Source organism: Acidovorax sp. Leaf78, assembly GCF_001422735.1.
GTDB lineage: Bacteria > Pseudomonadota > Gammaproteobacteria > Burkholderiales > Burkholderiaceae_C > Acidovorax.
Genome location: NZ_LMLZ01000023.1, coordinates 1 through 109,788, shown reverse-complemented (window position 1 = coordinate 109,788; position 109,788 = coordinate 1). Strand labels below are relative to the sequence as shown.

The following is a 109,788-nucleotide window of genomic DNA, read 5'->3' as shown; positions in this document are numbered from 1 at the left end:
GCGGGGCGCGGTGGTGGTGGCGGGGCCGGCGGCGGCGGGGTGACCTTCGGGGGAGCCGGCGGCGCGATGAATTCGCTCAGCAGCTCTGCCGGCACGATGACTTCGGCCGCGCGGCGCAGCAGACCCGATTGCAGGGCCCAGATGCCCGCAACGTGCAGTGCAATGACGGAGCCCACGATCACGGTGTTGCGGCTGACACCCCCGGGAGGAGCGAAACGATCAGGGTGAGACATAAAAATGATAGCTGCTAGCGCTTGTGTACCAAGCGCTAGAGCTCTAAAAGACCTTTGTTATTTGCGAAAGATCCACCAGGCCGAGCCTGCGACGAGGATCAGACTGCCAGCGAGCGTTGAGAGGAGTTCCATGACTTGCTTTCCAAAATGGAGCTGGCAAGCTGGATCGTTTGCGGCGCTGCATCGTTGTGCAGTGCGGCCACCGGGTTCGACGCACTGCACTGCGCGACCACATCGCGGGCGCAGCTTTCGCAGCATCCGCATTGGGTGGCGACGCCCAGCTCGAACTGGATCTCGTCAAAGCTCATTCCGGCACGTGCGTGGCGGGCGATCTCACGGTCCGATATCCGGCGGCAAACACAGACGATCATGGCGGCAGGCAGTGTGGCTGGCTGTTGAAGGTGTCGCTATTATAAATAAGAATCTATCGCATTTGCAATAAACCATTTCTGCCAAGAGGGAGAAACCGGCGCAAAGGCGCGTCAATCGGGGCTGTCTGCCGTCAGCAAGGCTGGCGTGGCGTCCGCCAGCGTGGCGCAACCGGTCAGGGCCATGGCGATCTCCAGCTCGTCGCGCAGCAGCCGAAGCACGTGGGCGACGCCGGTGGCCCCTGCGTTGGCCAGCCCCCAGACGGCCGGGCGCCCCACCAGCACGGCGGACGCCCCCAGCGCCATCGCCTTGAGCACGTCGGTGCCGCGCCGGATGCCGCCATCGACCAGCACCGGCACGGCGCCGCCCACGGCCTGCACCACGCGCGGCAGGGCGGTGGCCGTGGCCGGGGCGGTGTCCAGTGTGCGGCCGCCGTGGTTGGACACGATGACGCCCGCAACGCCGGCCGCCACGGCCTGGCGCGCATCGGACGGGTGCAGCACGCCTTTGAGCAGCACGGGCAGGCGGGTGATGGACTGCAGCCACGCCACGTCGTCCCAGGTGGGGGCGTGGTGCAGCAGTCCGTCGAACAGCGCGCTGTGGTCGGCGCCGAGGGCGGGGGCGGGCGGCGCCTGCATGCCCGCCAGGTTGACGGGCGCGATGCCCGGCGGCAGGCGAAAGCCCGCCCGGCGCTCCCGGTCGCGGGCGCCGCTCGTGGGCGCGTCCACCGTGAGCACCAGGGCTTCGTACCCCGCGGCCTCGGCGCGCTGGACCAGGGCGCGGGTGAAGCCGCGGTCCGGCTGCAGGTACAGCTGAAACCACAGCGGGCCGCGGCCGGGGTCGGGCAGCACCGCCTGGGCGATGGCCTCCAGCGGCATGCTGGCCTGGGTGCTCAGCACCACGCCGGCGCCCAGTGCCGCGGCCGCATAGGCCATCGCCACTTCGCCGTCGGCATGGGCCAGGCGCTGAAAGGCGACAGGTGCCAGCAGGATGGGGTGCGCCAGCGTGCGGCCCAGCAGCTCAACGCGGGTGTGCCCGCCGGCCAGCGGCCGCAGCACGCGGGGCCACAGAGGCAGTGCGTCCCACGCGCTGCGGTTGCTGCGCAGGCTGATCTCGTCGGCCGCGCCGCCGCTGAAGTAGGCCCAGGCGTTGTCGTCCAGGTGTTGCCGGGCCTGCTGCTCATGGTCGGCCAGGCTGGCGAGGCCGGGAGGGAGCTGTTGGCGTGCTGGGACGTGTGTCATGGCAATGAAAAAAGCACCTGCCGCGCATTCAGCAAGCGCGAGGTGCTATCAATAAATGAGCAAATTGGTTGGCATGGCCGCCGAGGGCTGGATGTGGGGCAAGACCTGGAGCCAGACCTGGGGCCAGGCCTGCGGCTGTAGCGGGTCTGCCAGGCGCCTGTCACACGTCGGCCCACATGCGCAGCAGGTTGTGGTACGTGCCCGACAGGGCGATGACCGACGGGTCGGTCTCGCCCACGCTCTGGCGCAGGCGCAGCAGGGCCATGTCCATGTCGAACAAGAGCTGGCGCTGCTCCAGCCCGCGCACCATGCTCTCGACCCAGAAGAAGCTGCTGATGCGGTGGCCGCGGGTGACCGGCGACACCTGGTGCACGGTGCTGCTGGGGTACAGGATCATGTCGCCGGCCGGCAGCTTGATGCGCTTGTCGCCCCAGGCTTCGGTGGCGACCAGTTCGCCGCCGTCGTATTCGTCCGGCGGCGTGAGGAACAGCGTGCACGACAGGTCGCTGCGCACCCAGGCGTTGTCTGCCTTGGAGTGCATGACGGCGCTGTCCACGTGGCGGCCATAGAAGTTGGCGCCGTCGCCGTAGCGGTTGAACAGCGGGTTGTAGATGCGCCGGGGCAGGGCGGCCGAGAAGAAAAGCGCATTGCGGGCCAGCGCGGCCTTGACGATGCCCTGCAGCTGGGCCGACAGCTCGCTGCCCTGGGCGAGCTGCTGGTTGTTTTTCTGGTGCACGGCCTGGCTGCCTGCGCTGCGGGCGCCGTCCACCCAGGGGGTGTCGGCCGCCCAGAGCGTTTGCCGGAACAGGGCCACCTCGTCGGCCGTCAGTACGTCTTTGATGTGCAGGAACATGGGGTCCGATTGTGACTCCGCCCCAATGAAGGGGCGGAGTCGTTTCGTCAGAACATCAACGCATCAACGTCGACATGTCGATGCATCAGCGCATCGAAGGTCAGAAGCGCGTCTTCAGCGACACCTGCACGGAACGTGCCGTGCCCGGCGTGTAGAAGCCGCGGTACAGGCCGTCCGCATAGGTGCGGTCGAACAGGTTGTTGACGTTGAGCTTGAGCGTCGTCTTGTCGTCGAACGCGTACTCGACCATGGCGTCCATCACCGCGAAGCCGCTGGCGTACACGGCACGCGAGCCTTCGGGGTTTTGCTTGCCGCGGTAGGTCACGCCCGCGCCCACGCGGATCTTGGAAGTGACGGCGTAGGTCGTCCACACGCTGCCGCTGTGCTTGGGCGTGAGGCCGGGGCGGTCGCCCTGCGCCTGGGCGCCACCGCCGTTGGCGGGCACCACCACATTGCTGTGGTCGATCTTGGCCGAGGGGATCCAGGTGTGGTTGGCGAACAGTTCCCACTGGGGGGTCAGGCGGCCGGCCAGGTTGAATTCCATGCCAGTGGCGTGGCGCTTGCCGGACAGCAGCTCTTGCTGGGCTGCGGTGTCGGGGTCGGTGTTGCGCTCGTTGTACTTCTGGCTGTAGAAGGCGGCCACACCCAGCAGGGCACGGCGCTCGAACAGCTCGAACTTGCTGCCGATCTCGAAGTTGCGGCTCTTTTCGGGGTCGGTGTTGGCCGTGCGCGCCGTGGTCGTGCCGGGGTTGCCGAACTGGTAGGTGTCGCCCGAGGTGTTGTACGAAGTGCCGTACGACACGTAGTACGAGGTCAGCTCGGTGGGCTGGAACAGCAGGCCCACGCGGGGGCTGACCAGGCTGTCGGAGCGGGAGTTGCTCAGCGCGCCGGTGGCGTTCTTGTACGAAGCCTTGAAGTTGTCGTAGCGCAGGCCGCCCACCAGCTTCAGGGTGTCGTTGATCGCGACGGTGTCCTGGAAGTACAGGCCCAGGTTGCGCGAGGTGAAGGTGTTCCACTGCACCGGGGCGCGGCCGTCGGCCACCCAGGCGCCGTCATTGGGCGAGCCCACGGTGGTGTTGGGGCGCGGCGTGGTGTTGGCGTAGTTCTGGTTGCGCTTGGCATCGTCGTCGTAGTAGTCGACGCCGGCCAGCACCGTGTGCTTGCGGCCGCCCCAGTTGAAGGTGTTGTTGTAGTCGCTCTGCACCTGCAGGACATCGCTCTCGCCCAGGCGGCCCTTGGAGCCACGGGTCAGCACGGTGTTGCCGTTGATCTGGCCCAGCGTGATGTTGCCGTTCTGAAAGCCGATGGTGCTGGCCAGCAGGTCGCGCTCGTACTGGCCGTAGCGCAGGCGGGTGGTCAGCTCGCCGTTGTCGTCGAAACGGTGGATGTGGCCCAGCGTGATGTACTGCGACGAGGTGTTGTTGTGGTCGCTGGCCAGGCCGTAGTAGTTGCGGGCTTCGAGCGGCGTGTTGATCTTGCCGTCGACCACGCGCCAGGGGTGGTTGTAGAGCGGGCGGCCCTTGGATTCGAGGTAGTACAGCCCGATCGAGAACTCGTCGCGCGTGCCGATGCCCCAGGCGAAGGTGGGCGCAATGCCGCGCTTGTCCTGCTTGGCGCCGTAGTTGTCGTACTCCTGCACCATGGCGTTCAGGCGGAAGGCCGCGTTCTCGCCGGTCTTCCAGTTGAAGTCGCCCGTGGCGCGGTGGAACTGGCCGGTGCCGAAGGTGTAGCTGGCTTCGTGCTGGTCGATCAGCAGCGGGTACTTGTTGACCTGGTTGACGATGCCGCCGGTCGAGCCCTTGCCGAACAGCATGGAGGCCGAGCCCTTGAGCACTTCGATGCGGTCGTTGTTGAACGTGTCGCGCTCGATCAGCGGAGCGTCCTTCATGCCGTCCACATAGATGTCACCGGCCAGGCCCAGCGAGAAGCCGCGCATGCGCACGTCCTCTTCGCCCGTTTCGCCCGACTGGAAGGTCACGCCCGCCGTGGTGCGCAGCACCTCGCGGAAGTCGTCCTGGTTGCGGTCGTTCATCAGCTTTTCGGTGAACACCGTCACGGACTGGGGGATGTCCTTGATGTCCTGGTTGCCCTTGCCGACGGTGGTCTTCTTGAGCAGCAGGGTGTCCTTGCCTTGCACTTCGGCCGCTTCCTGCACCGTCACGGTGGACATCGTGGCTTCCGGTGTGCCGGACTGGGCCATGGCGCCCATGGAGGCGGCCAGCATCAGGGCGCCCAGGGGCAGCAGCGCCAAATCGGAAGATGCGCCGGCGGGGGCGGAAACAGGGGATGCGGTTTGACGCAGCGCGGTGCTGCGGCGCTGAGCGCGTGATTTAGCCAAGATGGACTCCGTCGATGGGGGATGTGCAGGTCGGCGCCCGATGTGCGCCGCAAGCGAGTCGGATGCAATGACGCTTGTGAGAAAAACTTCACAAAGTCATGCTTCGTCGTGCATCTTTATGTTACATCGAATGAGGGTCATTCTCATTTGCATTGACGTCTGCACGCCACACTTTGGCGGGGTCCCAACGAAAAAAAGCCGGCAGGGCCGGCTTTTTCTCAGGGCGCGGAGCGCTTCTTACTTGACGTGCTTGCCGATCAGGCCAGCCAGTTCGAACATCGACACCTGGGGCTTGCCGAACAGCTCCTTGAGCTTGGCGTCGGCGTTGATGTTGCGCTTGTTGGTGGCGTCCTGCAGGTTGTTGGCCTTGATGTAGACCCACAGCTTGCTGATGATCTCCGTGCGTGGCAGCGGTGCCGAGCCGACCACGGCAGCCAGCGCGGGGCTGGGCGTGAGGGCCTTCATGAAGGCTGCGTTGGGCGTGCGCTTCTTGGCGGGGGCGGCGGTCTTGGTGGCGGGAGCCTTCTTGGCCGCAGGGGCTGTTTTTGCCGGAGCTTTTTTTGCAGTTGCCATGTTGGGTTTTCCTAGTTGGACGTCAATCTTCACCAGCGAAAGCAAGGCTGTCCCACTGGCAGGCCGATGCTACTGGGAAAAAAACGCGTTTCCAAGGGAGAAACCGCTTTTTTTGCCTCGATTTGTAGCTGTGGTGCCCTCTGGCGGCTTCAAAGTCGGTGCTTTGGCCCGCCTTTTCTGGTCCCGCAGGGTGTGCAGCGCGCATTTTGGGCGGCCCGCGGCTGACATTTCGGGTGGCGTCGGGTGCGCTTGGAAGCGCATTCTTTGGCCACCCGCGAGCCCCCTCCAGCGTTGGCTGCGCAACAATGGCCACCCGTGCGCAGGCCAGGCCGCCGCGCTGCCGGCGGCAGGCTTCCAGCCAGCGCCCAACCCCGTCTCAACCCCTTCAACGACATGAAAGGTCTCTGCCCATGACGACAGCTTCTGCCGCCGCCTTCAGCACCTGCGATTTCTGCGACGTCCACAAAGCCGACACCAGCGGCGCCTTTCGGGTGCTCCCGCCTGCGTTCCAGGCCTTCGGCGGCGTGGCGCATTTCAGCGGGCCGGTGAGCACCGTCAAATGCCACGAGGACAACACCCAGGTCAAGGCCGCTGTCGAATCGCCGGGCGAAGGGCGGGTGCTGGTGGTCGACGGCGGCGGCTCGCTGCGCCGCGCGCTGGTGGGCGGCAACCTGGCGGCGGCTGCGGCGCGCAACGGCTGGGCCGGGCTGGTGGTGGACGGCTGCGTGCGCGATGTCGCCGAGCTGAACGCAGCGGCCGTGGGCATCCGCGCGCTGGCGCTCATCCCGCTGCCCACCGAGCGGCGCGGGGAGGGCCAGCGTGACGTGCCGGTGCAGGTGCAGGGCGTGTGGGTGCGCCCGGGCGACTGGCTGTATGCCGATGCCGACGGCATCGTCGTCAGCGCCACGGCCCTGCACGCCTGACCCCCTTACCGGCTGGCCGACCGACCCGCCGACCCCCTGGCCGCGTCAGCCGCGGCGGCCCAGCCGCAAGGCCGCCCGCGAGGGCAGGGTGGCCAGCAGCACGCTGGCCAGCGCAATCACGAAAGCGAACAGCTGCAGACCCGTGAGCGATTCGCCCAGCGCCAGCACGCCCACCAGGGCGGCGCTCAACGGCAGCAGCACCGAGAACACGCCGCCTTGCGCTGCGGGCACGGCCTTGAGCCCGGTCATCCACAGCCACACCGTCCACATGCACGCAGCCAGCGCATAGAACACCAGCAGCGCCCAGGTGGTCCAGCCGACGGCCCCGAAGTCAAAGCCCAGCGCCACGTACAGGCCTGCCGGTGTGGTCAGCACAAAGCCCCACAGGTTGATGAGCGAGGTGATGCGCTTGGGCCCCAGGCTGCCCGTGAGCTTCTTGCCGATGACGGTGTATGCCGCCTCGCACAGCACAGCGCCCACCAACAGCAACTGGCCCAGCCACACCAGGTTGTGGCTGTTTTTGCCGTCTACCGCTTGCCCAGCGTGCGCTGTCAGCTCTGGTTTTGATAGCGCGAACAGCGCAATGCCGAACACCGCACACACCACCGCCGCCCAGGTGCGCGGCGCCACGCGCTCTTTCAAAAACGCCCAGCCCATCACGGCCACAGCGGCCGGAATGGCCGCCAGCGTCACGCCGGCAGAGATCGCATCGGTCAGCGTCACCCCATACAGCATGCAGATCGTGAACATCACGTTGCCCAGAAACGATTCCAGGAACAACAGGCGCTTGGTTTGTGGGGCGAGCGGGGGCTCGTTGGCCGGCTTGCGCAGCCAATGCACCATGGCGACGCCGCCGATGCCGAACCGCATCCAGGCCAGCAGAAACACCGGCAGCACCGCAGCCAGCGGTTTGGACAGCGCCACGTAGCTGCCCACCAGCGCCATGCTCAGGGCCAGGCACAGGTAGGCGAAGGGGCGGCTGGGAGTGGTCACTAAACTGCGGGCTGTTCAACAAAAAATGAGTGCGCATCATGCCCGACGAAACCAGCCCCCTTCCGCCGTCCCGCTGGGTTTTTGTGTACGGCACCCTGCGCCAGGGCTGCAGCAACGACATCACGCGCCTGGAGCCGCCGCCCTTGTTCGTGGGGCGGGGGCGCATTGCCGGCATCCTGTACCACCTGGGCGCCTACCCGGGCGTCACGCTCGGTGGGGCCGAATGGGTGTACGGCGAGGTCTACGCCATCGAGCCCGCGCTCGAAGACGTGCTGGACGAGATCGAGTCGCTGGGTGAGAACCCCACGGACGAGTACATCAAGCGCGAGATCGACGTCGAAGTGAATGGTGAGCCGTTGCCCTGCCTGGTGTACGAGATCAACCCCCGCTACGTGCTGTCGGCCGCGCGCGTTCCGGAAGGGGATTGGGTGAAGTTCTTGTGACCGTCTGGGCGCGCAAAGGAGAGGAGTACGGAGGGGGTGAGCGCAGGGTGATGCGACGGCTGGCACACGGCATCGCTACGATCAGTCGATCCAGGCCATGTAATTTTGCGATACGGAATTTTGATTCCACATGGCAAAACGCGATAGATGTTGCATTGCCGCAATTTTTCTCGATATGAGAAATCAATTTCTGTATTGAGAAATTGCGTGTTTAAGCTGTTGTTTTGCAAGGAAAAAATTTATCTCTTGTATAAGACATAAGAGCTTGCTCAAGTCTTATAGAAGACTTAAAGTTGTCTCCAAGGGCGGCACCAGCAGCCCGGCGTTTTCAACCAACCTTCGGAGTGATCCCCATGCCCCAATCCCTCAACGAACAACTGAGCCGCGAACAGCAAATTGCCGCCCTGGAAAAAGACTGGGCCCAGAACCCCCGCTGGAAGGGTGTGAAGCGCGGCTACTCCGCTGCCGACGTGGTGCGTCTGCGCGGCTCGCTGCCCATCGAGCACACGCTGGCCAAGCGCGGCGCTGAAAAGCTGTGGGACAAGATCAACGGCGGCGCCAAGAAGGGCTACGTGAACGCGTTCGGCGCTATCTCCGCCGGCCAGGCCATGCAGCAGGCCAAGGCAGGCCTGGAAGCCGTGTACCTGTCGGGCTGGCAAGTGGCCGCTGACGGCAACACGTCCGAGACCATGTATCCCGACCAGTCGCTGTACGCCTACGACTCGGTGCCCACCATGGTCCGCCGCATCAACAACACCTTCAAGCGCGCTGACGAAATCCAGTGGGGCCGCGGCATCAACCCCGGCGACAAGGAATTCATCGACTACTTCCTGCCCATCGTGGCCGACGCGGAAGCCGGTTTCGGCGGCGTGCTGAACGCCTTCGAACTCATGAAGAACATGATCCAGTCGGGCGCTGCAGGCGTTCACTTCGAAGACCAGCTGGCCGCCGTCAAGAAGTGCGGCCACATGGGTGGCAAGGTGCTGGTGCCCACGCAGGAAGCCTGCGAAAAGCTGATCTCCGCACGTTTTGCCGCTGACGTGATGGGCGTGTCCACCATCGTGCTGGCCCGCACCGACGCAGAAGCCGCCAACCTGATCACGTCCGACCACGACGCCAACGACAAGCCCTTCCTGACCGGCGAGCGCACGCAAGAAGGCTTCTACCGCGTGAAGAACGGCCTGGAGCAAGCCATCAGCCGCGGCGTGGCCTACGCCCCCTACGCCGACTTGGTGTGGTGCGAAACCGGCGTGCCAGACATCGGCTTCGCCCGTGAATTTGCCCAGGCCGTGCACGCCGCCTGCCCCGGCAAGCTGCTGTCGTACAACTGCTCGCCATCGTTCAACTGGAAGAAGAACCTCAACGACAGCCAGATCGCGTCGTTCCAGGAAGACCTGTCGGCACTGGGCTACAAGTACCAGTTCATCACGCTGGCCGGCATCCACATCAACTGGTTCAACACCTTCCAGTTCGCCCACGCTTACGCCAACGGCGAAGGCATGAAGCACTACGTGAACATGGTGCAAGAGCCAGAATTTGCCGCACGCGACAAGGGCTACACCTTCGTGTCGCACCAGCAGGAAGTGGGCGCAGGCTACTTCGACGACGTGACCACGGTGATCCAGGGCGGCTCGTCCAGCGTGAAGGCCCTGACGGGTTCGACCGAAGAAGAGCAGTTCCACTGATCAGCGGGCGGATGGAGAGGTTTTGCGCCGCCTCGGTGTGGCGCAAAACCCATCAAAACCCGACAGTCTGTAAAGCCCGAAGCACCCGCTTCGGGCTTTTTTGCTTGGGTCGGGGTTAAAATGTGGGCAAATTCACTGCACAAGAGCGAGAAAGGCAATCTGGTTATGACACCGCGAACTACATCGGAGATGTCGACCGGCCGTTAAGGCTGGCTGTTCGCGCCTGCACGAGATTGCACACCCCTCCAAAAGCGCGGACCTGTTCCGCGCTTTTTTGTTTTTGGGCCTGGCGCGTGCCCGCACCCACCCTCATACCTTTTCGTACTGATTCCAAAGAAAGAGCAGTCGTCCCATGATTCACATCACCCTTCCCGATGGTTCGCAGCGCGAGTTTCCCGGCCCGGTCACGGTCGCTGAAGTGGCCGCCTCGATCGGCACCGGCCTGGCCAAGGCGGCCCTGGCCGGCAAGATCCCCGCCGAAGGTGGTGAAGGCTTCAAGGTCGTGGACACCAGCTACCAGATCACGGCCGACAGCCCGCTGTCCATCGTGACGGCCAAGGATGCCGATGGCCTGGACGTAATCCGCCACTCCACCGCCCACTTGCTGGCCTACGCCGTCAAGGATCTGTTCCCGGAAGCCCAGGTCACCATCGGCCCGGTGATCGAGAACGGCTTCTTCTACGACTTTGCGTACAAGCGCCCCTTCACGCCTGAAGACCTGGTCGCCATCGAAAAGCGCATGACCGAGCTGGCCGCCAAGGACGAGCCCGTGTCGCGCCGCGTGCTGCCGCGCGATGAGGCGGTGGCGTATTTCAAGGGTCTGGGCGAGAACTACAAGGCCGAGATCATCGCCAGCATCCCCAGCAACGAGGATGTGAGCCTGTACCGCGAAGGCGCGTTCGAAGACCTGTGCCGCGGCCCCCACGTGCCCAGCACCGGCAAGCTCAAATTCTTCAAGCTGATGAAGGTGGCCGGTGCCTACTGGCGCGGCGACCACCGCAACGAGATGCTGCAGCGCATCTACGGCACGGCCTGGGCGACGAAGGACGAGTTGCAGCAGTATCTCACCATGCTGGAAGAGGCCGAAAAGCGCGACCACCGCAAGCTGGGCCGCGAGCTCGACCTGTTCCACATGGACGAGCACTCGCCCGGCACCGTGTTCTGGCACCCCAAGGGCTGGGCCCTGTGGCAGGAGGTGGAGCAGTACATGCGCCGCGTGTACCGCAACAACGGCTACCAGGAGGTCAAGGGCCCGCAGATCCTGGACAAGCAGCTGTGGGAGAAGACCGGCCACTGGGACAAGTACCACGAGAACATGTTCACCACCGAGTCGGAAAAGCGCGAGTACGCGCTCAAGCCGATGAACTGCCCCGGCCACATCCTGATCTACAAGCAGGGCATCAAGAGCTACCGCGACCTGCCGCTGCGGTACGGCGAATTCGGTGCCTGCCACCGCAACGAGCCCACCGGCGGCCTGCACGGCATCATGCGCGTGCGCGGCTTCACGCAGGACGACGGCCACATCTTCTGTACCGAAGAGCAGGTGCTGGAAGAGTGCGCCAACTACACGGCGCTGGTGCAGAAGGTCTACAAGGACTTCGGCTTCACCAACATCATCTACAAGGTGGCCACGCGGCCGGCCGCGCGCATCGGCACCGACGAATCGTGGGACCGCGCCGAGAAGGCGCTGATGGACGGCCTGCGCCACTCGGGCTGCGAGTTCGAGATCGCCGAGGGCGAGGGCGCCTTCTACGGCCCCAAGATCGAGTACACGCTGAAAGACGCGCTGGGCCGCCAGTGGCAATGCGGCACGATGCAGATCGACCCGAACCTGCCCGAGCGCCTGGACGCCGAATACGTGGCCGAGGACGGCACTCGCAAGCGCCCGCTGATGCTGCACCGCGCCACCGTGGGCAGCATGGAGCGTTTCATCGGCATGCTGATCGAGCACTACGCTGGCGCCTTCCCCGTGTGGCTGGCTCCGGTGCAGGTGGCGGTGCTCAATATCACCGACGCACAGGCCGATTACTGTCGCGAAATTGCCGCAAAGCTTGAAAAAGCACTGCCGAATCAAGACCTTAGGGTGGCGGTAGATCTGCGCAACGAGAAGATTACGTATAAAATACGGGAGCATTCGTTGCAAAAGCTGCCGTACATCCTCGTCGCGGGCGACAAGGAAAAGGCTGCAGGAGCCGTCGCAGTGCGCGCCCGGGGTAATCGTGACCTCGGCGTGATGTCCATTGAAGCGTTCGCTGAGTTGATCGCCCAAGACATCGCCACCAAAGCCTGAGTTTGATTCAAATCGTGCTTTGTCGCGCGCCAGCTGTGCGGTTGTAGCTACATTTTTTGTAGTATTTTGATTGAAGGAAGATAGCCATCGCTACTGAATTTCGTGATCGTCGCCACCGTGAAGAGCGCAAGCACCGCCTGAACCGTGAAATCATGGCCCCGGAAGTCCGTCTGTCCGGGCCAGAGAATGAGCCTTTGGGCGTGGTCAGCCTCATGGAAGCCCTGCGTATGGCGGGCGAGCTGGATGTGGATCTGGTGGAAATCGCTGCCACAGCGAATCCGCCGGTGTGCCGCCTGATGGACTACGGCAAGTTCAAGTACCAGGAACAAAAGCGCGCTGCTGAAGCCAAGGCCAAGCAGACGGTCATCGAGATCAAGGAAGTCAAATTCCGTCCGGGTACGGACGATGGCGACTACAACATCAAGATGCGCAACATCCGCCGCTTTCTGGCGGAGGGTGACAAGTGCAAGATCACGCTGCGTTTTCGCGGCCGCGAAATCACGCACCAGGAGCTGGGTCTGGCACTGCTCAACCGCATTCGCGATGAGCTGGCCGACTCCATCATCATCGAGCAGTTTCCCAAGCTGGAAGGCCGCCAGATGATCATGATGATTGCGCCTGGCAAGAAGAAGATCGCTGCCGCCAAGCCAGCTGCCACTGAAAGCGCGCCTTCGGGCAGCGCTGCCTGAGGCGGGCGGCACTGCCGCACAGAGAGACATAGAGATAGAGACAGAATTTGCCGGGTCCGCTCCGCAAGGGGCAGGCCTGGCGATAGGCAGTGTTCACGCGCTGCCGCACAGCCGGTGCAAGCCGGCTGAAAAAGTGGCTCGGGGCCAACAAGTTTGCAGATCGGTTTGCAAACGCCTCACGAGCACAACGAAAAAGGAGCATTCACATGCCCAAAATGAAGACCAAGAGCAGCGCGAAAAAACGTTTCCGCGTTCGTCCCGGTGGCACCGTCAAGCGCGGTCAAGCCTTCAAGCGTCACATCTTGACCAAGAAGACCACCAAGAACAAGCGCCAATTGCGTGGTTCAGTTGCTGTGCATGAGACCAATATGGGTCACATCGCGCAAATGCTGCCCGGCATGGGCGTTTAATTAACGACGAACAAGGAGTACATACATGCCTCGCGTCAAACGTGGTGTAACGGCCCGTGCCCGTCACAAGAAAGTTCTCGCCCTTGCTAAGGGTTTCCGTGGTCGCCGCGGTAATGTCTACCGTATCGCCAAACAGGCGGTAATGAAGGCTGGGCAATATGCCTACCGTGACCGCCGCAACAAGAAGCGCGTGTTCCGCCAACTGTGGATCGCCCGTATCAACGCCGCTTCGCGCGAACTGGGCCTGACTTACAGCCAGTTCACCAACGGCCTGAAGAAGGCATCCATCGAGATCGACCGCAAGATGCTGGCCGACCTCGCAGTGCACGACAAGGCTGCCTTTGGCAGCATCGTAAGCCAAGTCAAGGCCAAACTGGCTGCTTGAGTTCACGATGGGCGGCTATCTTTTTGATAGCTGCCTGCGCAATAACAGCAAGGGCTAGGGCTTGAAAGAGCGCTAGCCCTTGTTCATTTTCAAGAGTCGATATGAACGAGTTGGATTCCCTGGTCGAAAGCGCGACGCAACTGTTTGCCCAAAGCGCCACCCCTGCTGATCTGGAAAACGCCAAGGCGCAGTTTCTGGGCAAGTCGGGCCGCGTGACCGAGCTCATGAAGGGCATGGCGCAGCTGTCCGTCGAGGAAAAGAAATCCCGCGGCGCCGCCATCAACGTTGCCAAGCAGGCCATCGAAGCCGCTCTCACGGCACGGCGCCAGGCGCTGGCCGATGCCGAGCTGCAGGTGCAGCTCAAGGCCGAAGCGCTGGACGTGAGCCTGCCGGGCCGCCAGCGCGGACAGGGCGGGCTGCACCCGGTGTCGCTCACGCTCGAGCGCATCGAGGGCATCTTCGGCTCCATGGGGTTCGACGTGGCCCAGGGCCCCGAGATCGAGACCGACTGGTTCAACTTCACCGCACTGAACACGCCGGAAGACCATCCTGCGCGTTCGATGCACGACACTTTCTACGTGGAGGGCGGCACTGACACCGCCCCCAACCTGCTGCGCACCCACACCAGCCCGATGCAGATCCGCCACGCGGTGCAGCATGTGAAGAAGAACCGTGCGCTGCTGGACGCTGGCCAGCCCATGCCAGAGATCCGCGTCATCGCGCCGGGCCGCACCTACCGGGTGGACAGCGACGCCACGCACTCGCCCATGTTCCACCAGTGCGAAGGCCTGTGGATCGGCGAAAACGTGAGCTTCAAGGATTTGAAGGTCATCTTCACGGCGTTCTGCCGCACGTTCTTCGAAAGCGACGACCTGGTCTTGCGCTTTCGCCCGAGCTTCTTCCCCTTCACCGAGCCCAGCGCCGAGATCGACATCCAGTTCCAGACCGGCCCGCTGGCCGGCCGCTGGCTGGAAGTGGCCGGCTCCGGCCAGGTGCACCCGAACGTGGTGCGCAACATGGGCCTGGACCCAGAAAAATACATCGGCTTTGCCTTCGGCATGGGCCCCGACCGCCTGACCATGCTGCGCTACGGCGTGAACGACCTGCGCTTGTTCTTTGACGGCGACATCCGCTTCCTGTCGCAGTTCCAGTAAAGCCTGTCGATTGAGCGACGCACGCGCGCACGCCTGGCGGCAGCGCGCCGATCCTTTAGAACAAGAGTCCGACTATGCAATTTCCTGAATCCTGGTTGCGCGAGTTCTGCAACCCACCCCTTTCGACGGCCGAGCTGGCCGAGACGCTGACCATGGCCGGCCTCGAGGTGGAAGAGCTGCGCCCCGTGGCGCCGCCCTTCACCAAGATTGTGGTGGGCGAAATCAAAGAAGCCGTGCAACACCCTGATGCCGACCGCCTGCGCGTGTGCCAGGTGGATGTGGGGCAGGGCGCCTTGCTCAACATCGTGTGCGGCGCGCCCAACGCCCGCGTGGGCATCAAGGTGCCGTGTGCCATGGTGGGCGCAGAGCTGCCGCCCGGCGACGACGGCAAGCCGTTCCTCATCAAGGTCGGCAAGCTGCGCGGCGTGGAGAGCCAGGGCATGCTGTGCTCGGCCCGCGAGCTCAAGCTGTCTGAAGACCATGGCGGTCTGCTCGAGCTCGACGACTCTGCACCCGTGGGCCAGGACATCCGCACCCACCTGAACCTGGACGACACGCTGTTCACGCTCAAGCTCACGCCCAACCTGGCGCACTGCCTCAGCGTGTACGGCATTGCGCGCGAAGTGTCGGCCCTCACCGGCGTGCCGTTGCAGCAGCCTTCGTTCCCCGCGGTGGCGGCAAAGCTGTCCGACAAGCTCGCCGTCAAGGTGAGCGCGCCCGACCTGTGCGGCCGCTTCTCCGGCCGCATCGTGCGCAACGTGAACACGCGCGCCGCCACGCCCCAGTGGATGCTGGACCGCCTGGCGCGCTGCGGTCAGCGCGGCGTGTCGCCGCTGGTCGACATCTCCAACTACGTGATGTTCGAACTGGGCCGGCCGTCGCACATTTTTGATCTGGACAAGATTCACGGCGACCTGGACGTGCGCTGGGGCAAGCCGGGCGAGCAGCTCAAGCTGCTCAACGGCAACACCATCACCGTGGACGACAAGGTCGGCGTGATCGCTGACGAGCAGCAGGTCGAGTCGCTCGCCGGCATCATGGGCGGCGACGCCACCGCCGTGTCCGACGACACGAAGCACATCTATATCGAAGCCGCCTTCTGGTGGCCCAAGGCCGTGGCCGGGCGCTCGCGCCGCTTCAACTTCTCCACCGATGCCGGCCACCGCTTCGAACGCGGCGTGGACCCGAGCCTCACGGTCGAGCACATCGAGCGCATCACCCAGCTGGTCATCGATATCTGCGGCACGCCGGAGACCGCCTGCGGCCCCATGGACGACCAGTCCGTAAACCTGCCGGTGCCCCAGCCCGTCACGCTGCGCGTGGCGCGTGCCTCCAAGGTCATCGGAATGCCCCTGACCCAGGCGCAGTGCGCCGATGTGCTGGCCCGCCTGGGCCTGCCGGTGGTGCAGGGCGAAGGCACGCTCACTGTCACGCCGCCCGCGTACCGCTTCGACATCACCATCGAAGAAGACCTGATCGAAGAAGTGGCGCGCATGGTGGGCTACAACAACCTGCCCACCACGCCGCCCCTGGCGCCCATCACGCCCAAGCTGCCGGCCGAGGCCACGCGCAGCCCGTTTGCCGTGCGCCGCTCGCTGGCCGGGCTGGGTTACCAGGAGACCATCAACTTCAGCTTTGTCGAAGAGCGCTGGGAGCACGAGCTGGCCGCGAACGCGCAGCCCATCAAGCTGCTCAACCCCATCGCCAGCCAGATGAGCGTGATGCGCTCGACGCTGCTCGGTTCGCTGCTGCAAGTGCTGAAATTCAACCTGGACCGCAAGGCCCAGCGCGTGCGCGTGTTCGAGCTGGGCCGCGTGTTCCTGCGCGACGCCACGGTGCGCAACACCGACACCACCGTCGAAGGCTTCGACCAACCCATGCGCGTGTCCGGCCTGGCCTACGGCCCGAACGATGCGCTGCAGTGGGGGCGCAAGGAGCAGGCTATCGACTTCTTCGATGTGAAGGGCGACGTGGAGGCCTTGCTGGCCCCGCTGCAGGCCAGCTTCGAGCCCGCCACGCACCCGGCCATGCACCCCGGCCGCTGCGCGCGCGTGCTGGTGGACGGCCGTGCCATCGGCTTTGTGGGCGAGCTGCACCCGCAGTGGCGCCAGTCCTGGGACCTGCCGCTGGCCCCGGTGCTGTTCGAGCTCGAACTCGGCGCCGTGCTGCAGCGCGTGGTGCCTCAGTTCAAGGCCGTGGCCAAGCACCAGGCGGTCGAGCGTGACAAGGCCGTGGTGGTCGCCGAAAGGGTAACGCACGACGAAATCATTTCGGCGGTTCAGCAGGCTCTGCCAGGTGGCATGTTGCGCTCGGCGGTGCTGTATGACGTGTACCGTCCCAAGCCGCTGCGCGAAGGCGAGGAATCACCCGCTGGTGGCCTTGCTCAGGGCGAGAAGAGCGTTACCGTGCGCCTGACGTTGGCTCGTGACGAAGCCACGCTGACCGAGGCCGAAATCGAGGCCGCGATGCAGGCCGTGGTGGCCCAACTGGTGCAGCGCACCGGTGCGCGCCTGCGTGTTTGATGACAACGAAATTGCCCAAGAGGGGAGTGATGCCATGATCGAATTCGCCGTCGAAAGCCTGGAGACACCGGCACTGACCAAGGCGCAACTGGCCGATCTGCTGTTCGATCAGATCGGCCTGAACAAGCGCGAGTCCAAGGACATGATCGACGCGTTCTTCGATCTGATCGCGCAAAGCCTGGTCGAGGGCAAGGACGTCAAGCTCTCGGGTTTCGGCAACTTTCAGATCCGCACCAAGGCACCGCGCCCCGGCCGCAATCCGCGCACCGGGGAGGCCATCCCCATCAAAGCGCGCCGTGTGGTGACGTTTCACGCCAGCAGCAAGCTCAAGGAGCAAATTCAGACGGCGGTTGTGGCGCCCTGAGTGAATTTGTACCGTTTTGTGACCGGAATGTTTCTGTTCACTGGCGGTGTTTGCGTCAGTGCAGTACGCTACGCGGCTCCCTGGTCTGAAACGCTTTCTCGATGGGCACACCTCTTCCTTCCATACCCGCTAAACGCTACTTCACCATCGGTGAGGTCGCGGAGCTGTGCGGCGTAAAACCCCACGTGCTGCGGTACTGGGAGCAGGAGTTCACGCAGTTGCGGCCCATGAAGCGGCGCGGCAACCGCCGCTACTACCAGCACCACGAAGTGCTCATGATCCGCCGCATCCGGGACCTGCTGTACGACCAGGGCTTCACCATCAGTGGCGCCCGCAATCGTCTGCAGGAACTCGCGCATCCGGCCCGCGATGAGGCCGGTGCAGAAGGCGATGCCGCGGACGGCGGCACCGAGCTGCCCAGCATGCTGATCGACAGCGCGCAGAGCTTGTCCATCGATGCGGTGGGCTATTCGCTGGACTCGAATGCGGTGCGCAAAGAATTATTTGAGATTCGTGCGTTACTTTCTCTGACCTAGCATTTTTCTGCATATAATCTAAGTCTTGTCGGCGTGTAGCGCAGCCTGGTAGCGCACTTGCATGGGGTGCAAGGGGTCGCGAGTTCGAATCCCGCCACGCCGACCATTTACTCATCCGCCAGTGTTCGTAGAGATACGGACCTGGCGGATTTCTCTTTTGTGGCGCGGCTTTTCGCGTTCTTCATCGTCCGGCATCGTCCGCGGACAGCCGCCTATACTTTGGGGCAACTTTTGGGGCAGCAATTGCCCCACTGCCCGGAGTTGCCCCACATGCCCCTCACCGACACCGCCATCAAGGCGGCGAAACCTGCTGAAAAGCCGCGCAAGCTGTACGACGCGGACGGCCTTTACCTCGAAGTCGCACCCTCTGGCGGCAAATGGTGGCGGTTCAAGTACCGCATGGAAGGAAAGGAAAAGCGCCTAAGCCTGGGCGTCTACCCTGATGTATCGCTACTGCAGGCCCGCAAGGCCCGCGACGATGCACGGCGCCAGGTGCTTGACGGGTCGGACCCTTCGGCAAAGCGACAGGCTCAAAAACGGGCCAGCGCTGTGGCCGCCGATAACTCTTTCGAGACCGTGGCCAGGTCGTGGCACGCGAGCTGGGCGCGCACGCGGTCGAAGAAGCACGCCGACCAAGTGCTGCGCCGCATGGAGCTCGATGCGTTCCCACAGATTGGCGCCTTGCCAATCTTCAACATCAAGGCCCCGCAAATCGTGGCCATGGCAAAGAAGGTGGAACAGCGCGGTGCGCACGACTTGGCGCGGCGGGCCATCCAGATTTCGGGGCAGGTGTTCCGGTATGCCATAGGCCACGGCCTGGCAGAGCACAACCCGTGCGGCGATGTTCAGCCGGCTGATGTGCTGGCGCCGGTCCGAGAGCAAAACTATGCGCGGGTGGACGTTGCGAAACTGCCGCAGCTGCTGCGCGATGTGGACGACTACCGGGGGCACGTTCGCACGCGCCTGGCCATTCACCTGATGGCGTTGACGTTCGTGCGCACCAGCGAGCTGATAAAGGCGGAATGGTCGGAATTCAATCTGGCGGCGTCACAGTGGCGCATACCCGCCGGCCGCATGAAGATGAAAACCGAACACATCGTGCCACTGTCCACCCAAGCGGTGGCAGTGCTGCAGGCCCTGCAGCGGGTGGGAACAGGCAATACCCTGCTGTTCCCGGGTGGACACGATCATGAAAAGCCGATGAGCAACAACGCGATTCTGTTTGCGCTGTACCGCATGGGCTACAAGGGGGAAATGACGGGCCATGGGTTCCGTGGCATCGCTTCGACGGTGCTGCATGAACTTGGCCAGGATCACGCCGTCATCGAACTGCAGCTGGCGCACCAAGAGCGGGACCGCGTGAGCTCCGCGTACAACCACGCCACGTATCTGCCCCAGCGCACCACGCTGATGCAGTTTTGGGCGGACCACCTTGACGTTCTTCGAGGTCACGCGATTACTCTTCCGTGTTGAGAAAGTGGACTTTTCACGCGCAGATGGATAACTGGCCCGCCAACATGGAGGCACGCAAGGTATCCTCATTCATCCGCATTTTTACCGTGAAACTCGAACCCATAACCTCTCCTTTAACCGGACTGGCCCTCGGCTAGCCAATCACTCAAACATGAGGCAATTCGACCTTAATATGCGACAGGCATTGCTAGCATTCATGCGCTACGTTCCACTTGGCAGCCTGGCAATGGTCTTGGTCGGAATCGCTGTGGCAGTGCCAATCAGTGCCTTCAGCCTCGCCAAGTACGAGGTCCTCTTTAGTTGGTCAATCTGGTCGTTCATGATTGGTCTCACTGGGCTTTTTGTGAGCATATTTGGAGCCCTGCTTCTACGATGTTCTACCTGCAGAAAGCGTGCTCTCGTGTTTCAAGAGCCGGGCGGCGAAGCGGGAGAAACTATAGCGATCTTCGAGACGCGCGCTTGCCACCATTGCGGAGCAAAGCTTTAGTTCAAGCTCCTTTAAACCCTTCCTACCAGCTGCAGCATTACGCTAGACAAGGGGCATGGCCGCTCCGCAAAAAGGCTGCATAACTCTAATGAGTAGCGCCCGCCATCGTCTGCATCCACCGGCTGCTTCTGACCGATAGGAGCCATCATAGAAGCGCTAGCAGCGGGCTTAAATGCTGCCATTCACGCTATCGCTCAAAATGACACGCCTCGGCGAGGCTGCTTACTTCAGCAAACTTCGGCCCTGCACTAGGCGAGCCACCAGCACCTTAATTTCTTCGGTGTCGCTCCCCTTGATGATTGCATCGTTGCATGCCTGAACCTCATTGGCCGGCCAGGCCGATGCCCGGGCACCCAACTTGATGGGGGGCGTGAACAAACCATCCTTGATGCGTTCGTACAAGGTGGTTCGACCCACCCCGGTGGCCTGCAGTACGCTTGGCAGACGCAGCAGCGGCACGACTTTTTGAACGGCTAGCATTACTCAGCCTCCGTCACCAGTCGCTGGTAGGGAGTCAGCACCAGCACTTCAAGAAATTCCATGCAGTCCACAACGGCAGCGGCCAGCCCTTCCAGCGAGCCGGTGTTTTCAATGTCCGCGTGCGACTTGATCGTGAGCCCAGGCACGCCGTCTAGGGTCTGCGCTTGCGCGGTGGCCATGTCGATGCGGTGCACGCGCACCACCTTGGCGCCCAGGCGGTGCAGCATGGTTTGCTGCGCGGCAGTGGCCAGGTCGTACACGACGATGCGGGACCACCCACAGCCCACCAGCCGCCCGATCTGGCGTTCAATCTGACGGCAGTAGAAATCAGGGATGAACCGGCAGCGGAACTCGGACCAGCGCTGGATGACCCATGCGGGCGAGCGCGGCGGCGGCAACTGCTCGCCGCCATCGGTCAGCCACAGCATGAACGCGGGGTCGCTGCACATGCCGGCGGCCAGCGAATTCAAAGGGACGTGCTGCAAGCCAGGGTCAGATAGCAGGCGCACGTCCAGGCGCCAAGCCTGCGCAGCGTCGCGCCGCACGGCGTCGGCGAACGACAAAGCCGCGAAGCCCTGGCTAGGGGCCAGCATCGACGCGATGGTCTTCTTGCCGCTCGACGGCTTGCCGGTGAGAGCAACGATCAGGGGTTGTTTCATGGGTTTCCTTGGGGTATGTGAATCAGTCGTCGCGGTCGCCGGCGGCGGCGCGCTTGTGGTCAAAACAGGGAGGGCGCTTGTTCAGCTTCGAGGCCTGCGGCGAGCGGGCGGCCGCCTTCTCGGCAGCAACGCGCGTCAGGAACGTGGCCTGCAGCCGCACCAGACGCCTGCGCACCGGGTCGGCCATGACGGCGTCGTAGTCGGCGGGCCATTCGCGGCAGGCCGGCAGGCGTGCCATGGACTGCAGAGCGGCGCGCATCGCGTCGGCGGTGGGCGCTGTCATGCCGTGGCACCCCAGGCCGGCATATGCATGTGCGCAGCGCCAGGGCCGCACGCCTCTACGCGGCTGCGAGCAATGGCCACCGGCTGCACGCCGAAGACCTGGCGCACGGCCGGCGCGTGGCAATGGCGCACGCCGTCACGGTCCAGGCCGTGTGCGCACAGCGCGCAGCCGCGCAGCGGTGGCACCAGCTGGGCCAGGGCCTGCAGGTTCATCCCTGCGGGCTCGCCATTGCCAGTCAGTGCACCGAATGCAGCGGTATGGACCGGTGCTGCGCTTGGGCGCACGCGTCGGCCCGGCAGCGCATCACCCCCACCGGTTGCACCCCGTGCGCGGCCACCAGCGCCGGGCAGTGGCACAGCAACTGCTGGGCGAGTGGGTGCCCGTGGGTGCAGTGCAGGCAGATTGCTGGAGTCCATAGCGCTTGTTCCTCGGGCGTCATGCACTGCGGCGGCCGGCACGCTGGGGCAACGTCACCACGGTGGCGCGCTCTGGCTCAAGCTCAAGCGTCTGCTGCGCGGACTGCGCCTCTTGCTGTGCCCTGGCCAGGGCACGGCGGGCGCGTTTGAACGTCTCGGCGATGTTGGTGTGATCCCTATCGACGTAGCGAAATTTGGGATTCGTGAGGCCGCCCAGCGTGGGCATGGTCAGTTTTGCGGGCACGGTCATACCTCCTGCAGTGGTTCAGGGTTGAAAAAACTCGGGGGAAGGGGGCGCAGCGGGCCGGGTTGGCGGCTGCTGGGGTTCGGGCTGCGGGGTCCAGTCCTCGATTTCGTGACGGCCCCGGCCTAAAAACGCTCTGCGGAGTTCGCCGGTCAGGCGCGCTCTACAGTTATTGAAACAAGTCCAAGGCGCCGCCTGCGCGGCGCGAGCAGCCGGGTCCGGGGTGCCAACGGCGACCCTGTTCCATGCCTGGCGGCGCGAGATCAACCAGCGGCCGGACTGCAGCTGCAATCCCACGGCCACTTTCTTTTCGACGGTCTCGCCGTAGCGGTTCTTTGTCTCGGTTTCGCGGTGCGCCACCGACATGGCCCACTCTCCGCGCTTTCGGCAGGGGCCGCCCATCAGCTCCATGAAGCGGCGCCAGTCGGCCTTGATGGAGCCCACCTTGTGCACGGCGCCATAGATGCGCCAGGCGATGGTGTCGCCCTCGATGCGGGCTTGCTCCACCTGATCGTGAGTAACCCGGCGCATCTCGCGCCAGGCCACCACGCTGGGCTGTCCGATGGGCTGAAACTGCCGAATGCCCCAGGTCGCAGCCCAGGCGTCGACACGCACATAGCCGGGCACGTCGCCCGAGTTCACGTCGAACAGCTGGCCCTGTGCATGGCCCTCGCCCTGGCCGTCAAGGTGGTTGATCTGGTACGACCCGCCCACGTTCTTGGCCACGTATTTGGCGATGTACGCGGCAGCGCCGCCGGCATCGAGCCACTTCACGTTGACCCGGTTTTTACGGGCGCCGGGCTGGCGGGTCTGCAGGTGCGCGCGGGTCTTCTTGCACGTCACCTCGGGGAACTCGTCGGCCTCGGGCTTCAACCAGTGCTGGCGGATGATGACGGAGGCAAGGCGCGCTTCTTCCCGCGACTGAAACCAGAACAGCGAATGCCAATGTGGGCACCCATCGTGGTGCGGCTCTGCCACCCGGAAGCCGTAGAACCGGATGCCGGCCTTGTCCAGCGCCGTGCGCGCCTCGGCCCAGCGCTTGCACAACCAGGCCTGCCCCTCGCGTGGGCTGGAGCCGTCATATTTCGGGTTTTTGCGCGATGGCAGGCGCGAGCCCTTGGGCGGCGCCAGCATGGCGTGAAACCGGCTGGGCAGGGTCTGCGTGAAGAACAGGCCCACGTGGCCCGCTGCATCGGCATATTCCTCGCAGCCGCGAATACGCACCATCAGCTCGCCGCGGCGCACATCGCGGTCGGACACACCCAGCTTTGCCAGCTCGCCCAGCCGGTACACCTGGCCGGCCTCATTGCGTACCAGCGTGTTGTCCATCATGGCCGCGGCGCGGGCCAGCTGCTGCTGGCGGTTCTCCACCGCTGCATTGCTGCAGTAGCCGCCGTTCTGGTGGTTCACCACGCCCAGCTTGATGGCGCCCAGCTCGCGCACCCGGGCCACCTTCTGGCGCAGGCGCTTGCGCCAAAACGCGGCATCCTGGCCCTTGCCAATCACGCCCTTGCGCGTCTCTGCCTCGGGCGGGTCCACTTCCAGCAGCGCGCACGATGCCAACACAAGCGCCTTTTGCTCGGCCTCGGTCAGCGGCTCAGGCCACAGATCCATCAACCGCGTGACGCCTTCGGCCACAGCGGTGGCGCGCTCGCACACGTCCGAATCGCTCATGCTCCACTGCAGCGCGTCGCCGTGCTCGTCCTTGAAGGCGTGCAGGCGCTCCAGCCATGCACTGTTGCGCTGCCATGCAGGCGTGCCCGGCTCATTGGCCCGCAGCCCTGCTACACCCTCGGCCCATTGTTTGGGCAACGTGGCCATGAGCTTGGCGGCCAGTGTGTTGGCCTGCCACCGCTCAACAGTGCCCCAGTCTTGGTATTGGTGTTTGGCCATCACCACCGCCCCGTGAGTGCATGCAGCCGCGAGAACTCGCGCCGCGCAAACCGTGCCTCTGCCTTCAAGGCGATGCGCTCGGGCTCTGGCAGCTCGCGCCAGTGGCGCTGCGCCAACACGCCCAGGTCGCCGTCCACCCCGGCCAACAGCATCAGCGCCATACGGTGCGTTTCAGCCAAGCGCGCCCACTCGCGCGACTCGGCATCCGACCACTGTTTTTTGCTGGCGGCCTTCACGAACTCGTCGCGCAGCGAGCCATTGCCCACGCCGAACAAGCGTGTGTAGTGGCCCAGCGCTTCGGCCGATGGCAGTGGGTGAAATTGCGAGGTGTCCGACATGCTCAGCAGCCTTTGCCCTCGCGCACCGCCGCCACATACCAGCCGTCGCCATACAGCTGCACCACCCAGGCCACGGCGCTGGCGCGGTTGACGGCCGGCACGCGCATGCGGCGGCGGCAGTGCTGCGCGTCGATGTGCGTCACGCGGAAAAAGGCTGGGGCGTTCATGGCTCCATCCCCGTGAGTGCTGCCACGATGGCCGCCACGCTGATAACCATCCACGCGCCAGCTATCCACACCAGCGGCGGGGAACTGAGGGCTACCGCCAGGGCAACCAGCGCGATGGCCAATAGAGATATGCGCAGGGCAATCAAACACATGGGCAATTCCAAAAAATCAAGGCGAACGAATCCCCGCGGGGCCCTAAAAAGGGCACCGTCAGGCGTGTGAAAAAGGGGAGGGGGCGGGGGCGCTACCCGGCGGCGGGCATCGCTCCGAACAGGTCGCCGGTCATGAAGCCGGCATTACGGGGCCGGTAGTCGGCCGATGGCATGGACTGCAGCTGCTGCTGCAGCAACGCGCGCTGGATGTGCGTGGACATGGGAAGCACCACCGTTGGATCAGGCGTGGCGCTGGGGGAGATGGTGCGATTGATTTCCGTCACCGTAGAGAACACGTGGCCGCACTCCCAGTTGCGGCACTGGAAGATCGTCTCGCGGCTGGTGTTGGTCAGTTGCCCACTGTGGCGCGTGTAGGCGTTCTGTTTGCAGTGCGGGCACATCATGCGCATGGGTGACGATCCTCGATAACTGGCGCGGGTGTGAAGTAGTTCTCAGAAGCGGCACCGGGCTTCGCATCCGTGGTCGGGAACGCCAGCAGAATGGCGTCAAAGGCATCGCCACTACGCCGCTGGGTTGCTACTGCCGTTGGGGCGGTGGCTGCGAGCATGGCTGACAGGCCCATGCGGCGCGATTTCTGGATGATCTGAATGAGGGGCACTGCGCGCGCTTTCAGGCGTGGGCAGACATGGCAGCTCGGCGGCGCTTGTGCTCGACAAGGCCCAGCCGGTACACGTGAAGCGCAAAACTGCTAGCGCTGCGGCTGTCTTCGTCGGCCATTTGCAGGGCCTCATCCCGTTCAGATTGGGTGAGCCGAAGCGGGATAGGTTTGTCATGCACCAAGCGCTCGGGCGCGGCGCCATACATGGGGGATTTGGTTTGCAACATGGTGGTGCTGTGCATGTACTATCAGGAGCCAATTGGTTACAACGTAATTGCATTGTGGTGCGCATTTGCGTATCTGTCAATGTATTTTAGCTATTCAAATGAGTATTTTTACGAGACTTAGGGAAGAGCGCGAGAGGCTGGGCCTCACACAGGAGGCATTCGGTAGCGCCGGTGGCGTGCTGAAAGGCGCCGTGATCAACTACGAGAAGGGCGCGCGCTTCCCCGATGTTTCGTTTTTGGCTGGAGTCGCCAATGTGGGGGCCGATGTCCAGTACATCGTGACGGGGCGCCGCGCCGACCTGTCAAGTGCCACCCTGGCGCCAGCCGAGCGCGCGTTGCTCGATGGGTTCGCGCAGGCTGACGACGCCGGAAGGGCGACGCTGTCCGGAGTCGCAGAATTGGCACGGCGCGCAGCGAGCATCGCCAGCCCAGTGAACAGCGCGCCGCAATTGCACATCGGCGGCGACGTTGGACAACAGGTCATCGGCGACCAGACAAACAACGCGCCAGTAACGTTCACCATGGGCGGCAAGCGCAAGTAGGCGCACTGCGCCCGCGCAAGCGGTCAAATGCAACTAACTGTTAGATTCGGCCCACAAGCAGAACAAGTGCAAGGGACCGGATGTGAGCGGCAAGGTGTGGGTGCGCAGGGACGCTGGCCAAGTGGTGGCCGGCGACTCGGTGATACATGGCGATTCGGTGGTGAACATAGACAAGTACGTCAACGCGCCCCGATACAGCGTCTATTTTTTAGTTTTTTTTTCTGCTCGATCAGCCTGATTAGCATTGTTGGCGCTATGCAAGGCCGGCCGGCTTGCTACTACGAGGGCAAGGCCTACTCGCCCGGAGCGATTGCCAATATGGCAGACCAGACATACATGTCATGCACCCTCACGGACGGCGATCCTCAGTGGGTACGCACAAAGTCCAGTTGGTCATTACCGAAAACAGGGTAGCCAGTGTGGATTTGTTTTATTGATCTCAGACCTTAAGCACCCCCTGATTTTTATGCCGGGAGGTTTCTTTAAGCATGGGGAAAACTTGTGTGAAATCGACGCCCGAGGATATCAACGCTTGCACATCGCGTCTGAGTTCTGGATCGATTACTGGAACCATTACGCTGCGCACTTCAAAGTGCTCGATGAAAACTTTGAATATCTCATCTTCTGAGAACTTTAGCACTCGGCTAAATAGATACTTGTAAAATCGCTGTAGCGCTTGCATAGCAGATAGCGAGTGGTTAACGGTCCAAAATTTAGCGGATCTTGGAATGCCAATAGCAGGCCAGTCTTTCCCAGTCACTTCCATAGGCATGTGCCATTCAGTGCCCATATCCTTCATCTCTCCTACCTCAACCTTCATTACTTGCTCTTTCGGATGAACGTATGCATTGCGAATCTGAATTAGCTCTGTGATTTTCGCAACTCGGTCATCGCCTCGATCCATATAGGTTTTGTCGGATAATAATGTGAAAGTATCAATCTTGCTTAAGATTGGTAATTTGTCTATATCGTCTGCTGTTTTCTTTGGCAACTGCATATAGTTGATCAGCGAATTTGCAATACATTCCACGCTGAGTGCTGATGCCATTATCGATGCTCGCACATGGCGAGAGGCGGAATATCTGTCATCGCACTTGGTTGCGACTATGTGCTGGTAGGAGGCATCTGCTAAAAATTCAAAAAAAGGCAAATGCCGAAAATTTCCCTCGATTAATTCCTTTGTCATGATTTTTAGGTGTTCGTTAGAGTTGGTTGTTACAAAGGTCCGCGTTTCTTGGTCCGGCTGCTGGTGGGGCTATGTAAAGCGTCACGGCTAAATGGTTGTTGCACAGCAAGCTTTCACCACTTTTATAAAATAATTTAAGTGAACGGTCTACTTAATTTTACCTATATTGCTCTTAAAAGAAACGGATAGCGATTTTAAATGCTCGTTTATGCGCTGATAGCTGTTTGTTATGTGTTCCAGCTCGGAGTATGTGAAATCAAGATGTAGGCAGGCAAGTATGTCGTAGCATGCAAGCCAAATAGCGAGCTTAATATTATCATTGACAAAAGTTTTAATTTCGATTTTATGACCGCCAATGACTATATCGCCTTGTACGGGCGGCGTGAATTTTTTAATGATTTCATTTCTTCTTTGAATTGATAGTGATTGAAGATATTCTGATATGGTCGAATTAACATGCCCGACTTGATGAACAAATGTATTTCTGAGAGTGGCAAGTTCAGTAAGGGTGTCGTACTGACCTTTTGTAATGGCTCCTAAGGATTCTAGTAGGCGGACTTTTCCGAACCTGTGGTTTGCCATGTCAAGCCACCCTAGTTCTTCTTCAAGTTCTGGCTTTCCAAGCCGCTTTACAAGTGCTTGGGTGCAAGCCGCTTCGAAGAGCGAACTAAGTTTAATTACAAATGACCAGTCATCATCAGCTAATAAATCTTTAAAAAATCCTTGGCGCAGTTTTAGGTGACGTTCCATCCCCTCAATGCTTTGCGACATTTGATGTTCCATAGCTTTCCTTAGACAATTAGCGCATTATCGAGGTATTTCTGACTGTATCTCAAGCACAATATGCGTTGTGAACCCGCCATCGCCCAGACTGTGTGTGAGCTTGACCACTAGCCAAGGCGTTCTGTCGAGCTCGGGTTTGAACCCGGTTAGCTTCACAGGTGTTTGGGGCATTAAAGTGGGCTGGCCCATGGCAAGTGTTAGCTCCATCGTGGCTTTGCCTCGCTCAACTCGGCCTTGCTCTGCACGGGCGGCGGCCATGGCGTCGGCCTCGCTCCCGTATGTGTCCTTCAAGCGCTTTTCGTTGTCTTCGGTGCCCACTAGCACAGAGCGTTTTTCGGCGCGGTCTTTGTCGTGCCAGTACGCGCGCACGCCGCTGTAGCTGTGGCGGTCGGCCGTGTGGTAACGGTGGCTGTCGCCGGCTGCACGGGTCAGCGTGATGGCTTCCAATTCTTCACCCGAACTGCTGCGTGTGCCGTTAATGGGAAGGAACACCAAGCGGCCCTTCTTCACCGTGGCCACCGCGTCGTGCTTCTTGGCCAGGCGGGTCAAAAAGTGCAGGTCGCTTTCGTTCGTCTGGTCGATGTGCGCCACCTTGATATCGGCCAGCGCCGCGTCTACACGGGGCGCGAGGTTGTTGCGCCGCGCAATGTCGCCCACGATGGCACCCAGCGTGGTGTCGTGCCAGCTGCGTTCGTTGCGTGTGCGCAGCTGCCGGCGCATCTCGGCCGACCTGGCGCGGATGCTGATGCGGTCGGGTGCGCCCGAGTGCTCGATTTCGTCCACCTCGAACAGGCCTTTGTCCACCAGTCGGAAGTCGCGCCAGCCCAGCTGCAAGGCAATCTCTGCGCCTTTGGGCGGCAGGTTCATCTGACCGTCCGTATCGTCCAACTCTATGTCGAGCTGGTCGGCCTCATCCCCGCGGGATTCGGTGAGGGTGAGCGACATCAGGCGCGCCCGGACGTTGGCCGTGATGTCGCGGCCGTCAACCGTGAGCGCGTAGGCCGGCGCGTCGTACAGCTGCGCGGTCTGCAGGTGGTCGCTCACAGCCACCACTCCCAGTAGTCATCAATGGGGCCGGGGTCCACGCCGCCGCCGGGCTCGGCCTTGATGTCGTCAACGCGCTTGAGCTGCAGGTCGAACTCCACGCGGCGCGGCACGCCCTGCCCGGTGTGGAGCGTGCCGGTTTCGTTCACGTTCTCGATGACGAAGGCGCCGAAGGATTCGCCCGCGCCAGACACCAGCGCAAAGGCCTTGCCGCTGTCGCCCATGTCGCGCAGCTGGTCAAGGTAGATGCGTTTGCCTGCGAACTCGGGCACCAGCAGGCCCGACAGTCCGATCGTGTCGTCACCCGGCCCCAGCGACTGGGATGCAGGGCGCGCGCCCACGCGCGAGTTTGTGGGGTGGCGCCAGCTGGTCTGCCGCTTGAAGTCGTTGAAGGACAGCGTAGGCAGGCTGAACAGGAATTGCCCGAGGGCCATCATGTGCATGGTGTGCTCCGGTCAGTCGATGTCATGCAGGGACGACAGGGTGCGCGAGCGGCCTGCACGCTCCCGGCGGTCCAGCTCGGCCGCCACGGCCCGCCCCACCGCTCGCTCGTCCATGCCTGGCACGGCGTTGACGGTGATGTTGTAGACGTTGCCCGCACCACCGCCGCTCGGGCCCGCAGTGCCGGCCGCACCCAGCGGCGCGCGAGTGTCGATGCGCAGCGCCGCAGCATCGGCCGCCAAGGGCATGGTGGCGGTTGCTGCTGTAGCCATGGCCAGCGCCGCAGAGCGCAACGCGCCCTGGCCGCCCGCAATGCCCAGTGCTGCCCCCTCGCTGATCCAGCCGCCGTACTGCATGAACACCTTGGACGGCGAGGCAATGCCCAGCTTCTCGCGGAACCAGGCGCCCACGGCATCGGCTGCGCCCACCACCGCCTCGCGCACGGCCGCCAGACGGCTGGTGATGCCGTTCGCAAGGCCGGACATCAGGTCAGCACCTGCGGAGAAAAAGCGGTCTTTCAACGCCACCAGGTCTTGCCACAGGGCTGCGGCGCCGGCCGAGGTGCTGGCCCACCAGGCAGTCACAGCGGCCGACAGCTGCTGCCAGATGGCCAGGAGCCCGCCCTTGATGCCGTCCCAGTTGCGCCACACCATGTAGGCGGCCGTGGCCATCAGCGCGAGGGCGGCCACTATGGGGTTTGCTACAAGGAACACCGCCAGCGCGCGCAGCCCTGCGAGCAGCCACACGGCGCCGGCCTGCAGCAGGGTCAGCGCTCTGGCTGCGAGCGCGGCCACGCGTGAAAGCCCGCCCATGGCGGCGCTGGCGATGGTAGACCCCAGCCGCAGACCTGCGAGGCCCAGGCCCATGCGCGACATCACAAGCCGAACAATCAACATCGGCCCCAGCACGGACGCTATCGCAAGGCCCAGCGTACCCAGGACGGTGACGACGAGTGCGAGCCCGCCCACGACGCGAAGGGTCCATTTCACCAGGGCTTGGTTTTCGCGCGTCCAGGCACCGATGCTGCTGGCCATGTTGCCCAGGGCGTTGAGGATCTTCACAAGGTCGGGGGCAATGGTGGCGCCCATGTCCTTGAGCATGTTGGTAAAGCTGCCCTGCGCGGCCTCGGCCGAAGCGCTTACTGTCTTGAGCGATGCGTCCACCCGCATGCGCAGATCGGCCTGCGCCTGCATCTTGTTCACCACCTCGCGGTAGCCGTCAATGCCTTTTTCCATCAAAGTGTTGAGCACCTGATGGGTTTCGGCGTCGTCGCCGAACAGCTTCTTCAGAGCGGCGATACGCAGCTCATCGTTATCCACCGCCTTGAGCTTCTGCAGCTGGTCGAACAGGTTGTCCATGCCGGCGAATTTGCCACCAGCGGTGGAGAAATTCAGCTTGACGCCCTGGCTAGCAAGCAACTTGTTTGCTTTGCCTACTTTTTCGCGGTCCAGGGACAGCTGCACCACCTTGCGGATGGCGTTGCCTGAAGCCTCGCCAGCCATGCCGGTTTGATCCATCATCACCAGCAGCGGCGCGAGCATGCTGCTGGCTTCAAGGCCCTTTTTCCCAAGGATGGGCATCACCGCGCTGATCTTGGTGAAGCCCTGCAGCATATTGGTGGGGTCCACGCCCAAGTAATAGGCCCGTTGGATCACGTCCATCAGGCCCATCATGTCCTTCTCGGCCGTCTGCGTGGCGTCCTGCATCTTTGCTGCAAACTCGGCCGCACCTGTGACCGGCATCCGCAGTTGGATGCCTAGATACGCGGCCGACTCGCCCAAGCCGCCCAGGATGGCTTGCGATGTCATGCCCTGGCGGCGCAGCATGGTCATCATCTCGATAAAGTCTGCGGTGGTGCCCGGCAGCTTGTCGCCAAGCCGTGTGGCCAGGTCCAACACCTGTTTGAACTCGGGCGCCACCGCGCCGGTCTTGGTCATCATCGACGCACCGAGCTGCGTTTCTGCGTTCTCGGTAGGAATGAACGCATCCACCACGGAGCGCAAGGGCGCGGCGATCTTGTTGCCGCCGGCCACCATCGCTGCGCTTGCGCCCGCGGCCACGCCGGTGTGCAGCACCGCCTTTGCATGCTTGTCTCGCAGTTCCTGAATCTTGCGCTGCTGCGCCGACAGTCTCGCCAGTTCAGCGCGTTGCTTGGACATGGTGGCCGTGGCGCCATCGATATCGGTTTTCAGCCTGGCCTGCGCGGCGGCGAGGTTGCCTGTAACCCCCATGGCGTTGAGTGCCGCGCGGGCTTTCACGGCGGCCGACTTCTGCAGCTCCAGGGCTTCGGCAATCTTGCGCACCCCGCTTTCCTCGCGCTTGAGCTGCGCGGCCGTAGCGTTGCCACTGGCCCGCATGCCGTCGAGCAGTGCCTGTTTCACCTTGAGCGCGTTGTTCAGCCGGGCCAGCTCGGCCGCCTGCTTTTGCACGTTGCCCACGGCGGCCTGCTGGTCGTTCAGTTCCTTGAGACGGTCGCGGGCGGCCTTGAGTGCGCGGGCGGTTTCGCCGCTGGCGCCGCTGATGCGCTTCATGGGGGCGAGCACGCGCTCGGCCAGATCGAGCACGACGCGCAGGCGCAGTTGATCAGCCATATCGCACCCCCGGTGCGTGGCTAGGGCTTATCGAGGGGGTGACTACCTGGCGGGAGGGCTCGCCAGCATGGCTTCGGTTTCGGCCAGAAGCAGGTCGGACTCGGCCAGCTGTAATGCGCGCTGGGGCGCCCGCATCGCGTCGCGGTGCTGAACCCACACGTACACGGGTAGCAGCAGTACACCCAGGCCGACAACAACAAGCGCGGCGATCAGCAGATAGGCGAGGACGGTAAAGAGCACGGATCATTCTTGCATACGAAAAAGAAGGCGTTGTGTCAGTCCTGCGGCTCGTGGCGGGCGCGGGCTCGCTCGCGCCACTCCATCAGCTCTTGCAGGGTGAAGTCGGCCATGTCGGCCGGCGTCCAGTGAAAGACCATGGCCAGGTCGGCCATGGCGTTCTCTACGCGGTCAGGAAGTCCGTTTTCTGTTCCTTCGTGAGCAAAAAACTGATCACCACGCCCCCCAGCGTCACTAGGTCGGCTGGGTCCATGTTGGCCATGTCCTGTTTGTGCAGCATGGGCGAGCTGATGCGGGGTACCACCGCCTGAATGGCTTCTACCTTGAGCTGCAGCAGCTCGGTCAGCGCAATGCCGCGCAGCTCGCCGGCCCTTGGCTTGCGCAGCGTTACGGATGTGATGAGTTGGTCGCCGTGGCGCACGGGCGTGTCGAGCGTCACGGTGTTGGGGTCGGCCTTGTCGGCCACGTCGGTGGCGGTGTTGTTTGTGTCTGCGGGTTGGGCTTGGTTCGTCATGGTTCAGTCTCGGGAATGGGGGGAGGGGAGACGCGGCCCGCGCGGGGCCGCGTGGTCATGGGCCGGGCGTCAGAGGCCCAGCGCCTGGCGGACTTCGGCCAGGCGGTCCACGCCGCCGACCATCTCCACCATGTTCACGGCGTCAATCTCGATCAGGGTTTCGCCGTTCATGGTCAGCTTGTAGTAGCTGATGGCGCTTTTGATCTTGATAGCCGTGCCTTCGCCGGCCTTGGCGGCGCCGGGGTCGATCTCGGAATGGCGGCCGCGCACCACCACTTCCAGGCTGTCCACGCCCTCGCTGTCGTCGGCCTGCAGCGCGCCCGCAAAGCGCAGCAGCACGCCGTCATGGCGCTGCGCGCCCCACTGGGTGAACAGCTCTTTCATGTAGCCGGCGGCGGTCCATTCCATCTCCATCGCTTCCATGCCGTAGTCGAGCTTCACCGGGGCGTTCATTCCGCCGCTGCGGTAATCCTCCATCTTGCGCGTGAGCTTGGGCAGGTTGACCTCTGGCACTTCGCCAGCGTGGGAGGTGCCATCGTTGAACAGCACAAAGTTCTTGAGTTTGCTGGGCAGGCCCATGTTTGTTTCTCCGGTTGATGGGGGGGTGGGCCGGGCTTATTGGCCGGTGCCAACGCGCAGGGCGAAGTCGGCGAAGTAGCGATCGGTGATGCGCTGGCGGAAAGAGAGGTCTTCCAGCGGCGGCACGGGCGTGAAGTCGTAGTCAATGGTCAGCTTGCCGGTTTTGAGGGTGGCGGTTTCGTTGATGTCTTCGTCGTACCAGGCCTTGCCGTCGAGGATGTAGCCCAGCGACTTGAGCTCCCGAAACTTGGCGTTGATGCCTTCGAGGATGTCCTTCACCAGCGAAGGGTGCAGCGGCTTGTCCACCGCCCACATGTGGCCCTCGGCCATGGTGTCGGCCAGGATTTGCGCGGTGCGCGTGGCCGTCTCAAAGAAGAACAGGCCGTTCTTTTCGGTGGTGCGATTGCCCCAGAAGCGGTGCCCTGTGGACTGAATCAGCGTGGTGATACCGCCATCGTTGAGCACGCCCGCGTCGGTGTCGGCGCTTTGCAGATCCCAGAACACATCTTTCGACAGGCCCAGCACGCCATTCACGGGCACGTTCGACAGGGACTTGTGCCAGCCCTGCTCGGTGTCGATGCGGGAGCGCAGGCCCATCGCGTAGGCGGCGGCGGGTACTTCGACCACGCCTTCGCCGGTCTTGAGCGCTTTCCAGTTGGGCCACATCAGCATCAGCTCGCGGGCGCCGAAGTGGTCGCGGTAGGCCAGCGCTTCACTCAGGGTGTCGCCCTGCGCGCCGGCGTACACCATGGCGCGCAGCTTCTGGGCCACGGCCACCAGCCCATCCGTAACGGCCTGGCCATCCAGGCCCGGGGCGCCCAGGATGCGCGGCTTCACGCCCAGCTCGGCCTGCGCCGACAGCAGCGCCTGCAGGCCGGTCTTTTTGCCGGCAGCTGTGGTGGTGCCGATGACCTTGACGGCTTGGTCTGCGGCCTTCTCTTCGGCATCCGTGCCCACGCCGTCCGCAACGCGCACGATGACCAGCACGGGGCGGGACTGTTCCTTGATGGCGTTGAGCGAGGCCGCCAACGTGCCCAGCGTGCCGGCCTTGCCAATGATGTTGTCGATCTTGGTAACGAGCACCGGGGTATCGAGGGGGAAGGCGGCCGGGTCGGCGTCTGACGCCGTGGCAACCAGGCCAATCACGGCGGTGGACACGATGCGGATAGGGTTCACGCCGTCATTGATTTCTGTGACGCGCACGCCGTGGTGAAAGTTGGCGATGGTGGCCATGGGTTCTCCGGTTGGGGATGGAAAAAGGGGATGTGCAGATCGTCTTTCCTTCCCTCGCGCAAGGCCACCGGAACGGCATGTGTGCTGCGCGTGCACATGAAAAAGCCCGCCGGGCAAGACGCCGGGCGGGCTGTGTGACTTGGTACGGCCTGCGCCGTGTGCTTTGCTCTCAGGCGTAGAGCGCGTAGGGCTGCACTTGAGCGCTGCCGCCGCCAATGACAAACACGCCGGCGAGATTGGTAAACACTTCAGCTTGCAGCGTCAGACGCCCCAATTCCGCTACCGCAGCTCCCGTGGAGCTGTTCACCGAGTAGACGATCAAAAGCATCTGGCGCGTTGCACTGTCCATTGAGGTCGCCACGCGCAATATGGTGTTGGCCGGGAAGTAGCCGATGGTGGATACGTTTGTAGCAGTGGAGTTTCCGTTTGCGCCGACGACCCATTGCTCAGACTGAATCCGGCCGTCATCTTGGAAGATTACGCCGACGCCTCGAAACCAAAACAACTGGGCCACAGGAGAGCTGGGGCTTGGGCCTTGGTGTAGGTTTTGCCAAGTGCCTGAAGTGTTTGGTGCAGCGTGAAAGCAGATACCAACGTGGCCGCCGTTGGTTGCCTCTGGGACGATGTCAAAAAACACGCCTCGCGCACCATTGGTATGGAGATATTCCAAGCCTAGCGGGAAGGCCTGATTCTGCGGAGCGCCCACGTACCGTGAGGATGCAGAGATGATTGCGTGCGCTCCCACAGCTAGGTTCGCGCTTTGGGCTTGAACCAAACCGGGAACTGCGGCCATCAATGGCAGCAGCGTTGCAGACTGAAGAACGTGACGACGGCGAATTGACATGGGCAACCTTTCAAAAACTAAAAGTACGGATGTCTTACTGCAGGCAAGAAGACGTCCGCATCTGCTTACGCGGCCTCGACGGCGCGCGATAAGCAGCCATGTGGGTATAAATCACGATGTCGCGCGAAGACAGTAAAACTTTGCGGTATGTCGATCATCGACACCGCTCTTACGAATAGAGATGTGGCCGCCATCAAGTTTTAGAGTTGACTGGAAAGCATGCAGTGTTATGGCAGCTCTGATTGGTTGACAGGGGACGAGAGAATCTGCAGTGCGCGGCCAGGGTCCAAGATGCCCAGCGATTCGAGAACTTGCACGCCTTGTGCAGTGGCCAAATCTTCAAGGTCGATGAACTGGGCAGCGGCTTGATCGGCGAGCGTGGCGCGCAGCGCGGCGGCCTGCATGCGTGCCGCCTCGGGCTGCTCGGGTCGGTCCACGGCGGCCCACTCGATGGCGGCTTTTTCTTCGGGCGTGAACCGGCGCCGGAACCTCAGCACCGACACGACGCGCGGGGCGGCCACGGCCGGCGCTTCGGGCTCGGGCAGCGGGGCCACGTAGGGCCGCATCACCCATGCAGAGCCGGTCCAGTTGGCGCGTGGCTCGCCCTCGGTGGTGGTGGTCGATTGGGAAGGCGGTGCGCCGGGCACTGTGCGCAGGCCGGCCGCGGCCACGCCGCCGGCGAACCACCCGTACAGGTCAAACTCAAACGGCAAAGTACACCTCCAGTGCGTCGGGATTGGATTCAAAACGCGCGGCTGCGGGCATGCCCACTTGGTTCGTCCCGTTGAAGATCAGGCCGCCACCGCCCACCCGCGTGCGGATGCTGGGCAGTGACTCTGCGCCGCGCCAGAAGGCGGGCAAGAATTTGAACCTGATCCCGTCCGTGGCCACCAACGCATTCCATGAACTGGTGCCATCCGACAGCTTTACCGGGATGTGAAGCAGGCCGCCCAGTTCAGCGGCGCTCTCGCCTATACCGCTGACGCGCAGCCCGGTCGGCTCCATCTCGCCCACAATGCCCACTGTCCAGGCGTTCGCGTCCTCGGAGTAAAGGGCAGACAGCGTGCCCTCAGACATTGCCACCACGATGAACCGTCCGCCCAGCGTGAAGGCTCTGCGCAAGCCTGTGCTGGGCAGGTTCGTCAAAGCGGCAGTCAGCCCTGCGGAATTCGTCCAGCCGGTCAGGCCATTGGCGCTCCACAGCGCCATGGTCCCGCCATCGTTGACCGCCAGCCAGCGCACACCGTTGTGCAGCACCTTGCGCCACACCTGCGCCACACCAAAGTCGCGCGCCGTTCCCGCTGGGGTCGCGGCTGTGTTCGTCGTGAATTCCTTGTATCCAAAGCCGCTGAGCACATACCCAATGCCACCAGCTGAGCAAACAATGTCAGCGTTTGAAATGGACTGCTGAATTACCCACGTCAACGCGTTGTCGACGGATGTGCGCAGGTAGGAGTAGCCCGAATACTGGGTGACCGCCATCAACAGCGAACCGGCCGCCGCCAGCTTCCCGGCTACCAGGCCAGAAGACGAATCCACCTGCCTGGCTGTCCATGCCTTCAAGTCGGGGGACGTGTAAACGTTCTGGGCGTTTCCACCCTCGGCCACATACACCGACCCGTTGTGCACGATGTTCTCGTACAGCAGTTCGGGCGAGTTCACGCCGCGCAGGCGATAAGGCGACACATACCGCACGGGCACGCCGCCCAGGCGGTCTGCTCCGCTCCACAGCGGGCGGCTGCGCAGCTGCACGCCCATGGCGGCGCGCGTGGCCTCGCCCTGGCGCATGGTTTCGGAAAGGACTGCAATGTCTGTCATGGGGTGATTTCCTCCACGGCGGTCAGGCCCGACAGCGCGCCGCCCGCGTAGTTCAGGGTTTCGGTGCGGGTGCGCCCGTCATAGACGGTGGCGACGCCGGCCAGCCGGCCGTCGCCGTCATAGGCCAGGGTCTGCAGCGCCACCTGGCCGCCCACGGTGGTGGACAGCGTGGCGATGCGGCCCAGGCCGTCGCGGGTGAGGGTCTGCAGGCTGGGGCCGTTGGCAGGCCCCAGACCCAGGTGCGAGGGCTTGAGCGTGACGGCCGGCCCGGTCTGGCCGTTGACCACGCCCACTTTGCTGGCGGTCAGAAAGGAAACGGTGGTGTTCAGGTTGCCGATGCTGCCCTGCAGCGCGGCCACGGCGGCGGCCAGTTCGGCGTCTGTCACGCGGCCTTCGATCAGCGCGGCCAGCGTGTCACAGGCACTGTCCACCGCCGCAAAGGCAGCGCGCAGGCGCAGCACGTCCTGCTCCAGCAGGTTTTGCGGGTGCGGCAGCTGCAGCCCGAGCGCGGGGGTACGGTCGTCGGTCATCACAGCACCACCGCGCGCAAGTTCGTGGCCCATGGGCGGGCGTTGAAGCCGCCGTGCACTGTGACGCGCAGGCGCAACCGCTCGGCCGCGAAGTCCTGCAGCTGGTAGGTCAGCTCCATGACGCCGGCCGTCATCGCGCTGGATGACAGGTAGGGCACCTCCACCCAGGCGGCGCCGGGGGCGTCGGCCTTGGCATGCACTTGCAGCGAGGTCCCGGCCGGCAGATACGCTTCCAGCGTGGCGCGCACGTCGGCCACCCCGCCCGCACCCAGCATCGGGCTGATGTAGTCGCCCTCATTCTGCAGCGAGCCCACCACCAGCTGCATGCCGGGTTCCAGCACTGCGGCAAAGTTGGCATCGCCGCGCAGGCGGGCTTTCACATTCACCGGGCCGGTGTAGCGGCTGGGCAGCTCCACCACCTGGCCGGGGGCGGCCTGCACCGTGTGGGCAATGCCGGTGGCGGCAATGTCGAACACGCACGCGGCCGCGGTGCTTGGCTGGTGGGCGTAGGCCTGCACGCACAGGTCGGTGGCGTCCACTACGTTGACGGTGCCCAGGTCGATCACCCGTTCGGCTTCGCTGTAGTTCGCGGCCAGCAGCGCAAAGGTCAGGTCTTGATCCTGATGCGCGGTCCACGTGCTCGCGTTGGAGCTGGAAAGCATCACGCCCACTTGATACGGCTGACTGGTGACCCAGCGCAGCGCATTGGCGTCCCAGCCGCCCAGCTGCGCCAGGCTCAGCGCGGTGGTGTCGTCGTCGCTCAGCACCACCAGGGCGTATTCGCGCTGGGCCTGCAGCACGACCGGGCTCCACTCCGCCCGTGTGGGCGTGCCGTCCGTCTTGATCGCAGCGGGGAGCAAGCGCGTTTCGGTAAGGATGCGCGCCGTGGGGAAACCGTTCTCGGCTTCGCGCACCTGCACCAGCGCACCGGTAGTGCCCTTGGCCGTAAACCACAGATCCACCCCGGTGTTGTGCACGGGTGCGTCGAGCATGAAGGTCTGCGCCAGCGGGTCCACGGGCTGCACGCGGAAGTAGATGATTTGCGACATCTCGCGGTCGGTGCGCTCGCCCTGGCCGGTGAACAGGGCAGACGCGGCGCTGCCGCCCGTGCCCCGGAAGTCCACAGCCTTGGTGCCCGCGGGCACGTTGGCCGGGATGGGGAAGGTGCCCGACAGCACGCCCTGCGCGTTGGCCACCAGGGTGCCGCCGGGCAGCGCAGCAGGCACTACGGCCACGCCGTCGAACGTGACCGACTGCAGCGTTTCGCCGGGGCCGAAGTTCAGATCAAAACGCACATCGATCTGCCGCAGGTATTCCAGCGGCGATGTGGTCTGGCTGCGCACCTTGGCTTCGTCCATGCCTGCGGTGGATGCAAACCAGTTGATGGCCACGGACGTGGGAAGGCCCCAGGTGTCGTACACGTCAGTCCAGCGGTCCACCGCGGGGGTAAGGGTGACAGGCCGCGGCAGCGGTTCAAAGGCGTTGTATGGATTCACCTTCATGCTGCCGGTGCGCGCCAGCTGCGACAGGGCGGCGCGCTGGGCATAGGCCGGGCTCTGGCGCGTCTTGATGGCCGTGCCGATCTGGTGCACGGTGAACGCGATGGGCAGGCGCAGGGCGCTGGCCGCGATCAGGGCGGTTTGCGGCTGGCCTGCGTCGCGCATTGCGTTGTTCAGCATCGGGTCCGCGAACAGCCCTTTCTTGATGCCCGAGTACCGCCCGGAGATATCCACCGCCAGGCGCAATTCGGCTTGGTCCAGCAGGATGCGCGAGATCATGGCGCGGTAGTCCGCAATCTCGGACATGGGCACCATCCGCACGCCGTCGAGGGTCACGCGGCGCTGCGCGTCCCAGGTCTGGTACACGGATGCGATGGTCAGCACATTGCCCGGCACCTGCGGCGCGATCGGAATCCAGGGGGCGGGAACACCGCGGACCCAGGCGATATCGCCATCGGCCGACAGCGTGAGACGGTCGATGCGGCGCAACGCGAAGTTGTACGACAGCAGCACGGTGGAGCCAGCGACGGCGCCCGTGACCGTCAGCCCGCGTGAGTCCACCTCAGTGGGGGCCGCCACCGCGATGTAGAGGTACGTCACCTGATAGGTGCTGCCGGGGGCGGGCTCTGCGCCGCCTGCAGCCCAGTCCACCTGGCCTGCAGTCAGTTTGAAGTCTGCGGGCGAGTGGAACACCGTCGCCCCCTGCTGGATGGCTTCGATCTGCTGCACGGAGTTGTCGGGCAGCGGGTCGGCCGCGCCCACAAAGCCACCGTGCACGACGTCCACAGTGCGGCGCTTGGTAATGCGCACCTGCGGCGCGCCCACCATGGGCCAGCGGTCGAAGTCGATGCGCTGCGCGCCGTTGGTGGCCGAAAGATGCGGCTCGCTGTCGATCCACTGCAGATCGGGCAGCGCATTGAACACTACGCGCCGGCCGCTGGGCAGCTCCAAGGCGGCGCCGTTGATGCGCGCGGCGCCTTCGCCCAGGTTGTAGACCTGCTCCCCGGTGGGCAGGTCAGCCGCCATGCGCAGCTCCATGCCACGCACGATGTACGTGCCGCCGGTGCTGGCCACGTCATACGCTTTGATGGCGGTGGTTACCGCGTCGATGTTGGGCGGCGCTTCCTTGGGGCGTACCCATCCATCCTCAACAGTCCACACCGGGAAGAACTCGCCGGCCTGGCCGGAGGCTTGGACGCCCCATGCCAGCTGAACGCGCTCGCGGGCGGCGCCGGGCTCGCGGTAGCCGTCTGTCCCTTGGGCCGGGTTCAAAAGCTCGGGGTCTTCCAGCTCGGTGACCACATCGCGCGTGAGGTAGACGCCGACGAACACCACGCCCACGGGGGCAATCACCAGCGCGGCCGGGGGCACGCCGCGCACGGCGCCCGCCACATAGATGGCGCCAGGCTCGCACGTGGTGGCGCCCGTGTCGTGGTTCACGATGATGCCCGCGCCGCTGATGATGGAACCCTCTTTCATCAGGATGCCCGCGATACCCGCAATGCGGGCATGCATGGCCCGCTGCGATTCGTTCAGCTCGGCGCTTTGCAGCACCCGGTCCGCGCGGAACAGGTGGCGGTCGTAGTTCTTTGCCGGGTCGAACCGGTCATAAATTGCGTTGGGATTTGCGGCCATGGTCAGAAGGGCAGGACGTATTCGAAGGTCTGGCGCACGGCGCCATTGCGTGTGAAAGCGGGCACGCGCTCCAGGGTGTAGAGGCGGCCGGGCTGGGCGATCTGCGCGGGTGCGAAGTAGCGCTGGCCAGCGGGCAGGCCGGCCACGGGCGCGGCGCCGAAGGTGATGCCCAGCTCTCGGATGGTTTCGCCGTCCGCGTCTTCAAAGTTGAAGACCACGCGCACATACAGCCAGCGGGTTGGGCCGGCCACCACCGCGTATTTGCTGCCGCTGGGCAGCTCGATTTCACCGGCCGGGTTGGGCTCCACGTAGCCCACGAACGTGGCCAGGCGGCGGCCCACCTCGTCCACCAGAGCGGTGGCGTTGCTGGGCTCGGGCTCGGGCACAGCGTCCCAGGCGGGCAGGCCACGGCCCCAGGTCAAATGCACGGGCTGTGCGGCCATGGCCATGGCCAGGGCAATGCGCCCATCGTCTTGCAGGGTTGCCATCAGTTGCTCTCCGTTGATTTCGATTCGATGAAGACAGGGCGCCAGCGCAGGGCGCCCCAGGTGCCGGACCATCCCTGCGGTTGCGGCAGGGCTGGCGGTAGTTCGTCCATGGCGTCGGCGGTGCCTGCCAGCTCGGCAGGTGGCGCGCTCCATGGGGTTTCGTCCTGCGTGGCAGTGCCTTGCACGCCGCGCTCGCCTTGCACGCGCACGTATCCGGGCACCTCGCCGCGCATCAGCTCGCCGATGCCGCCGAACTCATTGGCCAGCAGGCGGGAGTCCAGGCGCCAGCAATCAAGCACGGCTTTGTCATTGCGGGTGAGCTTGGCGACGTAGGCGGCCAGGGCGCCGGCCTGCGGCTGGCCTGCGGTGCTGGTGGTGCTGCCGGTGTGCTTCGTGCCGAAGCTGGCCTTGATCGGTTCGCCGGTTTCCACGCTGACCCACACGCCCGAAGACCCATCGAGCTGCGCGGTGTCCAGCGGCTGGCCGGCGTCCAGTCGTAGCGGCCGGCGGTCATGGTCCCAGAACACGCGCCAGAAGCGCACGTGCACGGGCACGGACTCGCGCACCACGTGGGCAATCCGCGCAATCTCGGCTGCGGTGGCCGGGCGCCCGAGGTTGATGTGCAGCAGCGCGCCGCGTTCGTCCACCTGCGCATCAGGGAAACCGACCCAGCCCAGCACGCGGTGCACGCTGGCCGCGGTGCCGCGCTCAAAAAGCCAGGGCTTGCCGGCGGCCATCAGCGCATCGACCGATGGAAAGTAGCGCGCGAAGGGTGCGAGGCCCCACTCTGCAGCCAGCCAGGGCGCGAACGCAGCGGGTGTGCCAGTGCTGGGCGGCCCGAATGCGGCGGCCAGGGCGTCCCACTGGGGGGCGCTTTGGTCAATGGCGCGTTCCAGCGGCGTGGCCTGCGGGGGCAGCAGGTGCCGGCGCGACGGGGGTGCGGTGGTGGTCACTGCATGCCCTCATCGATCAGCAGCAGGGCACCCAGCACGGGGTATTCATCGTCCGCCATGGGGGTGATGTCGGCTGGTGCGGTCGGGTCGGGGTAGCGCACGGCCACGACGCCTTCCACGTGCAAGCGCGTGGTTACCCAGCTGCGCGACACGGCGCGGCCCAGGCGCGCGTAGCTGGCCAGGGCGGCGGGCAGGGCGGCCTGCAGCTGCGCCAGCAGGGTGGTAGGCGCGCCGGCCTCGCGCACCAGGCCCGCGGTGATGTTGATAGCCCGAGGCCGGGCGAGCGATACGGACACGGGCACACCCAGCGGGCGGGCGTCGTCGGCGGTCAGCGCGGCGAGCACGGCGGCCCGTGTGGCATCGGCCGTGCTGGTGTCGTGCAGCCACAGTTGCACGCGCACGGAACCTGGCCATGGCTGCGTAGCGATGGCATCGCGCACGTTCTGCGACGCTGTCATGGCCGCGAGTTCGTAATGCTCCCGGGTGCCGTTGCCGGCAAGGGCACGAATGCGCAGCTGGATGCGCACCCGGTAGCGTGCATCCGTTTCGCCCGGCAGGCGGGGCACACCGTAGAAGGCTCCCTTGTGGTCGAGGTCGGCGCCCGTGGCGAAGGCGAGCAGGTAGGCGCGGGCCGCGTCGTTCACGCGCTGGCGGTACAGCAGCTCGCGGTAGGCGTGGGCCTGCAGCAGCTTGGCCAGCGGCTCGGACTCCAGCGCAATGACTTCGGCGGCGGCCGGGTAGCGCACCAGCAGGTCGTCCCGGTGGGCTTCATAGATGGTTTCAAAGTCCAGCTGCTCCACCACAGTGGGCGCGGGTAGCTTGTTCAGGTCGGGAATCGTCATGCAGCACCCCCACGCCGGCCGGTCACAGTGAGCTGCAGGGACAGCGGCTGCTGGCGGCGATATTCGTTCAGGTGTGTGCCTTCCAGGGTCAGTTGCAGGCGGCCCGGCTTGTCGGCCTCGCGCGCCACCAGGATGCGCGACAGGCGCATGCGCGGCTCCCAGCGCATCAGGGCGCTTGCGATGGCAGAAAACAGGCGTATTTGCGTGGTCTGCGTGTCGGGATGGTCGATCAGCTCGGGCACCAGGGAGCCATAGTCCCGGCGCATGACGCGGGAGCCGATGGGTGTAGTGAGGATGTCGCCCACGGACTGGCGCAAGTGCTCCAGGCCGGTGATGGAGTGGCCGGTGTAGCGGTTCATTTGGGGCCTTGCGTGTCGTCGTCGCCTTGCTTGACGCCGCCGTGCACGTGGTTGCGCAGGCTGATGCCGCCGGCCAGCACGTCGGGCGAGCCGGTGGCGCCCTCGGCGTCGATCACCAGAGATCCGCCACCGGCAGACAGGACGATGCGATCCCGCCGCAGCTCTATGAAGGCCTGGCCCACGCGCAGGGTAATGCCTTGTTCGCAGGTGATGGTGAGCATTCCGGCGCCCGCGTCGTGCTCCATGCCTTCGGTTTCGCTCCAGTCGAGGCGGTAGGCGTTGGGGTTCTCGCTGCCCTGCGGGGCCTTGTCGCTGTAGACACCGGGCAGCACTACGGCGTTGAGCAGGTCGCCGCCGGGCGCCATGACCATGCACTGCTCGCCGACCTTGGGCGGCCACCACTGGCGGCGCGATGCACCGCCCGCGCTGCCGCTGGTCCAGGGGAGCCAGTCGGTGAGCAAGTCGCCGCTGCGTACGCGGCAGCGCGCGGGCTTGCCGTGGCGCACTTCGGCCACGGTTCCCGCGCGCAAGATGTTCTCTATGCGGCGGCCGATTTCGAGGGGGGATTCAGATTGAGCAACGGGCCGTTCCATGCAATTGATGGTGCCCGCGTGCGCGCGAAAACGCACCCGATTGCGCCTGTGTGCACCCCGTGCACATGCAGCTGTGTCGCTACCGGGAAAGGTGAGTCAGCACCAGTTCCTGAATCCGCACCATCTGGGCTTCGGTGATGCCCAGAAGGGGCCGCGCTGGGTAGCGGTATGTCGGCCCGCCTGGCTTTACGCGGTCTTCCAGCCCGAAGTGGTGGACGCGGGCGATGCGGTCAGCCCGGCCCACGAACTGCAGCACCGCTTCGTCGGTCAGGCCCTGTGCCTTGAGGTGCTTTGCGGCGCGCAGCTTCTGGAACATGGGCGCAGACTTCTTCGCGTTGCGACGCACTGCGCCGCGTGCCTCGCGCAGGGCATTGGGCTTACGGGGTTCCCACGGCATGCCGTCCGGTGCCTGCTGCGCTCGCATGGTGGCCACGTTGGCCGCGCGCAGATCGCGCGCCACCTCGCGCGCCAGGCCGCGGCGCTCGGCGTCGGTGAGTTTGGCCAGCAGTGGGGAAAGCCACTCTTCCAGGCGCTGCAGATCGTCCATGGCTTAACGGGGGTCGTGGTCCCACTGGGCCAGCAGCTCGCCGTGCATCCACAGGGCCCAGTGCTCGGGCTTGTCGATGTGGACCGGGTGCGGCGGCTCGGCCACATGGTGCAGCTCCACGGCGCCGGCCGGCGCCCCGGCGCGCGGGCGCACCAGCACGCGCTCGGTCAGGTCGATCTCGAAACCGATGTCGGTGGTGATGTCGGTCAGAAACTCGACGTTGAACCGCAGGGCCTTTTCTCGCTTGTCGGGGTTGTCCAACAGCTCGGGCTGGTTGCGGGAAATCCACTCCAGCATCGGCACCACCAGCGCATCGGCGTGGCCGGCGTAGCCCAGCGCCACGATCTGCAGGGTGTAGGCGTACTCAAACGACAGCGTGCCGGTGCCCGTGGTGATGATGCGGCCCGCGTTGATGAACAACGTCAGGTTCTCGGGGTTCTGCGCGAACCAGGGAATGGCGGCCGTGAGTTGGTCGCGCAGGCTACTGGGCTTGAGCATCGGGCGTGCCTTCCAACAGCTGGCGGTCAGCATCGATCACAGAGCGCAGCAGGACTACTTCGGCGTCTCGCTTGTCAACAACCGCTCGGAGTTCTCCGACCACTTGGACGCCTTCGACAATGTGGCGGTCGAGGGTTTCAAGTCGATCCGCAAGACTGCGGCGGGCAGCGTCGTCGGCTTGGGCTTGCGCGCGATAGGTTGCGGCTCGCCGCTCGGCATCGCTGCGCAGCCGCTCAGCGCGAGACAGATCGAGGCGCAGAGCATCGTCGCGCGTCGGCTGGCCTTGGGTGAAAACATCGGATGCCTCCAGGGTGTGGGTTGCGTGGGTGGACTCATTCGCGGCGGTGGCGCGTTCATCGGTCAGCACAGCGTCCGTGCGCGCTTTGGATGCGCGGGCGGTGCTGGCGATCAGATCGCGGTGGGCCAGTTGCTCGGAGTGCAGGCGATAGGTTTGCGCGATCAACAGTGCGCCCAGTGCCAGTGCGCCGGCCTGCCAGGCGTAGGCTTTAATGGTGCTCAGCATGTCAGCAGATCCCGTGCGGATGGCCACCGCAAAAGGTGACGTAGGCAGCCGCCAGGGCAGCGGCGGCGAGCAGCACCAGCACCAGCGCGGTGATGGCCAGAGCTTTGAGGGCTTTTTTCATTGCATCGCCATGCAGTCCGCATGCCTCTTTTGTTGGCGGGTCCACACGCCCTTGCAGCCCTTCGGCCCCCAGTTCTCGGGCAGGCGGCAGTCTCGGCCGGCCTGAAACCGCCACTGCAGCAGGGCATGGCATGCGCCCATGTAGTCCCCCCAAAGCAGCCAGGTTCGCGGCGACTGCGGCTTGCGCCAGTTGCCGCTGCCGAACTGGCCGACCCAGTCTTGATACAGGTCGAACTCGCCGGGATACAGAAGCACGTCCGGCAGGCTGGCCTTGAAGCGCAATTCGTCCGCGCTGTGCAGGTTGCGCGCCAGCTGCTCGGCCCGCTGGCGGGTGATGGGCGCGTCGGCAAGACTCACGCGCGTGCCGTCTTCGTAGCGTGTGGACCCGTGGCCGATGGTGGGCACGTCGCCGGCCGTGGGCACGTAGGGGTGGTGCACCACCGCGCCATCCGCGCGCACACTGGTGGGGCCGTCGCCTTCGCTGGCCTTCCATGTGGCGAAGCCAGCGGCCGATAGTGACAGTAGCGCGACGGCGATGCGCTGGCGTGTGCTGCCGCTCATGGCTGCGCCCCCAAGCGCTTGGCGTTGCGGTCCTCGCGTTCGTTCTGCCATTTCCACACCAAGTAGGCGATCTGCAGCGCCAGGTAGAGGCACGTCAGGGTAGTGATTGGGCTCAGGGTGAAGAAGCCGCCCTGCTGATTCGCGGCGACGGTGACGGGCGGGGAGGCCTTTGCGACTTCCACACCCACGGCTTTGGCAATGCTTGCGCTGTCCATGGTGATCAATCCCACAGGTTGATGGTTGGTCGGGTGGTCGGGGCGGGTGCGTCGGGCAGCTGCACGGAGTCGCCGGCCGCCAGGTGCACGCCCTTGGCGGCGAGGCCGGGATTCAGGTTCAGCGCGGCTTCGACCGTGCCGCGCGTGGTCCCAAGGGTGCGCAGGCAAATTTGGTCGAGCGTTTCGTGGTCGCGGGCGATGGCTTGCGGCATCAGATCAGCTCCACGGTGGTGCGGCCGATGCCCAGGATGTCGGAGATAGCCCAGCGCATGGCCTGGCGGTGGGAGTCGGCCCGGCTCTCGATCTTTTCTTTGATGCGGTCGCCTTTGCCGTCGCTCGATGGCGTGGTGCTGATGTCGCGATACGCCTCGGCCAGGTCGGCCTGCACATGGGAATAGACGGCCAGGAGATAGCGCGCTTCGTTCTCGCTGGCGCCGTCCAGTTCATCGCATGGCACGGCGGACAGCGAGGCATAGCCCATGGCTTGGTGCGCATCGCGCCAGGCACGCAGCTCGCCGTTTACGCTGCGCAGGGCCGCCACCAGCGCCAGGCGCAGGCGGTCGGGCGTGACGGTGCCATCCAGTCGGCAGGCCAGGCGCAGGCGGTCGGGCGAGATGGCAGGAAACCACGGGTGGTTTTGCACGGGCAGCTCTGCGCCGACAACGGGGGGTTTGGCTGTGGCTACGAAACTCACGGGGTAGGCCTCGGGGTGGTGAATAAGGTGGCGGTGGTCCGGGTGCGTTGACCGCCGGGCTTGCGCCCTTGGGTCGCGGCACCCGGAGCCGCCAGGGTGCGGGGTACGCTCGGTCAGGAGGCTGGCGCGGCGTTCTTCAAACGTCGCTCCAAACGCTCCATGTCTTTTTTCACGCCGACCTGCGCGAACAGTTCGTTCGCGCGGGCAAACTGCGCCATGGCCGCGCGGGCCTTGGTTTCGTCAACCGTTGTGTAGTCGGGCGTTGTCGTCGGGGTGCGGCCCAGGAGTGCATAGCCGATGGCCTTGAACAGCTTGGCGCGCGCTTGGTCGGGCGCGTCGTGGGCTTCGGTCAGCTGCGCGACATCTGCGAGCACGCGCACCGCCTCATCTCCACACAGCTTCCCGTCCAGCGCTGCGGTGGCCGCCATGTCGATCAAGATCACGGCCGGCGTGCGCGTGTATTCGGACGGCATCGCCAGGCCGTTGGCGATCACATAGCGGGACAGCTCCAGGGCGCGAACCCAGGAACCGGTATCCATGTGCCACACCATCAGCGTGACCAGCACCATGTCGTGCGCGCCCTGGCCGCCTGCGAGCGCGCCGGCCAGGTATTCGTCGTACACGGCCAGCAGCTCGCGCTTTGCGTCGATCTTGCGTTCGACAGACTGGATGCTTTTGAGCAGCCGTTTGTGTTCGGCGAGCTGGCGCAGCATCAGTTCGTAGGCGGTGCCCCGGACCTCATGGCCGTGGGGCGCAGCCCTGGCCGACAGCTCGGCCAGCACGCGCAGTTTGTGTGCTCGGGCGGGGGATGTCATGGCGCCCCGCTCAGGCCAGCTCTATGTTTTCCAGCAGCACCGCCTTGCCCAGGTTCTCCACCACGTAGGCTTCGTTCACGCTTTCGTAGTTCTCGTACCGGTCGCGCTTGGCGTTGTCGGTGAACATGCGGCGGCGTGTTTCCTCTTGCCAGTAGATGGACAGGTTGTCCCAGCTGGTGATGAGGATGGATGCGCCCGGGAAGAAGGGCACCGCCGCCGCCGTAACGTTGCCGATGGCCTTCTGGCCCATGATGACCTGCGCGGCCAGCTGCTCGGTGGGCGCTTGCTTCACGTTGACCATCGGGAAATACTTGTCGTGCAGCAGGTCGCGGCCGACCATCGCCACCAAGCTGGTGTCGTTGTGAAACCAGGGGTCCAGCAGGTTGAGGGCGTCCATTACCAGCGCGTCGAGGTTCTTGTAATGCGCGCCTGCAGCATCTCCCACCTTGATGGCGCCAGCGCCCGCCGCACCTTCGTCCATCACGCGCTCGGGCGCTGTCTCGCGCAGCTGCTGCAGCCAGCCCTTGTTGACGTCCTGCAGCATGGGGTTTGCTGCGATGTCGGTTTCTGCAGCTGCGGTCACGCCGTTAAAACCGATCATGGTGCGGTCGAGGGCCTGGCGAATGACGAGGGCATCGCGCACACGGGTTTGGAAGTCTTTGAACTTCGCCCACATGTCGAGCTTGGCGTAGTCCAAATGGGTGTCGAAGTTCGTTTGAAAGCAGTGGTATTGGGTGCCGTCCAGCGTGGACAGATCGCGCGTGGCGCGGTCTTTGAGCTTCGTGTTCGTGCGGCTGGCTGCAGGGCCGCCGATGCCCAGGCCCAGCTTTGCGCCCTGTTGCTCGCGCACGGGCACGATATTGATGCGCTTGAGCACGTCCGCGGACTCCTGAATTTTGGTTTCCAGGGTCTGCGCCACGGTGGGTGCAACGGTGAATTTCTCGCCCGCGCTGGGCACGGAGTTCAGGGTGGCGAGTTGGGATGCATAGGCCGAAACGGCCTGGCGGGTGATGGCGTGCATGTCGGTATTCCAGGGTGAGGGATTGGGGATTGATTGGGGTGGTTTGGGAGCGATTGGGGATCAGCAGTCGGTCTTTGGTGCGCCGTCGCCGCCGCTTGCAGGTGGGCGTGCGGTAAAGCCCGACTCGGGGGTTTCTTCCAGGCGCTTCACCAGGGCGTCGTGCTTGCCCGACAGCTCGGTGAAGTTCTTGGCCAGGGCTGCGTGTTCTGCCTTCAAGTCGTCGTGCGCCTTTTCCTGCGCTTCGGCGTAGGTGCCGAAGGCTTCAAAGCCCCTGAGCACTTCGGCAAAGCGGGCGTCGTCGTCATTGGCCTTGCCGGTGAAGCGTTTGACCAGGCCGTCCAGCATCGTGCTGAACTTGGACGCCTTGGGCTCGGCCTCGGGCGTCTCGTCTTCTTCGAAAACCAGTTCGGTGTGCACCGCTTCACTGAACAGCGCGCCGGCCTCGCTCTTGCGCTTGGTGAACGGGCTGGCTTCGGGCTTTTGCGCCGCGAAGGTCAGCACCTCGGTGCCCAGGCTGGCAGGGCTGTCGGTCACACCCAGGCCCGTGAGGTACGCCTCGCCCGAGTCGGCGAACTTGGGGTGCACCTCGATGCTGGTGTAGATCTTCTGGCCGGCCTTGTTCATGGCCACCAGCTCGGGCAGCGGCTTGATTTGCGCGAACAGCGCGCGCTTGCCGTCTTCGACGTCGCGGGCCTCGACTGCGAGCACGTCGCCGTGCGCTCGGAACGGGCTGTCGGCGTACAGGCCGCGCATATGCTCCACCCACACCCGGGCGCCGTACTTCGCCGGGTCGAAGTTTTTCGCCATCTGGTTGATCTGGTCGCGGGTGATGGCGCGGCCGTCAGTTGTGGCGCCTTCGGTAGCCACGCGGAAGTAGCGCGATTTGAGCGGCTTGTCAGTGCTGGCCGCGGTGGTTTTGGATGCCATGGTGGTGGGTTCCTCGGTTGCGTTGAGTGCGATGGTTTGCAGTGGTTGCCATCGTCTCGCCGTCGCGCGAACCCATCAATCAATGCCGCATGTGCAGCGTTCAGGCACATGCAGTAGGGCAGGGGAGCGTGTGCTTTTTCACAGGTGGGCGGCCCAAACTCGGTGCCATGCCTGCTGACGCCATCGCCAAAGCCTTGCCCTTCTCCACACTGCCCGGTCCCGGCCTGGCGGCCGATAAGCGCCGCGCGGCGCGGCACCTGTTCTGGCAGGGGTGGGCGATCACGACCATTGCGGCGTATATCGAGGAACCGCGCTCCACCGTGCAGGGGTGGAAGGATGCCGAACAGTGGGACAAGGCGCAACCCGTGGAGCGGGTCGAAGCGGTGATTGAAACCCGCATGGCGCAGCTGGTCATGAAGGACAACAAGACCGGCGGCGACTTTAAGGAAATTGACCTACTCGGCCGCCAGATCGAGCGCCTGGCCCGCGTGCACAAGTACGAGAAAACCGGCAAGGAAGCGGACCTCAATCCCAACATCAAGCGGCGCAACGACAAGCCCAAGAAGCAGCCCGAGCGCAACCACTTCGATGAGAACGAGCACCAGCAGCTGCTGGACTGTTTCGCGGGCTCCCTGTTCGGGTATCAGAAGGCTTGGCGCGCCGCGCACGATCAGCGCACGCGCTTCATCTTGAAGTCGCGGCAGATCGGCGCTACGTGGTACTTCGCCCGCGAGGCGCTGGCCGATGCGCTGGAGACCGGGCGCAATCAGATTTTCTTGTCGGCATCCAAGGCCCAGGCGCACATCTTCAAGCAGTACATCATTGCCTTTGCCAAAGAGGCCTGCGGGGTGGAGCTGTCGGGCGATCCCATCGTTTTGAGCAATGGCGCCACGCTGTATTTCCTCGGGACCAATGCGCTGACGGCACAGGGCTACCACGGCAATTTTTACTTTGACGAGTGCTTTTGGACGCGCAAGTTTGACGAGCTGAACAAGGTGGCGTCGGGCATGGCCATGCACAAGCATTGGCGCAAGACCTACTTCTCCACGCCTTCCAGCATCCAGCACCCGGCCTATGCACTGTGGAGCGGTGACCGCTATAACAGGAAGCGCGCGAAGTCCGACCGCATCAAGCTGGATCTGTCGCACACGCACCTGGCCGGCGGCTTCACTGGTGAGGACAAGATTTGGCGCCAGATCGTCACGATCTTGGATGCCATGCACGGCGGGTGCAACCTGTTCGATATCGAAGAACTGCGCCACGAGTACAGCCCCGAGGAATTCGCCAACCTGCTGATGTGCGGATTCATGGACGACACGTTCAGCATCTTCCCGCTGTCTGAGCTGCAGGCCTGCATGGTTGACAGCTGGGTGGAGTGGACCGACGTGCACCAGCTGACGCTGCGGCCCTTTGGCTACCGGCCGGTGTGGGTGGGCTACGACCCTTCGCGCACTGGCGACTCGGCCGGGCTGGTGGTGCTGGCCCCGCCCGCTGCGCCCGGCGGCAAATTCCGCGTGCTCGAAACGCTGCAGTTCCGCGGTCTGGATTTCGAGGCGCAGGCCGATGCCATCAAGAAAATCACGGAGCGCTACAACGTCGCGCACATCGGCATCGACACCACCGGCATGGGCCGCGGCGTGTACGAGCTGGTCAGCAAGTTCTACCCGGCGGCCAAGGCCATCAACTATTCGGTGGAAGTCAAAACCATGCTGGTGCTCAAGGCCAAAAGCATCATCAGCAAAGGCCGACTCGAGTTCGACAACGGCGCCGTGGGCATTGACCTGGCGCAGGCCTTCATGTCGATCAAACGCACCTTAACCCCCAGCGGTAGTCAGGCCACTTACACCGCCGGCCGCACCGAACAAACCGGGCACGCGGATCTGGCATGGGCCTGCATGCACGCCCTCGACAACGAGCCGCTGGAAGGCAGCTCCAGCGCCAACCAATCACTCATGGAGATTTTCTGATGACAGCTGGCACCAGCCAGGCCGACACGGCCGCCACCACCACGCCAGCCACGGGCGAGCGCTCACAGATCGAGGCCTTCACGTTCGGCGAGCCCGCGCCCGTCATGCAGGGGGAGATGCTGGACTACGTGGAGAGCTGGATCAATGGGAAGTGGTACGAACCGCCCCTGAGCTGGGACGGCCTGGCCAAGTCGTTCCGCGCGAGCCCGCACCACGCGAGCGCGCTCTACGTGAAACGCAACGTGCTGGCCAGCACGTTCAAGCCGCACAAGCTGCTGGACCGCGCGACGTTCAGCAAGTACGCGCTGGACTTTCTCACCTTCGGCAACGCCTACCTTGAGCGCCCGCGCAACCGGTTGGGTGGCTCGCTGCCGCTGCGCCACACGCTGGCCAAGTACATGCGGCGCGGCTCGGAGCTGGATAACTATTTCTTTGTGCAGGGCTACAGGACTGAACACGAATTCAAGCGCGGGGCGGTGTTCCACCTGATGGAGCCGGATGTGAATCAGGAGGTGTACGGCCTGCCCGAGTACCTGGCCGCGCTCCAGTCGGCCTGGCTCAACGAGTCGGCCACCCTGTTCCGGCGCAAGTACTACAACAACGGCTCGCACGCCGGCTTCATCCTGTACCTGTCTGATGCGGCCCAGCAGCAGGGCGACGTCGACGCGCTGCGCGATGCCCTGAAAAAGAGCAAGGGGCCGGGCAACTTCAAGAACCTGTTCATGCACGCGCCCAACGGCAAGAAGGACGGCATCCAGGTGATCCCCCTGTCCGAGGTGGCCGCGAAGGACGAGTTTTTCAACATCAAGAACGTGAGCCGCGACGACCTGCTGGCGGCCCACCGCATCCCGCCCCAGCTCATGGGCGTGGTGCCCAGCAATACCGGCGGCTTCGGTGCCGTGCGGCCGGCCGCCGAAGTCTTTGCCCGCAATGAGATCGTGCCGTTGCAGGCGCGTTTCAGTGAGCTGAATGCGTGGCTGGGTGAGGAAGTCGTGCGTTTCGAGCCCTACACCGTGGGAGACGGTGAGGGTGATGCTACCAAATAGATAGCTGCCTGCGATTACCCCGCAATGCGTTGCGGTTGGTCCTGCCGACAAGATCGGGCCAATGTGAAGCATGCGGTAACGCAGGGGAGATGCTCCCCCGTGATGGCGCAAAGGCAGATGCTTGATCCTCTCGCTGAATTGCACGATGACGGGGGCAACGCCTACGGGCCGAGCACCGGACATCTGAGACGATTTGCCCTGTACAAACACAGCAGGGGCACAAATGGCCACAGGCGACATCTCAGAAATGGCACAGCTACAGGCGCGAGTTGCGCAGTTGGAAGAATCGCTCGCAACCTTGACCGATGCCCTCTTGCAGACGCAGGAAGCTTTCAAAAAACGCGGCTGTCAGCTCGACGGACTCACCGCAGTTCTAATTGGAGTTGCCGCCACGCTGGCGTCATCGCCGGAACTCAACAAAATCGGCAAAACCGTCGTCAAGGCTGCGATCGACGGGCACTTGGCGTCCAGCCTGAATACAACTGTCACGGACGCCCACATTCACGGCACTAGCGAGTGGACGTATCGATTGCTTCCAGAAACGTGGAAGACGATGTACAAGCCCGCGTAGCCATCGACACTCAAGCTTTGCCTTGACCAGCTAGGCCTGGGCCCTGAGTGGTTCTCCTTTTCCCTACAGCTTGGCCACGCTCCGCGAGCGTGAGGCGGCACACCGTTGCGCGTTGGCTCAGAGCGAGCCTAGCTCTGAGGGAGCCACCCCTCTGGCCGCTCGCACCTCTCACTCCCCACAGACGACCGATTGACCGCCGAACCCCCGTCAGGCCCGCTGGCGCGCAGTCGAGACCCCGCCGCGCCTACCCTCTTGATAGGCCGTTTTTGCTGACCCTGCCGACCCTAGCCAGCGTAAGGCCTGGTGCGGGCTCGTGGCCGTTTTGCAGGTTGCCCGACATGACGGGATTTGACGGGATTTCGATGCGCTTTGTTGGCCGGCTGCGGGCACGCTCACCGTATTGCGGTGGGAACTACGCTTTCACCGCTGGGGGCGTCGAGGCCCTGCTGCGGTTGCTCTGCCCACTGGTGTGATGTAGGTGACGGTGGCTGACCCCGAGTCACCTGGCGGCGGCAGACTTGCCTCGACTAGCTCAGCTGCAACGAGTACCCGAACTTTGTCGATTGACGCTTCATCGTGGAAAGTCTGCGGAAGTGGCAGATTGACGAGTTCTTTTAGGAAGTCTTGTGGCACAGCTGTTCTCCAATGCAATCAAATTAGAGTACCAACGTACCACGCCGACCGTCCGTGCGGACTAGCGCAGCGCCTGGCTCTGACATCTGCACTATTGGCACCTCAAGCAACGATGTAGGGTGAACGTCTCCTACGTCGTGCAGTACCGCAGCAAGCGCCATGCGGTATGCGGCCTGAAATTCCTGGAACTCGGTCGGCCCCAGTTCTATGCGCTTGGGCGAAGAACGACCAGCAGTGGCCTCTGAATGAATTGCTGCGACGAGTACGGTGATTAGGTGCGGCATCTTTGCGCTGCAGATTAGCTCGATAGTCAAAAAAGAGCCCGCTTGTGGCGGGCTTCAACTGGCAATTGCAAGAAGGGGGGCCGCCCGGGGCGGGCGGCACCTTAATGATAAAGAATTTAGCATCTGCCACGCAAGCGTCGGGCGGAGTCATCCTTCCAGTACCTGCGACACCGAGCGAAATTGATCCCCGATCTGTTGGAACATCGCCGGATCGGAAGCCAGCGCGTTCAACTCACCGTTGCTGCTGATCCTGAAATGAGCGCTGGGGAGCTGAGCGACCTGCAAAAACGCACCGAGGAATGTAGCCGGCAATGACATCGTGCCGAGGGCCCGCGCGTCGTCCAGATAGAACATAGGTGGGGGTAAATGCTCAGCGATCGAAAAGCCAATCAGCAGTTCGGTTCGTACTGCTCCTTCTCTATGTCCCATCAACTCCAAAACGCCGATGGCTTGGGGCAGGACGTAGTCACCATCCTGATACACGTGAGTTCCGGAAAGCGCCGCCACTCGGACGGAGCGCACTTTTGAAATGACCCCAGTAGTCCACTTCGCGGACAAGTCGAGCGGCTGGAACACAGGGTCTCTGTTGACGAAGGGTTGAAGGTTGTGTTGCATAACAATACTGTTACACCTGCATAAATGCCTCTTTGTCAGACAGTTTTAATGTTGCATTTCCTTTCTAAACAGGATTTTTTGTTGCAACGCTTTTCTGTAGAGTGAATTCATGGATGCAAACCCCCTTGTGGCAGCACATGTCTCAGGCACGTCCACCGGGCCGGACCTCTTCTTGGAATGCCTCAAATGCGGGGCAAATGAGATCGTGCTTGGCTACGCGGATGGGCGTGCGCCCTACCATTTCCTGTGGATGCCCAAGTCGGTCACCGGTTTGATGCGAGTGACCTGTTTTACCTGTGGAGAGGAGGCTCTTCGGCAGGTCCAAATCGCCGAGTGAGACCCCTGCAGCTGAGTGCTAAGCCCGCGCTATTGGCACATCTTCCCAACATGTGGTGTATTGCGGTGTGCGCCTTTCCTGCCTCATCCCCCAGTCCTTCGTGGCGTTGACGCTTCCACCCGTCGCTGCTGAGTGCACTGTCCCCTTACCGTAACGGTTGTTCAGCGAGTCGATAGCCTTCATGAGCTTGCTGCGGTCGCGGTCGTCCTCGTCTTCCAGGTCCAGCTCGCGTTGCACCAGGCTGCACGGGACAAGGTCCAGCAGCATCACCCCAGCCTTTGCCATCCGAAAGCCTGGCTCGTACATGCGCCGCATCCCGGCGGCCGCGGCCCATACAAGTTTCCCCGTGTCTGCCGTGGGCCTGCGCAGCGGCACCACAACCGACTTGTTGAACCGCGGCCCGTCGCGAAACGGCGATGTGTGGCAGAAAACGAGCAACTGGCTTGCCAGGCTGTCCTGCTTGCGCAGCTTCTCCGCGGCCCGGCTTGCAAACTCACTCACGGCCTCGACCAGCGGGGGAAGATCCGTCACGGTGCTGCCGAATGATCGAGTGCATGCAATTTCTTTCTTGGGGTCCGGCGCATCGTCCAGCTGCATGCACTGCATGCCTTGCAGCTCCCGCACTGTGCGCTCCAGTACGACGCTCCAGCGCCGGCGCACGGTGGCCGGGTCCATGCGCACAAGGTCCAGCACTGTGTGAATGCCGCCCTCGTGCAGCTGCGCGCCGATCTTGCGGCCTACGCCCCACACTTCTTCCACCAGCGTCGCCGCCAGGACGTCCTCGAAATCCTGAGCGGGCAGGGCGGTCAGGTTGCAGACTTGGGCCAGTTCGCTGGGGTAGCTGCCGGGCTTGCGCTCTGCCGTCTTCGCGATGTGGTTCGCCAGCTTGGCCAGCGTCATCGTGGGCGCAATGCCTACTCCGCAGGGGATGCCCACCCAGCGGTCGATGCGCTCCCGGATTGCCCGGCTGCGCTTCGTGAGGTCGCCGCGCATGCCATGCAGCCCGACAAAGCTCTCGTCGATGGAGTAAATCTCCTGCGTGGGCCCCAGGCCGGCGGCCAGGCTCATCATGCGGTTGCTCATGTCCCCGTACAGTGTGAAGTTCGCGCTCAGGGCCACCACCCCGTGGGTTTCTTCCATGTGCTGGATCTGGAACCACGGCGCGCCCATTTTGATTCCCAGCGCTTTGGCCTCGTTGGAGCGAGCAATGGCGCAGCCATCGTTGTTGCTCAGCACCACCACTGGCCGGCCCTGCAGGCTGGGCCGGAACACGCGCTCACAGCTCACATAGAAGTTGTTCCCATCGACCAGGGCGTACATAGAGATTCACGCGCAGGCGTTCCGGTCAGGAGGTCGGGAAAATCTTCACGCACCCGCGCACGACGCCCCACACGTCAATCGTCTGGCTGTCGCGAGGGATGATGTCCGGATACGTGGGATTGGCCGCGCGCAGCTTGATGCGGCCTGCGCGTTGGTAGAGGTACTTCACCGTGCACTCGCCGTCCACGATTGCCACGACGATGAGCCCATGCTTCGGCCGTANCCGCGCGCAGCTTGATGCGGCCTGCGCGTTGGTAGAGGTACTTCACCGTGCACTCGCCGTCCACGATTGCCACGACGATGAGCCCATGCTTCGGCCGTATTGCCTTGTCCACCGCGATGATGCTGCCGTCTTCAATCCCTGCATCGCGCATAGAGTCGCCTTTTACGCGCCAAAAGTAAGTCGCCTGTGGATGTACCACCAGCAGCTGCATGATGTCCAGCCGCTCCACCACAAAATCATCTGCTGGCGACGGAAACCCCGCGCGCACGCTCACGCCGCAGATTGGCAGAGCGAGCGACTGCACGGCCACGTCGTAGGGCACCGGCAGCGGGGAATCCAAAAGACTGTACATATTTACAGTGTATCCGATGCGCGGCAGAATGTCGTAGGGCACCGGCAGCGGGGAATCCAAAAGACTGTACATATTTACAGTGTATCCGATGCGCGGCAGAATGTGCTGCATGTGCACCTTCTACGACGTTCCCGGCCGCGAGCAGCTTGTTCTGCACTTCGGTGATCTGCCTGAGGAAGAGTGGCGCGACAAGATGAGCCCGCTGTACCGCGGGCCGTTCTTGCGGGGCGCTGGGCAGGCCGCGGAGCTTGTTGTGGGCCAGTGGGGCATGATCCCGCCGGACTCGCAAACCAGCATTCCCAAGGGCAAGGACGGCAAGCGGTTGTCGACCGTCAACGCAAGGCGCGAGGGGATGGCCAAATCGTGGACCTACGGCGGCCCGTGGCGCCGTGGTCAGCGCTGCATCATCCCCGCGCAGAGCTACGTCGAACCGTATTGGCAGGACGGCGTACACACGGCATGGCAGTTCGCCCGCGCCGATGGCGAGCCGTGGGGCCTGGCCGGCCTGTGGAACGAGTGGACCGACCCGGCCACTGGCGAGGTGTTGCTCAACTTCACCATGGTCACGCAGAACTGCGACGTGCATCCGCTGCTGAGGCTGATGCACCGGCCCGACCCCGAGCGCCCGCCCCACATGCAGGACAAGCGCACCGTTGTGCCGTTAGAAAAGGGTGACTGGGATGCTTGGCTGCGCGGCACGATTGAGCAGGCGGAGGCCCTGATCCAGTTACCGCCGGTCGCGCTGTTCAAGCACGGCCCGCAGGACCCCACCCGGCAGATCGAGCTGCCAATTTTTGTTGAATGAAGGAGTCCCGCATGGCTGATGAACTGACGTTGCAAGAACAGGTGAACCTGCTGCAGGAGCAGATGGAGTTTCAGCAGGAGAGGGCGTCACAGACGATTGCGCTGCTGGAATCCGTCAACGCGCTGCTGCTGGCGGCCGTGCGCCAGTCCGAAAACAAGATCGAAATCATGAACGAGTACATAGCGTTCTGCGACATCGCAGACCACGGGCCAGCGCACGCCGCGCGCTCAGACTATGAAAAAGAGTTCGTTTTGATGGTGCGCCAGGCCACGGTGAATAACGTCATGCAGGGTGACGAGCCAGGGCAGTCCGGCCCGTTGAACTGACGCAATCGCAGCTGTGGGACAATCGCAACAATTTGGTGCATGGGGCAACTTTAGGGGCAACCCTAAACGCCTTTTGGACTTTTGCTAGGTTTGAAGCGGGTTTCACGCGGTATTTCGAATCCCGCCACGCCGACCATTGATAGCAAAAGCCCAGAACCGAAAGGTTCTGGGCTTTTTTGCTGGCGCTATCGAATCGCCGCTGCTCATCCCCTGGGTACTGCAGCCGTGTCCTCCACGGCCCGCCTCAGCAGGCGCCCACAAACAACCAGCCCTCGTTGCCACGCACGCCCCGTGCGTCCTCGGGGTCAAGGACTCACATGATCGATGGATTGGTGTCAGGGCGTCTGTAAGGCGACGCCGAGCAGCGGACCGACAAGACGGGCAAGCCCTTCACCGTGGCCAAGGTGCGCGCCACCACGGCCGACGGCGAGACCTTGTTTGTGAACGTGATCGCGTTTGACAGCGATGTGCGCGCATCCTTGCACCACCTGCGTGACGGCGATGCGCTGGCCGTTGCAGGCAGCCTGGTGCCCAAGGTGTGGACGGACAAGCAGGGCAACACCCGGCCCGCGCTGGACATGGTGGCGCACCGGGTGATCGCTGTGGCCGATACCGACCACTGAGAGCTCTGACCCGGAGCGCGCCTTTCACAGGCCGCTACCGCTGCGTGGATCGGATCAGGCCGAACCTTGTGGTTTCTTGGGTGCCGGCGCGTCAGGCGTGAACCCCAGCGCGTGAAGTTCTTCGTCGCTCAAGTGCAACTCGGTCAGCTCAGGCTGCCTGGCCTCGACCGTGCGGCGCCGCTCGTAGTTGCTGGGAGGGCCTTGTTCCTCTTGCCTGCGGTCTGCGCCGCTGCGCCGGTCTGATGTGGATCTGCGTTCGGTCATGGTGGTGGTGTCTCGGAAGGGGAGTTTTTGTCCCTGGGCTACCGGTGGTGGCTGGAGTTTGCGCCCGCGTGACGGATTTGAAAACGAAAAATTGGCCGCAGGCAGGCGCTGCAGCCAGCCGGGGCCCAGGCTGGCTGGTTTGCTGGGCCACAGAAACTGCGCCGTCGCCCGTCGACCTTCTGCGGGTTGCCTGCCCGTCAGATCTCCATAGATCCCACCCATCGCCATGCACCGACTGACTTCTGGCATCGCCCTATGTTGGGGATGCCCTGCACCGCATTGATGCGACACCGCGGATTCTGTGCGGCTCGCGCTTGCAGCGCCATCTCTGAAAGGCGCGCAGAGCCTGCCTTTCAGGGCAATCAAGCCTCGGCATGGATATTGCGATGAGAGAGCAACCCCGTTGGTAAAGCTGCCCGTGGGACCGACAACAACCCTCCGCTAATGATGGCGGAACCCAGGCGGGCCTTGGCTTCGATGCCTCTTCGCCTGGTTGTTCCAAACCACACCCGTGCTACCGCGGAGGGTGAGGGTGCGGCGCCGACCCCACGGTCCGGCAACGCATGCCCATCCTGCTCCGAGCTCTCCAGGTCAGCCGGGTCATTGCAGGACCACGATCATGAAAATTGTTCTCATCGGCCACGGAATGGTGGGCCACAAGTTCCTCGAAAGCCTGGCGGAAACCGGCATGACCGGCGTGGAAGTCACCGTGCTGTGCGAAGAGCCCCGCGCTGCCTACGACCGGGTGCACCTCTCCGCCTTCTTCAGCGGCACCTCGGCCGACGAACTCTCCCTGGTCGAGCCCGGCTTCTTCGAGCGCACCGGCTTCACCCTGCGCCTGGCCGCACGGGCCGCATCGGTAGACCGCCGCACCCGCACCGTGACCACGGCCGATGGGGAAGTGCTGACCTACGACAAGCTGGTGCTGGCCACCGGCTCCAACCCCTTCGTGCCGCAGGTGGCCGGGCGTGACCGTGACCACTGCTTCGTCTACCGCACCATCGAGGACCTGGAGGCCATGCAGGCCTCGGGCGCCAAGTCCAAGACCGGTGTGGTCGTGGGCGGTGGCCTGCTGGGCCTGGAATGCGCCAAGGCGCTGAGCGACATGGGCCTGGAAACCCACGTGGTCGAGTTCGCTCCACGCCTCATGGCCGTGCAGGTGGACGAGGGCGGCGGCCGTGTGCTGCAGGCCAAGATCGAAGAGCTGGGTGTCACCGTGCACACCGGCCGCAACACGCAGGAGATCACCGATGGTGCCCGCGCGCGCCACCGCATGGTGTTTGCCGACGGCACCTATCTCGAGACCGACATGATCGTGTTCTCTGCCGGTATCCGCCCGCGCGACGAGCTGGCCCGCCAATCCCTGCTGGCCGTCGGTCCGCGCGGAGGAGTGGCTATCGACAGCGCCTGCCGCACCAGCGACCACGACGTGTACGCCATCGGCGAATGCGCATCGTGGAACGAGCAGACCTTCGGCCTGGTGGCCCCGGGCTACGACATGGCCCGCGTCGCAGCACGCCACATCGCGGGCGACGCCGACGCCGCTTTCGTGGGCGCCGACATGAGCACCAAGCTCAAGCTGATGGGCGTGGATGTCGCCAGCATCGGTGACGCACACGGACGCACGCCCCACAGCCGCACGTGCCAGTACGTGGACGAGCGCCGCCAGATTTACAAGAAGATCGTGATCAGCGAGGACGGCAAGCAACTGCTCGGCGCCGTGCTGATCGGCGACGCGACCGAATACGGCACGCTGCTGCAAATGGCCCTGAACGGCATCGCGCTGCCTGAAGACCCCGAGTTCCTGATCTTCCCGTCCAGCGACGGCAAAGCCAAGCCTGGCCTGGGCGTGGAAGCATTGCCCGATGCAGCGCAGATCTGCTCGTGCAACAACGTCACCAAGGGCGCCATCTGCGCCGCGGTGGGCGAGGGCGCCTGCACCATCGCTGAGATGAAGGCCTGCACCAAGGCGGGTGCCACCTGCGGCGGCTGCGTGCCCCTGGTCACGCAGGTCATGAAGATGGAAATGTCGCGCCGCGGCATGGCTGTGAACAACCACATCTGCGAGCACTTCGCGTATTCGCGCCAGGAGATCTACCACCTGGTGCGCGTGGGCGAGATCAAGAGCTTCGACGACCTGCTGGCCAAGCACGGCAAGGGCTTGGGCTGCGACATCTGCAAGCCTGTGGCGGCCAGCGTGTTCGCGTCGTGCTGGAACGAGTTCGTGCTCAAGAAGGAGCTGGCGGGCCTGCAGGACAGCAACGACTACTACCTGGGCAACATCCAGAAGGACGGCACCTATTCGGTGGTGCCGCGCATGCCTGGCGGCGAGGTCACGCCCGACGGCCTGATCGCCGTGGGCCAGGTGGCCAAGAAATACGGCCTGTACACCAAGGTCACGGGCGGCCAGCGGGTGGACCTGTTCGGCGCGCGTGTCGAGCAACTGCCCACCATCTGGGAAGAGCTGATTGCCGCGGGCTTCGAGTCGGGCCATGCGTACGGCAAGTCGCTGCGCACGGTCAAGAGCTGCGTGGGCTCGACCTGGTGCCGCTACGGTGTGGGCGACAGCGTGGGCCTGGCGGTAGAGCTGGAGCACCGCTACAAGGGCCTGCGCTCGCCGCACAAGATCAAGTTCGGCGTGTCCGGCTGCACGCGTGAATGCGCCGAGGCGCAGGGCAAGGACATCGGCATCATCGCCACCGAAAAGGGTTGGAACCTCTACATCTGCGGCAACGGCGGCATGAAGCCGCGCCACGCAGAGCTGTTTGCGTCCGACCTGAACAAGGAAGACCTGGTGCGCATGATCGACCGGGTGCTGATGTTCTACGTGCGCACCGCCGACCGGCTGCAGCGCACCAGCACCTGGCGCGAGAACCTCGAAGGCGGCCTGGGCTACCTCACGGACGTGCTGATCAAGGACAGCCTGGGCCTGTGCGCCGAGCTCGAAGCACAGATGCAGCATGTGGCGGACACCTACCAGTGCGAATGGAAGACCGCCGTGACCGACCCCGAAACGCGCAAGCGCTTCCGCTCGTTCGTGAACAGCGACAAGGGCGACGAGAACGTGCTGTTCGTGGAAGAGCGCGGTCAGATCCGGCCTGCCACCGCCGACGAGCGCGTGCGCGGTGCAGCCAAGGTCATCCCCATCGCCCAGGCAGCCTGAGCGTGGAGCGCGCAGCCGCCCATCGGGCCGGCTGTGCCTCCACCGCATGCGCAACCCACTTTTGAAAGCATCACGCCATGAGCGCACTTCCCCAAAGCACTGAAGAAACCCTCGCCTGGACCGATATCTGCGCGGTCGACGACATCCTGCCCAGCACCGGCGTCTGCGCACTGGTCGCCGACCGGCACGTGGCGGTGTTCCGCCTGGGCGCCGACCGCTTCTTCGCCATCGACAATGTGGACCCGAAGTCCGGCGCCAGCGTGCTGTCGCGCGGGCTGATCGGTAACATCGGCGACCGCGTGGTGGTGGCGTCGCCGATGTACAAAAACCATTTCGATCTGCTCACCGGTGAATGCATCGAAACGCCGGAGCAGTCGGTACAGGCTCACAATGTGCGGGTGGACGGCGGCCGCGTCAGCGTGGCTGTCGCCTGACCCTCCAAGACCCAACGACGGCGCACCGCAAAGCGCCGTCGTCCCTGAACCCATGAACCCAGGAAACTTGCATGCTTGACCCGGTGGCGACTTTGTCCGTTTCAAACCTCGTCCTGCGGTCCAAGCAGCTGGAGATCGACGCCGTGCGGCACCTGGCCAGCCGCGCAGAGCTGGTGGACGTGGTGGGGCAGCTGATCCAGGGCCTGCAGCGCGAGCGCGGTGCGTCCGGTGTGTATTTGGCCTCCAAGGGGCAGCGCTTTGCGGACGTGCGCCGCAAGATGGTGGACGAGGTGGTGCTGCTGGAAACGCGGCTGCGCGAGGTGTTTGCGGAGCACGTCGAACCTGCGCAGGGAGCCACAGCCAAGGCGCTGTCGCTGATGGCCTGGGCCTTGCTGGGCATGGAGTCACTGGCGGCCTTGCGCAGCCAGGTCGAGCGGCAGGCGATGTCGGCCCATGACTCGATTGCCGCATACAGCCATCTGATCGCGGGACTGATCGAGTTGGTGTTCCACGTGGCAGATGCCGCCGGACTGCCCAGCGTGTCGCGCCTGCTCGTGGGCCTGCTGCACCTGGTGCAGGCGCAAGAGGAAGCGGGGCAGGAGCGAGCCCTTGGGGCACTGCTGTTTGCATCGGGCACCGGCAGCGAGGCGCACCAGCAGCGCGTGCTGCACCTCATCGACGCGCAGGAGCGCAGCCTGCGCATCTTTGCCGAGTTTGCCGACCCCGTGCTGCGCACCCGGTGGGACCAGCAGCAACTGGCGCCCAGCGTGGCGCAGCTCGAGCGCCTGCGCCGCACGCTGTGCGTGGCCCGGCCGGGCGCGGTGCTCGACAGCGACCTGAGCGACGTCTGGTTCGACGTGTGCTCCGAGCGCATTGACGCGCTGTGGCACCTGCAGGTCGATCTGGTCAAACAACTGCGCGCCGACTGCGCAGCGCGCATCGAAGAAGCGCAGCAAGACCTGCAAGACTCCAAAGGGCTGCTGCGCGGCCTGCGCGACAACCCACCGCAGCGCACCCACGCGGTGGACCGATTTTTCGACATGGCGTTGGCGCCCACAGCCGTCGCCGCGCAGCCAGGCGGCGCCTACGCGGGCGAGGCCGCTTCGCTGCTGGACCTGCTGCAGGCCCAGTCCGCACGCATGTCCACCATGGAGGCCGAGCTCGACGCGGCCCGCCGCACCCTGAACGAGCGCAAGGTGATCGAGCGCGCCAAGGGCGTTTTGATGGCGCGGCTGGGCATGAACGAAGAGGTGGCCTTCCGGGTGCTGCAGAAGACGTCGATGGACCAGAACCGCCGCCTGCTCGATGTGGCCGAGGCCACGCTCTCCCTGCCCGATCTGGCGGTGGCGCTGCAGCAGGGCCTGCGCGCCCCAAAGACGCCCTCCGAGTGATCCAACTTGGTGCCGCGTTGCACAAGCGCGATGCACTCGCACGCCTCTTGCGCTGAAGAGGCCTGGGGAACGGGCGTTGCACGGCCCGAGGGGCCGTTGCAAGCGCGGTACAAAACTTGCTCATACCGTACCGAGTGCCGGGCTGATGTGGGCCTGCATTCACCACCCTGCAGCCGCAACAACGCGGCAGCAGGGCCGCGGAATTCGCGCATCCAAGGATAACGGCGTCCCTGTGTGTCACCCGGTCAGACGGGTTGCATGCTGGACGCCGTTTTCTTTTGTTGCGCCCCCTCGTGCCGAGGGCTTGATGGGGCAGTCACTCTCTCACTTAGTCGGTCTGTCAGCCACCGCACCCCAAGGAAACTCCATGGCCTATCTCGCCCCTTCCGAATTTGTGACCAAGATGGTCGATTCCGGAGAATCCAAGCTGCTCATGTCCACCCGCGACACGCTGATCCGTTCCTTCATGGCCGGCGCCATGCTGGCCCTCGGCGCGGCCTTCGCCGTCACCGTCACGGTCAATACCGGCAACGCGCTGCTGGGCGCCATGCTGTTCCCGGGCTGCTTCATCCTGCTGTACCTGCTGGGCTACGACCTGCTGACGGGGGTGTTCACCCTGGCCCCGTTGGCCGTGCTCGACAAGCGCCCCGGCGCCACCTGGGCTGGCGTGTTCCGCAACTGGACTCTGGTGTTTTGCGGCAACTTCGCGGGGGCCTTCATGGTGGCCGTGTTCATGGCCATCATCTTCACCTTCGGATTCAGTGAGGCGCCCAACGCCGTCGGCGTGAAGATCGGCCACATCGGCGAGGGCCGCACCGTGGGCTACTCCGCGCACGGCGCCGCCGGCATGCTGACCCTGTTCATCCGCGGCGTGATGTGCAACTGGATGGTGTCTACCGGCGTGGTGGCGGCCATGATGTCCACCTCGGTGTCGGGCAAGGCCATCGGCATGTGGATCCCCATCGCGCTGTTCTTCTACATGGGCTTCGAGCACAGCATCGTCAACATGTTCCTGTTCCCGTCGGGCCTGCTGCTGGGCGGCAACTTCACGGTCATGGACTATTTGGTCTGGAACGAAATCCCCACCGTCATCGGCAACCTGGTGGGCGGCCTGACTTTTGTGGGCGCCATGCTGTACTCCACCCACTACAAGACGGCCCCCAAGCGCAAGGTGGCTTGAGGACCATGCGGTGCTGCATCGGCCTGCCGCGGTCTGAGTTTGGACCTGCGTGATGAGCGGCAAGAACAACGCCCTTGCCGTCACGCTGGGCCAGCACTCGCGGGCGGGGCAGGGCGGCATTAACCAGGACTTCCACGGCGCCATGCTGCCGGCCGAGCCGTTGCGCAGCACCAAGGGCATTGCCGTGGCGCTGGCCGACGGCATCGGCTCCAGCGCGGTCAGCCAAGAGGCCAGTGCCGCCGCGGTGCGCAGCTTTCTGGACGACTACTACGCCACGTCCGACGCCTGGTCGGTGCGCAGGTCCGCGCAGCGCGTGCTGGGCGCCACCAACGCGTGGCTGCACGCGCAAACCATGCGCAGCCACGCGCGGTTCGACAAGGACCGGGGCTATGTCTGCACCTTCAGCGCGCTCATCCTCAAGGGCCGAGACATCCACCTGCTGCACGTCGGCGACTCGCGCATCTACCGGGTGCACGCGCAGTCGCTGGAGCCGCTGACGCAGGACCACCGCGTGCATCTGTCGTCGGTGGAGTCCTTCCTGGGCCGCGCGCTGGGCACGGGCCCCAACGTCGAGATCGACTACACCACCCTGCCGGCGGACGTGGGCGCCATCTACCTGCTGGCCACCGACGGCGCGTACCTGCACATCGATGCCGCGGCAGTGCATCAGGCACTGGCTCTGCATCCTGACGACTGGGACCGCGCCGCCCAGGCGCTCGTGGACACAGCACAGGCACGCGGTGCCGACGACGACATGACGGTGCAACTGCTGCGGGTCGATGCACTGCCTGAGGTGCCGCTGCGCGACCTGCAGGCCCTGCGGGCCGACTTGGCCATCGCACCGCTGCTGGCGCCCAACGCGCGGTTCGAGGGCTACCGCATCGTCCGAGAACTGCACGCCAGTGCCCGCAGCCACGTGTATTTGGCGGTGGACGACGCGACGGCGCAGCAGATGGTGCTCAAAACGCCCTCCATAGAAATGGCCGGCGACGCGCTACACCTAGACCGCTTCTTGCTGGAGGAATGGGTCGCCCGGCGCATCCACAGCCCGCACGTGCTGCGGCCCCATGTGCACGAGCGCCCCAGGACGCACATGTACGTCGCCATGGAGTTCGTGGAAGGGCACACCCTGGCGCAGTGGATGATCGACCACCCCAGCCCCGACCTCGACACCGTGCGCGGCCTCATCGCCCAGGTCGGCAAGGGGCTGCATGCGTTCCATGTCAAGGAGATGCTGCACCAGGACCTGCGCCCGGACAACGTAATGATCGACCGCCAGGGCACCATCCGCATCATCGACTTCGGCTCGACCCGCGTGGCCGGCCTCGAAGAGGGAAGCCAAGACCCGCGCGCCGACGCCATCGCCGGAACGCTGCAGTACACGGCGCCGGAGTACTTCGTAGGGCAGGAGGGCAGTGCGCAGTCCGACCTGTTCTCCTTGGCCGTGCTGGCCTACCAGATGCTCACCGCGCAACTACCCTACGGCCTGCACGCCGCGCGGGTGCGGTCAGTGGCGGACATCAAGGGGTTGCGGTACGTGCCGGTACGCCATTTCAGGCCCGACCTGCCGCAGTGGCTGGACAGCGTGCTCCAGAAGGCTTTGAACCCTGACCCGGCGCGGCGCCAGGAGGCGGTGTCGGAGTTCCTGTTTGATCTGCACGCACCAGGACGCGCATTCCGTCAACGCCAGTCGGTGCCTCTCGTGCAGCGCAACCCCGTGGTGTTCTGGCAGACCATCAGCTGGGTGCTCGGGCTCTCGGTCGTGGCTTTGTTGGGGGCGCGCGCGTTGGGGTGGTGATGGCATCAGCAGGGGTGTCAGACTGCGTTTCGTCTCAGACCCGACTCGTTGTTGCCGTGACGATTTTCCCCACTCTCCAACGAATGGGTGTGTGGTTAGCGCCAGCGCCTCCAATGTGTGAGCAGGGGCAGCTCTGGCCGGACGAGCCTTTACATACGCTTGTCCCAACACCAGCGCCTTGTGTGCCCAGACGACGACGCGAGATTTTTGAGCGGTCATCCGGCATGTGTCACTACTGCCATACACCTCTTGAATTGCTCGGCAAGTGGCACATCGAACACCCAACTGCCCCGCGCTCTTGGGGGGAGGGGTGAAGGCGTCCTGAACCTAGTTGCGGCTTGTGTGCCGTGCAATCTAAAAAAGAGCGACAGCACCGCCATCCAGTTTGTAGCGCAAGGCGCAAGGGCCGAATAGACTTGATTCGCCCCAGCTAGGCCCGCGAACCGAAAAGCGGGTTTCCCTGCCCGCCTGCTGGGGCTCCTGTTCAGGGTTCGCTTGGGGAAAGCGATGACATATCTGCCAAGGTTAGCCAGCGTGGAACAAGCGTGTTCTTGGCTCGCAGTTGAAACGAACGAAGCCTGGACGCTGCAGCGACTGATGGAGTACCGACTACGCCCGTACTTCTGGCTAGAGCACGACGAAAAATTGCCGCGGCTATCCAACAACAGATTGGAAGGAGTCATGGCGGAAATGGTTTTTGGCGGAGACCTTCAGCGATTGGAGTTTGACGGTCATGAGCCTTTTGTCACCATGTTTCGTACTGAGGATGGAACGCTTTGCAAGAGTGAGCCAGGCTTCAAGCTGCCACTGCATGAACTGCGATTCAAGAGGCAGGAAATTGAAGAAACGGCCAACCTCGTGAATCAAAGAAAAAAGCCAAGGGAAGCGGCACTCACACCGCGGGAGCAGAACCTAGAGAAGCGTCCTTTCACTGTCCACCTTGAAGAAGGCAAGGTAGTGAAGTTCTGCGACCTAGCCCACATCATCGCGAAGGCGATGTACCCCAGCGATGCGGACCTTGGTTCTTATGGCATCACCCGATTGACATTGGACGATGATTTGCTTGAAGCCGTCAAAACGCAGGAGCTGACGGTGCGTAATCCTGCAGGGATGGGCGCAATCACTTGGGTCGCGCCGAGTGCGCTGAAGAGCGGCGTGTTGCTACCTTCTGAGTTAGGCGCATTCTTGGGAAAACGGGGTATTGGCTTAGTTTTACTGCCTCACGGAAGTGGCCCGATTTACTGGACCATAGAAAATGCGGCGCAGGACATAGCAAAGCAAGAGAGTCTGCACAGCGGTGCTTGCGGGACATTGCTTGACGCAATGGTTGACGCGGCAAATGCGCGGGAGTTGACTGTCCGCGACCCCCATACTTGCCTGCCTTTTTTCCCCTTGGTGGCACGGCAGTTCTACGAGTTGGTGACACATGGCGACGTGAACAAATGGTTGGAACAACAAGGTACCCCCTACAGGTGGAGAACAGTCGAAGCGACGAGCGCTTACCTAAGTGGCGCAGTGATATTGAATATTGGGGGCCGTTCGGCGCTACCGGTCCGTGCCCTGCCTTACGTCACAAGCTGGAACCTCTCCCCCGATGAGGTCGCTGGGAATCTAGCTCGCAAAACGGGGGCACACGCACGACTGCAGAACACATCGGCACTCCATCTAGTCGGTGATATGCCGACCAAGATGCTGGCGAATGAGTGGGACGCCTTTGTGGTGCAACTGGACGCGCTGAAGGCTGCCCTAAGCAATCTGTATCAAGGAGAGGAGGACGCTGACTCACGGCGTTACGCTGACTGGCGTCAGAGGTCGGCATCGCTCCTGCCAGCAGGGGTTTTCGTGTGGCTTGACGATTTCCACAATGACCATCAGCGCGACTTCTCGCCTGAAGCCGTCACCTATACCCAGGAGCGGGGCGGGGAGCGTGAGTTGAATCTGAGCCCATACATGGACGCTCAGGCCTTGGCGATGGTCATGGAGGGCTTTGATAGCGTTCAGCACTCAGCGTCACAGTCGATCCGTGAAGCGCCTTTAGCAAGCGACCTGATTGCATTTACGTCTTGGTATGACGCAACGTTGAGTGCGTCGTATTGGTGGGGGCTGTCTGACCTGCAGCCGGCTGAAGCGGCGATGCTTCTATGTGAACAAGACCCCCACGAGGAACCGACGCCAGAAAGGACGACCACGTCCGAAACTACCCCACTCGACTATCGCAAGCTGCTTCGCGCTTTCACGGATGTCGCGAAAAGAGAGCCAAGCCCCCGAACCCTGAGCGTCTGGCATAAACATGCGAGAGCCGAGAGATTGAAGTATCACAGCTGGATTGACCGGTATGCATCAGCTGTGAACCAAAGTGGCGATTGGGAATGTGACAAAACGGCGGCTTCTTTCGAAATGCAGGGCGCATTTACTACGCCGCCCAACGGTACGCCTAGCGTCGCTAGGGACGGGATAACGGCAGCACAGGTGGCAGCCATTTTTGATGCGTTGCCCTACACGGCCGAGAACTGGACAAAGCGACTTAGTGATACCAAGTGGCTGCAGTCCGCGCGGGTCTCCTTGGGCGCAGCAGGTGGGGCAACAAGTCTTTGGTGTCCAGCAACTTTAGCAAGGCTGATACACGGAAAAGCCAGAGCTGGGGATAAGCAGAAAACGCTAGAAGCCCTGAACAGAAAGTTCAGGAATAAATCGGTATTGGCACCATGGCGTACCGATTGGGATGATCACTACGCCGTGTTTAACGATGCAGATGAGCATCAATGAATTTCCGGGAGTTAATTCCGATTTTTGGTGTCGGGTAGGTGGTAAGTCTTTGATCTGTAAGGATTTTATAATTCCGGGGTGACCGCGTTCAAACCCCGGAAATTTTCAATTCGCCCATTCCTAGCCCGGATGCCAAGCGCACCGCAAGGCCCGCGCAGCAGGAATGGAAAGCGAACAATGCAAACTCTAGATATTCACAAAGGCGCCGTCCGCCGCCTCATACAGGGGCCCCAGAAATTCCCGCCGCTGGAACAGGTCAACCGCCCCACGGTTCCGACCGAACAAGCCGCTCACTACCTGCTGCGCCGTTCACAGACTTTGAGGAGCTGGGCCTGCGCAGAAACCTTCCCCAAAGGTTTGCGTCCCGTGCGTATCAATGGTCGTTTGGGCTGGCCTGTGGCAGGAATCTGCGCGGTGCTGGGCATGGAGGGCACATAAATGAAAACGCCCGACCCTACAAAAGCAGAATCGAGCGCCACGAACAGCGCGAAATTTACAGGCACTGACAACCCGCGTCATCTGCGTGCAATTGATGCGCTGCTACGCCGCCCTATGCCCCGGGAATCGCTGGACCGCGTTGCCGGAGCTAGCAACTCACCGGAGCTTGTTGCAGAGCTGCGTCGCCGAGGCCTGGACATTCCCTGCGAACGAATCAGCTTTACTGACTGTGATGGCAAAGAGTGCCGCCCTGGCGTCTACAACCTGACCAAAGCCGACCGCCGAAAAATCTACCAATGGATTGCGCGCCGCATCCGTGGAGTTGGCGGACATGGCACACGGACGCTCTAAGGGCGGCAAGGGCGATTCAGGACGGGATTCCGAGGGCTTCGTCGCCCTGCCGTGGTCCGTGCTGGATTGCCCCCTTATGCCCACTTATCGGCGCATGTACCTTGCTCCTTGAGGGGGCCGGCAGTTCGTCCGCGACAACACGGGCGAGACCGATTTTCATTGATTCAATCACACGTAAGCCCAACGCCAGGACGGACCGAACATTGTGTCCAAAGATGCGCGCCCAGGTGGGACGGAGTTGGAACAGTTGCCTACAGATTGCCTACGAGTAAGGATAAAAGAAAAAGCCCTGACTCTTGCGAATCAGGGCTTTTCATTTGGTGCCGGAGAGATGAATCGAACACCCGACCTTCTCATTACGAATGAGCTGCTCTACCGACTGAGCTACACCGGCGTAAGCCTCAAATTATAGCGTGGAATGGTAGCTTGTCACGCGCTCAACCTCATTTTTGGAGCCCAGGATCACGCTGACGCGCTCGTGCAGCTGGGTGGGCTGGATTTCCAGGATGCGCTGTTTGCCGTTGGTGGCGACGCCGCCGGCCTGCTCGACCAGCCAGCCCATGGGGTTGGCCTCGTACATCAGGCGCAGCTTGCCGGGCTTGTTCGGTTCGCGCTTGTCCCAGGGGTACAGGAAGATGCCGCCGCGGGTCAGGATGCGGTGCACGTCGGCCACCATCGAGGCGATCCAGCGCATGTTGAAGTCCTTGCCGCGGGGGCCGTCCTTGCCCTGCAGGCATTCGTCGATGTAGCGCTTCACGGGCTCGTCCCAGTGGCGCATGTTGCTCATGTTGATCGCGAATTCCTTGGTGTCGTCGGGAATGCGCACGTTCTCTTCGGTCAGCACGAAGGAGCCTTGCTCGCGGTCCAGCGTGAACATGGCCACGCCGTCGCCCACCGTCAGCACCAGGGTGGTCTGCGGGCCGTAGATGCAGTAGCCTGCGGCCACCTGGCTGGTGCCGGGCTGCAGGAAGTCGCCGGCTTCCACGCCGCGGTCGTCGTCGGGCTTCTTGAGCACGCTGAAGATGGTGCCGATGCTGACGTTCACGTCGATGTTGCTGGAGCCGTCGAGGGGGTCGAACAGCAGCAGGTATTCGCCCTGCGGGTATCGGTTGGGCACCAAGTAGATGCCGTCCATTTCTTCGGACGCCATGGCCGCCAGGTGGCCGCCCCATTCGTTGGCTTCGATCAGCACTTCGTTGGCAATGATGTCCAGCTTCTTCTGGATCTCGCCCTGCACGTTCTCGCTGGAAGCCGTGCCCAGCACGCCGCCGAGCGCGCCTTTGTTGACGGCCTGGCTGATGCTCTTGCACGAGCGGGCCACCACTTCGAGCAGCAGGCGCAGCTGCGAGGGGATGAGCCCGTCGATGCGTTGCTGCTCGACCAGGTAGCGGGTGAGGGAGATGCGGGAGCTCATCGGTGGATCGTCCTTGAGGCTGTGGGTGGTGATGTGAAAGGGGTCAGCGCGACTGCTCGCGCTCGGTCAGCTCTGCCAGGGTCGCCTCGGTTTCAGCCAGCAGGTCGTCGTCGCCGCTGGCGTGGGCGATGGCCACGCGTTGCTGGAACAGTCTGCGGGCCAGCGCAGAGTCGCCGCCTTCGTGGGCGAGCACGCCTTGCTGGAAGAGCGTGTCCAGCACGATGTCGTCGTCGTGCAGCGCTTGCCCCAGGGCCAGGCGCTGCGCCAGGTACTGCTGCGCCTTGGGGTGGTCGCCCAGCTCGTAGGCGTTTTGCGCCAGGTTGTTGATCAGGCCCGACAGGCGTGCGTCCTGGGCGGAGCCAAAAGCGCTTTGCGCGTCCACCAGCAAGGGCTGGTTGTGCGCCAGGGCCTCCGCAAAGCGGCCGGCTTCGTGCAGGGCGTAGCCGATCTCTTCGCGGATGCCCAGCTTCTGCTCCATGCTCAGCACCGCGTCGGCATGGTCGGCCCACTGCGCCGACTGGCGCAGGTGCTCGATGGCGGTGTCGTACTCCTCGGACTGCAAGGCCGATTCGCCAATGGCGTAGTGCTGCTGGTAGCGGTCGGTGGGTGTGAGGTCGCCCAGCGCCTCACGGATGGCCAGCGCGCGCAGGCCCAGGGGCAGGCCCTCGTCGTCCATCTGCCGCTTGGAGTACACGACGAACTGCAACCACAGCAACTGCGCCAGCTCGGACGATTCAGCGCCCAGGCCTTCGGCCAGCGGGCGCAGCGCCGCCAAGTCGGCCGACATGGCTGAGCCGCTGAACATGGCGCCCTCGTCGTACACGGTGTCGCGCAGCGGGTTGAAGCGCTGCGCGAACTGCTGCGCGGGGATGGATGCAGAGGAAGAGGAAGAGGAAGAGGGTGGCATCGACATCGGGCCGCTGTCCCCTCAGTCTGCCAGTGCGCGGGTGACCACCTCGCGCACATCGTTGGACAAGTCGGGCTTGGACGCGATGCGCGCGATGGCTTCGCGGGCGGCCGTGCGCCAGGGCTCGGCCAGCTTCTTCCAGCGGTCCAGCGCGCGCGCCAGGCGGGCGGCGACCTGCGGGTTGATGGCGTCGAGCTCGATCACCCGGTCGCTCCAGAACACGTAGCCCGCGGCATCCGCGCGGTGGAAGGCGCCGGGGTTGGCGCTGCAGTAGCTGAAGATCACGCTGCGCGCGCGGTTGGGGTTCTTCAGGCTGAAGTCCGGGTGCTGCATGAGCTGGCGCACGGCGAGCAGCACGTTGCCGCCGCGGTCGGGGGCGCCCGCCTGCAGCGCGAACCACTTGTCGATGACGAGCGGCTCGTCCTTGAACATCGCATGAAAGCGCGCCAGCGCTGGCGCCGCCAGTTCACTGCCGCTGGCCACCAGGGCGGTCAGGGCGTTGAAGCGGTCGGTCATGTTGCTCGCCACCTTGAAGCGCTGCAGCGCCTTGCCGGGCCAGACGGCGTCGCCGGTCTTTTGCGCGGCGATGCACAGCATGTGCAGCGCCAGGCCGCTCAGTGCGCGGCGGCCGGAGGAAACCGGGTCGGGGCTGTAGCCACCGGTGTCCTGGTTGTGTTCCCACACGGTCTCCCAGTCGGCTTGCAGCGACACGGCCAGTTGCTCGCGCATGGCTTCGCGCACCGCGTGGATGCGCTGCGGGTCGACCACGGCCAGCTGTTCGGCGATGTAGGTCTCGGACGGCAGCGTGAGCACCAGCTCCTTGAACGCAGCGTCCAGCAGCGGGTTGCGCAGCACGGCGCGCATGGCGTCCACAAACTCTGCAGGCAGGATTTGAGAGTCTGATGGGCCGCTACCGCTTGTCTGTTGTGCGCTACCAGCTACAACATTGATAGCGGCGCACGCAAAGCGCAGGGCCAGGCGCTGGCCAGCTTCCCAGCGGTTGAACGCGTCGGTGTCGTTGGCCAGCAGGGCCAGCAGCTGGGCGTCGGTGTACTCGATGTCCAGCACCACCGGGGCGCTGAAACCGCGCAGCACGGATGGCACGGGCTCGGCGTCCACGTTGGTGAAGGTGAGCGTCTGCGAGGCTTCGGTGAGCACAACCACGCGCGACGTGGGCACCGCGGCGTCAGCAGCGTCGGTGCCAGCGCCTTCACCCGACAGGTGCAGAGGCAGGGCGGCGCCGGTGGCGGCGTCGATGAGGCCCAACTCCACCGGTATCACGAAGGGCAGCTTCTCGCTCTGGCCGGGCGTGGGGTCGCAGCTTTGCGCCAGGGTGAGCGCATAGCAGCGCGTGGCGGCGTCGTAGCGGCCTGTGGCGCGCACGCGGGGCGTGCCGGCCTGGCTGTACCAGCGCTTGAACTGGGGCAGGTGCTGCGCCAGGGGGCTGCCCGGGTTGGCGTCGGCAATGGCCTGCACGAAGTCGTCGCAGGTCACGGCGTGGCCGTCGTGGCGTTCGAAGTACAACTTCATGCCTTTGGCAAAGCCTTCGCGGCCCACCAGGTTGTGCTGCATGCGCACCACCTCTGCACCCTTTTCGTAGATGGTGACGGTGTAGAAGTTGTTGATCTCGACGTAGCTGTCGGGCCGCACCGGGTGCGCCATGGGGCCCGCGTCTTCGGGGAACTGGGCGGTGCGCAGCACGCGCACGTCCTCGATGCGCTTGACGGCGCGGGCCGACGGGCTGCCGGCCAGGTCCATGCTGAATTCCTGGTCGCGAAAGACGGTGAGGCCTTCTTTCAGCGACAGCTGGAACCAGTCGCGGCAGGTCACGCGGTTGCCGGTCCAGTTGTGGAAGTACTCGTGGCCGACCACGCTCTCGATGTTGGCGAAGTCCACATCGGTGGCCGTCGATTCGCTGGCCAGAACGTACTTCGTGTTGAAGATGTTCAGGCCCTTGTTCTCCATGGCGCCCATGTTGAAGTCGCTGGTGGCGACGATCATGAAGCGCTCCAGGTCCAGCGGCAGGCCGAAGCGGGCTTCGTCCCAGGCCACGCTGTACATCAGCGAGTTCATGGCGTGTTCGGTCTTGCCCAGGTCGCCGGGGCGCACGTACACCTGCAGCAGGTGGTCGGTGCCCGAGCGGCTCTTGATGTGCTGCTCGCGCGCCACCAGCTTGCCCGCCACCAGGGCGAACAGGTAGCAGGGCTTCTTGTGCGGGTCGACCCACTTGGCGAAGTGCCGGGCGCCGTTCGGGCCGTCTTCCAGCGGACCGCTGTCCACCAGGTTGCCGTTGCTCAGCAGCACCGGGTATTGGGCCTTGTCGGCGCGCAGCGTGACGGTGTAGCTGGCCATCACGTCGGGCCGGTCCAGGAAGTAGGTGATGCGGCGAAAGCCCTCGGCCTCGCACTGCGTGAAGAATGTGCCCTGGCTCACGTACAGGCCCATGAGCTGGGTGTTCTTGGCGGGGCAGCAGGTGGTGAAGATCTCGAGCGTGAAGGGCTCGTTGCCGTTGTCTTCGATGGTGGGCAGGTTCTCCAGCACCAGGCGGGAGCCTTCCATCTTGAACGAGGTGCCTTGGCCGTTGACCAGCACGCGCGCCAGGTTCAGCTCGTCGCCGTCGAGCTTGAGCGGCTGCGCGGCCACGTCGGGGTTGCGGCGCAGCAGCATGCGGTTGAGCACGCGGGTCTTGGCGGGGTCCAGGTCGAAGGTCAGCTCGACGCTGTCGATCCAGTAGGCGGGGGCGTTGTAGTCCTCGCGGCGGATGGCGGCCGGGTGGGCCACTGCGTCTCCGCTTCCGTCTGCTTTATGCAGTTGCAACATGGATGCTCTCCAGAAAGTCGGTGTTCATGAGTTCGGTGTAGTCGCGCACGGCGGCCACCACGTGGGGGCCCGCCAGTTCGTCTGCACTGTGGGTGCTGCAAATGGCCACGGCACGCATGCCGGCGCGCCGCGCGGCCTCGATGCCGAAGGGCGCGTCTTCAAACACGATGCAGTGCTCAGGCGCCACGCCGATGCGGCGCGCGGCCTCCAGAAAGATCGCCGGCTGCGGCTTGCCGGGCAGGCCCTCGTCGCCGCGCACGATGGCCAGCGGAGCGGGCTGCAGGGCGAGGTGGCCCAGCGCGAACTCCACGTTGCCGATGTCCCCCGCCGTGCCCACCGCCACCTTCAGGCCGCGCGCATGCACCTGCGCCGCGAACGCGCGAAAGCCGGCCACTTCGGCAAAGCGTGGCGCGAACAGCTCGCGGTAGATGGTTTCCTTCTCGTGCGTGAGCGCGTCGGCTTCTTCCTGCGACACCGCGCGGCCCAGCAGCTCCACGATGCACTCGGTGCCGTTGCGGCCCGTGGTGCGGGCCATGAGGTCGGGCACATCGATGTGCATGCCGCGGCGGCGCGTGAACTCGACCCAGGCCTGGGCGTGCCAGGGCATGGAGTGGATCATGGTGCCGTCCATGTCGAAGATGATGGCTTCGGTGTGCGCGGGCGAACCTGCAGTGCGCAGCGATGGGGTGGCGGACATGGGTTACACGCCCTGCTTGAGCGAGGCTTCGATGAACGCGTCCAGGTCGCCGTCCAGCACCTTTTGCGTGGCCGAGATTTCGACGTTGGTGCGCAGGTCCTTGATGCGGCTGTTGTCCAGCACGTACGAGCGGATCTGGTGGCCCCAGCCCACGTCGGTCTTGGTGTCTTCCAGCTTCTGGGCTTCTTCCTGGCGCTTGCGCATCTCGAAGTCGTACAGCTTGGAGCGCAGGCGCTGCCACGCGATGTCGCGGTTGCCGTGCTGGCTGCGGCCGTCCTGGCACTGCACCACGATGCCGGTGGGGATGTGGGTCAGGCGCACGGCCGAGTCGGTCTTGTTGATGTGCTGCCCGCCCGCGCCGGATGCGCGGTAGGTGTCGGTGCGCACGTCGGCCGGGTTGATGTTGATCTCGATGGAGTCGTCGATCTCCGGGTAGACGAACAGCGACGCGAACGAGGTGTGGCGGCCGCCCGAGCTGTCGAACGGGCTCTTGCGCACCAGGCGGTGCACGCCGGTTTCGGTGCGCAGCAGGCCGTAGGCGTACTCGCCCTCGACCTTGATCGTGGCGCTCTTGATGCCGGCCACGTCGCCCGGGGTTTCTTCTTCGACCGTGGTCTTGAAGCCCTTGCGCTCGGCGTACTTCAGGTACTGGCGCAGCAGCATGCTGGCCCAGTCGCACGCCTCGGTGCCGCCCGCGCCGGCCTGGATGTCGACGAAGCAGTTGAGCGGGTCGGCCTCGTTGCGGAACATGCGGCGGAACTCCAGCTCTTCGATGAGCGGGCGCAGCTTGGCGGTCTCGGCCTCGATGGTGAGCAGGCCGGGCTCGTCGCCTTCTTCCTTGCTCATGTCATAGAGCTCGGTGTTGTCGGCCAGCTCGCGCGTGAGCTTGTCGAGCGTGACGACCACGCCCGAGAGCGACTTTTGTTCCTTGCCCAGCTCCTGGGCCTTCTTCGGGTCGTTCCAGACCGAAGGGTCTTCCAGCGATGCGTTTACCGTGCGCAGGCGTTCGAATTTGGCATCGAAGTCAAAGATACCTCCGTAACTCTTGCGTTCGCAGAGTCAGGTCGCTGAGGGAGGTGCCGATGAGGTTGATACGTTCTGCGTCCATGATTCTTGTCCTTGGGTGTTCTGTGGAATAACCCGCGATTTTCTCATGGGACGGCCTCTTGCCCCGGCAAAGCCCTCAGGAGCGCTGCTCGCCGGGCCGCAGAGGGGCCGCGGCACCGCTGTCAGTGAATGAAAATGTCAAAAATGATAGCTGCTGGCGCTTGCTGGTCGAGCGGTAGCGAGCATTTTGATGGTGCTAGGCGCTTCAGGCGGCGGCCAGGAACGTTTCGATCAGCTGCGCCACCTGCCCGGGCTGGTCGTGGTGCAGCATGTGCCCGGCGTCCTGCACGACGGCGGTGCGCACGTCGCGCACATGGGTCAGGCGCTGGTGGTATTCCTCCAGGCTGTACCTGCCCTTCCACCACTGGCCCAGGCTGTCGTCGCTGGCTTCCACCGCCAGCACGGGGGCGGCGATGCGGTCGTACAGCGCCAGCGCCTCGTCCAGCCGGTAGAGCTGCGCGCTGGTGATCTTGTGGGCCGGGTCGCCCAAAATCTCCCACTGGCCCTGGGCGTTGGGCCGGGCCCAGTGGCCGGCCAGCCAGCGGGCCTTGTCCTCGGACAGGCGCGGGTTGGTCTTCATCAGCCGGCGGGCCACGCCGTCCTGGCTGTCGTAGGTCTTGAGGGCCAGCTCGCCGCTGCGCAGCTGCTTGAGCTCGTCGATCCACTGCGCATAGCGCTTGGGCGCCTGCTCGGGCTTGGAGGCGGGCATGCCGAAGCCCTCCAGGTTGACCAGGCGGCGGATGCGCTCGGGCCGCACGCCCGCATACATCATGGCGATGTTGCCGCCCATGCTGTGGCCCACCAGGTCGATGGCTTCGCCGGGGGCGTAGTGGTCCAGCAGCATGTCCAGGTCGGCCAGGTAGTCGGCAAAGAAGTAGTGGTCGGCCTGCGCGGTGGAGGTAAGGCCGAAGCCGCGCCAGTCGGGCGCGATGATGCGGCGCTCCTGCTGTAGTGCGTCCACGGTGAACTGGTAGGACGCACCCACGTCCATCCAGCCGTGCAGCAGCACCAGCGTGGGCAGCGGGCTGTGTTCCGGGCCCCAGTGGCGGACGTGGTAGGTCAGGTGGCGCAGGGGCAGCGTGCTGCTGCGGGAGGGCTTGAGCGGGGTGTACATGGGCGGCGGCGCGAAGTGGGGCAGCAGGAAGGTCCCGCAAAGCGCAGGGCCTGCGGGTGTCCCTGGATGGTAATGGGGCGGCCCGCTGCACCGCCGCCATCGGTGTCGCCTGCGCGGCTGGTGGGGCGGCGGGTGGCGCAGGGGCGAGGCAGGCTCTTCGGGCCGCCCTGGGGCGGCCTGCAGAGCGCAGCGAAATCCATTATTCTGCGCAGTCCTTCGTTTGCCCGTACTCCTTCTTTCCATGCAAAAAATCCAACTCGGCACCAGCGATCTGCAGGTCACTCCCATCTGCCTGGGCACCATGACTTTTGGCGAGCAGGTGGCAGAGGCCGATTCGCACGCCATCCTCACGCGCTCGCTCGACCGGGGTGTGAACTTCATCGACACGGCCGAGATGTACTCGGTGCCGGCCAAGGCCGAGACCTTTGGCGCCACCGAGACCATCATCGGCAACTGGTTCGCCAAGAACCCCGGCGCGCGCCAGAAGCTGGTGGTGGCCACCAAGGTCGCAGGCCCCTCGCGCGGCATGCCCTGGGTGCGTGAAGGCAAGGGCATGACGCCGGCCGACATCGTGGCCTCGTGCGACGCCAGCCTGCGCCGCCTGCAGACCGATGTGATCGACCTCTACCAGATCCACTGGCCCGAGCGCCACGTGCCCGCCTTCGGCAACCTGTACTACGACCCCGCCAAGGAAACGTCGCAGACCCCCATCCACGAACAGCTGCAAGCCCTGGCCGGCCTGGTCCAGGCCGGCAAGGTGCGCCACATCGGCCTGTCCAACGAGAGCCCTTACGGCGTGCACGAATTCGTGCGCCTGGCCGAGCAGCACGGCCTGCCGCGCGTGGCCACGGTGCAAAACCCGTACTGCCTGATCAACCGCACCTGGGAAAACGGCCTGGACGAAACCTGCCACCGCCTGAACGTGTCGCTGCTGGCGTACTCCCCGCTGGGCTTCGGTTTGCTGACCGGCAAGTACGACGACAGCGGCCTCACCGGCCCGGGCGCTCCGCAGGGCGCGCGCATCGCCACCTACGAGTCGGTGCGCAAGCAGCGCTGGGGCCGACCCGAGGCGCTGGCCGCATCGCGCCGCTACAACCAGCTGGCCCGCGACAACGGCCTCACGCCCACACAACTGGCCCTGGCGTTCTGCTACACCAAGTGGCAGGTCGCCAGCACCATCATCGGCGTGACGTCGGTGGCGCAACTGGACGAAGACCTGAACGCCTGGGACACCAAGCTGTCGCCCGAGGTGCTGCAGGCGATCGACGCAATCCGCTGGGAAATACGCGACCCTGCACTGTGACGCTCCCCCCTGAGTCGCCTGCAGCGCCTCGGTGCAGCCACGGGACGTGGCAGCCCTTCGGGCACGTCCAAGCCTGCGCAGGCAGGCTCGGAGCCGCGGCCCTCAGCCCCTGAGGGGGACGACACCCTCGCTGCGGGGCGGCCCTTGCTGGGTGTCTCTCGCCTGGGGCCGCACCAGTTTTTTAGGCCACGCGCGACGGGTCGCGGCCAGTAGCTCACACCGTCGACGGGGCTACTTGTGTGGTCAGCGCGCCTTCCTTCCACGGCACGCCGTGGGCCTCGCCCAAATCCCAGAACAAGCCGGCCATCACCGCAAGCCCTTCGCGCGCCACCGACGCCAGCAGATGCTCGTTGGGTGCGTGCTGCGCGCAGGCCGGGTACGAATGCGGCACCCACAGCGTGGGCAGGCCCAACTGGTCGGCAAAGATGTCGTTGGGCAGCGAGCCCGCCAGGTTGGGCAGCAGCGTGGCGGCCTGGCCGGCGCTGGACTGCAGCGAGGCCAGGGTCCAGTCCACCCAGGGGTTGTGCAGGTCCAGCCGCGTGGCCCCGCACACCATGCCCATGGTGATCTCCACATCAGCGAAACCATGGGCGTCCAGGTGCTCGCGCAGCGTGCGTTCCACGTTGCGCCAGTCGGTGCCCACCACGAAGCGCAGCTGGCAGTGCGCCACCGCGCTGGACGGAATGGCATTGATCGGACGTTGCGCATTGCCGGAGCCCAGCGCCAGCACCTCCAGCGTATTCCAGCCCACCAACTGCTCGGCGGGCGTAAGGCCCGGCTCGCCCCAGCCGGGCGTGAGCGCGGGGTCGTCCGCACCGGCGCCGATCACCACGTCTTTCAGCGCGGTGCGCAGCTTGTCGGGCACCGAGGGCGGCAGCAGGCCTTTGACGAGGATGCGGCCCTGGGCATCCACCAGCGTTGCCAGCGCATGCGTGACCACCGTGGCCGGGTTGGCCAGCACGCCGCCCCAGTTGCCCGAGTGGTAGGCCTTGTCGCGGCTGCGCACGGTGAGCGAGAAGTTGATCGCGCCGCGCGACCCGAGAAAGAGGGTGGGGTGGCCCGCATTCACGCGGGGGCCGTCGCTGGCGACGAACAGGTCGGCCTTCAGCTCATCGCTGTGCTGCTCGCAGAACGCCGCCAGGCCGGGCGAGCCCGCTTCCTCGCCCATCTCCATGATCAAGGTCACGTTGTAGCCCAGGCGGCCGCTGCGCGCTTCGATGGCGTGGGCGAGGGCGGCCAGGCTCACCGTGTGCTGGCCCTTGTTGTCCGCCGTGCCGCGGCCGTACCAGCGGTTGCCTTCGATGGTCATCTCCCAGGGAGAGAGGCCCTCGCGCCAGTTGCTCTCCTGCCCGTTGACCACGTCGCCGTGGCCGTAGGTGAGCACGGTGGGCAGGGCCGGGTCTTCCACGCGCCGCGCGACGAGGAACGGCCCACCCTGGGGCGAGGGGTTGTCCAGCACCTGGCAGTCGAAGCCCAGGGGCGCCAGCCACGGCACCATTTCATCGGTAAGGTACAGGCGCAGTTCGGGCGGCACCTTGCCGGTGTCGCTCTCGGTGCGCCAGGCCACGCGGCGGCGCAGGTCGCCCTCGAAGCGGCCGTCGTCGAAGTAGTGCTGGACGCTGTCTATCAGTTGTTCGCGGGTCATCGTGCGGGTCCTTCCTGAGGTTGTCGTCTCTGCATTCATCAGTCCACCACGATCTTGGCGCGGTGGGCCAGTGCGCGGTAGCGGCCGATCTCGTTGTCCATGGCGGTGTGCATGGCTTTGGGGCCGATGAACACCGGCTCCATGCCCTGGGCGCGGATTTGCTCCTGCAACTGCGGGTCGCGCAGGGCGGCTTCCACTTCCTTGAGCAGCTTGTCCACGATGGGCGCCGGCGTGCGCGCGGGCGCTGCCACGGCGTACCAGCCGTCGAAGGCCGCGTCGGGCAGCTTGAGCTCCTGCACGGTGGGCACCGTGGGCAGGGCGCGGGCGCGCTCGTTGCCCGCAATGGCCAGGGCGCGCAGCTTGCCGGACCGCACGTGCGGCGCGGCGCTGGCCACGGTGTCGACGGCCATCTGGATCTCGCCGCCGATCAGGCCCATCATGGCCTGGGCGCTGCCGCGGTAGGGCACGTCCTGCAGGCGCACATCGGCCGCCTGCTCGATCAGCGCGCCCACCAGGTGCGGTGCAGAGCCCGAGCCGAAGGTGGCGTAGTTGATGGTCTTGGGCGCGGCTTTGGCCGCTGCCAGCAGCCCCGCCAGGTCCTTGTACGGCGAGGTGGCACTGACCACCACCACCAGCGGTGCGCGCGCAATGATGGCCACCGGGGCCAGGTCCTTGAGCGGGTCGTAGGGCAGCTTGGGGCGCAGCGCGGCGTTGACGGTGTAGCTGGTGGAGCCCGACACCAGCAGGGTGTAGCCATCGGGCTCGGCTTTGACCACGCTGTCGGTGCCGATGATGGTGGAGGCGCCGGGCTTGTTGTCGACGACGACCGGCTGGCCCAGGCGGGTGGCCAGCTTCTGGCCCAGCGCGCGGGCCACGGCGTCGGTGCCGCCGCCGGGCGGAAACGGCACCACCAGGCGCACGGACCGCTGGGGCCACGCATCCGGCTGCGCAGCCGTCTGGGCGAAGGAGGGGGTGCCGACACCGGCAAGGATTGCCAAGGTGGCCAGTACGGCGGACAACAACGAGGGGCGAACGAGGCGTTTTTTCATGCGGACTCCGGTGGTGAGGCCTGGGCGCAGGTTGCAGCTGCCACAAGGCGGCGCGGCATGTGCACACGGGCATGGGTGAATTGGAGCCCTAAGCCATGCAAGATGGAAGCCGGTTTACCATTGCTTTGAATAGAGATTTGGCAACTGACCATTGCCTTTTTGTGACTGGACGCCGCCATGCCGATTTCACTGCTCAGCCTGCCCGTGCGCTACTTTCTGGAGGTGGCGCGCACGGGCTCCGTCAACCAGGCGGCGCAGCGCCTGCATGTGGCGGCCTCGGCCGTGAGCCGCCAGCTGGGCAAGCTGGAGGACAGCCTGGGCGTGGTGCTGTTCGAGCGCCAGGCACGCGGCATGGCGCTGACCGAGGCAGGCACCCACCTCTTGGCCCACGCCAATGCGCACGACGCGCAAGCGACCGAACTCGTGGATCAACTGCAGGGCTTGTCGGCCCAGGGCGCCGTGCGCGTGCGCGTGGCCTGTACCGAGGGTTTTGCCGCCACCTTCATGCCGCTGGTGATGTCCAGCTTTCGGCAGGCCCACCCGCAGGTGCAGCTGCAATTGCAGGTGGCCGTGCCGCAGGAGGTGTCGGCCCTGGTGCTGCGCGGGGAGGTCGACCTGGCGCTCAAATACAGCGTGGCGCCCGAGAAGGGGCTGCAGGTGCTGCACTCGGCCATCGCACCCATCTACGCGATCATGCCGGCGCAGCACCCGCTGGCGCGCCAGCGCAGCGTGTCGGTGGCCGATGTGGTGCGCTACCCGCTGCTGATGGGCGCCAACAGCACCACCGGACGGCAGCTGTTCGACCTGAGCTGCGCGGTGCAGGGGCTGCGCTATGTGCCGGCGGTGGAGAGCAACTTCTCGTCCGCGCTGCTGCCGCTGCTCAGCGGCCAGGACGTGGCGCTGGCCAGCTACCTGACCGCGGCGCGCTGGGTGGAAGCGGGCCTGCTGGCGGCCCGGCCTTTCGACGAGGCGCAGCTGCAGCAGCGGCGCCTGCAGGTACTGGCGGGGGACGGGCGGGTACCGTCGGCGCTGGTGCAGCAGTTCACCGATGCGCTGGTGGCCGCCATCGAGCAGTACGGCAAGCGCAAGGTCGGGCGGCGCAAGGCACGGGGCGCCGCGCAGTCCGCGTGGCCGTGACGGCGCGGGCGGCACTGGCGTCGGCAGCCGTCGCACGGCGGGCGGGCGGCTCGGCAAGTGGCTACCATTCGCTTCCTACCCAGACCGCACCATGGCCAAGAAAGAACACGTCTCCGAAACCCAAGCCACCCAGTTGCTCAAGGCGAACAAGGTCGCCTTCACCGAGCATCCGTACGAGTACCTGGAGCACGGCGGCGCGCTGCACAGTGCCGAGGTGCTGGGGCTCGATCCTTTCACCGTCGTCAAGACGCTGGTGATGCAGGACCAGGACGCCAAGCCGCTCCTGGTGCTGATGCACGGCAACCGCAAGGTCTCCACCAAGAATCTGGCGCGCCAGATCGGCGCCAAATCGGTGGAGCCGTGCGCGCCGGAGGTGGCCAACCGGCACAGCGGCTACTTGGTGGGCGGCACCTCGCCGTTCGGCACGCGGCGCACCATGCCGGTGTACATCGAAGAGACCATTCTGGAACTGCCCCGCATCGCCATCAACGGCGGGCGGCGGGGCTTTCTGGTGCAGCTGGACCCGCAGGTGTGCGTGCAGTTGCTGGGTGCCAAGCCCGTGCACTGCGCGCTGGCAGAATAGGCCGCCCTGACCACAGCCCGCCAGAAGGCTGATCCACCGACCAACGAGGAATTGCTTTGACTGCCGTCTACCCCCTGCTTGCCACCGTGGCCGCCTACCTGCTGGGCTCGCTGTCGTTCGCCGTCATCGTGACGCGCGTCATGGGCCTGAGCGACCCGCGCACCTACGGCAGCAAGAACCCTGGCGCCACGAACGTGCTGCGCTCGGGCTCCAAGGCCGCGGCCATCATCACGTTGCTGCTTGATGCCCTGAAGGGCTGGCTGCCCGTGGCGCTGGTGATGTGGTTCGGCCACCCCTATGGCCTGGAAGACGGCACGGTGGCCATGGTGGGCCTGGCGGCGTTCCTGGGGCATCTGTGGCCCCTGTTCTTCCGCTTCGAGGGCGGCAAGGGCGTGGCCACCGCACTGGGCGTGCTGATGGGCATCAGCCCGTGGCTGGGCCTGGCCACCGCGCTCACCTGGGTCATCATCGCGTTCTTCTTTCGGTACTCGTCGCTGGCCTCGCTGGTGGCTGCGGCGTTTGCGCCTGTGTACTACCTGCTGGTGGATGGCGTGGTCTGGTATGCCGAAGGCACGATTGCGGCGTCCATCGTGGTGATGGCGCTGCTGCTTGCTTGGCGCCACAAGGAAAACATCCAGCGGCTGATTGCGGGCAAGGAGTCGCGCCTGGGCAGCAAGAAGGCCAAGCCGGGCGCAGAGGCTGCGGGCAAGAGCACCAAGTAGTGGGTTCTAGGGGTTTGGCGGGGTGTGCAGGTCGTACGGCTTGCGCGGGCCGTTGCCTACCCTGTGTCAGCCCCACCGTACCGGCCGACGCATCAAACCACGGTGCCTGGCGTGGCGTGTTGGCCTGAGCTGACCTGGGGCTAGAGCGTGCTCGGGCCCGTCGGAAAGCTGCGCGGCCCGGCGCTGTGCTGTGCCGCATACAGGCCCAGCCGCATCATCGTGCGGTGGTTGAGCTCCAGGCTCACGGCAGACCGGGCCAGGGCCGACTGGATGCGCGGCTTGCCGCTGGCGGTCTGGTACAGGCTCGGCTGCGCATGGTGTTGGCCGCTGCGGTCCAGCAGGCTCGCGACCAGCGGGTGGTTGGCTTTTTCGCTGCGGCGCAGCACGATGGCGGTTTCACCGTTGTCCAGCTTCACAAAGGTGCCCGGCGGGCACAGGCCGATGGAGCGCACCAGCGTGTAGCTCACCTCGTCGCGCTGGTCGATCTCCTGCCCCACGATGGCCCGTACTGAGTCGGTCGCGCTGCGGCCGGCGCGGGACTTGCGCGGGCTGATCATGGCCGCGTAGCGGTCGATGGTGCCCAGGATGCGGGTGAGGCGGTCTTCAGGGTCTTGCTGCGCCAGCGGCACCCGGTCGGCAATGCTGGCATGGTGCTGCCCCACCACATCCAGCCACAGAGCGTCGCTGATGAACAGGCGCTCCAGCACCAGCATGCTTTCTTCGGGGTGGCCCTTGATCGCCTCTTGCTGCGCGCTGGTGGGGCGTTCGCGCTGCTCGGCCAGTTCGTCCTGCAGGGCGGTCATGCCGATGTTCATCGTCAGGGCTGCGCGCACCAGGCTGTCGCGTTCACGCTGGGGCAGCTGCAGCTCCTGCGCCATGATGTGGCACAGCGTGCCGCACACCAGCGCGTGCGACGCGCTGTAACCCACGGTGGACGTGGACGCCAGCTGGAACATCAAATACAGCGCGGCATCGATGTCGTGCGCCACCAGGTCCTGCAGCCAGCCGTCGAACTGGCGCACCTTGGCCGGAAAGTCCTGCACCTGCAGCGGCCGCGAGAGCAGCACCGACAGGGCGGCCTCTAGGTCCGACCACAGGCTCAGCAGGTCCTCGTATTCGCCTTCGGCGTGGTGGTTTCCGTTGGGGTATTGGACGGACATGGCCGGGTGTGGAGGACGTGCTGGGGTGCTTGTGGGCTGGCTGCGCGGTCAGTTGCGCTTTTCCAGCACCATCTCGTTGTTGATGCGGGTCATCTGGAACTCGTTCAGCAGGCTGTTGCCCAGCAGCACGTACGGCATGGGTTGGGGCGTGATGACCGCCTCGATACCGAACACTTCCACATCGCCCAGCCGCACCGAATCGAGCTTGATGCGCCAGCCCTGCGTGACGCCGTTGGCGGTGTTCATGCGCACCGGCTGGCCGTTCAGGTAGTTCAAGCCCATGCGGTCGGCATCCGCCCGGCCAATGGCCACGGACGACGCTCCGGTGTCCACCATGTACTGCATCACCCGGCCGTTGATGGTGCCGCTGTTCACGAAGTGCCCGCGGCTGTCGGCCATCATCACCACGCGCTTGCCGCTGCCGCCCTTTCTGCCTACGCTCACCGGCGCTTCGCCAAGGCGCAGCACGCGCTGCGCACCCTTGACCTCGACCGTGGCCTCGTCCTTGCCTACGGACAAGACCTTGACCCCCTGGAACTCATCCCCTGCGCCCAGCGCCCGTGGCGGATGTGCATCCACCACCAGCAGCGCCTTGCTGCCTAGCATGCCTGCAATGCCCACCGACTGGGCGTGCGCCAAGGCAGGTGCCAGGCACAAGGCGGCGATGACGGGAGCGAGTGGCAGGAGGAGTCTGGTTTTCATGGATGTGCTGCCACTGTGCGTCGTACAACGCGCCCCCGTGGATACTGGCGCTGCCAAAGCCAGCAGACGCCGCGCAAGGGCCGCCCCGCCGCGCTGGCGTCGTCCCCCTTCCCGCGCAAAGCGCGAGAGAAGGGGAAAGGCGCGCAGCGCCTCAGGGGGTTGCCACACAGGCCTAGTCCCTGAAGTTGTCGAACGACAGCGGCACGTCCGTCACATCCTTGCGGATCAGTGCCATGGCGGCCTGCAGGTCGTCGCGCTTGGCGCCGGTCACGCGCACCTTGTCTTCCTGGATGGCGCCCTGGACCTTGAGCTTGCTCTCCTTGAGCAGCTTCTGGATCTTCTTGGCCAGCTCGCTCTCGATGCCGTTCTTCACCTTGATGACCTGCTTGACCTTGTCGCCGCCGATCTTCTGCACGTCGCCCATGTCCAGAAAGCGCACATCCACATTGCGCTTGGTGAGCTTGTTGCGCAGCACGTCTTCGATCTGGGTGAGCTGGAAGTCGGCATCGCCGACCAGGGTGATGTCCTTGTCCTTGATTTCGATGCTGGCCGATGTGCCCTTGAAGTCGAAACGGGTGGCGATTTCCTTGGCGGTGTTTTCGACCGCATTCTTCACTTCGACCAGGTTGGCTTCGCAGACGGTGTCAAAAGATGGCATGGTGACTACTCTCAATCAATCTCGGGGAAACAGGGGGTGTGGGCAGGGGGCACGCAAGGCCCGATGCGACAATCGGGCCAATGGTAGTCGAGAAAAACGCCCCTTTGCAGCCCTGCAACACCTTTGGCATCGCCGCGCGCGCCCAGACCCTGGTGCGCATCCACGCCTCTTCGGATGTGCTGGCCGTGCTGGCTGACCCGCAACTGGCGCCCGCCCCCAAGTTCGTGCTGGGCGGCGGCAGCAACATCATCCTCACGGGCGACGTGAAGCCGGTGGTGCTCAAGATGGAGATCAAGGGCCTGCGCCTGGTGGAAGAAACGCCCAAGGCCTGGATCGTGGAGGCCGGTGCCGGCGAGGCCTGGCACGACTGCGTGGCCTGGACGCTGGCAAACGGCTTTCCAGGGCTGGAGAACCTGGCGCTCATCCCGGGCACGGTGGGCGCATCGCCCGTGCAGAACATTGGCGCCTACGGCGTGGAGCTGCAGGACCGGTTCGAGTCGCTGGACGCCATCGATCTGGCCACCGGCCAGTCGTTCACGCTGGATGCGGCGCAGTGCGGCTTTGGCTACCGGGACTCGGTGTTCAAGCATGGCGCGCCTTCTGACGCGCTGGACGCCAATGGCCTGCCGCGCGGCATGGGCCTGCAGGGGCGGGCCGTCATCACCCATGTGCGCTTTCATCTGCCCAAGCCCTGGAAGCCGGTGCTGGGCTACGTGGACCTGGAGCGTCGCATGGCCGACGAGGGTGTGCAGCAGCCCACCGCCCAGCAGATCTTTAACTGGATCTGCGAGATCCGCCGCGCCAAGCTGCCCGACCCCGCGGTGGTGGGCAACGCCGGCAGCTTCTTCAAGAACCCCACCGTCTCGCCCGACCAGTGCGCCGACATCATCGCCCGCGAGCCGCGCATCGTGCACTACCCCATGCCGGACGGCAGCATCAAGCTGGCCGCCGGCTGGCTCATCGACGCCTGCGGCTGGAAGGGCAAATCCATCGGCAAGGCGGGCGTGTACGAAAAGCAGGCGCTGGTGCTGGTCAACCGGGGGCAGGGTGCCGACAGCGTGACCGGCGGCGAGGTGATGACCTTGGCCAAGGCGATCCAGACCAGCGTGTACGAGCGCTTCGGCATCCGCCTGGAGCCTGAGCCGGTGGTGGTATAGCGCGTTCGGCGCGGTGCCCCGGTCCGCTGAGGTTTAGAGACCGGCGCACCATGCAAAAAGCCACCGGATCAATGATCGGTGGCTTTGCTATATGTTTGATAGCTGCTAGCGCTTGTCTATCAAGCGGTACGGGCTATTTTTATGCTTATTCAACACTGGTGCAGCCTAGGGAGCCGTGCTCCGTGCCGCCGTAACAGGTGGGGTGAGGGCGTCCGGGATTGCTCTCCGGTGCCACGCCCACCTGGACCTCACTTGCGGTCGTTTTCCAACTGGGCCAGGGCCGCGTTGCCGCCCAGCGACAGCAGGCCGGACTTGGCGTACACGCCCAGCTTGTTGCGCGTGTCCGAGATGTCCAGGTTGCGCATGGTCAGCTGGCCGATGCGGTCCAGCGGGCTGAACGGCGCGTCTTCGACCTTTTCCATCGACAGGCGCTCGGGCGCGTAGGTCAGGTTGGGCGATTCGGTGTTCAGCAGCGAATAGTCGTTGCCGCGGCGCAGCTCCAGCGACACGGTGCCGGTGATGGCGCGTGCCACCCAGCGCTGGGCGGTTTCGCGCAGCATGATGGCCTGCGGGTCGAACCAGCGGCCCTGGTACAGCAGGCGGCCCAGTTTCAGGCCGTTCATGCGGTACTGCTCGATCGTGTCTTCGTTGTGGATGCCGGTCACCAGGCGTTCGTAGGCAATGTGCAGCAGCGCCAGGCCCGGGGCCTCGTAGATGCCGCGGCTCTTGGCTTCGATGATGCGGTTCTCGATCTGGTCGCTCATGCCCAGGCCGTGGCGTCCGCCGATGCGGTTGGCTTCCAGGATCAGCTCGACCGGGTCGTTGAACTCCTTGCCGTTCAGGGCGACAGGCTGGCCTTCGTGGAAGGTCACCGAGACTTCCTCGGCTTTGACCGCCACATCGTCCTTCCAGAACGCCACGCCCATGATGGGGTTCACGATGCGGATGCCGCTGGAGAGAAACTCCAGGTCCTTGGCCTCGTGCGTGGCGCCCAGCATGTTGCTGTCGGTGCTGTAGGCCTTCTCGGCGCTCATCTTGTAGCCGAAGCCCGCTTGCGTCATGAACGCCGACATCTCGGCACGGCCGCCCAGCTCGTCGATGAACAGCTGGTCCAGCCAGGGCTTGTAGATCTTGAGCGACGGGTTGGTCAGCAGGCCGTAGCGGTAAAAGCGCTCGATGTCGTTGCCCTTGAAGGTCGAGCCGTCGCCCCAGATGTTGACGTCGTCTTCCTTCATGGCCGCCACCAGCATGGTGCCGGTCACGGCACGGCCCAGGGGCGTGGTGTTGAAGTAGGTCAGGCCGCCGGTGCTGATGTGAAAGGCGCCGGCCTGCAGCGCGGCGATGCCTTCGTGGGCCAGCTGCACGCGGCAGTCGATCAGGCGGGCCTTTTCAGCGCCGTACTCCATCGCCTTGCGGGGGATGGCGTCGTAGTCGGGCTCGTCGGGCTGGCCCAGGTTGGCGGTGTAGGCGTAGGGCACGGCGCCCTTGAGCTTCATCCAGTGCAGGGCTGCGCTGGTGTCGAGGCCGCCGGAGAAGGCGATGCCGACCTTCTGGCCGGTGGGCAGGTTTTGGAGGATGGTGGCCATTGCGGTGTCCGTTGTCGTCGTCGAAGGGGAGGGTCCGGATCAGCCGAAATGGCAGATGTAGTGGTACGCCTCGGTCACGCGGATGTCGAACTTGGAGTTGCCCGGCACGCTGAACTTCTCGCCCGCCGCGGACTTCACCCAGCTGTCGGTGCCGTCGAGCTTGTACTCGCACGAGCCCGCCACGCATTCCATGATTTCCGGCGCGCCGGTGTTGAACGTGAGCGTTGCGGGCAGCACCACGCCCACCGACTTCTTCGTGCCATCAAGGAAGGTGATGCCGTGGCTCACGCACTTGCCGTCAAAGTACACGTTGGCCTGGGTGGTGACGGACACGCCGTCGATTTTTTCGGTGGTCATGGATGCGCTGGTTTGGGTTGGAGGAAACCCGCGATTTTAGGGCAGGGGGCGTGGCCTGCCCGACAGCGCGCTCGCAGTGTTTGTGCGGTGCGGCGCTGCGGGTTTGCAAAGGCCATGAAAAAAGAGCCCTCAAAGGGCTCTTTTGGGCTACCAAGCGGGCCCTGCGAGGGGCTTAGCGCCAGTACGGATTGCGGTGGTGGTAGGGGCGGTCGTACCCGTACTCGATCACTGTCACGGGCGGCGTCACGTAGGTGGGCTGCTGGTACACAGGCTGCACCGGATAGGTCGACGTGACCACGCCAGGCTGGCTGTACACGCCCTGGGACGCATACGGGTCGGGCTGCGTGGAATAGGTCTGGCCAGGCTGCACGCTCACCGGAATCCAGCGGCCTGGGTCGTGCTGGGTGCGGGTGGTGTACTGGCGGCCGGCATATTCATAGACCACGTCGTAGCCCACGGTGCGGTTCTGGTAGTACGTCTCGGTGGTGCAGCGCTGCACGTTCTGGTACTGCGGCTGGCCGCCCTCGATCTGGTTGCCGATCACGGCGCCACCGATCAAGCCGATGGCTGTGGCGGCGGCCCGGCCGCTGCCCTTGCCGATGGCATTGCCGGCTGCGCCACCGGCAATCGCGCCCACCACGGCGCCAGCGCCGGTCGTGCGGTTGCCGTTGTAGACGGTTTCATTGCCGCAGACCTGCTGGGGCGTGGCGATTTGCTGCACGACAGGCGTGGCCGACAGCACGCGGCCCTGTTCCTGAGCGCTGGCCACCGTGGCAACGGCTGCGATGGCGGAAAAAATGACGATCTTTTTCATGGAGAAACTCCTTTCGGGTCGGTACATAACGCACCAGACTGTGGAAAAGTTTAGGCCTGCGAGGTCAATTCCGGGCCGTGAAGCCGTAAATCTGCGTAAAGATTTGTGCGATATCTCCGGTCTTCACGCATTGATTCAGGCTTTTTCGCCCTCTCCGCGCCAAGCCAGCCATTGATCAGGCACAAAACCCACTGAAACATGGGTCTTGCCGCCTTGGCGCCACTCCACCACCGGGCGCTTGACGACACTGGGCTGGGCCTGGAGAAGGGTGCTGGCACTGCTTTCGTCCTTCACCGCCGACTGGGTGTCGGAGTCGAGCTTGCGCCAGGTGGTTCCCTGGCGGTTGACCAGCTTTTCCCAGCCTACGGCGTTCATCCAGCCGGGCAACCGGTCGGCGGGCACGCCCTGTTTTTTGAAGTCGTGGAACACGTGCTCCAGCCCCTGTTCCGTGAACCAGGCGCGGGATTTCTTGACCGTGTCGCAGTTGGGAATGCCGTAGAGAGTGATGTGTGAGGTTGTCATGGCGCACATCATCCGGCAATTGCGCGGTGGGCGACAATCCCGCCCTGTATGCACACCACCCATCACACCCTGGAAGACTGGCTGCGCCACTGCGAGCAGCTGCACCCCCGCAATATCGACATGGGCCTCGACCGTGTGCGCGAGGTGGCCCAGCGCATGGCGCTGCGCTTCGACTGCCCCGTGATCACCGTGGCAGGCACCAACGGCAAAGGCTCCACCTGCGCCATGCTGGAGGCGGTCGCGCTGCAGTCGGGCTACCGCACGGGGGTGTACACCTCGCCCCACCTGGTGCACTTTGAAGAACGCTGCCGCATCCACGGCGAGATCGTGGGTGCATCTGATTTGATAGCGCACTTCGCTGCCGTGGAAAGCGCCAGGGTGCAAAACGGCGATGAAATTTCGCTCACGTATTTTGAATTCACCACGCTGGCCATCCTGCGCCTGATGAGCCAGTCGCGCCTGGACCTGGCCATCCTGGAGGTGGGCCTGGGCGGGCGGCTCGACGCCACCAACGTGATCGATGCCGACTGCGCCATCATCACCAGCATCGACATCGACCACACCGAGTTCCTGGGCCCCGACCGGGAGAGCATCGGCCGCGAAAAGGCCGGCATCATGCGCACCGGCCGCCCCGTGGTGGTCAGCGACCCGATGGCTCCGCAGAGCGTGGTCGACCACGCCCTGGAGATCGGGGCGGACCTGTGGCGCTTTGGCAAGGACTTCAACTTTTCGGGCGACAAGCAGCAGTGGAACTGGGCCGGGCGGGGCCGCCGCTACGCTGGCATGGCCTACCCGTCGCTGCGCGGCGCCAACCAGCTGATCAACGCGTCGGGCGTGCTGGCGGCGTTCGAAGCCCTGCGCGAACGCATTCCCGTCACGGCCCAGGCGGTGCGCAATGGCTTGGCCATGGTCGAGCTGCCCGGCCGCTTCCAGATCGTGCCGGGCCAGCCGACGCTGGTGCTGGACGTGGCGCACAACCCGCATTCGGTGGCGGCGCTCACGGCCAATCTGGATGCGATGGGGTTCTTTCCGACCACCCACGCCGTCTTTGGCGCCATGGCCGACAAGGACCTGGCGCCCATGCTGGCCAAGGTGGGGCCGCTGATCGACCGCTGGTACTTCACCAACCTGCCCACGCCCCGGGCCGAGACGGCAGCCGTGCTGCAGCAGAAATGGAACGCCGTGCACATGGTGGCGGGCGGGCGCCGCGATGTGGAGTCGAGCTTGCACGCAGACCCCGTGGCAGCCCTGCAGGCGGCGGTCGAGGCGGCAGACCCCGCTGATAGAATCGTGGTCTTTGGCTCGTTTTTCACGGTGGGCGGTGTGTTGGTCAACGGCACGCCCCGCCTGCACGCCAAACATCTGGGCCAATAGGGACGCATCCGAGGTCTGAACGAGTCGTTACTCCATGGCATTTTTCAAGTTTCGCTGGCCCGGTCAGAGTGAGCAGGCGCCGGCCGAAAAGCCCGCCAAGCGTCCGCGTGCCCCGCAGGCGGACAGCATCGAAGTGATGCGGCGGCGTGCCCGCCACCGGCTCATCGGTGCGGCTGTGCTGGTGCTGGTGGGCGTCATCGGCTTTCCCATGCTGTTCGACACGCAGCCCCGGCCGATCCCGGTCGACATTCCCATCGAGATTCCTGATCGCAACAAGGTCGCACCGCTGGTGGTGCCCGGCCCTGTGGCCCAGGCGCCTGTTGCCGCTGCTGCGCCCAGGCCTGCGACGACCCCCGCTCCCGAGGCGGCTGCGCCAGCGCCGCGTGTGGCAACGGCCCCCGCACGCAGTAACGCCGCAGGCAACGGTCTTACCGATGGCGAAGAACTGGTGCAAGGCTCCTCACGCCCCGCAGCGTCCAAGCCTGCCGTGGCTGCCGCCACGCCGGCCAAGCCTGAAGCGAAGCCAGAACCCAAGCCCGAGCCCAAACCTGCGCCAGAGCACAAGCCGGCCACCAGGCCCGATGACGCGGCCCGCGCCCGTGCGCTGCTCGAAGGCCGCCAGGCCGAGCCCGCTGCGGCGGCCACTGCGGCCAAGCCCGACGAAAGCCGGTTCATCGTGCAGGTGGGTGCCTTCGCCGACGCCGAAAAGGCCCGCGAGGCGCGCACCAAGGTCGAGCGATCTGGCATGAAAACCTATACCCAGGTAGTGGACACCAAGGACGGCAAGCGCACGCGGGTTCGCGTCGGACCGTTTTCGGACCGTGCCGAGGCCGACAAGGCGGCGGCCCGCATCAAGGCGTTGGACCTGTCTGCGTCGGTGCTGGCGCTGTGAGTCGCGCTCAGGTTGATCTGGCCGACGGCTAACTGATTCATTGACTGATTGATTGAGCGTGTCCGTGGCAGCCCTGGACTGGATCTTTGTGGCGGTGCTGCTGGCGTCGATGCTGATCGGCGCGTGGCGGGGCCTGGTGTTCGAGGTGCTGTCGCTGCTCGGATGGGTGGTGTCGTTTTTTGTGGCGCAGTGGTTTGCCGACGATATGGCGGCGTTGCTCCCCATGGGCGAGTCGGCGGGGTCGCTGCGGTATGCCGCCGGATTCGCGGTGGTTTTCATCGGGTCGGTATTTGTGTGCGGTTTTCTGACCTGGCTGGCCAAGAAGCTGGTCGAGGCCATCGGGCTCAGACCGGCAGACCGCACGCTGGGCGCAGTGTTCGGGGTGCTCAGGGGCTTGGTGCTGCTGTTGGCTGTGGCCGTGGTGGCGGGCCTCACGCCCATGCATGAGGCGCCCTGGTGGCAGGAATCCTGGGGCGCGCCGGTATTGGCCGAGTTGCTCAAGGGGTTGAAACCTGCGTTACCGGAAGAATTTGGAAGGCATCTGCCTTCCTGAGGTGGATATCAATGTGGTGGTGGCCAGAAGCTGCCGCTGTGTGATTGCCGCGGGGCTGTTCCCGCAAACGGATGGAAAAAACTTATGTGTGGAATCGTCGGCGTCGTCAGCACAACGCCCGTCAACCAGCTGATCTATGACGCGCTGCTGCTCCTGCAGCACCGCGGCCAGGATGCAGCAGGCATCGTGACCCAGCAGGGCCGCAAGTTCTTCATGCACAAGGCCAAGGGCATGGTCCGCGACGTGTTCCGCACGCGCAACATGCGGGCCCTGCCCGGCAGCGTGGGCCTGGGCCAGGTGCGCTACCCCACCGCCGGCAATGCCTACAGCGAGGAAGAGGCCCAGCCCTTCTACGTGAACGCGCCGTTCGGCCTGGTGCTGGTGCACAACGGCAACCTGACCAACGCCCAGACGCTGCGCACGGAACTGTTCCAGACCGACCACCGCCACACCAACACCGACAGCGACTCGGAAGTGCTGCTCAACGTGTTCGCGCACGAACTGGAGCGCGCCACTGCAGGCGTACCGCTGCGGCCCGAAAACGTGTTCGACGCCGTGCGCGCCGTGCACAAGCGCATCAAGGGCTCGTACGCAGTGATCGCGATGATCGCCGGCCATGGCCTGTTGGCCTTCCGCGACCCGCACGGCATCCGCCCGCTGGCGATTGGCCGAAGCGCGGACGGCAACGTCATGGTGGGCAGCGAATCGGTGGCCCTGGAAGGCACCTCGCACGTGTTCGAGCGCAACGTCGAACCCGGCGAGGCCGTGTTCATCACGCTCGATGGCACCGTGCATTCGGCCCAGTGCGCCGAGAACCCGCAGCTCAACCCCTGCATCTTCGAGTTCGTCTACCTGGCGCGCCCCGATTCGGTCCTGGACGGCATCTCGGTGTACCAGGCCCGCCTGAACCTGGGCGAGGCCCTGGCCAAGCGCGTGGTCTCCACCGTGCCGCCTAATGAAATCGACGTGATCATCCCCATCCCCGAGTCGAGCCGCCCCAGCGCCACGCAGCTGGCGCACCTGCTGGGCGTGCCGTACCGCGAGGGCTTCGTCAAGAACCGCTACGTGGGCCGCACCTTCATCATGCCCGGGCAGGGCGTGCGCAAGAAATCCGTTCGCCAGAAGCTCAACGTGATCGCCAGCGAGTTCAAGGGCCGCAACGTGCTGCTGGTGGACGACTCCATCGTGCGCGGCACCACCAGCCGCGAGATCGTGCAGATGGCGCGCGACGCCGGTGCCCGCAACGTCTACCTGGCCAGCGCCGCGCCACCGGTGCGCTACCCCAACGTGTACGGCATCGACATGCCCACCAGCAGCGAGCTGGTGGCCCATGGCCGCACGGTGGAAGAAATCCGCCAGGCCATCGGCTGCGACGCCCTGATCTATCAGGACGTGGACGGCATGAAGCGCGCCATAGGCTCGCTCAACAAGTCCATCGTCGGCTTTGACGCATCGTGCTTTGACGGCACCTACGTCACGGGCGACATCACCGCCGAAGACATCGCACGCCTGAACGAAGGCCGCGTAGGGGTGGAAGAAAACGAGGAAGACACCTCCCGCCTGGCGCTTCCCAACGCCCAGGATGCGTGAAGCGGATTTGCCTTCAACCGGCTAACGTCGCTCCGGAGCCTTGCCGTGCTACAGCACTGTCTGCGGCTCCCCGCCTAGTTATCCGGCTGAATCCAAATCCGCAGGATAGTTTTTGGTGCGGCGCTTTGTGCACCGCGCGCTTTGCTCACTGAACATCCGCCCATGGGCGCGCCGATCGGTCGGGGCGCCCGTGCCGTTTCAGGCCTGCGGACATCCGCCCGCGGCACGGCATTTATCATTTGGCATTGACCGCCGCCTGCGCACCCCCGGCATTTGCCAGGGCAGGGCGGACCACCCAGCAAGACTATGACCGACCAGAACAACACCTCCACCCCCGCCACTGGCCGCGTGCGCACCCGCTTTGCGCCGTCGCCCACCGGCTTCATCCACCTTGGCAACATCCGCTCGGCGCTGTACCCCTGGGCCTTTGCGCGCGCCATGGGCGGCGACTTCATCCTGCGCATCGAAGACACCGATGTCGAGCGCTCGAGCCAGGTGGCGGTGGACGTGATCCTGGAGAGCATGGAATGGCTGAACATGCAGCCCGACGAGGGCCCGTTCTACCAGATGCAGCGCATGGACCGCTACCGCGCCGTGCTCGAAGACCTCAAGGCCACGGGCCTGGTGTACCCCTGCTACATGAGCATTGCCGAGCTCGATGCCCTGCGCGAGAAGCAGATGGCCGCCAAGGAAAAGCCGCGCTACGACGGCACGTGGCGCCCCGAGCCCGGCAAGACCCTGCCCGCCATCCCCGAAGGCGTGCTGCCCGTGCTGCGCTTCAAGAACCCGCAGGGCGGCGTGGTCGCCTGGGACGACAAGGTCAAGGGCCGCATCGAGATCAGCAACGACGAACTCGATGACCTGGTGATCGCGCGCCCCGACGGCACTCCCACCTATAACTTCTGCGTGGTGGTGGACGACATCGACATGGACATCACCCACGTGATCCGCGGCGACGACCATGTGAACAACACGCCGCGCCAGATCAACATCTTCCGTGCGCTGGGCAAGGAGCCACCGGTGTACGCCCACCTGCCCACCGTGCTCAATGAGCAGGGCGAGAAGATGAGCAAGCGCAACGGCGCCAAACCCGTCACGCAGTACCGTGACGAAGGCTATCTGCCCGATGCCATGGTCAACTATCTGGCGCGCCTGGGCTGGAGCCACGGTGACGACGAGATTTTCAGCCGCGAGCAGTTTCTGGCCTGGTTCAACCTGGACCACCTGGGCCGCAGCGCCGCGCAGTTCGACGAAGCCAAGCTGCGCTGGGTGAATGCGCAGCACATCAAGGCCCTGGCCGACGATGCACTGGCCGCCCTGGTGGCGCCGCAGCTGCAGCAGCGGGGCATCTCTGCGCAGGCGCTGGCCGACGGCCGGCTGGTGCGCATCTGCGCACTGTTCAAGGACCGCTGCGACACCACCGTGGCCCTCGCCAACTGGGCGCAGGTGTTCTACGGCGACGTGACCCCGGTGGACGCCGAGCGCGCCCAGCATGTCACCGAAGCTATCGCCCCCGCACTGGACGCACTGGCAGATGCCCTGTCTGCCTGCGAATGGGACAAGGCCTCCATCAGCGCTGCATTCAAGCAGGTGCTGGCGAGCCAGGGCCTGAAGATGCCGCAACTGGCCATGCCCGCGCGCGTGCTGACGGTGGGGACGGCCCACACGCCATCGGTCCAAGCGAAAGCTGCCTGCCAGGAGTGGTAGTTCAGTTGGTTAGAATACCGGCCTGTCACGCCGGGGGTCGCGGGTTCGAGTCCCGTCCACTCCGCCAGTCAAAAGCCCTTGCAGGTCTTTGATATGCAAGGGTTTTTCTTTGGATTCGTCCAGAGATCCGTGGGGGTATAGCTCAGCTGGGAGAGCGCTTGCATGGCATGCAAGAGGTCATCGGTTCGATCCCGTTTACCTCCACCACAATTTGAGTTCGGTTAGTTCCAAGGTTTTGACCCTATCGTCTAGAGGCCTAGGACATCACCCTTTCACGGTGAGTACCGGGGTTCGAATCCCCGTAGGGTCGCCAAGTTGTAGCAAGCGAAAGCTGCCTGCCAGGAGTGGTAGTTCAGTTGGTTAGAATACCGGCCTGTCACGCCGGGGGTCGCGGGTTCGAGTCCCGTCCACTCCGCCAGATTTTCGCCACGCAGCAGATTTTGTTGTGGGGTGGTCAAAAATAAACGGACTGCAGTTTTCACGACTGCAGTCCGTTTTTGTTTGTCTGGATCTTTTTTGGCCGCATGCACAGTTGGAAAACCTGATCCTCTGCGGAGGGCGACCGCATGAAATACCGGCGGCGATTTCGTGCAGCTGAGTAGTTTGGCGTTTGCGGCGTTCGGCGTTTGGGTTTTGCGGTGGCGGTGGCGGTGGTTGCTTTTGAGTGTGCGTGCTGGCCGCGGAAACTCTGTATGCACTTCAAGCAAATGGCCTGCAACCCGCAGCGCACCATCTTTTCATTCCACCGCCCGCAACGCTGCCACCGTTTCGCGCAACCCCCAGTGCAGCTTTTTGTCCCTGCGCATCACCACGGCCAGTGTGCGGCGCAGGGGCGGTGACAACGGTCGCACTTCCAGCGCGCCTCCATGTCCACGGTGCACGCCTTGCACCGCCATGCCCGGCAGCACCGCGCAGCCCAGGCCTGCAGCCACCAGTTCCTTGATTGCCTCCACGCTGCCCAGCGACATGGCAGGCTGCAGTGCCACGCCGGCGCGTGCAAACCAGGCATCGGCCAAGCGGCGGGTTTGGCCGCCGGGTTCATACAGCAGTACCGGGTGGCGCGCCAGTTCCTTGGCGTTGACGCGTGCGGGCAGCCCGGTGCCTGCGGGGGCAATGGCCACGAAGGGGTCCTTCAGCAAGGGGATCACCTCCAGCATCCGGCCGCTGGCAGGCAGCGTGACCAGGCCCAGGTCCAGCGTGTTGCCCTCTACGGCCTGCACGATGTCTGCGGTGTTGCCGGTGCTCACCGTAATGTCGAGCCCCGGGAACCGCTGCCGCAACGACCGCAACACCGGCGGCAGCAAAAAGATGCAGGCCGTGGCGCCCGTGCCCAGGCGCACGCGGCCGGTACTGCCGTCGGCGTGGCGCGACACGGCATCGATCGCCTCGCTCACCGCTGCATCGATGCGGCCCACGTGCGTCAACAGCTCCGCACCTGCCGCGGTAGGGCGCAGCACCCGGCCGACCCGTTCGACCAATACCGTGCCCAGCCGTTTTTCCAGTTGGCGCACCTGCAGGCTGACAGCTGGTTGGGTCAGGTCCAGCCGCTGCGCCGCGGCAGAGAAGCTGCCCAGTTCGATGGCGGTGGCAAAGCCGTGCAATTGGTTAAGGTTGATGCGTTCCATGCCAAAGAATTTCTCATACTTTGCATAAATTGAGAAAGCTTCTTTTATGGGAAGGATGTGGCCACACTGGCAACCATGCATACCTTGACGCCAATCCCACATTCCTTTACTTCCATCGCCACGGCGGACACGACCGCGCTGCTGACCCCCACTGTTGGAGGTGCTGCTCCGTCTACGACATGTGCCGTGCGCCCCGCACACCACGGCGACTTGCCCGCCATTCAGGCGCTGTACGCGCACCATGTGCTGCATGGGCTGGCCTCGTTCGAAGAGGTGCCCCCCGGTGTCGACGACCTGCGCGCGCGCCACGCGGCGGTGCTGGCAGCGGGGCTCCCCTATCTCGTGGCTGAGCTGGAGGGCCATGTGGTCGGCTTCGCTTACGCCACGCCGTACCGCGCCCGCTCGGCCTACCGTCACACCGTGGAAGATTCCGTTTACGTCGCGCCGGGCCTTGCGGGGCGTGGCATCGGCGCTGCGCTGCTGGGCGAGGTCATCCGCCAGTGCGAGGCCGGGCCGTGGCGTCAGATGCTGGCGGTGGTGGGGCAGGGCGACGACAACGCGGGCTCGATGGCGCTGCATGCGCGCATGGGTTTTGAGCGCATCGGTGCGCTGCGCTCGGTGGGCTTCAAGAAGGGGCGCTGGCTGGACACCGTGTTGATGCAGCGCCCGCTGGGGGCTGGCGATGGCGCGCTGCCGGGAGATACATCGTCGGCGGCGGTTTCGGCACCGCGCGAGGTGGCGTAGTGGCAGGCCTGGCATCGGGCACGGCGAGCAGGCCGACCGCCCAGCGGCTGCACGGCCGCGTGGTCGTGTGCCTGGGCGTCTCGCAGTTCATCTGCTGGGGTATTTCGTACTACCTGATTGGTGCGCTGGGCGAGGCGATGGTGCAAGACCTGGGCTGGGCGCGCACCACCGTGCATGGCGGTTTCGCCGTGGCGCTGCTGGTGATGGGCGGCGTTTCTGCCGCCGCGGGCCGCTGGGTCGACCGCTGGGGTGGGCGCCGGGTGATGGTGTGCGGCTCCCTGCTGCAGGTGGCCGGCTGCCTTGGCCTTGCCGCTGCGGATGGCGTAGCGCTGTACTACGCCGCGTGGGCGGTGATGGGCCTGGCGATGCGCCTGACGCTGTACGACGCAGCCTTTGCCGCACTGGCCCATTGGGCAGGGCCGCAGGCGCGCCGGCCCATGGCGCAGATCACGCTGCTGGGCGGCTTGGCGTCGACCGCTTTCTGGCCGCTGGGGCATGTGTTGGCAGACGGTGCCGGTTGGCGTGTCGCCTTGCTGGTGTACGCGGCGCTGGCACTGCTGACCGTGCCGCTGCATCTCGCGCTGCCCGGCTCGGCGGCCACGTTCAGGGACGTGGAGCCTGCCGAAGTTGCCTTGCGTGAGCGGGTCGAACCCCTGGCCCTGATAGGTGCGGACCGCGCACTGGCGGGCGTGCTCTTTGCCGCCCTGACCACGCTGGTGAATTTTCTGAATGCCGGCATGTCTGCGCACATGGTCGGGCTGCTCGCGGGCCTGGGACTGGCGTTGCCCGTGGCGGTCGGCACCGCGTCGCTGCGCGGTGTCGGGCAGTCCGCTGCGCGCCTGGCCGATGTGCTGTTTGGGGCGCGGTTTCACCCGTTGGCCTTGACCGTGTTGGCCGCGTTGCTGCTCCCGCTGGCGTGCCTGGCAGGTCTTGCGTCTGGCCAGACGCTGGCTGCGGCGTTGGTGTTTGTGCTGCTCTACGGCGCGGGCAATGGCCTGCTCACCATCACCCGCGGCACGCTGCCGCTGGTGCTGTTCGACCACCGCACCTATGGCGCCTTCGTGGGGCGTCTGGTCGCACCGGGCTTTGCGCTGTCGGCCTGTGCGCCGGTGGTCTACGCGGCGGTCATGGATGGGTATGGTGCGGCGGCAGCGATGTGGATGTCGGTTGCGGTGGCGGCACTGGTGTGTGCGGCATCGATGGCGCTGCTGCTGCGCTTGGGGGCTCGGGCAAGAAGCGCGGTAGCCGACTCTTGACACTGGCGCGACCAAAGCCAGTGCTCCCGCGCGAGGGCCGCCAAGCCGCGCAGGCGGCGCTTTGCTTACGTGCTCAGGGAGCGCCCCCTCTCCACTCGCGCAGCGAGACGAGAGGGGGCCGAGGGCCGCGGCTCCAAGCCTGCCTGCGCAGGATTGGACGTGCCTGAAGAGCCAGCGCCTCTGGCGGGGGCACCGAGGCGCGAAACGACTCAGGGGGTGAATTATTTCGGCGCCAGGCGGATCGCACCGTCCAGGCGGATTACTTCGCCGTTGAGCATGTCGTTCTCAAAAATGTGCTGCACCAGCTTGGCGTAGTCCTGCGGCGTGCCCAGGCGGCTGGGGAAGGGCACGCCGGCCGCCAGCGCGTCCTGCACCTCTTGCGGCATGCCGAAAAGCATGGGCGTGCCGAAGATACCGGGGGCGATGGTCATGTTGCGGATGCCGTTGCGGGCCAGGTCGCGGGCGATCGGCAGGGTCATGCCCACCACGCCACCCTTGGAGGCCGCGTACGCCGCCTGGCCGATCTGGCCGTCGTAGGCGGCCACGCTGGCGGTGGAGATCAGGGCGCCGCGCTCACCGGTGGCTTCGGGTTCGTTCTTGCTCATGGCTTCGGCGGCCAGGCGGATCATGTTGAAGCTGCCGATCAGGTTGACCGTGACGGTCTTGCTGAACACGGCCAGCGCATGGGCGCCGTTCTTGCCCACGGTCTTCTCGGCCGGGGCGATGCCGGCGCAGTTGACCAGGCCCATCAGCTTGCCCAGCGACACGGCCTTGGCCACCACGGCCTGGCCGTCTGCCTCGTTGCTCACGTCGCACTTCACAAAGGCGCCACCGATGTCACGGGCCACGGCTTCGCCCTTGTCGGCCTGCATGTCGGCGATGACCACCGTGCCGCCCTGCGCAGCCAGCATGCGTGCCGTGCCTTCACCCAGGCCCGATGCGCCGCCGGTGACGATGAAAACCTTGCCCTTGATGTCCATGAGGTGTCTCCAGTAAGTGACGTTAACGTAAACGTCAATTATGGCCGATGTGTCGCGCTGGCTCTGCAGCTTTGCAGGCGCAAAAAAAGCAGCCCGGCGGGGCCGGGCTGCTGGGAGGCTGGCACGCACGCCGCCAGAGCGGCCGCGTGCAGCGGGGCCGGGGCTGCTTACTGGAAGCCCACGCGGTCCAGCATCTGCTGCACCTTGGTCACGTTGGCGCCCACGGCGCTGATCGGGATGGTTTCGCTCTTGAACGGCTTGCCGTTGGTCATGGCCTTGAGGGCGGGGTTGTCCAGCGCCACACCCTTGGCGGCGGGCCATTCGTTGTTGCCGTTGGCAAAGTAGTTCTGCGCTTCGGGGCTGGCCAGGTATTCCAGGAACTTGACGGCGTTGGCTTGGTTCTTGGAGTGCTTGGCGACTGCGCCGCCGGCGATGTTCAGGTGGGTGCCCCAGGAGTCTTGGTTGGGAAACACCACGCCCACCTTGTTGACCACGGCCACGTCTTCGGGCTTGTTGGAGCGCATCATGCGGGCCAGGTAGTAGCTGTTGGTGACGGCGATATCGCATTCGCCCGATGCCACGGCCTTGATCTGGTCGGTGTCGCCGCCCTTGGGAGGACGGGCCAGGTTGGCCACCATGCCCTTGAGCCAGGCCTCGGCCTTGGGCTCGCCCAGGTGCTCTGTCACCGCGCCGAAGAGGCTCAGGTTGTACGGGTGCGAACCGGAGCGGATGCACAGCTTGCCCTTGTTCTTGGGGTCGCCCAGTTCTTCATAGGTGTCGACGTCGGCCTTTTCCACTTTGATCTTGTTGTAGACGATGACGCGTGCGCGGGTGGACAGGCCATACCAGGCGATGCCGCCGTCGGCCGCGGGGGCGCTGCGCAGGTTGGCAGGAATGGCGTCGTTCAGCACCTGGGACTTGACGGGCTGGAACAGGCCGTCCACCTCGCCCTTGTACAGGCGGGCGGCATCGACCAGCAGGATCACGTCGGCGGGGGACGCCGCGCCTTCGGCCTTCAGGCGGGCCAGGATGCCTGCGTCGTCCGCATCCACGCGGTTGATCTTGATGCCGGTAGCCTTGGTGAAGCCGGTGTACAGCGCTTCGTCGGTGGAGTAGTGGCGGGCCGAGTAGAGGTTCACGACCTGCTCCTGGGCAGAAACGGCGCCAGCGGCGGCGGCCAGTGCGCAGGTGCAGAGCAGGGCTTTCACGGTCTTCGACATGGATGCGTCTTTCGGGGTTTGTAACACCCGGATGATAAAACCAAACGCGAATTATTCTTAATAAACGTCTGGGTTTCTATGGGTATGCGGGGGCAGTGCTGTGAAGCGCGCCGCGAAAACTTGGACCGCATGCGTGCGATAAATCCTCGCGGTTCGCGTTACACCCACTGAAATGAAATTGCAACAAGTTAACTGACGACGCGGTGTACCCCACCTCGCCCTCTCAGGTTCGCGCTTGTTCGGCCCTGGCTTTGGCTGCACCATGGGCCTCCAGTTCAACATGGAGGCTCTATGCCAATAGTCCTGCCCTCTGGTCCCCTGCGTTTCAAGTTCTGGGGCTTGCTGAGAGAAGATCACCGCACTCGCGATTGCGCGACCGAAGTACTTGCTGCGATATTCATCCTCGGTGACCCTTTCTCAGAGCAGTCAAATTGGAGACTTGCCCACTGGGGGCCCTTCATGAGGCTGCGTCCCGATCTACGTGCAGCGCTGCTCGGCGCAGAAGAAAAGGCGCAGAAGCTCTATCAGTTGCCCTCTTTCAGGTTGGGGGGGGCGGTGTATGCATAGCATGCGCGTGAGGGGCGCGTTCGTGTGGAGGGGGTGGAGGTCAAAAAAGTCTGATTGGCACGCTTCTGTTTACAGACATCTAAACAGCCATCAGCAAAACTCCTGACTCGCAATTAGCGGAGGTCTTCCCTAGAGTCCGACCGACTTTTAGGAGCCCCCGCAATGACCATCGCCCCCCAATCCAAAGCCTCTCTGGTTCGCGAGCACATGGCCGCTGGCCGCTGGGCTGACGCCGTCCGCTTGGCTGCATCTTTCCCCCGCCTGGACAAGCACCGCGATGCGATCCTGGACGCCCGCACGGCCTACACGAACCCTCGGTGGATGGCTCAGCTTGGCGTGGACCCCGAAGCGGCCAAAGAGGCCGGTCATGCGGCCCTGCGTGAGCGCTTTGCCTGATCGCCCCTCTCACGCCCCCACATTCCAAAACAACGCGCCAGGCCCCGCCTCGGCGCGTATGTACTCCCAGGCCTTGGCGTCGTAGCCCGCCGCGCTTGGGAAAGGCGGCAGCACCTGTGCCGCTCGGCCAAAGGGCAGCGGATGCAATATCCGCCTCGCTCGGCCGGTATCGCACCCCTCCCTACCCACCACCACCGCCACAAATCGGGCGGTCGGCCACGCGAGCTGCAGCGCCCGTGTGAGGACTCCCGAGCCCGCCACGCTCCATACCTCGGCGGGCTGCAGGCCCGTGGCCGCCGCAGCCTTGGCGATAGCGCGCAGGCTTGCAGCGTCCTCCGCGCCAAAGGGGACCAGGTAGGCGCCGCGCTCGGCCGCGTATGTCCGAGCGCGGGCCTGAACCACCGACAGATAGCCACAGGGCACCGGCACCACGGCCGCTCCAGCGTCGGCCGCCGCCACGGTCAACGGGTGTGGCACCTTGCGGGCGGCCGTGAACACGGTGGCCCGGCGCCCGAGCAGGCGTGCGCAGTGCGCCAGGGCTACCTGGGCGTAGCCTTGGGCCGGGCTCGCATACACGAACTCGGCCGCCGCCTGTGTCTGCATCAGCGGCAAGATGGCGCGCATCTTGGTGCCGCCTGGCAGCAAGTCGTCTCGGACCACCAGGACGCCCGCATGCTGCTCAACCACGGGCGCCGGGAGCATCAGCGCACCGCTCCGCAGGCCGCCGTCGCGCGCTGGGGGTCGCCCTTCACGAAAACCAGGACATGCTGGTGCGTCTTGCCCAGCTTGCGCGATATCTCGAAGCCTTTCCCCACCCGGATCGGCAGCGAGCCCGCCTGGGTGACCAGAATGGCTTCGTTGTAGAGCCGCGCACCTGCATCGCGGAAGGCGGCAATCGTGTCGCTCACGAATCCACGGTACAGGCCCTGGGTGTCCCGGATGTCACCGACCACAAAGCAGGCGAAACGGTCCTGGCGCAGCATGGCCACGGCCTCCTTGATGATCTGGCGGTAGGTGCGCAGGAAGCGTGGATAGCGCATTGTGGACAGGTCTGCCTTGTCGTCGCTGTATCGCTCCAGGTTGCCATAGGGCGGGCAGGAAAACAGGAGGTCGGCTTGCACATCAGGCAGAGTCCGGCGCACCGCCAGCGCATCGCCCTGCACCCAGCGCGGTGCAGGCAGGCCGGGTTGGCCGAGCTGGGCCCATTGGGCGTCATTGGCCTCGATCTGCTCGGCGCGGAGGTCTACGCCCGCATAGGCGCGGCCTGTTGCCGCCGCGACGATGCCGCGCACCGACCCGCCAGCGAAAGGATCTAGCACCAGGTGGCCGGGCGCTGAGAACCAGCGGTAGACCAGCTCGCACAGCACCGGGTCGAACACGCTGGTGCCTTGCTGCTTGATCTTGTCGGGGTGGGCCTGGGCGAACTCGGCCCAGGTGGCTTTGCGGCCGAGGGTGAGCACCTTCCACCCGCCCTGCGCGTCCTGGAACAACTGGGCACCTACCACCAGGCGCTCGCCGATCACGTCGCGCACGATGGCGGGCTCGGCCAGCGTGGCGCCGAAGCGCTCGAGGAACGCGCCGACGTAGTCCTGGGGCGCCATGCCAGCGGGCAGCACCACCGAAGCGGGCAGCGGCCGGGGCGGCGGCAGCGGGTCGGATGGGCGGCGGTTGGGCAGGCCCACGCTGCCCGAACTGCTCGGGCCGCCCCCGATGGGATCGGGGCGCTCGGGCGGGATGGCGCTGCGCAGCCGTGCATTGCCTGGCGCGTACTCGAAGCCGGGATCGATGCCCTCGGGCAGAGGCTGCAAGGCCCCCTGGGGTGACATCCAACGCGGCCTAGCTTCCCCTTGGTTTTGCCGGATACATTACGTCAGAACTTTTACCAAGAGATCGCCACGTGTACCCAAAGGAATACTTTCTGGAGCGGTTTCGGAATGACGAAACCGAAGATCTGTTGCAGCGCTACGCAACTGTAGACCTCGCTGATGAAGCAAAAGAAGCAATTCTTTCTTTGCTCAAATCGCGCGGGATTGAAGATTCAAAGTTGCAACCTCTTGTGCTGCAAGCGAGGAAGGCGGCCTATCGCCAGACCAAGGGTACAAATGAATGCGATTTCTGCGGCAGCTCCGCTAGATTTTCAGCGGTCTTGGACGAGGGGCAGCGGTTCTGCAGCAAAGCATGCCTGCGTAATGCGCGTCTACTGGAGGTATCTGAGGACATCTCAGCGCGAGAAATCCTCAGCCATGCATTGCGCATCAAGAACGGCACTTGCCCTGAATGTCAGCAAGCCGGCTCAAAGATTGAAGTGCGGCGGTACTACCGTGTGTGGTCCGCGGGCATCTTCACACAATGGACTAACCGTACGCACATTTGCTGCCATTCTTGCGGGAGGAAAACAAACTTTGGCTCGCTAGTTTTCTGCACACTGTTCGGTTGGTGGGGCGTTCCATGGGGGTTCATCATGACCCCAGCCCAAATACTCGCCAACATCACGGAGATGTTTAGGCCATTAGCTGATCCAGCACCGTCTGAGGCTCTGGTACAAGCTGCGAGGCTCGATCTTGCTGCAAAGCTATACAAGAAGCGAGCAGCAGACACAAATGGCTGATTTTTCATTGAAGCGACCGCCTTTGGCAGCTTCTGAGCTCTTGGGTAGATCGTCCGCTTTTACTACGAGCCAGCGGCTGCTTCTGGCCGAGGCTGTGTGGAAACGCGCAATGAGCATGTGAACCAGCCCGTACCGCGTCACTGGGCCTCATTTTCCAGCAGCACTGCTGTAGGGNCTGCTTCTGGCCGAGGCTGTGTGGAAACGCGCAATGAGCATGTGAACCAGCCCGTACCGCGTCACTGGGCCTCATTTTCCAGCAGCACTGCTGTAGGGCCGTTTCTTGCGCACCTGGAGCCTTTTGACGCCTTCCTAAAGGCTTTTTCAGCCTGTAAAAGCCAACAAAGGCCTCACGCCTTCACCATCCGCATCGTCTGCGCGATATCCATCACGCTCATCACCCGCTTGAGGTTGTAGGCCAGCACGTGCAGGCTCATCTCGGTGCCCACGTGCTTGAGGGTCTTCATCAGGAAGTGCGTCGAGCCCATCCAGTGCTTGAGCGTTCCGAAGACATGCTCCACCGTTGATCTGCGCAATGTCATCGCCTCGGGATTGCTGTCCAGCCGTTGCTGCACGCGCTCCAGCACCTCTTCGTGCTCCCAGCGGCGAATGCGCCGATTGCTGCTGGTCGTGCACTGTGCTTTGAGCGGGCACTTGGGGCAGGCGCTTGACCAATACAGGTGCAGGTGTAGCCCCTTCTCCGTCGTTGCAAATCGGTGGATCGCACGTTCGCCTGCGGGGCATTGGTACTCGTCATCCTTGGCGACGTAGATGAAGTCGCCTTTGTCGAAGCGGCCCTCAGCCTTCGCGTTCGATGTCATCGGCTTGGGCACGAAGGTCGTGATGCCAGCGTCTTCGCAGGCCTTGAGCTGCGGGCCGCTGAAGTAGCCTCTGTCGGCGAAGGCTTGCAAGCCCTGGCTCCCCATAGCCTGGTCTGCGGCACAGGCCATGTTGTGCAGTTGTGCACGGTCATTGCCAACGTTCGTCACCTCGTGCGCGACGATCAAGTGGTGCTTGACATCGACGGCGGTCTGCACGTTGTAGCCCACCAGGCCCGATCCCTTGGCCTGGGTGGCCATCGAACGCGCATCGGGATCAGTGAGGGAGATCTGGCCATCGGGCAGGCTCTTTAGATGCTCCTTGAGACCATAGAGTCGCCGCATCTGATCGCGCAGCTTCTTTAGTTTCTCCTGCAGTCGTTCCGTCTTGGCTTCCACCTCTGCGGGCTGTGTGCGGTCAGCGGTCTCCAGCGCGTCCAGGTAGCGCTGGATGCTCTGCTCGATCTGCTGCTGGCGGGCCTCGATCTTGCCGGGCGTGAAGTTGCGGTCACGGCTGTTGACGGCCTTGAATTTGCTGCCATCGATGGCCACGATTGCCTGTGAGAAAAGGTTCAACTTTCGGCACATGGCGATGAAGCGCTTGCAGACGTTGCGGATGCCCGTGCCGTTGCTTCGGCGGAAATCCGCAACGGTCTTGAAGTCCGGCGCAAGGCGCCCGGTCAGCCACATCAGCTCAACATTGCGCTGGGCTTCGCGCTCCAGCCTGCGGCTCGACTGGATGCGGTTGAGGTACCCGTAGATGTAGAGCTTGAGCAGTACGGCCGGGTGATACGCAGGCCGTCCAGTGACCGCAGGATTGACCCCATCGAAGCCCAGGGCCCGAAGATCCAACTCTTCGACAAAGACATCGACAACGCGCACCGGGTTGTCCTCTGCGATGTAATCATCCAGGCACTCCGGCAGTAGGGTGACCTGTTGTCGGTCTTCGCCTTCGATGAATCGCTTCATGGGGCACCTCGCTTGAATCGGGTGCCGTTATTTTAATTTTTAGCAGCGGTTTAGGGTTGGGTTTTCACACAGCCTCGGCC

The 109,788-nt window shown here is 64.5% G+C and carries 115 protein-coding genes, 6 tRNA genes and 1 pseudogene (1 of these 122 only partly in view); 47 read left to right on the top strand and 75 right to left on the bottom strand.

The window, feature by feature from the left end; genetic code table 11:
* The 6 genes from ASF16_RS21275 to ASF16_RS21250 form a co-directional block, all read right to left on the bottom strand.
* Window positions 1–233, bottom strand: the beginning of a protein-coding gene (locus ASF16_RS21275) for an energy transducer TonB (protein ID WP_056171953.1). 454 nt of this gene lie to the left of the window's left edge; the window shows 233 of its 687 coding nt (coding positions 1–233); its start codon is at window positions 231–233; the stop codon falls past the left edge of the window.
* A 98-nt stretch (window positions 234–331) separates the two neighbouring features.
* Window positions 332–604 (bottom strand): bacterioferritin-associated ferredoxin, encoded by a 273-nt coding sequence (locus ASF16_RS21270; protein ID WP_056171951.1) that lies wholly within the window; start codon window positions 602–604, stop codon window positions 332–334.
* Between the two features lie 111 nt (window positions 605–715).
* Window positions 716–1,843, bottom strand: coding sequence for an alpha-hydroxy acid oxidase (locus tag ASF16_RS21265; protein ID WP_056171949.1), 1,128 nt, complete (start codon window positions 1,841–1,843; stop codon window positions 716–718).
* A 160-nt stretch (window positions 1,844–2,003) separates the two neighbouring features.
* Window positions 2,004–2,696 carry a Fe2+-dependent dioxygenase gene (locus ASF16_RS21260; protein ID WP_056171948.1) on the bottom strand — a complete coding sequence of 231 codons (693 nt, stop codon included), beginning with the start codon at window positions 2,694–2,696 and terminating at the stop codon, window positions 2,004–2,006.
* 100 nt (window positions 2,697–2,796) lie between these two features.
* Entirely contained in the window at window positions 2,797–4,920 is a 2,124-nt protein-coding gene (locus ASF16_RS21255; RefSeq protein ID WP_369817187.1) for a TonB-dependent receptor, read from the bottom strand.
* Window positions 4,921–5,271: 351 nt separating this feature from the next.
* The gene (locus ASF16_RS21250; protein ID WP_056171946.1) at window positions 5,272–5,607 is read right to left on the bottom strand and encodes an SWIB/MDM2 domain-containing protein; all 336 of its coding nucleotides are present in this window, start codon (window positions 5,605–5,607) and stop codon (window positions 5,272–5,274) included.
* A 410-nt stretch (window positions 5,608–6,017) separates the two neighbouring features.
* On the opposite strand from ASF16_RS21250, the gene rraA reads away from it, so the two are divergent.
* On the top strand, window positions 6,018–6,530 hold the full coding sequence (gene rraA, locus ASF16_RS21245) for a ribonuclease E activity regulator RraA (RefSeq protein ID WP_056171945.1): 513 nt from the start codon (window positions 6,018–6,020) through the stop codon (window positions 6,528–6,530).
* Window positions 6,531–6,575: 45 nt separating this feature from the next.
* Here the strand turns inward: rraA and ASF16_RS21240 are convergent, their stop codons facing one another.
* Complete coding sequence (locus tag ASF16_RS21240; protein ID WP_156372176.1) at window positions 6,576–7,523, bottom strand: DMT family transporter; 948 nt, start codon at window positions 7,521–7,523, stop codon at window positions 6,576–6,578.
* Window positions 7,524–7,561: 38 nt separating this feature from the next.
* Here ASF16_RS21240 and ASF16_RS21235 point away from each other — a divergent pair, with 38 nt between their 5' ends.
* The 12 genes from ASF16_RS21235 to ASF16_RS21180 all read left to right on the top strand — a co-directional run bounded on the left by ASF16_RS21235 (window position 7,562) and on the right by ASF16_RS21180 (window position 19,474).
* A complete protein-coding gene (locus tag ASF16_RS21235; RefSeq protein ID WP_056172251.1) occupies window positions 7,562–7,966 on the top strand; it encodes a gamma-glutamylcyclotransferase in 405 nt (134 codons plus the stop codon).
* Window positions 7,967–8,319: 353 nt separating this feature from the next.
* Complete coding sequence (gene aceA, locus ASF16_RS21230; RefSeq protein ID WP_056171944.1) at window positions 8,320–9,651, top strand: isocitrate lyase; 1,332 nt, start codon at window positions 8,320–8,322, stop codon at window positions 9,649–9,651.
* A gap of 352 nt (window positions 9,652–10,003) precedes the next feature.
* A complete protein-coding gene (gene thrS, locus ASF16_RS21225; RefSeq protein ID WP_056171943.1) occupies window positions 10,004–11,941 on the top strand; it encodes a threonine--tRNA ligase in 1,938 nt (645 codons plus the stop codon).
* Between the two features lie 80 nt (window positions 11,942–12,021).
* Window positions 12,022–12,630: a translation initiation factor IF-3 gene (infC, locus tag ASF16_RS21220; RefSeq protein WP_082517082.1), complete on the top strand. Its 609-nt coding sequence runs from the start codon at window positions 12,022–12,024 to the stop codon at window positions 12,628–12,630.
* A gap of 206 nt (window positions 12,631–12,836) precedes the next feature.
* Window positions 12,837–13,040 (top strand): 50S ribosomal protein L35, encoded by a 204-nt coding sequence (gene rpmI / locus ASF16_RS21215; RefSeq protein ID WP_056171939.1) that lies wholly within the window; start codon window positions 12,837–12,839, stop codon window positions 13,038–13,040.
* 25 nt (window positions 13,041–13,065) lie between these two features.
* Window positions 13,066–13,425, top strand: a complete 360-nt coding sequence (rplT, locus tag ASF16_RS21210) for a 50S ribosomal protein L20 (RefSeq protein WP_056171937.1) — start codon at window positions 13,066–13,068, stop codon at window positions 13,423–13,425.
* Between the two features lie 101 nt (window positions 13,426–13,526).
* Complete coding sequence (gene pheS, locus ASF16_RS21205; protein WP_056171934.1) at window positions 13,527–14,579, top strand: phenylalanine--tRNA ligase subunit alpha; 1,053 nt, start codon at window positions 13,527–13,529, stop codon at window positions 14,577–14,579.
* Between the two features lie 74 nt (window positions 14,580–14,653).
* Entirely contained in the window at window positions 14,654–17,101 is a 2,448-nt protein-coding gene (pheT, locus tag ASF16_RS21200) for a phenylalanine--tRNA ligase subunit beta (RefSeq protein ID WP_056171933.1), read from the top strand.
* 34 nt (window positions 17,102–17,135) lie between these two features.
* On the top strand, window positions 17,136–17,465 hold the full coding sequence (locus tag ASF16_RS21195; RefSeq protein WP_056172249.1) for an integration host factor subunit alpha: 330 nt from the start codon (window positions 17,136–17,138) through the stop codon (window positions 17,463–17,465).
* 101 nt (window positions 17,466–17,566) lie between these two features.
* Complete coding sequence (locus tag ASF16_RS21190; RefSeq protein ID WP_056171931.1) at window positions 17,567–18,001, top strand: MerR family transcriptional regulator; 435 nt, start codon at window positions 17,567–17,569, stop codon at window positions 17,999–18,001.
* Window positions 18,002–18,030: 29 nt separating this feature from the next.
* Window positions 18,031–18,107 (top strand) — tRNA-Pro (locus tag ASF16_RS21185).
* 164 nt (window positions 18,108–18,271) lie between these two features.
* Complete coding sequence (locus ASF16_RS21180) at window positions 18,272–19,474, top strand: integrase arm-type DNA-binding domain-containing protein (protein WP_056171929.1); 1,203 nt, start codon at window positions 18,272–18,274, stop codon at window positions 19,472–19,474.
* Window positions 19,475–20,183: 709 nt separating this feature from the next.
* Here ASF16_RS21180 and ASF16_RS21170 read toward each other — a convergent pair.
* The 11 genes from ASF16_RS21170 to ASF16_RS21130 all read right to left on the bottom strand — a co-directional run bounded on the left by ASF16_RS21170 (window position 20,184) and on the right by ASF16_RS21130 (window position 25,454).
* Window positions 20,184–20,441: an AlpA family transcriptional regulator gene (locus tag ASF16_RS21170; protein ID WP_200926951.1), complete on the bottom strand. Its 258-nt coding sequence runs from the start codon at window positions 20,439–20,441 to the stop codon at window positions 20,184–20,186.
* The gene (locus tag ASF16_RS21165; RefSeq protein WP_056171925.1) at window positions 20,441–21,100 is read right to left on the bottom strand and encodes a hypothetical protein; all 660 of its coding nucleotides are present in this window, start codon (window positions 21,098–21,100) and stop codon (window positions 20,441–20,443) included. The genes ASF16_RS21170 and ASF16_RS21165 overlap by 1 nt, the downstream gene beginning before the upstream one ends.
* A gap of 22 nt (window positions 21,101–21,122) precedes the next feature.
* On the bottom strand, window positions 21,123–21,383 hold the full coding sequence (locus tag ASF16_RS21160) for a hypothetical protein (RefSeq protein ID WP_056171924.1): 261 nt from the start codon (window positions 21,381–21,383) through the stop codon (window positions 21,123–21,125).
* The gene (locus ASF16_RS21155) at window positions 21,380–21,595 is read right to left on the bottom strand and encodes a hypothetical protein (RefSeq protein ID WP_056171922.1); all 216 of its coding nucleotides are present in this window, start codon (window positions 21,593–21,595) and stop codon (window positions 21,380–21,382) included. Before ASF16_RS21155 ends, ASF16_RS21160 begins: the two co-directional genes overlap by 4 nt.
* Before the next feature lie 223 nt (window positions 21,596–21,818).
* The gene (locus ASF16_RS21150) at window positions 21,819–22,043 is read right to left on the bottom strand and encodes a hypothetical protein (protein WP_156372175.1); all 225 of its coding nucleotides are present in this window, start codon (window positions 22,041–22,043) and stop codon (window positions 21,819–21,821) included.
* Between the two features lie 21 nt (window positions 22,044–22,064).
* Window positions 22,065–23,936, bottom strand: a complete 1,872-nt coding sequence (locus ASF16_RS21145; RefSeq protein ID WP_056171918.1) for a replication endonuclease — start codon at window positions 23,934–23,936, stop codon at window positions 22,065–22,067.
* On the bottom strand, window positions 23,936–24,274 hold the full coding sequence (locus ASF16_RS21140) for a hypothetical protein (protein WP_056171916.1): 339 nt from the start codon (window positions 24,272–24,274) through the stop codon (window positions 23,936–23,938). Before ASF16_RS21140 ends, ASF16_RS21145 begins: the two co-directional genes overlap by 1 nt.
* 2 nt (window positions 24,275–24,276) lie before the next feature.
* Window positions 24,277–24,441, bottom strand: a complete 165-nt coding sequence (locus ASF16_RS26345) for a hypothetical protein (RefSeq protein ID WP_156372174.1) — start codon at window positions 24,439–24,441, stop codon at window positions 24,277–24,279.
* Window positions 24,438–24,593 carry a hypothetical protein gene (locus ASF16_RS26340; RefSeq protein ID WP_156371502.1) on the bottom strand — a complete coding sequence of 52 codons (156 nt, stop codon included), beginning with the start codon at window positions 24,591–24,593 and terminating at the stop codon, window positions 24,438–24,440. Before ASF16_RS26340 ends, ASF16_RS26345 begins: the two co-directional genes overlap by 4 nt.
* 92 nt (window positions 24,594–24,685) lie before the next feature.
* On the bottom strand, window positions 24,686–25,003 hold the full coding sequence (locus ASF16_RS21135) for an ogr/Delta-like zinc finger family protein (protein WP_056171915.1): 318 nt from the start codon (window positions 25,001–25,003) through the stop codon (window positions 24,686–24,688).
* Between the two features lie 220 nt (window positions 25,004–25,223).
* Entirely contained in the window at window positions 25,224–25,454 is a 231-nt protein-coding gene (locus tag ASF16_RS21130; protein WP_056171912.1) for a hypothetical protein, read from the bottom strand.
* Window positions 25,455–25,630: 176 nt separating this feature from the next.
* On the opposite strand from ASF16_RS21130, the gene ASF16_RS21125 reads away from it, so the two are divergent.
* Complete coding sequence (locus tag ASF16_RS21125; protein ID WP_156372173.1) at window positions 25,631–25,981, top strand: hypothetical protein; 351 nt, start codon at window positions 25,631–25,633, stop codon at window positions 25,979–25,981.
* A gap of 439 nt (window positions 25,982–26,420) precedes the next feature.
* Here the strand turns inward: ASF16_RS21125 and ASF16_RS26335 are convergent, their stop codons facing one another.
* The 30 genes from ASF16_RS26335 to ASF16_RS20985 all read right to left on the bottom strand — a co-directional run bounded on the left by ASF16_RS26335 (window position 26,421) and on the right by ASF16_RS20985 (window position 50,071).
* Entirely contained in the window at window positions 26,421–27,167 is a 747-nt protein-coding gene (locus ASF16_RS26335) for a hypothetical protein (protein ID WP_156372172.1), read from the bottom strand.
* Window positions 27,168–27,314: 147 nt separating this feature from the next.
* A complete protein-coding gene (locus tag ASF16_RS26330; protein WP_156372171.1) occupies window positions 27,315–27,950 on the bottom strand; it encodes a hypothetical protein in 636 nt (211 codons plus the stop codon).
* A 24-nt stretch (window positions 27,951–27,974) separates the two neighbouring features.
* Window positions 27,975–28,994, bottom strand: coding sequence for a phage late control D family protein (locus tag ASF16_RS21115; protein WP_200926950.1), 1,020 nt, complete (start codon window positions 28,992–28,994; stop codon window positions 27,975–27,977).
* A complete protein-coding gene (locus tag ASF16_RS21110; RefSeq protein ID WP_056171907.1) occupies window positions 28,991–29,437 on the bottom strand; it encodes a phage tail protein in 447 nt (148 codons plus the stop codon). The genes ASF16_RS21115 and ASF16_RS21110 overlap by 4 nt, the downstream gene beginning before the upstream one ends.
* A 12-nt stretch (window positions 29,438–29,449) precedes the next feature.
* A complete protein-coding gene (locus ASF16_RS21105) occupies window positions 29,450–32,026 on the bottom strand; it encodes a phage tail tape measure protein (RefSeq protein WP_056171905.1) in 2,577 nt (858 codons plus the stop codon).
* A gap of 42 nt (window positions 32,027–32,068) precedes the next feature.
* Entirely contained in the window at window positions 32,069–32,266 is a 198-nt protein-coding gene (locus tag ASF16_RS21100) for a hypothetical protein (RefSeq protein WP_056171904.1), read from the bottom strand.
* 35 nt (window positions 32,267–32,301) lie between these two features.
* Window positions 32,302–32,418, bottom strand: coding sequence for a GpE family phage tail protein (locus ASF16_RS25670; protein ID WP_082493144.1), 117 nt, complete (start codon window positions 32,416–32,418; stop codon window positions 32,302–32,304).
* A gap of 8 nt (window positions 32,419–32,426) precedes the next feature.
* Window positions 32,427–32,777 (bottom strand): phage tail assembly protein, encoded by a 351-nt coding sequence (locus ASF16_RS21095; protein ID WP_056171903.1) that lies wholly within the window; start codon window positions 32,775–32,777, stop codon window positions 32,427–32,429.
* 69 nt (window positions 32,778–32,846) lie between these two features.
* On the bottom strand, window positions 32,847–33,356 hold the full coding sequence (locus ASF16_RS21090) for a phage major tail tube protein (protein WP_056171900.1): 510 nt from the start codon (window positions 33,354–33,356) through the stop codon (window positions 32,847–32,849).
* 36 nt (window positions 33,357–33,392) lie between these two features.
* Complete coding sequence (locus tag ASF16_RS21085; RefSeq protein WP_369817186.1) at window positions 33,393–34,580, bottom strand: phage tail sheath protein; 1,188 nt, start codon at window positions 34,578–34,580, stop codon at window positions 33,393–33,395.
* 178 nt (window positions 34,581–34,758) lie between these two features.
* Window positions 34,759–35,433 carry a hypothetical protein gene (locus tag ASF16_RS26325; RefSeq protein WP_156372170.1) on the bottom strand — a complete coding sequence of 225 codons (675 nt, stop codon included), beginning with the start codon at window positions 35,431–35,433 and terminating at the stop codon, window positions 34,759–34,761.
* 227 nt (window positions 35,434–35,660) lie between these two features.
* Window positions 35,661–36,146: a hypothetical protein gene (locus ASF16_RS21075; RefSeq protein ID WP_056171893.1), complete on the bottom strand. Its 486-nt coding sequence runs from the start codon at window positions 36,144–36,146 to the stop codon at window positions 35,661–35,663.
* The gene (locus tag ASF16_RS21070; RefSeq protein WP_156372169.1) at window positions 36,136–37,191 is read right to left on the bottom strand and encodes a hypothetical protein; all 1,056 of its coding nucleotides are present in this window, start codon (window positions 37,189–37,191) and stop codon (window positions 36,136–36,138) included. Before ASF16_RS21070 ends, ASF16_RS21075 begins: the two co-directional genes overlap by 11 nt.
* A 56-nt stretch (window positions 37,192–37,247) precedes the next feature.
* Window positions 37,248–37,814 carry a hypothetical protein gene (locus tag ASF16_RS21065; RefSeq protein WP_056171889.1) on the bottom strand — a complete coding sequence of 189 codons (567 nt, stop codon included), beginning with the start codon at window positions 37,812–37,814 and terminating at the stop codon, window positions 37,248–37,250.
* Complete coding sequence (locus ASF16_RS21060) at window positions 37,781–40,915, bottom strand: DUF4815 domain-containing protein (protein WP_056171888.1); 3,135 nt, start codon at window positions 40,913–40,915, stop codon at window positions 37,781–37,783. The genes ASF16_RS21065 and ASF16_RS21060 overlap by 34 nt, the downstream gene beginning before the upstream one ends.
* Before the next feature lie 2 nt (window positions 40,916–40,917).
* Complete coding sequence (locus ASF16_RS21055; RefSeq protein ID WP_056171886.1) at window positions 40,918–41,403, bottom strand: hypothetical protein; 486 nt, start codon at window positions 41,401–41,403, stop codon at window positions 40,918–40,920.
* Window positions 41,403–42,356, bottom strand: a complete 954-nt coding sequence (locus ASF16_RS21050) for a phage tail protein (RefSeq protein WP_056171884.1) — start codon at window positions 42,354–42,356, stop codon at window positions 41,403–41,405. Before ASF16_RS21050 ends, ASF16_RS21055 begins: the two co-directional genes overlap by 1 nt.
* Entirely contained in the window at window positions 42,353–43,198 is an 846-nt protein-coding gene (locus tag ASF16_RS21045; protein ID WP_056171882.1) for a baseplate J/gp47 family protein, read from the bottom strand. Before ASF16_RS21045 ends, ASF16_RS21050 begins: the two co-directional genes overlap by 4 nt.
* On the bottom strand, window positions 43,195–43,557 hold the full coding sequence (locus ASF16_RS21040; protein ID WP_056171880.1) for a GPW/gp25 family protein: 363 nt from the start codon (window positions 43,555–43,557) through the stop codon (window positions 43,195–43,197). The genes ASF16_RS21045 and ASF16_RS21040 overlap by 4 nt, the downstream gene beginning before the upstream one ends.
* Window positions 43,554–44,150 carry a phage baseplate assembly protein V gene (locus ASF16_RS21035; RefSeq protein ID WP_056172243.1) on the bottom strand — a complete coding sequence of 199 codons (597 nt, stop codon included), beginning with the start codon at window positions 44,148–44,150 and terminating at the stop codon, window positions 43,554–43,556. The genes ASF16_RS21040 and ASF16_RS21035 overlap by 4 nt, the downstream gene beginning before the upstream one ends.
* A 79-nt stretch (window positions 44,151–44,229) precedes the next feature.
* On the bottom strand, window positions 44,230–44,697 hold the full coding sequence (locus ASF16_RS21030; protein ID WP_056171878.1) for a phage virion morphogenesis protein: 468 nt from the start codon (window positions 44,695–44,697) through the stop codon (window positions 44,230–44,232).
* Between the two features lie 3 nt (window positions 44,698–44,700).
* Window positions 44,701–45,195, bottom strand: coding sequence for a phage tail protein (locus tag ASF16_RS21025; protein ID WP_056171876.1), 495 nt, complete (start codon window positions 45,193–45,195; stop codon window positions 44,701–44,703).
* Complete coding sequence (locus ASF16_RS21020) at window positions 45,179–45,718, bottom strand: hypothetical protein (RefSeq protein WP_056171874.1); 540 nt, start codon at window positions 45,716–45,718, stop codon at window positions 45,179–45,181. The genes ASF16_RS21025 and ASF16_RS21020 overlap by 17 nt, the downstream gene beginning before the upstream one ends.
* Before the next feature lie 117 nt (window positions 45,719–45,835).
* Window positions 45,836–46,399, bottom strand: coding sequence for a hypothetical protein (locus ASF16_RS21015; RefSeq protein WP_056171872.1), 564 nt, complete (start codon window positions 46,397–46,399; stop codon window positions 45,836–45,838).
* Window positions 46,396–46,614, bottom strand: coding sequence for a hypothetical protein (locus ASF16_RS21010; RefSeq protein ID WP_056172241.1), 219 nt, complete (start codon window positions 46,612–46,614; stop codon window positions 46,396–46,398). The genes ASF16_RS21015 and ASF16_RS21010 overlap by 4 nt, the downstream gene beginning before the upstream one ends.
* A gap of 5 nt (window positions 46,615–46,619) precedes the next feature.
* A complete protein-coding gene (locus tag ASF16_RS21005; protein ID WP_056171869.1) occupies window positions 46,620–46,826 on the bottom strand; it encodes a tail protein X in 207 nt (68 codons plus the stop codon).
* The gene (locus tag ASF16_RS21000; RefSeq protein ID WP_056171867.1) at window positions 46,826–47,308 is read right to left on the bottom strand and encodes a head completion/stabilization protein; all 483 of its coding nucleotides are present in this window, start codon (window positions 47,306–47,308) and stop codon (window positions 46,826–46,828) included. Before ASF16_RS21000 ends, ASF16_RS21005 begins: the two co-directional genes overlap by 1 nt.
* Window positions 47,309–47,421: 113 nt before the next feature.
* Window positions 47,422–48,090, bottom strand: a complete 669-nt coding sequence (gene gpM, locus ASF16_RS20995) for a phage terminase small subunit (RefSeq protein WP_235507468.1) — start codon at window positions 48,088–48,090, stop codon at window positions 47,422–47,424.
* 43 nt (window positions 48,091–48,133) lie between these two features.
* Window positions 48,134–49,144 (bottom strand): phage major capsid protein, P2 family, encoded by a 1,011-nt coding sequence (locus ASF16_RS20990; protein WP_056171864.1) that lies wholly within the window; start codon window positions 49,142–49,144, stop codon window positions 48,134–48,136.
* 60 nt (window positions 49,145–49,204) lie between these two features.
* On the bottom strand, window positions 49,205–50,071 hold the full coding sequence (locus tag ASF16_RS20985) for a GPO family capsid scaffolding protein (protein ID WP_056171861.1): 867 nt from the start codon (window positions 50,069–50,071) through the stop codon (window positions 49,205–49,207).
* Between the two features lie 167 nt (window positions 50,072–50,238).
* Here ASF16_RS20985 and ASF16_RS20980 point away from each other — a divergent pair, with 167 nt between their 5' ends.
* From ASF16_RS20980 to ASF16_RS20970, 3 genes are all read left to right on the top strand, one after another.
* Window positions 50,239–52,038 carry a terminase large subunit domain-containing protein gene (locus ASF16_RS20980; protein WP_369817184.1) on the top strand — a complete coding sequence of 600 codons (1,800 nt, stop codon included), beginning with the start codon at window positions 50,239–50,241 and terminating at the stop codon, window positions 52,036–52,038.
* A complete protein-coding gene (locus ASF16_RS20975) occupies window positions 52,038–53,084 on the top strand; it encodes a phage portal protein (RefSeq protein ID WP_056171860.1) in 1,047 nt (348 codons plus the stop codon). The genes ASF16_RS20980 and ASF16_RS20975 overlap by 1 nt, the downstream gene beginning before the upstream one ends.
* Before the next feature lie 223 nt (window positions 53,085–53,307).
* Window positions 53,308–53,655 (top strand): hypothetical protein, encoded by a 348-nt coding sequence (locus tag ASF16_RS20970; protein ID WP_056171857.1) that lies wholly within the window; start codon window positions 53,308–53,310, stop codon window positions 53,653–53,655.
* Between the two features lie 1,064 nt (window positions 53,656–54,719).
* Here the strand turns inward: ASF16_RS20970 and ASF16_RS20965 are convergent.
* On the bottom strand, window positions 54,720–55,187 hold the full coding sequence (locus ASF16_RS20965; RefSeq protein WP_056171855.1) for a hypothetical protein: 468 nt from the start codon (window positions 55,185–55,187) through the stop codon (window positions 54,720–54,722).
* Window positions 55,188–55,296: 109 nt separating this feature from the next.
* On the opposite strand from ASF16_RS20965, the gene ASF16_RS20960 reads away from it, so the two are divergent.
* The gene (locus ASF16_RS20960) at window positions 55,297–55,524 is read left to right on the top strand and encodes a hypothetical protein (RefSeq protein WP_056171853.1); all 228 of its coding nucleotides are present in this window, start codon (window positions 55,297–55,299) and stop codon (window positions 55,522–55,524) included.
* 18 nt (window positions 55,525–55,542) lie between these two features.
* Here the strand turns inward: ASF16_RS20960 and ASF16_RS20955 are convergent, their stop codons facing one another.
* From ASF16_RS20955 to ASF16_RS26315, 3 genes are all read right to left on the bottom strand, one after another.
* On the bottom strand, window positions 55,543–56,844 hold the full coding sequence (locus ASF16_RS20955; protein WP_056171851.1) for a Y-family DNA polymerase: 1,302 nt from the start codon (window positions 56,842–56,844) through the stop codon (window positions 55,543–55,545).
* A 25-nt stretch (window positions 56,845–56,869) separates the two neighbouring features.
* Window positions 56,870–57,013, bottom strand: a complete 144-nt coding sequence (locus ASF16_RS26320) for a LexA family protein (RefSeq protein WP_369817133.1) — start codon at window positions 57,011–57,013, stop codon at window positions 56,870–56,872.
* Window positions 57,014–57,067: 54 nt separating this feature from the next.
* Window positions 57,068–57,419, bottom strand: a 352-nt coding sequence (locus ASF16_RS26315; protein WP_156372193.1) for a LexA family transcriptional regulator, incomplete at its 3' end; no start/stop codon positions are given.
* A gap of 109 nt (window positions 57,420–57,528) precedes the next feature.
* Between ASF16_RS26315 and ASF16_RS20945 the strand changes: the two genes are divergently transcribed.
* The 3 genes and pseudogenes from ASF16_RS20945 to ASF16_RS20935 form a co-directional block, all read left to right on the top strand.
* The gene (locus ASF16_RS20945) at window positions 57,529–58,224 is read left to right on the top strand and encodes an SOS response-associated peptidase (protein WP_056171850.1); all 696 of its coding nucleotides are present in this window, start codon (window positions 57,529–57,531) and stop codon (window positions 58,222–58,224) included.
* Between the two features lie 11 nt (window positions 58,225–58,235).
* Window positions 58,236–58,550: a hypothetical protein gene (locus ASF16_RS20940; protein ID WP_156372167.1), complete on the top strand. Its 315-nt coding sequence runs from the start codon at window positions 58,236–58,238 to the stop codon at window positions 58,548–58,550.
* A 386-nt stretch (window positions 58,551–58,936) separates the two neighbouring features.
* Window positions 58,937–59,173: pseudogene (locus tag ASF16_RS20935) on the top strand (single-stranded DNA-binding protein); the annotation flags it as partial.
* Window positions 59,174–59,227: 54 nt separating this feature from the next.
* On the opposite strand, the gene ASF16_RS25665 reads toward ASF16_RS20935, so the two are convergent.
* On the bottom strand, window positions 59,228–59,437 hold the full coding sequence (locus ASF16_RS25665; protein ID WP_082517081.1) for a hypothetical protein: 210 nt from the start codon (window positions 59,435–59,437) through the stop codon (window positions 59,228–59,230).
* A gap of 619 nt (window positions 59,438–60,056) precedes the next feature.
* Here ASF16_RS25665 and nirB point away from each other — a divergent pair.
* The 8 genes from nirB to ASF16_RS25655 all read left to right on the top strand — a co-directional run bounded on the left by nirB (window position 60,057) and on the right by ASF16_RS25655 (window position 70,958).
* Complete coding sequence (nirB, locus tag ASF16_RS20930; RefSeq protein ID WP_056171847.1) at window positions 60,057–62,600, top strand: nitrite reductase large subunit NirB; 2,544 nt, start codon at window positions 60,057–60,059, stop codon at window positions 62,598–62,600.
* A gap of 77 nt (window positions 62,601–62,677) precedes the next feature.
* Entirely contained in the window at window positions 62,678–63,034 is a 357-nt protein-coding gene (gene nirD, locus ASF16_RS20925) for a nitrite reductase small subunit NirD (RefSeq protein WP_056171845.1), read from the top strand.
* 71 nt (window positions 63,035–63,105) lie between these two features.
* Window positions 63,106–64,425 carry a nitrate- and nitrite sensing domain-containing protein gene (locus ASF16_RS20920; RefSeq protein ID WP_056171843.1) on the top strand — a complete coding sequence of 440 codons (1,320 nt, stop codon included), beginning with the start codon at window positions 63,106–63,108 and terminating at the stop codon, window positions 64,423–64,425.
* Between the two features lie 367 nt (window positions 64,426–64,792).
* On the top strand, window positions 64,793–65,605 hold the full coding sequence (locus tag ASF16_RS20915) for a formate/nitrite transporter family protein (protein ID WP_056171841.1): 813 nt from the start codon (window positions 64,793–64,795) through the stop codon (window positions 65,603–65,605).
* A 52-nt stretch (window positions 65,606–65,657) separates the two neighbouring features.
* A complete protein-coding gene (locus ASF16_RS20910; protein WP_056171838.1) occupies window positions 65,658–67,403 on the top strand; it encodes a bifunctional protein-serine/threonine kinase/phosphatase in 1,746 nt (581 codons plus the stop codon).
* Window positions 67,404–67,910: 507 nt separating this feature from the next.
* Window positions 67,911–70,169: a hypothetical protein gene (locus ASF16_RS20905; RefSeq protein ID WP_235507467.1), complete on the top strand. Its 2,259-nt coding sequence runs from the start codon at window positions 67,911–67,913 to the stop codon at window positions 70,167–70,169.
* Window positions 70,170–70,346: 177 nt separating this feature from the next.
* Window positions 70,347–70,607, top strand: coding sequence for a hypothetical protein (locus ASF16_RS25660; protein ID WP_082517080.1), 261 nt, complete (start codon window positions 70,347–70,349; stop codon window positions 70,605–70,607).
* Complete coding sequence (locus ASF16_RS25655) at window positions 70,608–70,958, top strand: hypothetical protein (RefSeq protein WP_082517079.1); 351 nt, start codon at window positions 70,608–70,610, stop codon at window positions 70,956–70,958.
* Between the two features lie 318 nt (window positions 70,959–71,276).
* Here ASF16_RS25655 and ASF16_RS20900 read toward each other — a convergent pair.
* The 7 genes from ASF16_RS20900 to ASF16_RS20870 form a co-directional block, all read right to left on the bottom strand.
* Window positions 71,277–71,352 (bottom strand) — tRNA-Thr (locus tag ASF16_RS20900).
* Window positions 71,353–71,364: 12 nt separating this feature from the next.
* Window positions 71,365–72,372: a class 1 fructose-bisphosphatase gene (locus ASF16_RS20895; protein WP_056171835.1), complete on the bottom strand. Its 1,008-nt coding sequence runs from the start codon at window positions 72,370–72,372 to the stop codon at window positions 71,365–71,367.
* A gap of 43 nt (window positions 72,373–72,415) precedes the next feature.
* A complete protein-coding gene (locus tag ASF16_RS20890) occupies window positions 72,416–73,285 on the bottom strand; it encodes a tetratricopeptide repeat protein (RefSeq protein WP_235507466.1) in 870 nt (289 codons plus the stop codon).
* Window positions 73,286–73,300: 15 nt separating this feature from the next.
* Window positions 73,301–76,099, bottom strand: coding sequence for an aminopeptidase N (gene pepN / locus ASF16_RS20885; RefSeq protein WP_056171830.1), 2,799 nt, complete (start codon window positions 76,097–76,099; stop codon window positions 73,301–73,303).
* Window positions 76,083–76,796 (bottom strand): HAD family phosphatase, encoded by a 714-nt coding sequence (locus ASF16_RS20880; RefSeq protein ID WP_056171828.1) that lies wholly within the window; start codon window positions 76,794–76,796, stop codon window positions 76,083–76,085. The genes pepN and ASF16_RS20880 overlap by 17 nt, the downstream gene beginning before the upstream one ends.
* Before the next feature lie 3 nt (window positions 76,797–76,799).
* A protein-coding gene (gene prfB / locus ASF16_RS20875) for a peptide chain release factor 2 (RefSeq protein WP_156372165.1) occupies window positions 76,800–77,904 on the bottom strand; the annotation gives its coding sequence in 2 pieces (ribosomal slippage) (window positions 76,800–77,822 and window positions 77,824–77,904; 1,104 coding nt in all).
* A 204-nt stretch (window positions 77,905–78,108) separates the two neighbouring features.
* Window positions 78,109–79,017, bottom strand: coding sequence for an alpha/beta fold hydrolase (locus ASF16_RS20870; RefSeq protein WP_056171824.1), 909 nt, complete (start codon window positions 79,015–79,017; stop codon window positions 78,109–78,111).
* A gap of 241 nt (window positions 79,018–79,258) precedes the next feature.
* On the opposite strand from ASF16_RS20870, the gene ASF16_RS20865 reads away from it, so the two are divergent.
* Complete coding sequence (locus ASF16_RS20865) at window positions 79,259–80,320, top strand: aldo/keto reductase (protein WP_056171823.1); 1,062 nt, start codon at window positions 79,259–79,261, stop codon at window positions 80,318–80,320.
* A gap of 214 nt (window positions 80,321–80,534) precedes the next feature.
* Here the strand turns inward: ASF16_RS20865 and ASF16_RS20860 are convergent, their stop codons facing one another.
* Window positions 80,535–81,965: a M20 family metallopeptidase gene (locus ASF16_RS20860; RefSeq protein ID WP_056171821.1), complete on the bottom strand. Its 1,431-nt coding sequence runs from the start codon at window positions 81,963–81,965 to the stop codon at window positions 80,535–80,537.
* 38 nt (window positions 81,966–82,003) lie between these two features.
* Entirely contained in the window at window positions 82,004–83,014 is a 1,011-nt protein-coding gene (locus tag ASF16_RS20855) for a tripartite tricarboxylate transporter substrate binding protein (protein WP_056171819.1), read from the bottom strand.
* 177 nt (window positions 83,015–83,191) lie between these two features.
* Between ASF16_RS20855 and ASF16_RS20850 the strand changes: the two genes are divergently transcribed.
* From ASF16_RS20850 to plsY, 3 genes are all read left to right on the top strand, one after another.
* Window positions 83,192–84,151, top strand: a complete 960-nt coding sequence (locus ASF16_RS20850) for a LysR family transcriptional regulator (RefSeq protein ID WP_056171817.1) — start codon at window positions 83,192–83,194, stop codon at window positions 84,149–84,151.
* A 91-nt stretch (window positions 84,152–84,242) separates the two neighbouring features.
* On the top strand, window positions 84,243–84,734 hold the full coding sequence (locus ASF16_RS20845) for an aminoacyl-tRNA deacylase (protein WP_056171815.1): 492 nt from the start codon (window positions 84,243–84,245) through the stop codon (window positions 84,732–84,734).
* A 56-nt stretch (window positions 84,735–84,790) separates the two neighbouring features.
* Window positions 84,791–85,456 carry a glycerol-3-phosphate 1-O-acyltransferase PlsY gene (gene plsY / locus ASF16_RS20840; protein ID WP_056171812.1) on the top strand — a complete coding sequence of 222 codons (666 nt, stop codon included), beginning with the start codon at window positions 84,791–84,793 and terminating at the stop codon, window positions 85,454–85,456.
* Window positions 85,457–85,596: 140 nt separating this feature from the next.
* Here the strand turns inward: plsY and ASF16_RS20835 are convergent, their stop codons facing one another.
* The 3 genes from ASF16_RS20835 to ASF16_RS20825 form a co-directional block, all read right to left on the bottom strand.
* Window positions 85,597–86,616 (bottom strand): HD-GYP domain-containing protein, encoded by a 1,020-nt coding sequence (locus tag ASF16_RS20835; RefSeq protein ID WP_056171810.1) that lies wholly within the window; start codon window positions 86,614–86,616, stop codon window positions 85,597–85,599.
* Between the two features lie 48 nt (window positions 86,617–86,664).
* Window positions 86,665–87,318 carry a TIGR02281 family clan AA aspartic protease gene (locus ASF16_RS20830; protein ID WP_056171809.1) on the bottom strand — a complete coding sequence of 218 codons (654 nt, stop codon included), beginning with the start codon at window positions 87,316–87,318 and terminating at the stop codon, window positions 86,665–86,667.
* Window positions 87,319–87,490: 172 nt separating this feature from the next.
* A complete protein-coding gene (locus ASF16_RS20825; protein WP_056171806.1) occupies window positions 87,491–87,976 on the bottom strand; it encodes a YajQ family cyclic di-GMP-binding protein in 486 nt (161 codons plus the stop codon).
* Window positions 87,977–88,056: 80 nt separating this feature from the next.
* On the opposite strand from ASF16_RS20825, the gene murB reads away from it, so the two are divergent.
* Window positions 88,057–89,133 (top strand): UDP-N-acetylmuramate dehydrogenase, encoded by a 1,077-nt coding sequence (gene murB / locus ASF16_RS20820; protein ID WP_056171804.1) that lies wholly within the window; start codon window positions 88,057–88,059, stop codon window positions 89,131–89,133.
* A 248-nt stretch (window positions 89,134–89,381) separates the two neighbouring features.
* Here the strand turns inward: murB and argG are convergent, their stop codons facing one another.
* The 4 genes from argG to ASF16_RS20800 all read right to left on the bottom strand — a co-directional run bounded on the left by argG (window position 89,382) and on the right by ASF16_RS20800 (window position 92,412).
* Window positions 89,382–90,719: an argininosuccinate synthase gene (gene argG / locus ASF16_RS20815; RefSeq protein WP_056171802.1), complete on the bottom strand. Its 1,338-nt coding sequence runs from the start codon at window positions 90,717–90,719 to the stop codon at window positions 89,382–89,384.
* Window positions 90,720–90,758: 39 nt separating this feature from the next.
* Window positions 90,759–91,076, bottom strand: coding sequence for a pyrimidine/purine nucleoside phosphorylase (locus ASF16_RS20810; protein WP_056171800.1), 318 nt, complete (start codon window positions 91,074–91,076; stop codon window positions 90,759–90,761).
* A 172-nt stretch (window positions 91,077–91,248) separates the two neighbouring features.
* The gene (locus ASF16_RS20805) at window positions 91,249–91,890 is read right to left on the bottom strand and encodes a glycine zipper 2TM domain-containing protein (protein ID WP_056171798.1); all 642 of its coding nucleotides are present in this window, start codon (window positions 91,888–91,890) and stop codon (window positions 91,249–91,251) included.
* 135 nt (window positions 91,891–92,025) lie between these two features.
* Window positions 92,026–92,412 (bottom strand): arsenate reductase, encoded by a 387-nt coding sequence (locus ASF16_RS20800; RefSeq protein ID WP_056172237.1) that lies wholly within the window; start codon window positions 92,410–92,412, stop codon window positions 92,026–92,028.
* 48 nt (window positions 92,413–92,460) lie between these two features.
* Between ASF16_RS20800 and folC the strand changes: the two genes are divergently transcribed.
* The 9 genes from folC (at window position 92,461) to ASF16_RS20755 (ending at window position 98,946) form a co-directional block, all read left to right on the top strand.
* Window positions 92,461–93,786, top strand: coding sequence for a bifunctional tetrahydrofolate synthase/dihydrofolate synthase (folC, locus tag ASF16_RS20795; RefSeq protein WP_056171796.1), 1,326 nt, complete (start codon window positions 92,461–92,463; stop codon window positions 93,784–93,786).
* Window positions 93,787–93,820: 34 nt separating this feature from the next.
* On the top strand, window positions 93,821–94,678 hold the full coding sequence (locus ASF16_RS20790; protein ID WP_056171795.1) for an SPOR domain-containing protein: 858 nt from the start codon (window positions 93,821–93,823) through the stop codon (window positions 94,676–94,678).
* A 64-nt stretch (window positions 94,679–94,742) separates the two neighbouring features.
* Window positions 94,743–95,231 (top strand): CvpA family protein, encoded by a 489-nt coding sequence (locus tag ASF16_RS20785; protein WP_056172235.1) that lies wholly within the window; start codon window positions 94,743–94,745, stop codon window positions 95,229–95,231.
* An 84-nt stretch (window positions 95,232–95,315) separates the two neighbouring features.
* Complete coding sequence (purF, locus tag ASF16_RS20780; protein ID WP_056171793.1) at window positions 95,316–96,821, top strand: amidophosphoribosyltransferase; 1,506 nt, start codon at window positions 95,316–95,318, stop codon at window positions 96,819–96,821.
* Window positions 96,822–97,127: 306 nt separating this feature from the next.
* Complete coding sequence (gltX, locus tag ASF16_RS20775) at window positions 97,128–98,528, top strand: glutamate--tRNA ligase (protein ID WP_056172233.1); 1,401 nt, start codon at window positions 97,128–97,130, stop codon at window positions 98,526–98,528.
* A tRNA-Asp gene (locus ASF16_RS20770) sits at window positions 98,519–98,595 on the top strand. Before gltX ends, ASF16_RS20770 begins: the two co-directional genes overlap by 10 nt.
* A gap of 64 nt (window positions 98,596–98,659) precedes the next feature.
* Window positions 98,660–98,735, top strand: a tRNA-Ala gene (locus ASF16_RS20765).
* A 30-nt stretch (window positions 98,736–98,765) separates the two neighbouring features.
* Window positions 98,766–98,841, top strand: a tRNA-Glu gene (locus ASF16_RS20760).
* A gap of 28 nt (window positions 98,842–98,869) precedes the next feature.
* Window positions 98,870–98,946: transfer RNA gene (locus tag ASF16_RS20755), tRNA-Asp, on the top strand.
* 319 nt (window positions 98,947–99,265) lie between these two features.
* On the opposite strand, the gene ASF16_RS20750 is transcribed toward ASF16_RS20755, so the two are convergent.
* A complete protein-coding gene (locus ASF16_RS20750; protein WP_056171791.1) occupies window positions 99,266–100,153 on the bottom strand; it encodes a LysR family transcriptional regulator in 888 nt (295 codons plus the stop codon).
* Between the two features lie 186 nt (window positions 100,154–100,339).
* Between ASF16_RS20750 and ASF16_RS20745 the strand changes: the two genes are divergently transcribed.
* Together ASF16_RS20745 and ASF16_RS20740 are read left to right on the top strand one after the other, a co-directional pair.
* Window positions 100,340–100,897 (top strand): N-acetyltransferase family protein, encoded by a 558-nt coding sequence (locus tag ASF16_RS20745; RefSeq protein WP_369817183.1) that lies wholly within the window; start codon window positions 100,340–100,342, stop codon window positions 100,895–100,897.
* The gene (locus ASF16_RS20740; protein WP_235507465.1) at window positions 100,897–102,153 is read left to right on the top strand and encodes an MFS transporter; all 1,257 of its coding nucleotides are present in this window, start codon (window positions 100,897–100,899) and stop codon (window positions 102,151–102,153) included. Before ASF16_RS20745 ends, ASF16_RS20740 begins: the two co-directional genes overlap by 1 nt.
* Window positions 102,154–102,374: 221 nt before the next feature.
* Here ASF16_RS20740 and ASF16_RS20735 read toward each other — a convergent pair whose 3' ends face one another.
* Both ASF16_RS20735 and ASF16_RS20730 read right to left on the bottom strand, forming a co-directional pair.
* Window positions 102,375–103,133, bottom strand: a complete 759-nt coding sequence (locus ASF16_RS20735) for a 3-hydroxyacyl-CoA dehydrogenase (RefSeq protein ID WP_056171789.1) — start codon at window positions 103,131–103,133, stop codon at window positions 102,375–102,377.
* 167 nt (window positions 103,134–103,300) lie between these two features.
* Window positions 103,301–104,353: an extracellular solute-binding protein gene (locus tag ASF16_RS20730; RefSeq protein ID WP_056171787.1), complete on the bottom strand. Its 1,053-nt coding sequence runs from the start codon at window positions 104,351–104,353 to the stop codon at window positions 103,301–103,303.
* 729 nt (window positions 104,354–105,082) lie between these two features.
* Between ASF16_RS20730 and ASF16_RS20725 the strand changes: the two genes are divergently transcribed.
* Window positions 105,083–105,316: a hypothetical protein gene (locus ASF16_RS20725; RefSeq protein ID WP_056171785.1), complete on the top strand. Its 234-nt coding sequence runs from the start codon at window positions 105,083–105,085 to the stop codon at window positions 105,314–105,316.
* A 9-nt stretch (window positions 105,317–105,325) separates the two neighbouring features.
* Here the strand turns inward: ASF16_RS20725 and ASF16_RS26310 are convergent, their stop codons facing one another.
* Together ASF16_RS26310 and ASF16_RS20715 are read right to left on the bottom strand one after the other, a co-directional pair.
* Window positions 105,326–105,940 (bottom strand): hypothetical protein, encoded by a 615-nt coding sequence (locus ASF16_RS26310; RefSeq protein WP_200926949.1) that lies wholly within the window; start codon window positions 105,938–105,940, stop codon window positions 105,326–105,328.
* Between the two features lie 77 nt (window positions 105,941–106,017).
* Window positions 106,018–107,124: a hypothetical protein gene (locus tag ASF16_RS20715; protein WP_056171781.1), complete on the bottom strand. Its 1,107-nt coding sequence runs from the start codon at window positions 107,122–107,124 to the stop codon at window positions 106,018–106,020.
* An 89-nt stretch (window positions 107,125–107,213) separates the two neighbouring features.
* Here ASF16_RS20715 and ASF16_RS26305 point away from each other — a divergent pair, with 89 nt between their 5' ends.
* The gene (locus ASF16_RS26305) at window positions 107,214–107,924 is read left to right on the top strand and encodes a hypothetical protein (protein ID WP_156372164.1); all 711 of its coding nucleotides are present in this window, start codon (window positions 107,214–107,216) and stop codon (window positions 107,922–107,924) included.
* A gap of 347 nt (window positions 107,925–108,271) precedes the next feature.
* Here the strand turns inward: ASF16_RS26305 and ASF16_RS20710 are convergent, their stop codons facing one another.
* Complete coding sequence (locus ASF16_RS20710) at window positions 108,272–109,708, bottom strand: IS1182 family transposase (RefSeq protein ID WP_056171779.1); 1,437 nt, start codon at window positions 109,706–109,708, stop codon at window positions 108,272–108,274.
* Window positions 109,709–109,788 lie beyond the last annotated feature (80 nt).

Excerpts from the sequence above, each read along its gene's own strand:
- ASF16_RS21270 (WP_056171951.1), bottom strand. The coding sequence starts at position 604 with ATGATCGTCTGTGTTTGCCGCCGGATATCGGACCGTGAGATCGCCCGC.
- ASF16_RS21265 (WP_056171949.1), bottom strand. The coding sequence starts at position 1,843 with ATGACACACGTCCCAGCACGCCAACAGCTCCCTCCCGGCCTCGCCAGC.
- ASF16_RS21260 (WP_056171948.1), bottom strand. The coding sequence starts at position 2,696 with ATGTTCCTGCACATCAAAGACGTACTGACGGCCGACGAGGTGGCCCTG.
- ASF16_RS21255 (WP_369817187.1), bottom strand. The coding sequence starts at position 4,920 with ATGCTGGCCGCCTCCATGGGCGCCATGGCCCAGTCCGGCACACCGGAA.
- ASF16_RS21250 (WP_056171946.1), bottom strand. The coding sequence starts at position 5,607 with ATGGCAACTGCAAAAAAAGCTCCGGCAAAAACAGCCCCTGCGGCCAAG.
- rraA (WP_056171945.1), top strand. The coding sequence starts at position 6,018 with ATGACGACAGCTTCTGCCGCCGCCTTCAGCACCTGCGATTTCTGCGAC.
- ASF16_RS21235 (WP_056172251.1), top strand. The coding sequence starts at position 7,562 with ATGCCCGACGAAACCAGCCCCCTTCCGCCGTCCCGCTGGGTTTTTGTG.
- aceA (WP_056171944.1), top strand. The coding sequence starts at position 8,320 with ATGCCCCAATCCCTCAACGAACAACTGAGCCGCGAACAGCAAATTGCC.
- thrS (WP_056171943.1), top strand. The coding sequence starts at position 10,004 with ATGATTCACATCACCCTTCCCGATGGTTCGCAGCGCGAGTTTCCCGGC.
- rpmI (WP_056171939.1), top strand. The coding sequence starts at position 12,837 with ATGCCCAAAATGAAGACCAAGAGCAGCGCGAAAAAACGTTTCCGCGTT.
- rplT (WP_056171937.1), top strand. The coding sequence starts at position 13,066 with ATGCCTCGCGTCAAACGTGGTGTAACGGCCCGTGCCCGTCACAAGAAA.
- pheS (WP_056171934.1), top strand. The coding sequence starts at position 13,527 with ATGAACGAGTTGGATTCCCTGGTCGAAAGCGCGACGCAACTGTTTGCC.
- pheT (WP_056171933.1), top strand. The coding sequence starts at position 14,654 with ATGCAATTTCCTGAATCCTGGTTGCGCGAGTTCTGCAACCCACCCCTT.
- ASF16_RS21195 (WP_056172249.1), top strand. The coding sequence starts at position 17,136 with ATGATCGAATTCGCCGTCGAAAGCCTGGAGACACCGGCACTGACCAAG.
- ASF16_RS21190 (WP_056171931.1), top strand. The coding sequence starts at position 17,567 with ATGGGCACACCTCTTCCTTCCATACCCGCTAAACGCTACTTCACCATC.
- ASF16_RS21180 (WP_056171929.1), top strand. The coding sequence starts at position 18,272 with ATGCCCCTCACCGACACCGCCATCAAGGCGGCGAAACCTGCTGAAAAG.
- ASF16_RS21170 (WP_200926951.1), bottom strand. The coding sequence starts at position 20,441 with ATGCTAGCCGTTCAAAAAGTCGTGCCGCTGCTGCGTCTGCCAAGCGTA.
- ASF16_RS21165 (WP_056171925.1), bottom strand. The coding sequence starts at position 21,100 with ATGAAACAACCCCTGATCGTTGCTCTCACCGGCAAGCCGTCGAGCGGC.
- ASF16_RS21160 (WP_056171924.1), bottom strand. The coding sequence starts at position 21,383 with ATGACAGCGCCCACCGCCGACGCGATGCGCGCCGCTCTGCAGTCCATG.
- ASF16_RS21155 (WP_056171922.1), bottom strand. The coding sequence starts at position 21,595 with ATGAACCTGCAGGCCCTGGCCCAGCTGGTGCCACCGCTGCGCGGCTGC.
- ASF16_RS21145 (WP_056171918.1), bottom strand. The coding sequence starts at position 23,936 with ATGGCCAAACACCAATACCAAGACTGGGGCACTGTTGAGCGGTGGCAG.
- ASF16_RS21140 (WP_056171916.1), bottom strand. The coding sequence starts at position 24,274 with ATGTCGGACACCTCGCAATTTCACCCACTGCCATCGGCCGAAGCGCTG.
- ASF16_RS26345 (WP_156372174.1), bottom strand. The coding sequence starts at position 24,441 with ATGAACGCCCCAGCCTTTTTCCGCGTGACGCACATCGACGCGCAGCAC.
- ASF16_RS26340 (WP_156371502.1), bottom strand. The coding sequence starts at position 24,593 with ATGTGTTTGATTGCCCTGCGCATATCTCTATTGGCCATCGCGCTGGTT.
- ASF16_RS21135 (WP_056171915.1), bottom strand. The coding sequence starts at position 25,003 with ATGCGCATGATGTGCCCGCACTGCAAACAGAACGCCTACACGCGCCAC.
- ASF16_RS21130 (WP_056171912.1), bottom strand. The coding sequence starts at position 25,454 with ATGCACAGCACCACCATGTTGCAAACCAAATCCCCCATGTATGGCGCC.
- ASF16_RS26335 (WP_156372172.1), bottom strand. The coding sequence starts at position 27,167 with ATGACAAAGGAATTAATCGAGGGAAATTTTCGGCATTTGCCTTTTTTT.
- ASF16_RS26330 (WP_156372171.1), bottom strand. The coding sequence starts at position 27,950 with ATGGAACATCAAATGTCGCAAAGCATTGAGGGGATGGAACGTCACCTA.
- ASF16_RS21110 (WP_056171907.1), bottom strand. The coding sequence starts at position 29,437 with ATGCACATGATGGCCCTCGGGCAATTCCTGTTCAGCCTGCCTACGCTG.
- ASF16_RS21105 (WP_056171905.1), bottom strand. The coding sequence starts at position 32,026 with ATGGCTGATCAACTGCGCCTGCGCGTCGTGCTCGATCTGGCCGAGCGC.
- ASF16_RS25670 (WP_082493144.1), bottom strand. The coding sequence starts at position 32,418 with ATGGCCGACCTGGCCATGGTCTTTCACTGGACGCCGGCCGACATGGCC.
- ASF16_RS21095 (WP_056171903.1), bottom strand. The coding sequence starts at position 32,777 with ATGACGAACCAAGCCCAACCCGCAGACACAAACAACACCGCCACCGAC.
- ASF16_RS21090 (WP_056171900.1), bottom strand. The coding sequence starts at position 33,356 with ATGGGCCTGCCCAGCAAACTCAAGAACTTTGTGCTGTTCAACGATGGC.
- ASF16_RS26325 (WP_156372170.1), bottom strand. The coding sequence starts at position 35,433 with ATGTCAATTCGCCGTCGTCACGTTCTTCAGTCTGCAACGCTGCTGCCA.
- ASF16_RS21070 (WP_156372169.1), bottom strand. The coding sequence starts at position 37,191 with ATGGGCGTGCAGCTGCGCAGCCGCCCGCTGTGGAGCGGAGCAGACCGC.
- ASF16_RS21065 (WP_056171889.1), bottom strand. The coding sequence starts at position 37,814 with ATGGGCCACGAACTTGCGCGCGGTGGTGCTGTGATGACCGACGACCGT.
- ASF16_RS21060 (WP_056171888.1), bottom strand. The coding sequence starts at position 40,915 with ATGGCCGCAAATCCCAACGCAATTTATGACCGGTTCGACCCGGCAAAG.
- ASF16_RS21055 (WP_056171886.1), bottom strand. The coding sequence starts at position 41,403 with ATGGCAACCCTGCAAGACGATGGGCGCATTGCCCTGGCCATGGCCATG.
- ASF16_RS21045 (WP_056171882.1), bottom strand. The coding sequence starts at position 43,198 with ATGACGATTCCCGACCTGAACAAGCTACCCGCGCCCACTGTGGTGGAG.
- ASF16_RS21040 (WP_056171880.1), bottom strand. The coding sequence starts at position 43,557 with ATGAACCGCTACACCGGCCACTCCATCACCGGCCTGGAGCACTTGCGC.
- ASF16_RS21035 (WP_056172243.1), bottom strand. The coding sequence starts at position 44,150 with ATGGAACGGCCCGTTGCTCAATCTGAATCCCCCCTCGAAATCGGCCGC.
- ASF16_RS21030 (WP_056171878.1), bottom strand. The coding sequence starts at position 44,697 with ATGGACGATCTGCAGCGCCTGGAAGAGTGGCTTTCCCCACTGCTGGCC.
- ASF16_RS21025 (WP_056171876.1), bottom strand. The coding sequence starts at position 45,195 with ATGCTCAAGCCCAGTAGCCTGCGCGACCAACTCACGGCCGCCATTCCC.
- ASF16_RS21020 (WP_056171874.1), bottom strand. The coding sequence starts at position 45,718 with ATGCTGAGCACCATTAAAGCCTACGCCTGGCAGGCCGGCGCACTGGCA.
- ASF16_RS21015 (WP_056171872.1), bottom strand. The coding sequence starts at position 46,399 with ATGAGCGGCAGCACACGCCAGCGCATCGCCGTCGCGCTACTGTCACTA.
- ASF16_RS21010 (WP_056172241.1), bottom strand. The coding sequence starts at position 46,614 with ATGGACAGCGCAAGCATTGCCAAAGCCGTGGGTGTGGAAGTCGCAAAG.
- ASF16_RS21005 (WP_056171869.1), bottom strand. The coding sequence starts at position 46,826 with ATGCCGCAAGCCATCGCCCGCGACCACGAAACGCTCGACCAAATTTGC.
- ASF16_RS20990 (WP_056171864.1), bottom strand. The coding sequence starts at position 49,144 with ATGCACGCCATCACCCGCCAGGCCGTTTCGGCCTATGCATCCCAACTC.
- ASF16_RS20985 (WP_056171861.1), bottom strand. The coding sequence starts at position 50,071 with ATGGCATCCAAAACCACCGCGGCCAGCACTGACAAGCCGCTCAAATCG.
- ASF16_RS20980 (WP_369817184.1), top strand. The coding sequence starts at position 50,239 with ATGCCTGCTGACGCCATCGCCAAAGCCTTGCCCTTCTCCACACTGCCC.
- ASF16_RS20975 (WP_056171860.1), top strand. The coding sequence starts at position 52,038 with ATGACAGCTGGCACCAGCCAGGCCGACACGGCCGCCACCACCACGCCA.
- ASF16_RS20970 (WP_056171857.1), top strand. The coding sequence starts at position 53,308 with ATGGCCACAGGCGACATCTCAGAAATGGCACAGCTACAGGCGCGAGTT.
- ASF16_RS20965 (WP_056171855.1), bottom strand. The coding sequence starts at position 55,187 with ATGCAACACAACCTTCAACCCTTCGTCAACAGAGACCCTGTGTTCCAG.
- ASF16_RS20960 (WP_056171853.1), top strand. The coding sequence starts at position 55,297 with ATGGATGCAAACCCCCTTGTGGCAGCACATGTCTCAGGCACGTCCACC.
- ASF16_RS20955 (WP_056171851.1), bottom strand. The coding sequence starts at position 56,844 with ATGTACGCCCTGGTCGATGGGAACAACTTCTATGTGAGCTGTGAGCGC.
- ASF16_RS20945 (WP_056171850.1), top strand. The coding sequence starts at position 57,529 with ATGTGCACCTTCTACGACGTTCCCGGCCGCGAGCAGCTTGTTCTGCAC.
- ASF16_RS20940 (WP_156372167.1), top strand. The coding sequence starts at position 58,236 with ATGGCTGATGAACTGACGTTGCAAGAACAGGTGAACCTGCTGCAGGAG.
- ASF16_RS25665 (WP_082517081.1), bottom strand. The coding sequence starts at position 59,437 with ATGACCGAACGCAGATCCACATCAGACCGGCGCAGCGGCGCAGACCGC.
- nirB (WP_056171847.1), top strand. The coding sequence starts at position 60,057 with ATGAAAATTGTTCTCATCGGCCACGGAATGGTGGGCCACAAGTTCCTC.
- nirD (WP_056171845.1), top strand. The coding sequence starts at position 62,678 with ATGAGCGCACTTCCCCAAAGCACTGAAGAAACCCTCGCCTGGACCGAT.
- ASF16_RS20920 (WP_056171843.1), top strand. The coding sequence starts at position 63,106 with ATGCTTGACCCGGTGGCGACTTTGTCCGTTTCAAACCTCGTCCTGCGG.
- ASF16_RS20915 (WP_056171841.1), top strand. The coding sequence starts at position 64,793 with ATGGCCTATCTCGCCCCTTCCGAATTTGTGACCAAGATGGTCGATTCC.
- ASF16_RS20910 (WP_056171838.1), top strand. The coding sequence starts at position 65,658 with ATGAGCGGCAAGAACAACGCCCTTGCCGTCACGCTGGGCCAGCACTCG.
- ASF16_RS20905 (WP_235507467.1), top strand. The coding sequence starts at position 67,911 with ATGACATATCTGCCAAGGTTAGCCAGCGTGGAACAAGCGTGTTCTTGG.
- ASF16_RS25660 (WP_082517080.1), top strand. The coding sequence starts at position 70,347 with ATGCAAACTCTAGATATTCACAAAGGCGCCGTCCGCCGCCTCATACAG.
- ASF16_RS25655 (WP_082517079.1), top strand. The coding sequence starts at position 70,608 with ATGAAAACGCCCGACCCTACAAAAGCAGAATCGAGCGCCACGAACAGC.
- ASF16_RS20895 (WP_056171835.1), bottom strand. The coding sequence starts at position 72,372 with ATGAGCTCCCGCATCTCCCTCACCCGCTACCTGGTCGAGCAGCAACGC.
- ASF16_RS20890 (WP_235507466.1), bottom strand. The coding sequence starts at position 73,285 with ATGTCGATGCCACCCTCTTCCTCTTCCTCTTCCTCTGCATCCATCCCC.
- pepN (WP_056171830.1), bottom strand. The coding sequence starts at position 76,099 with ATGTTGCAACTGCATAAAGCAGACGGAAGCGGAGACGCAGTGGCCCAC.
- ASF16_RS20880 (WP_056171828.1), bottom strand. The coding sequence starts at position 76,796 with ATGTCCGCCACCCCATCGCTGCGCACTGCAGGTTCGCCCGCGCACACC.
- ASF16_RS20870 (WP_056171824.1), bottom strand. The coding sequence starts at position 79,017 with ATGTACACCCCGCTCAAGCCCTCCCGCAGCAGCACGCTGCCCCTGCGC.
- ASF16_RS20865 (WP_056171823.1), top strand. The coding sequence starts at position 79,259 with ATGCAAAAAATCCAACTCGGCACCAGCGATCTGCAGGTCACTCCCATC.
- ASF16_RS20860 (WP_056171821.1), bottom strand. The coding sequence starts at position 81,965 with ATGACCCGCGAACAACTGATAGACAGCGTCCAGCACTACTTCGACGAC.
- ASF16_RS20855 (WP_056171819.1), bottom strand. The coding sequence starts at position 83,014 with ATGAAAAAACGCCTCGTTCGCCCCTCGTTGTTGTCCGCCGTACTGGCC.
- ASF16_RS20850 (WP_056171817.1), top strand. The coding sequence starts at position 83,192 with ATGCCGATTTCACTGCTCAGCCTGCCCGTGCGCTACTTTCTGGAGGTG.
- ASF16_RS20845 (WP_056171815.1), top strand. The coding sequence starts at position 84,243 with ATGGCCAAGAAAGAACACGTCTCCGAAACCCAAGCCACCCAGTTGCTC.
- ASF16_RS20835 (WP_056171810.1), bottom strand. The coding sequence starts at position 86,616 with ATGTCCGTCCAATACCCCAACGGAAACCACCACGCCGAAGGCGAATAC.
- ASF16_RS20830 (WP_056171809.1), bottom strand. The coding sequence starts at position 87,318 with ATGAAAACCAGACTCCTCCTGCCACTCGCTCCCGTCATCGCCGCCTTG.
- ASF16_RS20825 (WP_056171806.1), bottom strand. The coding sequence starts at position 87,976 with ATGCCATCTTTTGACACCGTCTGCGAAGCCAACCTGGTCGAAGTGAAG.
- murB (WP_056171804.1), top strand. The coding sequence starts at position 88,057 with ATGGTAGTCGAGAAAAACGCCCCTTTGCAGCCCTGCAACACCTTTGGC.
- argG (WP_056171802.1), bottom strand. The coding sequence starts at position 90,719 with ATGGCCACCATCCTCCAAAACCTGCCCACCGGCCAGAAGGTCGGCATC.
- ASF16_RS20810 (WP_056171800.1), bottom strand. The coding sequence starts at position 91,076 with ATGACCACCGAAAAAATCGACGGCGTGTCCGTCACCACCCAGGCCAAC.
- ASF16_RS20805 (WP_056171798.1), bottom strand. The coding sequence starts at position 91,890 with ATGAAAAAGATCGTCATTTTTTCCGCCATCGCAGCCGTTGCCACGGTG.
- ASF16_RS20800 (WP_056172237.1), bottom strand. The coding sequence starts at position 92,412 with ATGACAACCTCACACATCACTCTCTACGGCATTCCCAACTGCGACACG.
- folC (WP_056171796.1), top strand. The coding sequence starts at position 92,461 with ATGCACACCACCCATCACACCCTGGAAGACTGGCTGCGCCACTGCGAG.
- ASF16_RS20790 (WP_056171795.1), top strand. The coding sequence starts at position 93,821 with ATGGCATTTTTCAAGTTTCGCTGGCCCGGTCAGAGTGAGCAGGCGCCG.
- purF (WP_056171793.1), top strand. The coding sequence starts at position 95,316 with ATGTGTGGAATCGTCGGCGTCGTCAGCACAACGCCCGTCAACCAGCTG.
- gltX (WP_056172233.1), top strand. The coding sequence starts at position 97,128 with ATGACCGACCAGAACAACACCTCCACCCCCGCCACTGGCCGCGTGCGC.
- ASF16_RS20750 (WP_056171791.1), bottom strand. The coding sequence starts at position 100,153 with ATGGAACGCATCAACCTTAACCAATTGCACGGCTTTGCCACCGCCATC.
- ASF16_RS20735 (WP_056171789.1), bottom strand. The coding sequence starts at position 103,133 with ATGGACATCAAGGGCAAGGTTTTCATCGTCACCGGCGGCGCATCGGGC.
- ASF16_RS20730 (WP_056171787.1), bottom strand. The coding sequence starts at position 104,353 with ATGTCGAAGACCGTGAAAGCCCTGCTCTGCACCTGCGCACTGGCCGCC.
- ASF16_RS20725 (WP_056171785.1), top strand. The coding sequence starts at position 105,083 with ATGACCATCGCCCCCCAATCCAAAGCCTCTCTGGTTCGCGAGCACATG.
- ASF16_RS26310 (WP_200926949.1), bottom strand. The coding sequence starts at position 105,940 with ATGCGCGCCATCTTGCCGCTGATGCAGACACAGGCGGCGGCCGAGTTC.
- ASF16_RS20710 (WP_056171779.1), bottom strand. The coding sequence starts at position 109,708 with ATGAAGCGATTCATCGAAGGCGAAGACCGACAACAGGTCACCCTACTG.